The 112,620-nt window shown below is 57.7% G+C and carries 110 protein-coding genes and 3 pseudogenes (1 of these 113 cut by a window edge); 54 read left to right on the top strand and 59 right to left on the bottom strand.

Going from position 1 to position 112,620, the window contains the following annotated elements; all coding sequences use genetic code 11:
• A protein-coding gene (gene pqqU / locus KFZ77_RS09595) for a TonB-dependent receptor PqqU (RefSeq protein ID WP_264386122.1) crosses the window boundary here: on the bottom strand, nt 1-491 show its start. It extends 1,651 nt beyond the left edge of the window; 491 of the gene's 2,142 nt are visible here — the first part of the coding sequence; its start codon is at nt 489-491; the stop codon falls past the left edge of the window.
• Between the two features lie 272 nt (nt 492-763).
• On the opposite strand from pqqU, the gene yncE reads away from it, so the two are divergent.
• The gene (gene yncE, locus KFZ77_RS09590; RefSeq protein WP_264386121.1) at nt 764-1,825 is read left to right on the top strand and encodes a 7-bladed beta-propeller protein YncE; all 1,062 of its coding nucleotides are present in this window, start codon (nt 764-766) and stop codon (nt 1,823-1,825) included.
• Nucleotides 1,826-1,888: 63 nt separating this feature from the next.
• Here yncE and ansP read toward each other — a convergent pair whose 3' ends face one another.
• A complete protein-coding gene (gene ansP, locus KFZ77_RS09585) occupies nt 1,889-3,394 on the bottom strand; it encodes an L-asparagine permease (protein ID WP_264386120.1) in 1,506 nt (501 codons plus the stop codon).
• Nucleotides 3,395-3,673: 279 nt separating this feature from the next.
• Here ansP and ampC point away from each other — a divergent pair, with 279 nt between their 5' ends.
• The 5 genes from ampC (at nt 3,674) to KFZ77_RS09560 (ending at nt 7,187) form a co-directional block, all read left to right on the top strand.
• A complete protein-coding gene (gene ampC, locus KFZ77_RS09580; RefSeq protein WP_406678804.1) occupies nt 3,674-4,807 on the top strand; it encodes a class C beta-lactamase in 1,134 nt (377 codons plus the stop codon).
• Between the two features lie 12 nt (nt 4,808-4,819).
• Nucleotides 4,820-5,383: a P-loop NTPase family protein gene (locus tag KFZ77_RS09575; RefSeq protein WP_051640451.1), complete on the top strand. Its 564-nt coding sequence runs from the start codon at nt 4,820-4,822 to the stop codon at nt 5,381-5,383.
• A gap of 15 nt (nt 5,384-5,398) precedes the next feature.
• Nucleotides 5,399-6,016, top strand: coding sequence for a glutathione S-transferase family protein (locus tag KFZ77_RS09570; protein ID WP_031519422.1), 618 nt, complete (start codon nt 5,399-5,401; stop codon nt 6,014-6,016).
• A gap of 42 nt (nt 6,017-6,058) precedes the next feature.
• Nucleotides 6,059-6,289, top strand: coding sequence for a tautomerase PptA (gene pptA / locus KFZ77_RS09565; RefSeq protein WP_031519424.1), 231 nt, complete (start codon nt 6,059-6,061; stop codon nt 6,287-6,289).
• A 76-nt stretch (nt 6,290-6,365) separates the two neighbouring features.
• A complete protein-coding gene (locus KFZ77_RS09560; RefSeq protein ID WP_031519426.1) occupies nt 6,366-7,187 on the top strand; it encodes an arylamine N-acetyltransferase family protein in 822 nt (273 codons plus the stop codon).
• Nucleotides 7,188-7,189: 2 nt separating this feature from the next.
• Here the strand turns inward: KFZ77_RS09560 and KFZ77_RS09555 are convergent, their stop codons facing one another.
• Nucleotides 7,190-7,765, bottom strand: coding sequence for a flavin reductase family protein (locus KFZ77_RS09555; RefSeq protein ID WP_031519428.1), 576 nt, complete (start codon nt 7,763-7,765; stop codon nt 7,190-7,192).
• Between the two features lie 103 nt (nt 7,766-7,868).
• Complete coding sequence (locus KFZ77_RS09550) at nt 7,869-8,735, bottom strand: DUF4198 domain-containing protein (protein ID WP_264386119.1); 867 nt, start codon at nt 8,733-8,735, stop codon at nt 7,869-7,871.
• Between the two features lie 172 nt (nt 8,736-8,907).
• Between KFZ77_RS09550 and KFZ77_RS09545 the strand changes: the two genes are divergently transcribed.
• A complete protein-coding gene (locus KFZ77_RS09545; protein ID WP_031519431.1) occupies nt 8,908-9,384 on the top strand; it encodes a (R)-mandelonitrile lyase in 477 nt (158 codons plus the stop codon).
• Here the strand turns inward: KFZ77_RS09545 and KFZ77_RS09540 are convergent.
• The 3 genes from KFZ77_RS09540 to KFZ77_RS09530 form a co-directional block, all read right to left on the bottom strand.
• The gene (locus KFZ77_RS09540) at nt 9,381-10,277 is read right to left on the bottom strand and encodes a LysR family transcriptional regulator (RefSeq protein ID WP_031519433.1); all 897 of its coding nucleotides are present in this window, start codon (nt 10,275-10,277) and stop codon (nt 9,381-9,383) included. The two genes, KFZ77_RS09545 and KFZ77_RS09540, sit on opposite strands and share 4 nt — an antisense overlap.
• 123 nt (nt 10,278-10,400) lie before the next feature.
• A complete protein-coding gene (locus tag KFZ77_RS09535; protein ID WP_031519435.1) occupies nt 10,401-11,195 on the bottom strand; it encodes an SDR family NAD(P)-dependent oxidoreductase in 795 nt (264 codons plus the stop codon).
• An 18-nt stretch (nt 11,196-11,213) separates the two neighbouring features.
• Nucleotides 11,214-12,056 carry a type 1 glutamine amidotransferase domain-containing protein gene (locus KFZ77_RS09530; RefSeq protein WP_031519438.1) on the bottom strand — a complete coding sequence of 281 codons (843 nt, stop codon included), beginning with the start codon at nt 12,054-12,056 and terminating at the stop codon, nt 11,214-11,216.
• A gap of 122 nt (nt 12,057-12,178) precedes the next feature.
• Here KFZ77_RS09530 and KFZ77_RS09525 point away from each other — a divergent pair, with 122 nt between their 5' ends.
• The 3 genes from KFZ77_RS09525 (at nt 12,179) to KFZ77_RS09515 (ending at nt 15,173) form a co-directional block, all read left to right on the top strand.
• Complete coding sequence (locus tag KFZ77_RS09525) at nt 12,179-13,114, top strand: LysR family transcriptional regulator (protein WP_051640452.1); 936 nt, start codon at nt 12,179-12,181, stop codon at nt 13,112-13,114.
• Between the two features lie 449 nt (nt 13,115-13,563).
• Nucleotides 13,564-13,848, top strand: a complete 285-nt coding sequence (locus KFZ77_RS09520; RefSeq protein WP_264386118.1) for a VF530 family protein — start codon at nt 13,564-13,566, stop codon at nt 13,846-13,848.
• A 14-nt stretch (nt 13,849-13,862) separates the two neighbouring features.
• Nucleotides 13,863-15,173 carry a glycoside hydrolase family 10 protein gene (locus tag KFZ77_RS09515; RefSeq protein WP_031519443.1) on the top strand — a complete coding sequence of 437 codons (1,311 nt, stop codon included), beginning with the start codon at nt 13,863-13,865 and terminating at the stop codon, nt 15,171-15,173.
• 23 nt (nt 15,174-15,196) lie between these two features.
• Here the strand turns inward: KFZ77_RS09515 and KFZ77_RS09510 are convergent.
• From KFZ77_RS09510 to KFZ77_RS09495, 4 genes and pseudogenes are all read right to left on the bottom strand, one after another.
• A pseudogene (locus KFZ77_RS09510) lies at nt 15,197-15,469 on the bottom strand (aldo/keto reductase); the annotation flags it as partial.
• Between the two features lie 96 nt (nt 15,470-15,565).
• Complete coding sequence (locus tag KFZ77_RS09505) at nt 15,566-15,901, bottom strand: hypothetical protein (RefSeq protein ID WP_152548340.1); 336 nt, start codon at nt 15,899-15,901, stop codon at nt 15,566-15,568.
• Nucleotides 15,888-18,032, bottom strand: coding sequence for a glycoside hydrolase family 73 protein (locus KFZ77_RS09500; RefSeq protein WP_264386117.1), 2,145 nt, complete (start codon nt 18,030-18,032; stop codon nt 15,888-15,890). The genes KFZ77_RS09505 and KFZ77_RS09500 overlap by 14 nt, the downstream gene beginning before the upstream one ends.
• A 113-nt stretch (nt 18,033-18,145) precedes the next feature.
• Nucleotides 18,146-18,585 (bottom strand): annotated as a pseudogene (locus tag KFZ77_RS09495) (recombinase family protein); the annotation flags it as partial.
• Nucleotides 18,586-18,703: 118 nt separating this feature from the next.
• On the opposite strand from KFZ77_RS09495, the gene KFZ77_RS09490 reads away from it, so the two are divergent.
• From KFZ77_RS09490 to KFZ77_RS09480, 3 genes are all read left to right on the top strand, one after another.
• Nucleotides 18,704-19,606 (top strand): LysR substrate-binding domain-containing protein, encoded by a 903-nt coding sequence (locus KFZ77_RS09490; protein WP_264386116.1) that lies wholly within the window; start codon nt 18,704-18,706, stop codon nt 19,604-19,606.
• A 61-nt stretch (nt 19,607-19,667) separates the two neighbouring features.
• The gene (locus KFZ77_RS09485; protein WP_406678803.1) at nt 19,668-20,945 is read left to right on the top strand and encodes an amino acid permease; all 1,278 of its coding nucleotides are present in this window, start codon (nt 19,668-19,670) and stop codon (nt 20,943-20,945) included.
• 169 nt (nt 20,946-21,114) lie between these two features.
• Entirely contained in the window at nt 21,115-22,107 is a 993-nt protein-coding gene (locus KFZ77_RS09480; protein WP_264386115.1) for a lytic transglycosylase domain-containing protein, read from the top strand.
• Nucleotides 22,108-22,203: 96 nt separating this feature from the next.
• Here KFZ77_RS09480 and KFZ77_RS09475 read toward each other — a convergent pair whose 3' ends face one another.
• Together KFZ77_RS09475 and KFZ77_RS09470 are read right to left on the bottom strand one after the other, a co-directional pair.
• Nucleotides 22,204-23,286, bottom strand: a complete 1,083-nt coding sequence (locus KFZ77_RS09475; protein WP_264386114.1) for a hypothetical protein — start codon at nt 23,284-23,286, stop codon at nt 22,204-22,206.
• An 18-nt stretch (nt 23,287-23,304) separates the two neighbouring features.
• Nucleotides 23,305-24,099 carry a hypothetical protein gene (locus KFZ77_RS09470; RefSeq protein ID WP_264386113.1) on the bottom strand — a complete coding sequence of 265 codons (795 nt, stop codon included), beginning with the start codon at nt 24,097-24,099 and terminating at the stop codon, nt 23,305-23,307.
• Nucleotides 24,100-24,654: 555 nt separating this feature from the next.
• Here KFZ77_RS09470 and KFZ77_RS09465 point away from each other — a divergent pair.
• The 11 genes from KFZ77_RS09465 (at nt 24,655) to KFZ77_RS09415 (ending at nt 37,518) form a co-directional block, all read left to right on the top strand.
• On the top strand, nt 24,655-25,584 hold the full coding sequence (locus KFZ77_RS09465; RefSeq protein ID WP_169738114.1) for a sigma 54-interacting transcriptional regulator: 930 nt from the start codon (nt 24,655-24,657) through the stop codon (nt 25,582-25,584).
• 171 nt (nt 25,585-25,755) lie between these two features.
• Entirely contained in the window at nt 25,756-25,995 is a 240-nt protein-coding gene (locus KFZ77_RS09460) for a hypothetical protein (RefSeq protein WP_031519461.1), read from the top strand.
• A 61-nt stretch (nt 25,996-26,056) separates the two neighbouring features.
• Entirely contained in the window at nt 26,057-26,431 is a 375-nt protein-coding gene (locus KFZ77_RS09455) for an EscI/YscI/HrpB family type III secretion system inner rod protein (protein WP_031519463.1), read from the top strand.
• A 5-nt stretch (nt 26,432-26,436) separates the two neighbouring features.
• Nucleotides 26,437-27,201 (top strand): type III secretion system inner membrane ring lipoprotein SctJ, encoded by a 765-nt coding sequence (gene sctJ, locus KFZ77_RS09450; protein ID WP_031519464.1) that lies wholly within the window; start codon nt 26,437-26,439, stop codon nt 27,199-27,201.
• A gap of 3 nt (nt 27,202-27,204) precedes the next feature.
• Nucleotides 27,205-27,801: a serine kinase gene (locus KFZ77_RS09445; RefSeq protein WP_264386112.1), complete on the top strand. Its 597-nt coding sequence runs from the start codon at nt 27,205-27,207 to the stop codon at nt 27,799-27,801.
• Entirely contained in the window at nt 27,788-28,381 is a 594-nt protein-coding gene (gene sctL, locus KFZ77_RS09440; RefSeq protein ID WP_264386111.1) for a type III secretion system stator protein SctL, read from the top strand. Before KFZ77_RS09445 ends, sctL begins: the two co-directional genes overlap by 14 nt.
• Nucleotides 28,382-28,456: 75 nt before the next feature.
• Nucleotides 28,457-28,684 (top strand): hypothetical protein, encoded by a 228-nt coding sequence (locus tag KFZ77_RS09435; RefSeq protein ID WP_024550871.1) that lies wholly within the window; start codon nt 28,457-28,459, stop codon nt 28,682-28,684.
• Between the two features lie 84 nt (nt 28,685-28,768).
• A complete protein-coding gene (gene sctC / locus KFZ77_RS09430; protein ID WP_264386171.1) occupies nt 28,769-30,796 on the top strand; it encodes a type III secretion system outer membrane ring subunit SctC in 2,028 nt (675 codons plus the stop codon).
• Nucleotides 30,797-30,805: 9 nt separating this feature from the next.
• Nucleotides 30,806-30,991, top strand: coding sequence for an HrpT family type III secretion system protein (gene hrpT, locus KFZ77_RS09425; protein WP_031523816.1), 186 nt, complete (start codon nt 30,806-30,808; stop codon nt 30,989-30,991).
• Nucleotides 30,992-31,017: 26 nt separating this feature from the next.
• On the top strand, nt 31,018-37,056 hold the full coding sequence (locus KFZ77_RS09420) for an AvrE-family type 3 secretion system effector (protein WP_264386110.1): 6,039 nt from the start codon (nt 31,018-31,020) through the stop codon (nt 37,054-37,056).
• 36 nt (nt 37,057-37,092) lie between these two features.
• Nucleotides 37,093-37,518 carry a type III secretion system chaperone gene (locus KFZ77_RS09415; RefSeq protein ID WP_264386109.1) on the top strand — a complete coding sequence of 142 codons (426 nt, stop codon included), beginning with the start codon at nt 37,093-37,095 and terminating at the stop codon, nt 37,516-37,518.
• Nucleotides 37,519-37,536: 18 nt separating this feature from the next.
• On the opposite strand, the gene arsC is transcribed toward KFZ77_RS09415, so the two are convergent.
• Nucleotides 37,537-37,962 (bottom strand): arsenate reductase (glutaredoxin), encoded by a 426-nt coding sequence (arsC, locus tag KFZ77_RS09410; protein ID WP_264386108.1) that lies wholly within the window; start codon nt 37,960-37,962, stop codon nt 37,537-37,539.
• 167 nt (nt 37,963-38,129) lie between these two features.
• On the opposite strand from arsC, the gene KFZ77_RS09405 reads away from it, so the two are divergent.
• On the top strand, nt 38,130-38,444 hold the full coding sequence (locus KFZ77_RS09405) for a hypothetical protein (RefSeq protein WP_031523823.1): 315 nt from the start codon (nt 38,130-38,132) through the stop codon (nt 38,442-38,444).
• Between the two features lie 2 nt (nt 38,445-38,446).
• Here KFZ77_RS09405 and KFZ77_RS19815 read toward each other — a convergent pair.
• The 12 genes and pseudogenes from KFZ77_RS19815 to sctW form a co-directional block, all read right to left on the bottom strand.
• A pseudogene (locus tag KFZ77_RS19815) lies at nt 38,447-38,521 on the bottom strand (DUF4225 domain-containing protein); the annotation flags it as partial.
• A gap of 293 nt (nt 38,522-38,814) precedes the next feature.
• On the bottom strand, nt 38,815-39,900 hold the full coding sequence (gene sctU, locus KFZ77_RS09400; RefSeq protein ID WP_031523824.1) for a type III secretion system export apparatus subunit SctU: 1,086 nt from the start codon (nt 39,898-39,900) through the stop codon (nt 38,815-38,817).
• Nucleotides 39,897-40,709, bottom strand: coding sequence for a type III secretion system export apparatus subunit SctT (sctT, locus tag KFZ77_RS09395; RefSeq protein ID WP_031523826.1), 813 nt, complete (start codon nt 40,707-40,709; stop codon nt 39,897-39,899). Before sctT ends, sctU begins: the two co-directional genes overlap by 4 nt.
• Nucleotides 40,709-40,969, bottom strand: a complete 261-nt coding sequence (gene sctS / locus KFZ77_RS09390; protein ID WP_031523828.1) for a type III secretion system export apparatus subunit SctS — start codon at nt 40,967-40,969, stop codon at nt 40,709-40,711. Before sctS ends, sctT begins: the two co-directional genes overlap by 1 nt.
• Before the next feature lie 7 nt (nt 40,970-40,976).
• On the bottom strand, nt 40,977-41,630 hold the full coding sequence (sctR, locus tag KFZ77_RS09385) for a type III secretion system export apparatus subunit SctR (protein ID WP_031523830.1): 654 nt from the start codon (nt 41,628-41,630) through the stop codon (nt 40,977-40,979).
• 6 nt (nt 41,631-41,636) lie between these two features.
• A complete protein-coding gene (locus KFZ77_RS09380) occupies nt 41,637-42,671 on the bottom strand; it encodes a FliM/FliN family flagellar motor switch protein (protein ID WP_031523832.1) in 1,035 nt (344 codons plus the stop codon).
• Nucleotides 42,668-43,228, bottom strand: coding sequence for a type III secretion system HrpP C-terminal domain-containing protein (locus KFZ77_RS09375; protein WP_264386107.1), 561 nt, complete (start codon nt 43,226-43,228; stop codon nt 42,668-42,670). The genes KFZ77_RS09380 and KFZ77_RS09375 overlap by 4 nt, the downstream gene beginning before the upstream one ends.
• Nucleotides 43,225-43,689, bottom strand: a complete 465-nt coding sequence (locus tag KFZ77_RS09370) for a hypothetical protein (RefSeq protein ID WP_031523835.1) — start codon at nt 43,687-43,689, stop codon at nt 43,225-43,227. The genes KFZ77_RS09375 and KFZ77_RS09370 overlap by 4 nt, the downstream gene beginning before the upstream one ends.
• Nucleotides 43,673-45,025: a type III secretion system ATPase SctN gene (gene sctN / locus KFZ77_RS09365; RefSeq protein WP_031523837.1), complete on the bottom strand. Its 1,353-nt coding sequence runs from the start codon at nt 45,023-45,025 to the stop codon at nt 43,673-43,675. The genes KFZ77_RS09370 and sctN overlap by 17 nt, the downstream gene beginning before the upstream one ends.
• Nucleotides 45,025-45,885, bottom strand: coding sequence for an FHA domain-containing protein (locus KFZ77_RS09360; RefSeq protein WP_264386106.1), 861 nt, complete (start codon nt 45,883-45,885; stop codon nt 45,025-45,027). Before KFZ77_RS09360 ends, sctN begins: the two co-directional genes overlap by 1 nt.
• On the bottom strand, nt 45,885-48,008 hold the full coding sequence (sctV, locus tag KFZ77_RS09355) for a type III secretion system export apparatus subunit SctV (protein WP_264386105.1): 2,124 nt from the start codon (nt 48,006-48,008) through the stop codon (nt 45,885-45,887). The genes KFZ77_RS09360 and sctV overlap by 1 nt, the downstream gene beginning before the upstream one ends.
• A gap of 25 nt (nt 48,009-48,033) precedes the next feature.
• Nucleotides 48,034-49,170: a type III secretion system gatekeeper subunit SctW gene (sctW, locus tag KFZ77_RS09350; RefSeq protein WP_264386104.1), complete on the bottom strand. Its 1,137-nt coding sequence runs from the start codon at nt 49,168-49,170 to the stop codon at nt 48,034-48,036.
• Nucleotides 49,171-49,185: 15 nt separating this feature from the next.
• Between sctW and KFZ77_RS09345 the strand changes: the two genes are divergently transcribed.
• The 4 genes from KFZ77_RS09345 to KFZ77_RS09330 all read left to right on the top strand — a co-directional run bounded on the left by KFZ77_RS09345 (nt 49,186) and on the right by KFZ77_RS09330 (nt 52,354).
• Nucleotides 49,186-49,524, top strand: a complete 339-nt coding sequence (locus tag KFZ77_RS09345) for a hypothetical protein (RefSeq protein ID WP_152548408.1) — start codon at nt 49,186-49,188, stop codon at nt 49,522-49,524.
• On the top strand, nt 49,514-50,056 hold the full coding sequence (locus KFZ77_RS09340; protein WP_051640565.1) for an RNA polymerase sigma factor: 543 nt from the start codon (nt 49,514-49,516) through the stop codon (nt 50,054-50,056). The genes KFZ77_RS09345 and KFZ77_RS09340 overlap by 11 nt, the downstream gene beginning before the upstream one ends.
• Nucleotides 50,057-50,218: 162 nt before the next feature.
• Complete coding sequence (locus KFZ77_RS09335) at nt 50,219-51,709, top strand: PAS domain-containing sensor histidine kinase (RefSeq protein ID WP_051640566.1); 1,491 nt, start codon at nt 50,219-50,221, stop codon at nt 51,707-51,709.
• Nucleotides 51,710-51,712: 3 nt separating this feature from the next.
• Nucleotides 51,713-52,354, top strand: a complete 642-nt coding sequence (locus KFZ77_RS09330; RefSeq protein WP_031523846.1) for a response regulator — start codon at nt 51,713-51,715, stop codon at nt 52,352-52,354.
• Between the two features lie 208 nt (nt 52,355-52,562).
• On the opposite strand, the gene KFZ77_RS09325 is transcribed toward KFZ77_RS09330, so the two are convergent.
• Nucleotides 52,563-53,648: an acyltransferase family protein gene (locus tag KFZ77_RS09325; protein WP_264386103.1), complete on the bottom strand. Its 1,086-nt coding sequence runs from the start codon at nt 53,646-53,648 to the stop codon at nt 52,563-52,565.
• Between the two features lie 275 nt (nt 53,649-53,923).
• Between KFZ77_RS09325 and KFZ77_RS09320 the strand changes: the two genes are divergently transcribed.
• The 4 genes from KFZ77_RS09320 (at nt 53,924) to KFZ77_RS09305 (ending at nt 58,385) form a co-directional block, all read left to right on the top strand.
• A complete protein-coding gene (locus KFZ77_RS09320; RefSeq protein WP_264386102.1) occupies nt 53,924-55,159 on the top strand; it encodes a hypothetical protein in 1,236 nt (411 codons plus the stop codon).
• Nucleotides 55,160-55,171: 12 nt separating this feature from the next.
• On the top strand, nt 55,172-56,440 hold the full coding sequence (locus KFZ77_RS09315) for a hypothetical protein (RefSeq protein WP_264386101.1): 1,269 nt from the start codon (nt 55,172-55,174) through the stop codon (nt 56,438-56,440).
• Nucleotides 56,441-56,596: 156 nt separating this feature from the next.
• Nucleotides 56,597-57,373 (top strand): MBL fold metallo-hydrolase, encoded by a 777-nt coding sequence (locus KFZ77_RS09310; RefSeq protein WP_264386100.1) that lies wholly within the window; start codon nt 56,597-56,599, stop codon nt 57,371-57,373.
• Nucleotides 57,374-57,422: 49 nt separating this feature from the next.
• Nucleotides 57,423-58,385 carry a GlxA family transcriptional regulator gene (locus KFZ77_RS09305; RefSeq protein WP_264386099.1) on the top strand — a complete coding sequence of 321 codons (963 nt, stop codon included), beginning with the start codon at nt 57,423-57,425 and terminating at the stop codon, nt 58,383-58,385.
• A 4-nt stretch (nt 58,386-58,389) separates the two neighbouring features.
• Here KFZ77_RS09305 and KFZ77_RS09300 read toward each other — a convergent pair whose 3' ends face one another.
• The 15 genes from KFZ77_RS09300 to hcp1 form a co-directional block, all read right to left on the bottom strand.
• Nucleotides 58,390-59,679 (bottom strand): E3 ubiquitin ligase family protein, encoded by a 1,290-nt coding sequence (locus tag KFZ77_RS09300; protein ID WP_264386098.1) that lies wholly within the window; start codon nt 59,677-59,679, stop codon nt 58,390-58,392.
• Between the two features lie 61 nt (nt 59,680-59,740).
• Nucleotides 59,741-60,301 (bottom strand): LemA family protein, encoded by a 561-nt coding sequence (locus tag KFZ77_RS09295; protein WP_264386097.1) that lies wholly within the window; start codon nt 60,299-60,301, stop codon nt 59,741-59,743.
• Nucleotides 60,298-60,564: a type VI secretion system PAAR protein gene (locus tag KFZ77_RS09290; RefSeq protein ID WP_031523858.1), complete on the bottom strand. Its 267-nt coding sequence runs from the start codon at nt 60,562-60,564 to the stop codon at nt 60,298-60,300. The genes KFZ77_RS09295 and KFZ77_RS09290 overlap by 4 nt, the downstream gene beginning before the upstream one ends.
• A gap of 125 nt (nt 60,565-60,689) precedes the next feature.
• Nucleotides 60,690-61,637: an IdsF gene (locus KFZ77_RS09285; RefSeq protein WP_264386096.1), complete on the bottom strand. Its 948-nt coding sequence runs from the start codon at nt 61,635-61,637 to the stop codon at nt 60,690-60,692.
• The gene (locus KFZ77_RS09280) at nt 61,588-63,186 is read right to left on the bottom strand and encodes a hypothetical protein (RefSeq protein WP_264386095.1); all 1,599 of its coding nucleotides are present in this window, start codon (nt 63,184-63,186) and stop codon (nt 61,588-61,590) included. Before KFZ77_RS09280 ends, KFZ77_RS09285 begins: the two co-directional genes overlap by 50 nt.
• Before the next feature lie 93 nt (nt 63,187-63,279).
• On the bottom strand, nt 63,280-64,194 hold the full coding sequence (locus KFZ77_RS09275) for an IdsF (RefSeq protein ID WP_264386094.1): 915 nt from the start codon (nt 64,192-64,194) through the stop codon (nt 63,280-63,282).
• Nucleotides 64,195-64,211: 17 nt separating this feature from the next.
• The gene (locus KFZ77_RS09270; RefSeq protein WP_264386093.1) at nt 64,212-65,024 is read right to left on the bottom strand and encodes a DUF4123 domain-containing protein; all 813 of its coding nucleotides are present in this window, start codon (nt 65,022-65,024) and stop codon (nt 64,212-64,214) included.
• A gap of 62 nt (nt 65,025-65,086) precedes the next feature.
• Nucleotides 65,087-66,067, bottom strand: coding sequence for a hypothetical protein (locus KFZ77_RS09265; protein WP_264386092.1), 981 nt, complete (start codon nt 66,065-66,067; stop codon nt 65,087-65,089).
• A 156-nt stretch (nt 66,068-66,223) separates the two neighbouring features.
• Nucleotides 66,224-67,183, bottom strand: a complete 960-nt coding sequence (locus KFZ77_RS09260) for a hypothetical protein (protein WP_264386091.1) — start codon at nt 67,181-67,183, stop codon at nt 66,224-66,226.
• A 198-nt stretch (nt 67,184-67,381) separates the two neighbouring features.
• A complete protein-coding gene (locus KFZ77_RS09255; protein WP_264386090.1) occupies nt 67,382-68,392 on the bottom strand; it encodes a hypothetical protein in 1,011 nt (336 codons plus the stop codon).
• Between the two features lie 134 nt (nt 68,393-68,526).
• Nucleotides 68,527-69,534: a hypothetical protein gene (locus KFZ77_RS09250; protein WP_264386089.1), complete on the bottom strand. Its 1,008-nt coding sequence runs from the start codon at nt 69,532-69,534 to the stop codon at nt 68,527-68,529.
• An 82-nt stretch (nt 69,535-69,616) separates the two neighbouring features.
• Nucleotides 69,617-71,158, bottom strand: a complete 1,542-nt coding sequence (locus tag KFZ77_RS09245; RefSeq protein ID WP_264386088.1) for a hypothetical protein — start codon at nt 71,156-71,158, stop codon at nt 69,617-69,619.
• A gap of 11 nt (nt 71,159-71,169) precedes the next feature.
• Nucleotides 71,170-72,063 carry a DUF4123 domain-containing protein gene (locus tag KFZ77_RS09240; protein WP_264386087.1) on the bottom strand — a complete coding sequence of 298 codons (894 nt, stop codon included), beginning with the start codon at nt 72,061-72,063 and terminating at the stop codon, nt 71,170-71,172.
• Nucleotides 72,060-74,021, bottom strand: a complete 1,962-nt coding sequence (gene tssI, locus KFZ77_RS09235; protein WP_264386086.1) for a type VI secretion system Vgr family protein — start codon at nt 74,019-74,021, stop codon at nt 72,060-72,062. The genes KFZ77_RS09240 and tssI overlap by 4 nt, the downstream gene beginning before the upstream one ends.
• A gap of 144 nt (nt 74,022-74,165) precedes the next feature.
• Nucleotides 74,166-74,684, bottom strand: a complete 519-nt coding sequence (gene hcp1 / locus KFZ77_RS09230; RefSeq protein ID WP_024550886.1) for a type VI secretion system effector Hcp1 — start codon at nt 74,682-74,684, stop codon at nt 74,166-74,168.
• A 389-nt stretch (nt 74,685-75,073) separates the two neighbouring features.
• On the opposite strand from hcp1, the gene sra reads away from it, so the two are divergent.
• From sra to KFZ77_RS09215, 3 genes are all read left to right on the top strand, one after another.
• Complete coding sequence (sra, locus tag KFZ77_RS09225; protein WP_264386085.1) at nt 75,074-75,205, top strand: stationary-phase-induced ribosome-associated protein; 132 nt, start codon at nt 75,074-75,076, stop codon at nt 75,203-75,205.
• Between the two features lie 100 nt (nt 75,206-75,305).
• Nucleotides 75,306-76,094 carry an OBAP family protein gene (locus KFZ77_RS09220; protein WP_264386084.1) on the top strand — a complete coding sequence of 263 codons (789 nt, stop codon included), beginning with the start codon at nt 75,306-75,308 and terminating at the stop codon, nt 76,092-76,094.
• Nucleotides 76,095-76,190: 96 nt separating this feature from the next.
• Nucleotides 76,191-76,571 (top strand): DUF4440 domain-containing protein, encoded by a 381-nt coding sequence (locus tag KFZ77_RS09215; protein ID WP_264386083.1) that lies wholly within the window; start codon nt 76,191-76,193, stop codon nt 76,569-76,571.
• Nucleotides 76,572-76,588: 17 nt separating this feature from the next.
• Here KFZ77_RS09215 and KFZ77_RS09210 read toward each other — a convergent pair whose 3' ends face one another.
• Nucleotides 76,589-78,136, bottom strand: a complete 1,548-nt coding sequence (locus KFZ77_RS09210; RefSeq protein ID WP_264386082.1) for a sensor domain-containing diguanylate cyclase — start codon at nt 78,134-78,136, stop codon at nt 76,589-76,591.
• 218 nt (nt 78,137-78,354) lie between these two features.
• On the opposite strand from KFZ77_RS09210, the gene KFZ77_RS09205 reads away from it, so the two are divergent.
• From KFZ77_RS09205 to crtB, 7 genes are all read left to right on the top strand, one after another.
• Nucleotides 78,355-79,248 carry an SDR family oxidoreductase gene (locus tag KFZ77_RS09205; RefSeq protein WP_264386081.1) on the top strand — a complete coding sequence of 298 codons (894 nt, stop codon included), beginning with the start codon at nt 78,355-78,357 and terminating at the stop codon, nt 79,246-79,248.
• A 76-nt stretch (nt 79,249-79,324) separates the two neighbouring features.
• Entirely contained in the window at nt 79,325-81,154 is a 1,830-nt protein-coding gene (locus KFZ77_RS09200) for a glycoside hydrolase family 15 protein (RefSeq protein ID WP_264386080.1), read from the top strand.
• 296 nt (nt 81,155-81,450) lie between these two features.
• Complete coding sequence (locus KFZ77_RS09195) at nt 81,451-82,356, top strand: polyprenyl synthetase family protein (RefSeq protein ID WP_264386079.1); 906 nt, start codon at nt 81,451-81,453, stop codon at nt 82,354-82,356.
• Nucleotides 82,357-82,395: 39 nt separating this feature from the next.
• On the top strand, nt 82,396-83,445 hold the full coding sequence (gene fni / locus KFZ77_RS09190; RefSeq protein ID WP_264386078.1) for a type 2 isopentenyl-diphosphate Delta-isomerase: 1,050 nt from the start codon (nt 82,396-82,398) through the stop codon (nt 83,443-83,445).
• 31 nt (nt 83,446-83,476) lie between these two features.
• The gene (gene crtY, locus KFZ77_RS09185; protein WP_264386077.1) at nt 83,477-84,643 is read left to right on the top strand and encodes a lycopene beta-cyclase CrtY; all 1,167 of its coding nucleotides are present in this window, start codon (nt 83,477-83,479) and stop codon (nt 84,641-84,643) included.
• Nucleotides 84,640-86,118 carry a phytoene desaturase gene (locus tag KFZ77_RS09180; protein ID WP_264386076.1) on the top strand — a complete coding sequence of 493 codons (1,479 nt, stop codon included), beginning with the start codon at nt 84,640-84,642 and terminating at the stop codon, nt 86,116-86,118. Before crtY ends, KFZ77_RS09180 begins: the two co-directional genes overlap by 4 nt.
• Nucleotides 86,118-87,044, top strand: a complete 927-nt coding sequence (gene crtB / locus KFZ77_RS09175; protein ID WP_031522752.1) for a 15-cis-phytoene synthase CrtB — start codon at nt 86,118-86,120, stop codon at nt 87,042-87,044. Before KFZ77_RS09180 ends, crtB begins: the two co-directional genes overlap by 1 nt.
• On the opposite strand, the gene KFZ77_RS09170 is transcribed toward crtB, so the two are convergent.
• Nucleotides 86,959-87,516, bottom strand: a complete 558-nt coding sequence (locus tag KFZ77_RS09170) for a sterol desaturase family protein (protein WP_051640535.1) — start codon at nt 87,514-87,516, stop codon at nt 86,959-86,961. The genes crtB and KFZ77_RS09170 overlap by 86 nt on opposite strands.
• A gap of 316 nt (nt 87,517-87,832) precedes the next feature.
• Here KFZ77_RS09170 and KFZ77_RS09165 point away from each other — a divergent pair, with 316 nt between their 5' ends.
• Nucleotides 87,833-89,479, top strand: a complete 1,647-nt coding sequence (locus KFZ77_RS09165) for an alpha,alpha-trehalase (RefSeq protein WP_031522748.1) — start codon at nt 87,833-87,835, stop codon at nt 89,477-89,479.
• Nucleotides 89,480-89,701: 222 nt separating this feature from the next.
• Here the strand turns inward: KFZ77_RS09165 and KFZ77_RS09160 are convergent, their stop codons facing one another.
• The 9 genes from KFZ77_RS09160 to KFZ77_RS09120 form a co-directional block, all read right to left on the bottom strand.
• A complete protein-coding gene (locus KFZ77_RS09160; protein WP_264386075.1) occupies nt 89,702-91,153 on the bottom strand; it encodes a tagaturonate reductase in 1,452 nt (483 codons plus the stop codon).
• 116 nt (nt 91,154-91,269) lie between these two features.
• Nucleotides 91,270-91,791, bottom strand: coding sequence for a GNAT family N-acetyltransferase (locus KFZ77_RS09155; protein WP_031522742.1), 522 nt, complete (start codon nt 91,789-91,791; stop codon nt 91,270-91,272).
• Between the two features lie 89 nt (nt 91,792-91,880).
• A complete protein-coding gene (locus tag KFZ77_RS09150) occupies nt 91,881-92,843 on the bottom strand; it encodes a sensor domain-containing diguanylate cyclase (RefSeq protein ID WP_264386074.1) in 963 nt (320 codons plus the stop codon).
• 70 nt (nt 92,844-92,913) lie between these two features.
• On the bottom strand, nt 92,914-93,906 hold the full coding sequence (locus KFZ77_RS09145) for a sensor domain-containing diguanylate cyclase (protein ID WP_264386073.1): 993 nt from the start codon (nt 93,904-93,906) through the stop codon (nt 92,914-92,916).
• Between the two features lie 356 nt (nt 93,907-94,262).
• Nucleotides 94,263-95,702 (bottom strand): GGDEF domain-containing protein, encoded by a 1,440-nt coding sequence (locus KFZ77_RS09140; RefSeq protein WP_264386072.1) that lies wholly within the window; start codon nt 95,700-95,702, stop codon nt 94,263-94,265.
• Between the two features lie 155 nt (nt 95,703-95,857).
• Nucleotides 95,858-96,226, bottom strand: a complete 369-nt coding sequence (locus tag KFZ77_RS09135) for a DUF4186 domain-containing protein (RefSeq protein ID WP_264386071.1) — start codon at nt 96,224-96,226, stop codon at nt 95,858-95,860.
• The gene (glsB, locus tag KFZ77_RS09130; RefSeq protein ID WP_031522731.1) at nt 96,226-97,152 is read right to left on the bottom strand and encodes a glutaminase B; all 927 of its coding nucleotides are present in this window, start codon (nt 97,150-97,152) and stop codon (nt 96,226-96,228) included. Before glsB ends, KFZ77_RS09135 begins: the two co-directional genes overlap by 1 nt.
• A gap of 34 nt (nt 97,153-97,186) precedes the next feature.
• Complete coding sequence (locus KFZ77_RS09125) at nt 97,187-98,788, bottom strand: methyl-accepting chemotaxis protein (RefSeq protein WP_264386070.1); 1,602 nt, start codon at nt 98,786-98,788, stop codon at nt 97,187-97,189.
• Nucleotides 98,789-98,894: 106 nt separating this feature from the next.
• Entirely contained in the window at nt 98,895-100,280 is a 1,386-nt protein-coding gene (locus tag KFZ77_RS09120) for an aldehyde dehydrogenase family protein (RefSeq protein WP_264386069.1), read from the bottom strand.
• A gap of 99 nt (nt 100,281-100,379) precedes the next feature.
• Between KFZ77_RS09120 and ptrR the strand changes: the two genes are divergently transcribed.
• Together ptrR and KFZ77_RS09110 are read left to right on the top strand one after the other, a co-directional pair.
• Nucleotides 100,380-101,252 (top strand): putrescine utilization regulator PtrR, encoded by an 873-nt coding sequence (gene ptrR / locus KFZ77_RS09115; protein WP_264386068.1) that lies wholly within the window; start codon nt 100,380-100,382, stop codon nt 101,250-101,252.
• A 74-nt stretch (nt 101,253-101,326) separates the two neighbouring features.
• Nucleotides 101,327-102,271, top strand: coding sequence for an L-lactate dehydrogenase (locus KFZ77_RS09110; protein WP_264386067.1), 945 nt, complete (start codon nt 101,327-101,329; stop codon nt 102,269-102,271).
• 18 nt (nt 102,272-102,289) lie between these two features.
• On the opposite strand, the gene KFZ77_RS09105 is transcribed toward KFZ77_RS09110, so the two are convergent.
• A complete protein-coding gene (locus KFZ77_RS09105) occupies nt 102,290-102,754 on the bottom strand; it encodes an Lrp/AsnC family transcriptional regulator (protein ID WP_264386066.1) in 465 nt (154 codons plus the stop codon).
• 155 nt (nt 102,755-102,909) lie between these two features.
• On the opposite strand from KFZ77_RS09105, the gene KFZ77_RS09100 reads away from it, so the two are divergent.
• Entirely contained in the window at nt 102,910-103,332 is a 423-nt protein-coding gene (locus KFZ77_RS09100) for a DUF2000 domain-containing protein (RefSeq protein WP_031522719.1), read from the top strand.
• A gap of 31 nt (nt 103,333-103,363) precedes the next feature.
• On the opposite strand, the gene KFZ77_RS09095 is transcribed toward KFZ77_RS09100, so the two are convergent.
• Nucleotides 103,364-104,152: a PhzF family phenazine biosynthesis protein gene (locus KFZ77_RS09095; RefSeq protein ID WP_264386065.1), complete on the bottom strand. Its 789-nt coding sequence runs from the start codon at nt 104,150-104,152 to the stop codon at nt 103,364-103,366.
• A 223-nt stretch (nt 104,153-104,375) separates the two neighbouring features.
• On the opposite strand from KFZ77_RS09095, the gene KFZ77_RS09090 reads away from it, so the two are divergent.
• Nucleotides 104,376-105,575 carry a sugar transporter gene (locus KFZ77_RS09090; RefSeq protein ID WP_264386064.1) on the top strand — a complete coding sequence of 400 codons (1,200 nt, stop codon included), beginning with the start codon at nt 104,376-104,378 and terminating at the stop codon, nt 105,573-105,575.
• A 27-nt stretch (nt 105,576-105,602) separates the two neighbouring features.
• Here KFZ77_RS09090 and KFZ77_RS09085 read toward each other — a convergent pair whose 3' ends face one another.
• Complete coding sequence (locus KFZ77_RS09085) at nt 105,603-106,754, bottom strand: alpha/beta hydrolase (RefSeq protein WP_264386170.1); 1,152 nt, start codon at nt 106,752-106,754, stop codon at nt 105,603-105,605.
• Between the two features lie 11 nt (nt 106,755-106,765).
• Nucleotides 106,766-107,434 carry a MarC family NAAT transporter gene (locus tag KFZ77_RS09080; protein ID WP_264386063.1) on the bottom strand — a complete coding sequence of 223 codons (669 nt, stop codon included), beginning with the start codon at nt 107,432-107,434 and terminating at the stop codon, nt 106,766-106,768.
• A 271-nt stretch (nt 107,435-107,705) separates the two neighbouring features.
• On the opposite strand from KFZ77_RS09080, the gene marR reads away from it, so the two are divergent.
• The 3 genes from marR to KFZ77_RS09065 are packed head-to-tail and all read left to right on the top strand — an operon-like array spanning nt 107,706 to nt 108,808.
• Nucleotides 107,706-108,140 (top strand): multiple antibiotic resistance transcriptional regulator MarR, encoded by a 435-nt coding sequence (marR, locus tag KFZ77_RS09075; protein WP_031522710.1) that lies wholly within the window; start codon nt 107,706-107,708, stop codon nt 108,138-108,140.
• Between the two features lie 18 nt (nt 108,141-108,158).
• Nucleotides 108,159-108,533 carry an MDR efflux pump AcrAB transcriptional activator MarA gene (gene marA, locus KFZ77_RS09070; RefSeq protein ID WP_024548731.1) on the top strand — a complete coding sequence of 125 codons (375 nt, stop codon included), beginning with the start codon at nt 108,159-108,161 and terminating at the stop codon, nt 108,531-108,533.
• Nucleotides 108,534-108,592: 59 nt separating this feature from the next.
• The gene (locus KFZ77_RS09065) at nt 108,593-108,808 is read left to right on the top strand and encodes a multiple antibiotic resistance protein MarB (RefSeq protein WP_031522708.1); all 216 of its coding nucleotides are present in this window, start codon (nt 108,593-108,595) and stop codon (nt 108,806-108,808) included.
• 34 nt (nt 108,809-108,842) lie between these two features.
• Here the strand turns inward: KFZ77_RS09065 and eamA are convergent, their stop codons facing one another.
• Nucleotides 108,843-109,742, bottom strand: coding sequence for an O-acetylserine/cysteine exporter (gene eamA, locus KFZ77_RS09060; RefSeq protein WP_031522706.1), 900 nt, complete (start codon nt 109,740-109,742; stop codon nt 108,843-108,845).
• A 204-nt stretch (nt 109,743-109,946) separates the two neighbouring features.
• Between eamA and ydeE the strand changes: the two genes are divergently transcribed.
• From ydeE to KFZ77_RS09045, 3 genes are all read left to right on the top strand, one after another.
• Nucleotides 109,947-111,146 (top strand): efflux MFS transporter YdeE, encoded by a 1,200-nt coding sequence (ydeE, locus tag KFZ77_RS09055; protein ID WP_264386062.1) that lies wholly within the window; start codon nt 109,947-109,949, stop codon nt 111,144-111,146.
• Between the two features lie 84 nt (nt 111,147-111,230).
• The gene (locus KFZ77_RS09050) at nt 111,231-111,413 is read left to right on the top strand and encodes a type II toxin-antitoxin system HicA family toxin (protein ID WP_264386061.1); all 183 of its coding nucleotides are present in this window, start codon (nt 111,231-111,233) and stop codon (nt 111,411-111,413) included.
• Nucleotides 111,414-111,439: 26 nt separating this feature from the next.
• Nucleotides 111,440-111,877 carry a type II toxin-antitoxin system HicB family antitoxin gene (locus tag KFZ77_RS09045; RefSeq protein ID WP_264386060.1) on the top strand — a complete coding sequence of 146 codons (438 nt, stop codon included), beginning with the start codon at nt 111,440-111,442 and terminating at the stop codon, nt 111,875-111,877.
• A gap of 33 nt (nt 111,878-111,910) precedes the next feature.
• Here the strand turns inward: KFZ77_RS09045 and urtE are convergent, their stop codons facing one another.
• Complete coding sequence (gene urtE / locus KFZ77_RS09040; RefSeq protein WP_031522700.1) at nt 111,911-112,609, bottom strand: urea ABC transporter ATP-binding subunit UrtE; 699 nt, start codon at nt 112,607-112,609, stop codon at nt 111,911-111,913.
• Between the last annotated feature and the right edge of the window lie 11 nt (nt 112,610-112,620).

Here is a 112,620-nt window from a genome sequence, read left to right as displayed (position 1 = left end):
ACACCGCCGGAAGCGTTACCGTAGAGCGCGGAGAAGGGGCCGCGCAGTACGTCGATGCTCTCAACGCTGTTGATGTCGATGTTTGACGTCTGGCCCTGACCGTCCGGCATGGTGGCGGGAATGCCGTCCACGTATAAGCGCAGACCGCGCACGCCAAAGGTGGAGCGGGAGCCGAAGCCGCGGATCGACAGCTGCAGATCCTGCGCATAGTTCTGACGGTTCTGCACCTGCAGGCCAGGCACGGCACCGAGGCTTTCAGAAAGGTTGACGCGCGGCGCGGCATGACGCATCTCGTCGCCGTGAACCACGCTCACTGCCGCCGGGGTATCCAGCTCGGAGAGGCCGCCGGGCGTAGCGGTCACGACCATCGTTTGTTCAGAAGTAGATGCGGCGGTCTGAGCAGCCGCAACGGTGCTGGTGAAGCAAGGAGAAAAAATGGCAGGCAACAGCCATACAGAAAGAGGCACCTTTCTGACGAATGAGATATTCATGAAATCAACCAGGTTAAGGGGTTCGTACCGAACCAGAAAAAACGCGCCATGTTAAATGTTTTGTAAACTTATGAAAACATTAAGCGCACGTTAGGTTAACAGATGAAGTGTAGTGGAAAATTTTGTGAACGTGCGCGGAGTAAAATCCTCCCTTTTTCAGCGAATAATGATTACTATTCTCATCCATAAAATCAAGGGGCGGGCAACGACCTGCAAACCCACCGGTTTCAATGTGATGCAGAAGATCCAGTTTCGTTACAAAGGGAGTAGTTATGAATTTTCGTCATCTGTCCATCCCGCGCCTGCGCCATACCGCGCTGATGAGCGCGCTGCTGCTCGCCACGTCCTTCTCCAGCCAGGCGGCGGAGGAGATGCTGCGCAAGCCGGTCGGGGTTGGTGCCTATGAAATGGCTTACAGCCAGAGCGAAAACGCGCTGTTTGTCGCCACCTCGCAGAGCCGCGCGCTGGATAAAGGCGGTGTGGTCTACCGTCTCGATCCCACCACCCTGGATGTGACCCAACGCATTCATAACGACATCAAACCGTTTGGTGCCGCCATCAATACCAAAACCAACACCCTGTGGTTTGGCAACAGCGTAAACGGGTCGGTGACCGCGATTGATGCGAAGACCAGCGATGTGAAAGGGCGCGTGGTCCTGGATGCGCGTCAGCGCAGCGAAACCGTGAAGCCATTCCAGCCGCGTCAGCTGGCGGTGGATGAAGCGACGAACACGGTGTACATCACCGGCGTCGGCAAAGAGAGCGTGATCTGGGCAGTAGACGGCAACAACATGACGCTGAAAACCACCATCACCAATACCGGTGCGCGCAGCACCGCCCTGGCGCTGGATGCTGCCAACAAGCGTCTGTATACCTCAAACGCGGACGGCGAGCTGGTGATCATCGATACCGCTACCAACAGCATCATCAGCCGTAAGAAACTACTGGACGATGGTAAAGAGCACTTCTTTATCAACATCAGCCTGGACAGCGCGAACCAGCGTGCGTACATCACCGATTCGAAACAGCCGAAAGTGCTGGTTGTCGATCTGAAAAAGGGCGACGTCACCGCGCAGATCGATGCTCCGGCATCGCTGGCCGTGCTGTTTAACCCGGTGCGCAATGAAGTGTATGTGACGCACCGTCAGGCGGGCGAGGTCAGCATTATTGATGCGAAAACCAATAAGGTGACCAAAACCATCAAAACGCCGGTACACCCGAACAGCCTGGCGCTCTCCGCCGACGGGAAAACCCTGTACGTCAGCGTGAAGCAGGCCTCCAGCCGTGATAAACCTGCAACCAGCCCGGACGACATTATCCGTATCGCGCTCTGATTCACGGGCTTCAGAAACAACAATGCCGGGCACGCCCGGCATTTTTTTGGCTACAGCGCAGCATCAGCGCGCATGGTCATCCGCCAGCGGCGAGGAGGCGGGCGCCTGGTCGTCAGCGTGGTGCTCCGCCGGGGCGGCGCTGTGGATCTCGTATACGCGCTTACGCACGCCGAACCAGCCGAGGGTCAGCACAACGGCCAGCACCGGAATCGAGACGATGGTAAAGGTGCCGTTCGGATAGTCGAACGCCATCAGGACCAGCACGCTCAGCAGGAACAGCAGCGTCAGCCAGGAGGTGTAAGGCGCGCCCGGCAGTTTGAACGGCACGTCTTCGGCTTTGCCTTCCTTAATGGCTTTGCGCAGGCGCATCTGGCACACCACGATAAAGCCCCAGGAGGCGATGATGCCGACGGACGCGACGTTGAGCACGATCTCAAACACCTGAGACGGCACCAGATAGTTCAGGAACACGCCCAGCACGTAGACGCAGAGGGTGGCGGCGATACCCGCCCACGGCACCTGCTGTTTGCTCATCTTCGACATGAATTTCGGCGCGGAACCGCCCATCGACATGGAGCGCAGGATGCGGCCGGTGGAGTAAAGACCGGAGTTGAGGCTGGAGAGCGCGGCAGTCAGGACCACCATGTTCATGATGTCGCCGATGTACGGCACGCCCAGCTTCGAGAAGAAGGTGACGAACGGACTCTGACCCGCCTGGTAGGCGTTCCACGGCAGCAGCAGCACCAGCAGCACCACCGAACCGACGTAGAACAGGCCGATACGCCAGATCACGCTGTTGATGGCTTTCGGCACCATGGTCTGCGGATCTTTACACTCTCCTGCCGCGGTGCCCACCAGTTCGATGGAAGCGAAGGCGAAGACCACGCCCTGCACCAGCACCAGAGCAGCCAGCAGCCCGTGCGGGAAGAAACCGCCGTTGTCGGTGATCAGATGAAAACCGGTGGCGTTGCCGTCGAGCGGCTTGCCGGTACCGAGGAATATGGTACCCACCACGAGGAACAGCACGATGGCCAGCACCTTGATCAGCGCAAACCAGAACTCCATTTCGGCGAACCATTTCACGCCGATCATGTTCATGGTGCCGACAATCGCCAGCGCGCCGAGGGCGAACACCCACTGCGGCACATCGCCAAACGCGCCCCAGTAGTGCATGTACAGCGCCACCGCGGTGATATCAACAATGCCGGTCATCGCCCAGTTAACGAAGTACATCCAGCCGGCGACGTAGGCGGCTTTCTCGCCGAGGAACTCGCGGGCGTAGGAGACGAAGCTGCCGCTGGAAGGGCGGTGCAGTACCAGCTCACCCAGCGCACGCAGGATGAAGAAGGAGAAGATACCGCATACCGCATAGACCAGCGCCAGGGAAGGGCCGGCCATCTGCAGGCGCGCACCGGCGCCGAGAAACAGGCCGGTACCAATCGCGCCGCCAATGGCGATCATCTGTACCTGACGGTTGCCCATCGCCTTGTGGTATCCCTCCTCGTGGGAGTTCAGCCAGCGGCGTCTGGCAGCACGCTGCTCCGCCGCGTTGTTTTTTGTGGTTTTCATCTGTTTTCCTGTGATCCTGTCTTATTATCTGCGAGCCGCTGGCTCAACCGCCGTAACCAAACGTTTGCTACGCTGTCCGGAATCGGGCGGGGTGTGCACGTTTTTTGTGCGTTGCGCTTTACGATGAAGCACAACATGGCGCAGCATCCTACCTGCAAAAATATGCGTGCGCAAAGCATAAGCTTTCCGGGAGTGAGCTGGCTCGCGGTTATCTCAACAGAAGTCGCCAGTGCGCGGCCTGTATGGCAGTCTTTCGTGCTTACTAATAAGGAAATACTAATGAAAAAGAGCGTGTTAACCGCATTAAGCCTGATGTTTTATACGCTGGACGTCAGCGCGCAGACCCCGTGCGGCGCAGCAATCGATAAGGTAATCGAACCTTTAATGGCGCAGTGGCAGGTGCCTGGAATAGCGGTGGCGATCTCGGTCAACGGGAAGCCTCAATTCTGTAACTATGGGGTCGCGTCAAAGGAGAGCCGTCAGCCGGTAAGCGAGCAAACGCTGTTCGAGATCGGCTCCCTGAGTAAAACCTTTACTGCGACGCTGGCAAGCTATGCGCAGGGTGCAGGTAAACTCCATTTTGCCGATCCGGCACGCCGCTACCTGCCAGAGCTGAAAGGCAGTGCCTTTGACCAGGTGACGCTGCTCAACCTCGCAACCCACACCGCCGGTACGCCGCTGTTTGTCCCGGATGCGGTCACCGATACCCCGGCGCTGATGGCCTGGTATAAAGCCTGGCAGCCTCCCGCCACGCCGGGCAGCACCCGCGTCTACTCGAATCTCGGGATCGGTATGCTGGGAATGATTACCGGCCATGCGCTGGACACGTCGTTTACCGCGGCGATTGAACAACAGATGCTGCCGGCGCTGGGACTACGTCACAGCTATGTAAACGTACCGCCGCAGGCGATGCAGGATTACGCTCAGGGCTATAACAAAACTAACCAGCCGGTGCGCGTGACGCCGGGGCCGCTGGATGCCGAGTCTTACGGTCTGAAGTCCTCCAGCGCCGACCTCATCCGCTATCTGGAGATCAACATGGGCCAGCATCTCAAAGACGGTGCGTGGCGCAAGGCGGTGGATAACACCCATGTCGGCTATGTACAGGCCGGCGAATTTACCCAGGCATTAATGTGGGAGTACTACCCGCTGCCGGTAGACGAGAAAACCCTGCTGGCCGGGAACGACAGCGCGCGGCTGATGAAGGGCGTACCCGCCAGGGCTGTTGCTACTCCTCAGGCCCCGGCTGCGGCCTGGTATAACAAAACCGGCTCCACCAACGGCTTCTCCACCTATGCAGTGTTTATCCCATCCCAGCAAACCGCGCTGATCCTGCTGGCGAACAAGTGGTTCCCCAACGATGCGCGGGTGAAGGCGGCCTGGGAAATCCTGCACGCCAGTCCGGGCCAGTGAGTGGAGACAGGGATGAAAATTAACGTTGTCGGGACCAGCGGAAGCGGCAAGAGCACGTTCGCACGCCAGCTCGCTGCCCGCCTCAATGTGCCGTATATCGAACTGGATACCCTTTACTGGCAACCCCACTGGCAGGGCACGCCGGATGCCCGCTTTTTTGAAAAAATAGCCGCCGCGCTGGCGGCATGCCCCGACGGCTGGGTGCTGGATGGCAACTATAACCGCAGCCGTCCGGTGAAATGGCGTGAGGTGGACACGCTCGTCTGGCTCGATTACGGCTTTACCCGCACCCTTTATCAGGCGGTGAAGCGGGCGATTCAGCGCGCCGTCACACAGCAGGAGCTGTGGCCCGGCACCGGCAACCGGGAAAGTTTCCGCCAGTCGTTCTTTAGCCGCGAATCCATTATCTGGTGGACCCTGAAAACCTGGCGCAGTAACCGTGCGCGTTATCTGGCGGACATGGCGAATCCGGCGTACTCCCACATTGCGTTTGTGCATCTGCGAAGCCCGTCTCAGGCCCGCGCCTGGTTGCAATCTCTGACGCCTGGCGTCGGGTGCTCTACACTTAAGGAGTAACAAAGGAGACGACGGATGATCCAGATCTACGGTGTGCCGGGGTACGGCTCGACCATCAGCGAACTGATGCTGACCCTGGCCGGGGTGCGGTACAGCTTTATTAACGTTGATGGTTACGACAAACCCGGCCCGGCGCGCGAGCAGCTTGAGAAGCTGAATCCGCTGTGTCAGGTACCGACGCTGGTGCTGGAAAACGGTACGGTGATGACGGAGAGCGCCGCGGTGGCGCTGATGCTGCTTGATGATCATCCGGAGCTGGCTCCGGCCCCCGGTACGCCAGAACGTAACCGCTTTCTGCGTCTGCTGGTATGGATGGTGGCGAATGTCTATCCCACCTTCACCTATGCCGACTACCCGGAACGCTGGGCGCCTGGCGCTCCGGCCCAGCTGCGGGAGAGTACCGGACGCTATCGCGAAACGCTGTATCGCTGGCTCGAACAGCAGGTTGAGGCTACGCCCTGGATGTTTGGGCAGGACATCTCGCTGCTGGACTGTTATCTTCCGGTAATGCGCCGCTGGACACCTCACGCCGCCTGGTTTGCGCAGCACACCCCAAAACTTAACGCCATCGCCGATGCGGTATGCGCGTTACCCGAGCTGCAAACCGTGCTGCGCGCTAACCGGATCCTGTGACGGGGTGCCGGGCTAACTGGTTTATTCAACAAGGAGTTCGCTATGCCACATATTGATATTCAGTGTTTCCCGCGCCAGCTGAGCGATGAAGTAAAACAGGCGCTGGCAGACGATATTACCGCCGCTATTGTGCGCCACCTGGGCAGTAAAGAGAGTTCGGTATCGGTCGCACTGAATGAAGTGGACCCTGAGGCCTGGAAAACGCGTGTATGGGATACCGAAATCGCGCCGCAGATCGAAACGCTGATTAAAAAACCCGGCTACGACATGTAATTCCGCGCGCCAGGCGCTCACACCTGGCATCTTCACCGGCGTTTTGCGCCACTCATTAACCCGGAAAGGAGTGGGGATGGCTTTTTCGCTTGAAGAGTACTTTGCCCGTATTGGCTACGACGGTACGCCGCAGACCGACGTGGAAACCCTCGCGGCACTGCAGGCTCACCATATTGCGAGTATCGCATTCGAAAACCTTGATGTGCTGCTGGATCGCGAGATCCACCTCGATGACGGCGCACTGTTTGAGAAGCTGGTGACTGCCCGGCGCGGTGGCTACTGCTTCGAACAGAACGGCTTGCTGGAGCGGGTGTTACGGGAGCTGCGCTTTAACGTACGCAGTCTGGCCGCCAGGGTGCTGATTGCTCAGCCCAACCAGGTGCCGCCGCGTACCCATCGGCTGCTATGCGTGACGGTTCACGGCGAGGAGTGGCTGGTGGACGTAGGCTTCGGCAGCCAGACGCTGACCCAGCCGATGCGTTTTGTCGCTGGCGCAGAAGTGGTGACGCACGCCGGTATCTATCGCCTTGAGGCCGATCACGATGATTTTATCCTGACCCTGTTCCAGGGCGGGGAGTGGCAGCCGCTCTACCGGTTTGATACGGAGGATCAGTACGCCGCTGATTTCCTGATGGCGAACCACTTTATCGCCCACTGGCCGGATTCCCACTTCCGTCACCATATTCTGCTGTCGCGCCATCTTCCTGAAGGGGGGAAGGTAACGCTGAATAACTTCCACTTTACCCATTACGGAAGTGACGGTGTCACGATTCGTGAAGAGGATCTAACCCCGGAACGGCTGGCGGAAGTACTGGAGAAGGAATTTTTGCTGGGGCTGACCCATCCCCAGCACGGTATTTCGTCAGTAAACCTGCACAAGCTCAACCGCTTTGCCTGAGTTTATGACCGGGTATTGAGCGCGTCGCCGATGGCATAGTAGTGTCCGCCGGCCACGTGGTGAATGCTGCGTAACGCCGGGTCGGCGGATTCAAACTGCCAGTGGCCGTCGCGAAACGCCCGCGAATCGGCCCAGGCGCCGATCACCTCGCCAATAAACAGATCGTAGGTCTGCTGGTTATGCGGTTCCGGGATCAGCCGGCACACCAGCCACGCCGTACAGCCCGCGACCAGCGGCAGGGCGTGCCCGTCCATTTCAAACAGCTCCACGCCTGAGTGCGCCAGCTTGTCCGGGTCGCTCATCAGCGTCGTGGTGCCCAGCTGCGTGGTCAGCGCAGCCTGGTTCACGGTCGGGATCTGCAACGCAAAATAACCGCTCTGCTCAATCAGCGCGCGCGTGGCGGCGATTTTGTCGATCACCACCGTCACTTTTGGCGGTGAGAAGTCCAGCCCGCAGGCCCAGGCGGCGGCCATTACGTTATCCACGCCGTTGTGGCGCGCGGAAACCAGCACGGTCGGACCGTGATTGACCAGGCGATACGCCTTATCCAGGGGGACGGGTGCAATGTGCTCGTTCATCATGTTGCCTTTCAGAAAAATGTGTCCGGAAAGCGTAGCAAACGCGACAAGCGGCGGGAATATCGATTATGTGCGGTTAACCGGGGTCGCCCCCGGCCAGTAATCAGCGGGTAATGGTAAAGCCGAAGGTGGTTTCATCTACATGGAGGTCGCAGGCCGCTTTATCTTCATACGGCGTATCGTGGGCGGTCATCAGCACCCACTGGCCCTTATTCAGGATCGGCAGGGCCAGCACGCCGTTGGCATCGGTCACATCTTTCATCGACGCAGCCTCATAGGCATAGGTGTGTGCCAGTGACGGATGGGCGAACTTACTGGTATCGCCATGATCGTGATGATGAGCATGCCCGGCTGATTTTTTAACCGGGGCAGACGGGTCGTTATAGGCGATACCGACCTGATGGTTTTTCAACGGTTGCCCGTTCGCCAGCAGTTTCACATTCAGCGTATCGCCGGTTTTTAGCGTGGACGGATCGACCTCTGGCACAAACTCCAGACGCACGCTGGTGGGGCGCGTGATCGCCGCGTTTTTACCCGGCGCGCCAACAAAACTGACTGTTTTAGCGTACATGGTGTTTTCCATACAAAACGCCTCTGGCCACTGTTGTTTGCCTGCCTGCTGCCAGCGATTTTTTCCGTTTTCCTCTTTCACCGACCAGCGGGTCGGCTTATAGGTGGCGATTGCCAGCCAGCTTCCCGCCGGCACCTCTGATGCGGTGAACTGGTAGGCTTCACTGGCGATCGGGAAGCTGTACCGGCGCTCCGCATCGCCCAGCAGCTCAATTGGCGCAAAAATGTGCTGACGTTTCGCCGGGATCGGTTCGCCGTGCGGGAAGTTTTCGCCATAACCCAGTTCAATATTCAGCGTCGCACCGTCCGTGACTGGCGGAACGTTAAGCCAGAGGCCGTGAGCAAAGGCAGCCGGGGCGAGGGCGATACCAACCAGCCCGGCAAGGAGTGTCGTTTTCATCTGCGTCTCATCATTATCAGTAAATGTTTTTTGTGATGTTATAACATATTTTGCGGGCCGGGCCAGTGGATTTATGAAGCCCGCTCATAGCGGCATGCGGATTAACGGGGCTACTCAGGCCGCAGGGAGAGGGCTAGCCTTGAAGCTGGTTCATTATTCCGGAGGAGTACACATGAAACTGATCGCCACAATGACCGCCATGCTGTCGGTATTAACTCCCGCTGCTGCGCTCAGCGCAGAAGAAGAAAAGGTAAAAATTAGTGCTGCTGGCTCACAAAACTCGGTGAAAGGGCCGGAACAGTGGTTTACCGGTCAGGTACGCATCGATGCGTCGTTCCAGGCAGAGACGCCCGCCCGCACCGGCGGGGCGACGGTGACCTTTGAGCCGGGGGCGCGTACCGCCTGGCATACGCATCCGCTTGGCCAGACGCTGATTGTGACCCAGGGCAAAGGGCTGGTGCAGGAGTGGGGTAAACCTCTGCGCGAAATCAAGCCGGGCGATATCGTCTGGATCCCGGACGGGGTTAAACACTGGCACGGCGCGGCACCTGGTACTGCCATGACGCACATCGCTATCGCCGAATCGGTCAATGGCAGCCCGGTCGAGTGGATGGAAAAGGTGACCGACGCGCAGTATTCGGGTAATTAGTTCCCGCGATAGCGCAGCGCATCGACAAACAATGAGAAGGCGGTGGTGTGCTGGCGGCGGCTGGGGTAGTAGAGGTAATAGCCAGGAAACGGCTCGCACCAGTCGTCCAGCACCTGGATCAGTGTTCCGGCAGCAATGTCTGCGGCCACCGTATCTTCCGGGACGAAAATCAGTCCGATGCCCGCCTTTGCCGCACTGATACGGTGACGCAGCGGATTGATCGTCAGTTGCCCTTCCCCCCGCACGCGGATCGCTTTTCCTTTTTGTGAAAATTCCCAGGCATACAGACCGCCGAGGGTAGGGAGGCGCATATTGATGCACTTGTGCTGCTGGAGATCCGCTGGCGCTTGCGGCACCGGATGACGTGAAAAATAGTCTGGCGACCCGACCACAATCATCCGCATCGGCGGGCTGACCGGCACCGCAATCATATCTTTTGCCACCTGTTCACCCAGCCGGATGCCGGCGTCGAAGCGCCCGGTCACGATATCCGTCAGCGCATTATCCACCGTCACCTCAACGTGAATATCCGGCCACGCCTGTAGAAAGGGTTGCAGCGCGGGCCACAGCAGATAATCAACGGCGTGATCCCCGGCGGTGATACGAATATTCCCCGCCGGCACGTCGCGCATTTCACGCATCAGGTTCAGCTCGGTTTCAATTTCGCTGAAGTGCGGCCCGAGACGCTCAACCAGCCGTTCCCCGGCAGCGGTCGGCGACACGCTGCGGGTGGTGCGGGTCAGCAACCGGATCCCCATCCGCTCTTCCAGGCTGCGCATGGCGTGGCTGAGCGCCGACTGCGAAACGCCGAGGCGCGCTGCGGCTCGGGTGAAGCTGCGTTCCTGAGCCACAACCAGAAAGGCAATCAAATCGTTGACGTTTTCTTTGAGCATGAGGAGCCTCTGCCAGGGAGCGAGAAGCTGGCAGTATAGCCTGACTATTTATGAATTGAATTCATAAGCGTTAACGAAACGGCGTGAAACGCCCCCGGCAGTTATATGGCGGGGACGTAAGGACTACAGAATGGAGCGGAAGGTACCGCCTTCAACCCGCACGGCGGCTCCGTTCGACGCGGCCCCGAGCGGGCTGGCGAGTAGAGCCACCATAGCGGCAATCTCATCGGCATCGATCATGCGCGCCAGTAGCGAGCTGGGGCGATAGCTTTGGAAAAAATGCGCCTCGATGTCGCTGTCGTCCATGCCCGGTCGTGGCGCGGTCTGGCGCAGATAGTCCATAATCCCCTCGGAGCGCGTTGCCGAGGGCAGAACGCTGTTTACCGTTACGCCAGTGCCTTTGGTCAGCTCGGCCATACCGCGCGACACCGCCAGCTGCGCCGATTTACTGACGCCGTAATGCACCATATCCGGCGGGGTAAACGCGCCCACTTCGCTGGAGATAAAGATCACGCGTCCCCAGTTGCGCGTCAGCATCGCCGGGAAGTAGTGGCGCGACAGGCGTACACCCGACATCACATTGACGTCCAGCATCGTCAACCACGCCTCGTCGCTGATCTCCACAAAGGGCTTCGCTTCATAGAATCCGAGATTGTTCACCAGAATATCGGTATGCGGCCGCTGAGCGATCAGCTGCGCCACGCCCTCGACGCGGCTCACATCGGCCAGCACGCCATGCACTCTGGCATCGGGTGCCTGCTCGCGGATAGCGTTGATTGCCTCATCCAGTTTCACCGCGTCCCGCCCGGTGATCGTGACCTCGACGCCTTCTTTTGCCAGCGTGCGCGCTATCGCCAGGCCAATCCCGGCAGTGGCTGCCGTCACAATTGCCGTTTTGTTGTTAAGTTGCAGATCCATATTGTGCCTCGTTATGTGTTAGTGCAGACGTTTCAGAAGTTCATCGGCAACGCCCATCGCGGACGCCGGATTCTGGCCGGTAATCAGCTCACGATCGGTGACCACGTGCGGGGTGAAGGTGACGCGATTGCTGCTGTATTTCCCACCGGCTTGTTGCAGCGCGGTCTGGGGCCAGAACTTCATGACGCCGCCGTTGAGTAACGTTTTCGCCTGGTTTTCTTCAGCATTGCTGATCACCGTCATGCGGTAACCCTCGTAGATCCAGCCTGGCTGGGGTGCAGCGCGACCGCTCGTGGCCAGCTGCTGGGTAAAGCCTTCCGCATCCGGTAGCGTGGAGAGCAGGGCGATTGGCCCGTGGCACACCAGTGCGGTAGGTTTATTGCTGGAGTGGAAGGCCTTCAGTGCCTGGCCCACCTCGCGACTGGTAAGCAGATCCTGCATCGGCGCATGGCCGCCGGGAATATACAGGGCATCGAAGTGCTGGTAGCCGATCTGCGCGGCGCGCTTCAGGCTGATCACCGGGGAGTGCGTGCGTGACGTCAGCTGTAGCTTGTCCAGCAGCGCTTTATGAGCAAGGTGAGCGGCCTCATCATTGTTAAAATAGACGTTGTCGTCCGACGACATATCCAGCGTCGGTGCCAGGCCGTTCGGTGTAGCAAAGGTCACATCATGGCCGGCATCCAGCAGTCGTTTGACCGGCTGCATTAGCTCGTTAAGGTAAAAACCGGTGTGAAAAACCTTACCGTCTTTCAGGTCGAGCCGGTCAGCATCGGACAAAACCACCAGTACACTGGCGGCCTGAGCCTGGGCAGCAACCAAACCTAACGTGGCGGCGAGCGCCAGAGATCGAATAATGTTCACAGTGTGCTCCTGAGTGTGAGTCAACGCACAGGCCAATGCCTGCGGGATAAGCGCACTGTATCGTTGTCAATAAAGTCGATAAACTATCGCCAGAGACAATCATTTGTTCTTCAGGAGACAGAATGAGCCGCCGTTTTTCCCATATCAGCGATGTCGAAATCTTCGTCACGGTTATTGAGAGAGGCTCGATCACCGCGGCGGCAGTGACGCTGGGGACGACCGCATCGGTATTGAGCCGGGCATTGACGCGACTGGAGACCCGCCTTGGGGTGCAGCTTGTGCGCCGTACCACCCGTCAACTGAGCCTGACGGACGCCGGACGGCACTATCTGAATGAGGCCAGTCTCGCTTTTGCGCTGTTTGACCGCGCCGAGCGGGCGATACAGGTAAGGGGAATTGAGGTCGTCGGTAACGTCAGGCTGAGCGCCCCTACTACGTACGGTCACTACCGCTTACCGGAGGTACTCCAGCGCTTCGCCGTGACGTACCCGGGCGTGAATGTGGAGCTGAATATCACCAACCGCAACGTTGATCTGGTCGCCGAAGGCTATGACCTGGCGATTCGTCTTGGTCATCTGCCGGACAGCCGCCTCGTTGCGCGTAAACTCGAAGACGCGCCGCTGTGCCTGCTGGCATCGCCTGGCTACCTTGCCCGGGCCGGGGAACCCCAGACCGTGGAGGCGCTGGCGCAGCATGCGTGTCTGCCGTTTATTATGCCAAGTACCGGGCGCGTTGCGACCTGGAGTCTGAAGGAGAACGGGGTGGATACTGTATGGACGCCAACGGGAACGCTGCGCGTTTCCGATGACATTCTGGGGGTGATTTCGCTCGCCGCCAGCGGCGCGGGGATCTGCCAGACCTATGACTTTATCGCCCGATCGTTTATCCGCCAGGGGTTACTGGTGGAGGTGCTACGTCACACCCGAGGCCGCACACGGCCTTTTTCCGTGATTTACGCGCCGCACAAAGGACTGTCGGCGGCGTGCCAGGCGTTGATTCATACGCTGACGGCATCAGACACCCAGGAAGCATTACCTCAGATCGCCTCAGGCTCATAGCGCAGCGTCTCAATAATTAGCAACAGTGCGGGCAGCAGTTGGGGGTAACCCGGTCAGGCAATCTCCGTGGACGGTGAATTAACCATGCGTTAATTCACCATCATGACGCCGCGTAAAGTGTGCACATGATGATACGAAGCCCTGTCTATCGAGGCTTTATGCTTTACAAAAGAGCAGGGGATGAATCAGGAAGCCAGTGAGTGGCGAATGAGTGTATCCGGTTCGTCGCTCTGATATCTTATTTAACATAATATACATTATGCGCACCGACGTTATCCATTTCCATTTATAGCCATCCCACGGCACGTCAGTTATACATTCATATTCATCGCACGCCATATTCTTGTTCCCGTGCGGAATCAAAATCCTGTCCCGTCAATTTGCCGGTTTCACCGCTTTCGAGTAACCTTCATGCACGCTACAAAGCACAACCATATAAACGGAACAACATGGCGGCCCATTCTACCGATCCACTCCACGGCGTTACGCTTGAAATGCAGGTCAATGCGCTGGTTGCCCGCTACGGCTGGGAGCAACTGAGTAAGCTCATCAACATCAACTGTTTCAAAAACGACCCCAGCGTTAAATCAAGCCTGAAGTTTTTACGCCGGACGCCCTGGGCGCGCGCTGAAGTTGAAGCGCTGTATCTGGATTCCCTGGATGCTGCTGTTCCGGCTACGCGTGACACCCTCGTTGCCGATCCCTGGGCTGCCAGCCGGCATAAAAAGAGCTGACGTTAATGACACGGATGATGCAACACCTTAACCGCCTGGGCGCGCTGATTGCCTGCGCGATGTTACTTGCCAGTTGCTCATCCAGCCCGCCGCGCTCTCTGGTCACCCCGCTTCCGCCGGTCACGAAACAACCGCTGCCGGGAAAACTTCAGCATTCTGAAACCATGCGCGGTGTCTGGCTGGCGACGGTGTCGCGTCTCGACTGGCCACCGATCTCCTCGGTTAACGCCGGTCGCGCTGCGCGTATCAGCCAGCAGCAAAAAGCGCTCATTGATAAGTTGGATAAATTAAAAAGCCTCGGCATCAACACGGTGTTTTTCCAGGTGAAGCCCGACGGTACTGCGCTGTGGCCTTCAAAAATACTGCCGTGGTCAGATATGCTGACCGGTCATATTGGCGAAGATCCTGGTTACGACCCGCTGCAGTTTATGCTCGATGAAGCGCATAAACGTGGCATACGGGTTCATGCCTGGTTTAACCCGTATCGCGTATCGGTTAACACCAGGCCGGATACGGTTGCCGCGCTCAACCGCACCGTGACGCAGCATCCCGCCAGCGTCTTTGTGCTGCACCGCGACTGGGTCCGTACCGCCAGCGACCGCTACGTTCTCGACCCCGGTATCCCTGAGGTGCGCGACTGGATCACCAGCATTGTCGCTGAAGTGGTAGCGCGCTATCCCGTGGACGGCGTGCAGTTTGATGACTATTTCTATACCGAAACGCCCGGATCAATGCTCAATGACAGCCACACCTTCAGCACTTTTGGACATGGCTTCGCCTCAAAAGCCGACTGGCGGCGGCATAATACGCAGCTGCTGATTGAACAGGTTTCGCGCACGGTTAAACAGCTTAATCCTGACGTGGAATTTGGCGTCAGCCCGGCGGGCGTATGGCGCAATCGCTCCCACGATCCGGCGGGCTCCGATACCTCTGGTGCCGCGGCCTATGACGAAGCCTTTGCCGACACCCGGCGCTGGGTGCAGCAAGGCCTGCTGGATTACATCGCACCGCAGATCTACTGGCCCTTCTCCCGCACCGCCGCCCGCTATGATGTGCTGGCGAAATGGTGGGCTGACGTGGTGAAACCCAACAATACCCGCCTCTATATTGGCGTGGCGCTGTACAAAGTGGGCGAAGCCTCGAAAAAAGAGCCTGACTGGACGGTTCAGGGCGGCGTACCGGAGCTGAAAAAGCAGCTCGATTTGAACGAATCCCTGCCCGGCATCAACGGCACTATCCTGTTCCGGGAAGATCATCTCAACCGACCGCAGACGCAGGACGCAGTGAATTATCTCAGAAGCCGCTGGGGTTCGATATCACGCTAGGGCCGCACTCCGCGGCCCTGCTCTCACGCCCCGATATTATTCAGCACGTCGATGACATCTTCTGTTAATACCAGCTCACTCGCCGCCAGGTTTTCTTTCAGATGCGCCGGGGATGAGGTGCCCGGTATTAACAAAATATTGGGTGAACGTTGCAGCAGCCATGCCAGCGCCACCTGCATTGGCGTCGCGTTCAGCGTGCGTGCCACGTCATTTAAGCGGTCGGACTGCAGCGGTGTAAATCCGCCTAACGGGAAAAACGGCACGTAAGCAATACCCTGCGCCGTCAGGGTGTCGATACTGCGAAGCACTCCGCTCAAGATCAGCAGACATCACGAGGTTCCAAAAACGACGATCCATGAATGATCTCAAGAGGATCATTTCTTGAAATGCATCTATTTTAATCTTTGATAAGCACCTGGATTCAACTCATCTTCAACATAAATAAATCCCGTTTTCTTCTCGTATTTCATATAAAATAATTTCACAGATACATTTTCATCACCACCACAAGCTTTATTTGCATGGTTATCTCTTGCAGAGAAAAATACTGAGTCAGCATCCTCATTATCATATTCAAAAGATAAACACTCTTGCTGTAATGTTGTTAATTTATCCTCTCTAAGCTTTTCATATAATTTTCCGGCAATAGAACTTAAATCCATCAAAGCTAACAACGATGACGAAAAGGAAAATAAAAACAAAAATAAAATACTTTTAATCATATTCATAGAAATCATAGCTCCGCATAATTTTTATTAATTTTGACTCATATGTTGGATCCGTAGCATAACCAGCAGTAGCCACTTGATGCACAAATTTTTCTGGCTGTGTTACATACTCAAATGCTGGCCTATATCGTCTATTTTCAGCCAAAAAACGACCGTAATCGTCAGCAGATTCAGAATAACCGTTATATGCCCTAAAGGTTTGCACTTTTGAAACATAGCGACCATTTTCATATTCTGTAGTTCCAAACGATGCGCTATTTCCAGATGATGGCTTCCCTTTAATACCAAAATAAGCGTTATTTTTTACTTTCTGACCCCAGCCAGATTCAAGCGCTGATTGAGCTAGTAAAACAGAAACAGGAACCCTCCATTTATCTGATGTAGCTTTTGCTGAAGGTAAAGCCATATCAATAAAATCTTGAACACTTTTAGGTCGATTAGATTTGGACTTACATACGTGAATAGCATCGAGAAAAACGAGCGGGTGCATATGCCATTGATTTTCCACCATGCCCGGCACACGGTGCATCCAGCGCAGGTCAATCAGGAACTTCTCGCTGTAGGCGTACCATTCCGGCTCCTCCTTCTTCTTCTGCGACGTAAAGAACGCTTTCCACACCGGTGATTCCGAAGAGTAGTACCACTCACAAGGATGCTTCACACACAGCCGGTGCAAATGATCGCGCATTGCAGGGTTCTGCACCGCCCGCCGGTACTGTTCAGGGTTATAACGGGGGGATTTCGCGTCGTCAATCTGGTTCAACAATTGCCGGTAGTTGAACGCCACCCCCTTACTGTAGGGCTGCCCGTCATTGTCCGCCACGCTGAAGAAACGCTCAAAAATCGTCTTCACCAGCCCTTTCGGCTGCGTCTTCCCGTCGAGATGGTCAAAGCTTGCCGGGCTGTCTTCTATTGCCTCAAACCCGCGACCACCCAAGTCAAACCGGGACAGCAGTTGCACATCCGACTCCGCCAGCAGCCCGCTCGAAGAACCGCCTGGCCAGTAGCGTTTCCCCTCGCTGTCCGTCATCGCCTGCCCGGACAGCGCCATCACTGTTTCGCTCGTCGTGGTTATCAGCCCCTTCTGTATTTCACCGCCGGTGACTTTCAGGTATACCGGTATACCCTTCGGACAGCGGGCAAAGGCGGGCGTGTCGCGGCCCGTACCTTCCGGGTTATTCAGGAAACGCGGCAAGTCGTCTGTGGTCAGACATTCGATATGCACCTGATAGCGCTTTTCATGTCCGTCTTCAGTGGGAACCTGAAACCATCCCAGATGGCCCACCGGGTCCCCGGCCTTAATCGGATAGGGCGTAGGACATACCACCGTATCAAACAGCACTGTCTCACGTGACGGCGGCAGGAACGGCGACCACCACGCCGGACGGGTGGTGCTGTCTCGGGCCGGAACCAGATTCCCTTTGTCGCATACAGTCCAAACCCGGTCCCCGGCTTTCAGGCTCATGCTGCTCGCAACAGGCTCGGCCAGCGTGACGTGCGCATACTGCCGCCCGTTATTCCCGGTCATGAAATCGGCGCTGACCGCCTTATTCCATGTTACCCGTGTGCCGGATGGCAGCTCCGCCGCCACCCACTGCCGGGACGCGTCCACATACGCATTCAGGTGCTGGCCGTCTGCCACTTTGAACGCCGTGCTGTCCTGTTCCGAGTAGGCCAGCCAAGGCGCAAGGTGCATATAAAGGGTGTAAAAGGTCAGCCCGCTCTCTGCCGTTTTCCCCGGCTGAACACGGTGCCGTACCAGCACAAAGGACCCGGAGTAGCGTAAATCCCCCCAGTACCACGGCACGCTGAGGTAATCCCGGTTAATCCGGTACGCCACCACCTCACCGTCCGCCATGCAGCGCACGGCCTGCTCCCCCTTAAACGGTACCGGGAAATCAACCGCCTCATTCATCGCCTGGCCGCTGAGCGCGCACCATGGGGTGGTGGTATCACTGATGTGAATGCCGCCGTGCCACATACCATTGCGGCCGATAAGCCAGTGCCCGGCTGCCTCGCCCTCCAGATGCGCGAGCATTTCTTCGAGATTACTGAACTCCCCACCCCGGTTGTTTTTCGGTACCGGCCAACGGATGACCGGGAGCTGCGGGCCGTTTTCCGGCTTCGACATATCAAATCCTTTTAGTTTATCGGGTTATATACGGGGCTATCATACAACGGCGGACATTTTATCGCCGTTTCCGGGAGGGAACACAAAAGTAAAATTTTGTAAGATGCAGCGCTCTAACTCTCTGAACCGGCTGCTTTTACGCTAAGAATAGTCTGTCGAGTAGTGCTGAATTCACGAGCCACAGCACCCACAGTCATCCCCCTGATGAGGCGTTCCAGGACTAATTGCTTCTGTTCATCATTCAGTGCGGAGGGGCGTCCAAAGCGTTTCCCTGATGCTCAGGCCCGTGTAATACCAGAGTGTGTGCGCTCAATGAGCAGATCGCGCTCAAACTCTGCCACCGCCGAGATCACCTGCATGGTCCTTTTCCCGGTAAGGCTGGTGAGGTCCACACCGCCTGGCGCCAGACAGTGAACCCAAATTTCAGAACCTGCCAGCAGTTGAACTGTCTTTCTGATGTCCATTGCATTACGTCCGAGACGATCATGTTGGTGACAATCAACACATCATTATTTTCCATGCGGTCAAGCAGTCTGGTAAAACCAAGGCGATACGTCTGAGCAATCTTTGTCATGGTTTACCCTCCTGCCTGTATGTCCTTTGATTGTAATCCCCGGTACACTGTGTAACTATTCCGATAAATAGCAACAGACTGTACGGACAGGCAGACAATGAATCTGGATTTCGCCCTGCTGCACGCGGTGGTATCGGTCGCGAAAGCGGGCGGTTTTCGCGAAGCGGCGCGCATTACCGGGAGCAATCCATCGCGTCTGAGCGATGCGGTACGTCGCGCGGAGCAGCAGCTCGGCGTGCGCCTGTTCAACCGCACTACCCGCACCGTGACCCTGACCGAAGCAGGACGCGCGCTGATTGAGCGCCTGACGCCCGCCATGAGTGAGATCGACGCGGCCCTCGACGCGGTCAATCAGTTCCGCAGCACCCCCGGAGGTACGCTGCGCCTGAACGTACCGGTAAGTGTCTCCCGCCTGGTCCTGACTGCCATCGTGCCGGCATTTTTGCAGCGCTATCCCGATATCACCCTGGAGATCGTCGCCGAGAGCAACGTGCAGGATGTCTTTCGCGAGGGCTGCGATGCCGGGATCCGCTACGACGAATGTCTGGAACCCGACATGGTGGCGATCCCCATCGGACCGCGCGTTCAGCGCTTTGCCGCCGCCGCGTCACCGGCTTATCTGCAACAACACGGTCACCCTTCCCATCCTCGGGACCTGATGCAGCACCGCTGCATTCGTGGGCGCTACGCTAACGGCGTGATCCCGGCGTGGGAGTTTGAACGCGACGGCGAGACGCTGCGCGTGCGGGTTGAGGGTTCCCTGGTGGTCAGCATCGGCGGCGCTATGGATCTGGCGGTGGAAAGCGCCGTGCAGGGCAGCGGCATTGTCTATCTGTTTGAAGGGTGGCTGCATCCGGCCTTCGAACAGGGGCTGCTCGAACCGGTACTCGAACCCTGGTGGCTCAGCTTCAGTGGCCCCTGGCTCTATTATCACGACAGACGTCTTATCCCCGGTCCGCTGCGGGCGTTTATCGACTTTATTAAACAGCAGCCGACGTAACTTTTTCCTTTTACTCCAGCAGCACCCCGCTACTGATTTACTCGATAATAAAAGTATGACTATGACAACGCAAAAAATTCCCGCCGCCGTTATGCCCGCCGCCCCCGGTTGGTCGCTCAAAGATATGATCTGGATTATGGGGGTCTACGCAGCCACGGTGGGTGCCGGCACGCTGTTCCTGCCGGTAGAGATTGGCACTCGCGGCCCGATGGTGTTTTTAATGCTGCTGCTGCTGGGCTTCCCGCTGTCGATGGTACCGCATGTGCTGGTCGGGCGGCTGTTTATGCGCGACGGACACACCGGCGATCAAAATTTGCCGATGTTCGGTGCTTTTTTTGGCGCCAAAGGCCGCCAGGCGATTAAGGCCTATTTCTGCATTGCGCACTTCCCGGTTACGCTGGTGTTCGCTATTTCGCTGGTCAACTCCCTCGATAATCTGCTCACGGAGCGTCTGCATCTGGCGCAGATTAACCGCGGGCTGCTGGCATTTGTTGTCACCGGCCTGCTGTTTCTGGTGCTGAGCAAAGGCCGCGACAGCGTAGTGAAAACCCTGAGCGTACTGGCGCTGCCCTTCGCGCTGACCATTATCGCCATCGCGCTGGTGCAGATCCCGGACTGGCATCTGGCGAACGTCACCGAGGCGCTGCGTGAAACCAACACCGCCTCGCCAGGCGAGACCATCAAGCACCTCTGGCTGACGCTGCCGCTGGTCACCTTTGCATTCTGCTCCACGCCGATGATCTCGCCGCTGGCGGCCTGGTATCGTGAAGGCGATAACGGCGGAGAAAAGAAAGCGGTGCTGGTGATCCGCCTCGCCTACCTGCTGATCTTCTTCAGCATCGTCTTCTTTGTGCTGAGCTGTATTCTGGCGATCCCGCGTGAAACCTTCGTTATGGCGAAGGCGCAAAACCTCAACGTGCTTTCCGTGATGAAAGGCAGCGGCAGCACCGACCTGGTGTTCTGGATCGCACCGCTGATCGCCATTCTCGGCATGACCAAATCCTTCTTAGGGGTCTGCCTGTCGGTAGCGGAGACCTTTACCGGGCTGACGGCCGGGACGTTAAAAGCCAGCGATGAACGCGGGCAAAAACGCGCGAAGCGCCTTGCTTACCTGATTATGTTTGCCCTGACGTTTGCCGTGGTGTACCTCAATCCGAACGTGGTCACGTTAATCGAAACCGTCTGCGGGCCGTTAATCGCAATCTTCCTGTTCCTTATCCCGGCGTATCTGATCTACACGCGCCCGCAGCTGCGCACGCTGCGCGGTGCCACGGCGAGCACGGTGATTGCCGGTGGGGTGCTTACCGTCTCGGCGCTGCTGTACGGCATCCTGTTCTGACCCCCTGTGGTTCCCCGGTGCGCCGGGGAATTGCCTTAATTCCTCCCTGCCGCCTGCGGTATGGAACCCTCCCCGCGATTCTCCCCACTCAAAGACGTCCCCGAAGATAAACCCGGTGATGCGTCATGCCGCAGGCACGACGCCACGTTCGTAACTCAGGAGGATTGTCATGCAGATTTTATCCGGCCCGCTCTCCGGGCCAGTGCAGCCGCAGCTGCCGTTCGATATCAGCGCGCTGAGCGGTAAGCCATCAGGTCAGAACAACTTTTCCCCACTTTCAGGCGGCGGTCCGCAGGCCGTAAGCTGGGGCAATAACCAGCCGGGCGGAACCGATCTCGCCTCGCTGATGGGCAACGGCACGGCGGGCATGGGGCAGAATCAGAACAACATCATGGCGCAGTTTATGTCCGAGCTGATCGCCCAGATCATGCAGGCGTTACTGCCGATGCTGCAGCAGATGATGAACGGCCAGCAGAACAGCGGCAGCGGCGCGGGCGGTTCGCCATCTCCATCCTCTTCGCCAGCGGCATCCGCCAGTGCGCCGCAGACGCCGCCGTCAGCGCCAGCACCGACGCCGCAAACGGCGCAAACGCCACAAGCCCCGCAGAGTGGCGGTGCGCCAGTGAACTATGGCTCGACGACGCCGACCGGCACGGGTGAAGCGCTGTCGGCAGGCAAGTCGGGCCTGCATCTGCCGCCTGCCCTGCAAAACCATGAGGAAGCCATTATGGAAGCTGCAAACCACACCGGGATAGAGCCGGAGGTACTGGCCGCACAGATCTGGCAGGAGTCGCGCGGTAAAGCTGACGCCGTGACGGTGAACGGCGGCAACGGGCTGCAGGACTCTGGCGTGATGCAGGTAAACCAGAACACCTTCGCCGAGCTGCAACGTAACAATTCAGATGTGCTGGGACCGAACGCCAGCCCGTCTAACGCCCGGGACAGCATCATGGCCGGGGCGCTGTATATGAAGGAGCAGAAAACTGCCTTCGGCGGTGATATGGGTGCCGCGCTGCGCGCCTATAACTCCGGGCCGGGCAACGTGAACATCAACGATCTGACCGACATTTCGAAGACCGGGACCGGCGATGCCACCTATGTTGATAAGGTGCAGAAGTTCGCTGAGATCATTAAATCCGGCAACGGCACCCTGCCGGCATAACGTCTGATAAAGCCCTGCGGGGCTTTTTTTATACATCGCACCCATAAAAAAAGTCCCTGACCGCGTTCAGGGACTTCTTCAGAGAGCACAGCCGCATCAGGAGAACGCAGGGGGATCTTTCTTATCCTTGCCGCCATTCTCCACGGCAATCTGCACCGTATCGGTTACTGCTGTAATACCCCAGCCGACCGGACCACGGGCGGCGCTCATCGCCCCCTCAGCCAGACCGGACAGTCCACCGGTAAAGACCTCGCCCAGATCCCGCGCCTCGCCAATGTTATTGAACAGAGGCGCGGCCACGGATTTCAGGATGGGAATGTTCGAGAGAATTTTACCGAACTCGCCCATACCCCACTGGAAGTTGTCTTTATTGGTGCCGTCAACGCGCACGTGGGTATCGTTGGTCTGCGGCAGCTTGCCGTTATCTGGCAGCATCTTCAGACCCTGCTCGGCAATATCTTTCAGCACCCCGGCTTCGCTGCCGTGGCGGGCATCGCCGTCTTTGGTAATGCCTTCGATCTTGCCGTTGTTTGCCACTTCACCGCGATCGCTGCCATCGCGGCCGCTCAGCCCTTTAATGTGGTTGAGCACGGATGCCATATTGTAAGCGGCATCGGCGCGGCTTTTTGGATCGGGGTTAGCATCGGTCCAGTCACCAAAACGCTGCTTCAGCTCTTCGCGTTTGATGTCCTTCTGATTGCCGAGATTTTTCAGCACCGGATTGGCGTCGATAATCTCGTCCGCGCTGCGGTTATCTCCCGGCGGGCGGCCCTTCAGACTGTCATCGGTGATGGGCACGCTGAGATCTTTTTCGCTCTCAGGTACCGGCATCGCGCTGCTGCCCGCGTCCGCTGCCAGCGTCGGGTCGATGGTAAGCAGCTGCGCCAGGTCGCCCTGGGCACCGCCCGCCTGCCCCATTTGCGCCAGCTCGTTCAGTCCGAGCAGCATCAGCATGCCCGTCAGCCCGCTCTGGGCGTCCGGCGTGGACGTCGCACCAGGCATCGCCGGCGCACCGGGCATCGGTGTACCGCTGCTGCCGCCGTAGCTGATCAGGCTGGCGATCCCGCTTCCCGGCCCGAGCGCACCCAGCGACTGTGGCAGTACGCTGGTCGCGGGCGGTTTGAAGCTGGTCAGTGAATCGGGGGAGAATCCTCCCCCGCCAGATACATTGATGGCCATAGCATTAACCTCGCTGTATTAGAGCTGGTTTGAATTCTGCGATGTGCCCTGACCCTGGCTCTGACCCTGTCCCAGACCGCCGAGCAGCTGCTGCAGGCCAACCATCATCAGCAGGTTTTGCAGCATCCCGGCCAGTCCACCGGACTGCTGGCCTGCACCCTGAGCACCGCCCTGGCCGCCAGCGCTGTTACCGCCCTGACCTGACGCAGGATTGCTGCCAGCACCCTCTTTACCGGACATGCCGAACATCTTCCGGATCATCTCCTGAAGCATCTTCATCAGCTGGTCCAGCGGGTTAGAACTGTTGCTGCTGCCGGAAGACTGCGGGGCCTGGCTCTGCTGGCTCGGCTGCTGCACCTGCTGCTGATTGCCGCCGCCAAACAGCTGCTGCAGACCCATCATCATCATCAGCTGTTTGGCGATACCCGCCAGACCACCACCGCCCATGGCACCGGTGAGCATGGACCCAATACCGCCGCCGCCGTTACCACCGCCGATGCCCTGCGAGCCGCCGGTGCTATTACCGCCGCCGCTGTTGCCACCGATACCGGCGAACGGTAGCAGTGACGTAACACCACCTGCCACGTTCAGCACGTTACCGGCCATGCCCAGCGGGCTGCTGCCGTTTTTGCCATTGCCGAGCGATGGCGCGTCAGGTTTGCCGTTCGGCCCGTCAATTTTGCCGCCGTTCGGGCCATCGATCTTGCCCATATTGTTACCGCCCGGACCGTCGATCTTACCCATATTGTTCGCGGGCGGCGGATCGATTTTGTTCAGGTTATTTGCACCACCACCAAAGCCTGGAATTCTCATGGACTGCTCCTCAGAGTTAACGTAACCGTATAGGGGTGTAAGCGGCATCCTGTCAGCGCGGCACTTCCGGGCGATCTTTCAGCTACGCTTAATGACGTCCGATCCCTGCTTTTCAGGCGCCAGCTCGTTTGGTAAGTGGGTGTGGTACGGCATCAGTTCCAGGATATTTGTCATAAGTGTGCTAATAGTCATGCAATAAATCTTTCATATCTCCCGCACGGTTTTTTCCCTTCCTCGCAACCCGCTGTTTTTCAAGGATGTAAATTCCACCCGTAGGGAAATGCCTACAGGATGACAGCCTTGCCCTACACAACAATCATCCTGGACTGATAGCCGGGTGAGGACCGCTTGAGTGAGAGTACGCCCGTACCGATTTGTAATGAATTGCGTCAGCGTTTACATAAAAAAACACACGATTGCTTCTTACGGGATTTTCCTGAACGCCGCGTTTTGCGAGTTTTGCGTTTACGTTAAGCCACTGGAGAAATTATGGTTGGGTTTGTCGAGACTCGAATTCGTAGCAGCGTCGCTGCGGATGAGAAACAGGATAACGCTATGCAAACGGCCATGGCTGGCCGCCCGGAAAAGGACGTCGTACAGGGACACTATGCCGATATCCATGCCCCGCTGCATCGGATACTCACTACCATCGCCCCGTTGCAGGTTGACGTGCTGATCCAGGGCGAAACCGGCACCGGAAAAGACACCCTCGCCCGTCGTCTTTATCAGCTGTCGGGCTGTACCGGGCCAATGGTGCCGGTGAACTGCGCCGCCATCCCGGAAACCCTCGCCGAGAGCGAACTGTTCGGTGTGATGAGCGGCGCTTTCACCGGTGCCAGCACCTCGCGCGCCGGCTATATCGAAACCGCCAACAACGGCCTGCTGTTCCTCGACGAAATCGACAGTATGCCGCTTATTGTGCAGGCGAAGCTGCTGCGCGTGCTTGAGAGTCGCGCGGTGGAGCGTCTCGGCAGCACCAAAAGCATTCCGCTTAACCTGCGGGTGATTGCCGCGTCCCAGGCACCGCTTGAGGATCTGGTGGCCCAGGGGCGGTTCCGGCGCGATCTGTTCTTCCGTCTCGATACCATCAAGCTCTCTACCCCGGCGCTGCGCCATCACCCGGAACTGATTATTCCCATGTTCAGCCGTTTTACTCAGGATGCGGCGCTGCGGCTCAATCAGGCACTGCCGCCCCGCTCATGGGCGCTGGAGGAGGCGCTGCTGCTACACAGCTGGCCGGGAAACATTCGCGAGCTTAAAGCCGCCGCTGAACGCTTCGTGCTCGGCTTGCCGCCGCTGTGCGGCGAGATGAAAAAGGAGGAAGGCCGCGGACTGCTGAAAGATCGCCTGCGCCGCATCGAACGCAGCCTGATCACCGACTGCCTGCACCGGCACGGTAACCGGATCGATGACGTCATTCACGAGTTAGGCATCCCGCGCCGCACGCTCTATCACCGCCTGAAGTTGCTTAAGCTTAGCGCCTGATCTGTTGTTTCCCTGTTTCTGCCCATCGTCCCCCGACAGATGGGCCTGAAACCTCTTCATCCTGTCTTTTTTCAAAAAATTTTTCCCCTGCCTGGAACCGCTTCCCCCGTCACGCCACTTAATAAGCGCAATACCCATAAAACACTCCATCTCAAGAGTAAGGAAAATGCTATGTCCATGATTACTCAGCTGTCTAACTTCATCACCAACTCAGGTTCTGCCTATACCAAGCTCTCTGGTGCAGCGAGCGGCGCTCACTTTATGGCCGGTGCGCAAGAAATCCAGGCCACCATGCAGCAGAACCAGCTCGACAAAATGGCGCTTGATGCGGAAAACCAGCGCATCAACGGCATCGCAGACAGCGCCGCGCAGGCCGGTTCGGCTGCCGCGCAGGTGAAGATCCAGTACTGATTCCACTGGTCGGGAGGAGTCCGCGTCGCTCCTCCCTCCTTCATTTTTGCAGGAGTCTCCCATGAAAGTATCCCAGTCCTCCGCCCCGCAGCTCACGTCCGAACCGGAAACTTCAGTAGAAATCTACCCGGAGTCCGGCAATCAGGACGATATTCACTGGTTCGCTGCACAGCTTAATCCGGCTAACGCCGCTCAGCCCCCTGCCGATGCCATGTCACCTGGCGTACTGGGCGGCCTTGCCGAATCCATCAGCGGTAGTCAGCGGGCGCAGAAGGATGCCTTCCGCGATCTGCGCGTAGCGTCACGCTCGTCTAACGTCGAGGATTTCTCGAAAGCCAATGCGCAGCTCTCCAACTACTACATCGAAAGCCTGCTGAACGCCAAGATCATTGCCAAAGGCGTCCAGTCCCTCGATAAACTTAATAACCTGCAGTGAAATCTATGACTGGCTCACTGAAATTCATCTGCGCGATGCTTCTCGCCCTGTTCCTCACCGCCTGCGGGGATAACACTCTGCTGCACAGCGGCCTGTCGGAAAACGACGCTAACGATATTGTGGCGGAGCTGAATCGCTATCGCATCTCCGCCGAAAAAGTGGCGGAAAAAGAGGGCTTCAGCGTCAGCGTGGCCAGTAAAGACATTGAGCGCTCGGTCAATATCCTCAATGCCGCCGGACTGCCGCGCCAGGCGCGCACCAATCTTGGCGAGGTCTTCCAGAAAAGCGGCGTGATCTCCAGCCCGCTGGAGGAGCGCGCGCGTTACATCTACGCCCTCTCGCAGGAGGTGGAGTCAACCCTGGCGCAGATCGATGGCGTAGTGGTGGCGCGCGTCCACGTGGTGCTGCCAGAGCGCATCGCGCCGGGGGAACCGGTGCAGCCCGCCTCGGCCTCGGTGTTTATCAAATACCATGAAAATCTTGATCCGGACGGCATCGAACCGCGCATCCGCCGCCTGGTGGCGACCAGTATTCCGGGGCTCGGCGGTCGCGATGACCGCGATCTGGCCATTGTTTTTGTCCCGGCTAAAACTTTCCAGGACCGTATCGAGATCGTGCAGCTGGGCCCGTTTAAGGTCAGCCCGGACCAGTATTCGCTGGTGAAAACCATCGCCGCGATCCTCGGTGTGATCCTGCTGCTCGGCGTGCTGTTTAAGTTTCTGCGCTCGCTGGCTGCCCGTAACCGTCAGGCTGTGCAACAGGGTAAATAACGCATGGAACAGATTGATGCTGAGAACCCGCTGCGGCTCGAATGGCTCACCTGGTGGCAGTACGGCTACTGGCTTCAGGCCGATGAGAGCTGGCATCCGCTGCTGCCTCTGGCCCTGCCCCCCGACGCCCAGCGTTATCTGCTGACCCAGCGCCCGTCGCTGATCCACAGCGCGCTGGCTATTCCCCCCACGCCGCTGGGCGAGCCGCAACCGCTGGCCCTGACCCTCAGCGCCCTGCCCGTCGCGCAGCGTATGTCGCTGCTGCTGCTGGTCGCGGAGATCGGCGGTGCGCAAACCGCGCTGCCCGCCGCGCTGAAGATCTGGGCGCGGCGGGTGGCGAAGGGGTTACAGCCGGAGCGCTGGTTGCCGGACGGGCTGTTTCACTCAGGCGCCTGCTGCGGCAGCCTGCAACTGCTGCAGGCGCTGTGGCCCGATCTCTGGCCGCGGTTGCGGGTGCTGTTTCCCCATGAACTGAGCGCGTCGCTCAGCGCTGACGCCCCGATCATCCCGGTGCGTCATCTGCGCCCGCTGTGGGAAGCCGCATTGTGGCAGGTGCAGCGCCAGCCGGCACCTCAGGAGGTTGCGGATGTGGAAACTTAAGTCCATTACCCTGCTGGACGGCAGCATGCCGGAGGGTCCGGTGCTGTCGCGCGATGTCCTCGCGCAGCATCAGAACGCGCAGGAGATCCTTGCCCGGGCGCATGAACGGGCAGAGGCAATTATCAGCGCAGCACGTGAACAGGCCGAAGCCGAACTGGCGCAACAGCGCCTGCACGCCGAAGCGCAGTTCTGGCAGCAGGCGGATGAACTGCTCTCAGACTGGCATCAGCAGCGCCAGCAGGATGAAAGTCAGCTTATCCAGCTCGCCGACCGCCTGCTCAACGAGGCGCTGCAACAGCTGCTGGATGACACCGGGGAGGAGAAACGCTTCCACGCCCTGCTGCGCCAGCTGCTGCGTCACCACCCGCGCCAGCAGAGCGCCACGCTCTACTGCGCCCTGGACCGGGAACAGGCCATCAGCGCCTGGCTGGCACAGCAGCCGCAGCTGCGCTGGACGCTGTGCGGCGACGATCTTCTGGAGCCGGATACCCTGCGCCTGGTCACCGATCGCGGTGAGCTGGTGGTGAGCTGGTCTGCCCTCTGCGCCCAGCTCACCCGTGAGTCTGAAGGAGCGCTGTAAAAAAATCACGCCTGACGGGAACCAGACCGCGTTGCGCTCCACATAAGGAGGTGTTTAACGCGAGGAGGTTTTGTCATGAGTTCCAACGATCTGTTTCAGCGTCAGCTATCAACACACTATTCCCGCACCCATCACGAGGCGTATCAGTTCGCCAAAGAGATGTCCGGCGAGTCTTACAGCGTGGCGGATATGTATGCCTTCCAGAACCAGCTGCTGGATATGTCCAACGCCGGCTGGGCCAGTTCGCAGTACACCCAGTTTAAGTTCGGGATCCGCAAGGCCATCATCGATGCCATTAACTGAGTCTCAGCCATCTCTGGCAGCAAGGAGTGAGGCGTGTTGAAGTTTCCTGTGATATGCCGCCTGTGGGCGGCAGTTATTGTGCTGATGCTCAGCATCGGCAGTGCAACGGCCCGCGTGCCGGACGAGTGGAAAAATGGGGCCTATGCCTATTCGGCGGACAACACCCCGATTAGCATCATCCTCGAAGATTTTGCCAGCAGTTTTGGGGTCGAGATTAATCTCGGCACCCTCGGCGACAGCAACGTCACCGGTAAACTGCGCGCCGACAGCCCGGAGGCGTTTCTCAACCGCCTGGCGCTGGAGTACCGCTTCCAGTGGTTCGTTTACAACAATACCCTTTACGTCAGCCCGCAGTCAGAACAGACCTCGCAGCGGCTGGAGATCTCCCCTGACGCCGCGCCGGACATCAAAGAAGCGCTGCGCGGCGTCGGCCTGCTGGAACCCCGTTTCGGCTGGGGTGAACTGCCGGATGAGGGCGTGGTGCTGGTCACCGGCCCGCCGGAGTACGTGCGCCTGATCGCCGACTTCACCCGCAAATCCGAAGAGAAACCGAAGTCGGATGATAAAGAGATGATGGCCTTCCCGCTCAAATACGCGGCGGTGGCGGATCGCACCATTAAATACCGCGATCAGACCCTGCTGGTGCCGGGCGTGGCGACCATGCTCAACGAGCTGCTGGGCCAGGCGAACAGCAATACCGCCAGCGGCATGTCGGCATCCCAGGGCGAGAGCGAGAACACCTACTCCTCGATGCGCGAACAGTCTCAGAACATCCTTAATCAGATGATCAGCCGCGGCACCTCAAAGTCGCAGCATCAGCCCTCCGGCGTGGGCAGTGCACTGGCCGGTAAGGTGTCGGCGGACGTGCGTAACAACATGCTGCTGGTGCGCGATAACCCGAAATTCCGCGCCGCCTACCAGTCGCTGATCAGCGCCATCGACGTACCGCAGAAGCTGATTGAAATTGATGCCGTGATCGTGGACATCGACCGCAGTGAGATGCAGCGCCTCTCCAGCGCCCTCGGCGGCCAGTTCGGCAACGTCACCGGCGCCACGAACATGCTCGCCGGGGCCAGCACGCTGTTCGTCACCGACTTCCAGCGTTTCTTCGCCAATATTGAAGCGATGGAAGGCGAAGGCACCGCATCGATCATCGCTAACCCGTCGATTCTGACGCTGGAGAACCAGCCAGCGGTGATCGACTTCAGCGATACGGCCTTCATTCGCGCCATCGGCGAGCGCGTGGCGGATATCCAGTCGGTCACAGCGGGAACCAGCCTGCGCGTCACCCCGCGCGCCATCAACGATACCCCGCAGTCCGCCATCCAGCTGATTGTCGATGTTGAAGACGGGAAGCTGAGCAAGAACGATGACGGCGAAGCGGATGGCACCACCAACGGGGTGATCAGCACCCAGGCGATGGTTCAGGCGCGCCGTTCGCTGGTGATGGGCGGCTTCCACACCAAAGAGAGTGGCGATCGCGAGCGCCGCGTGCCGATCCTCGGCAGCATTCCGCTGATCGGCAAACTCTTTACCTCCACCCGGCATGAAACCTCCCAGCGCGAGCGGCTGTTTATCATCACTCCGCACCTGATAGGCGACCAGGTCGATCCGTCGCGCTATATCGCCGCCGAGTCGCGCGAGCAGCTCGACAGCGCCATGAACGAAGTGAGCCAGCGGCATAAGTTCACCGATATGAAACAGGTGGTGGAAGACGCGATGCGCGACCTGGCACGCAACCGAATTCCCACCGGCATGACCGCCGGCGGCAGCGGCCAGACGCTGAGCTCGCTGTGTCTGATCCCCTCTACTTTTACCAGCGACTACCGCCGCCATCAGTGGTACGGCAACGCCTCGGTACAGCTGACCGTTGGGGTGATCACCAATAACAGCACCAAAGCGCAGCGCTTCGATGAAGCCGCCTGCCGCAGCGATCGCACACTGGCCGTCGCCGTCTGGCCGCGCCCGACCCTCAATCCGGGTGAATCGGCAGAAGTCTTTGTCGCCTTTGAGCCAAACGGCCCGGCGCGTCCGTCCCGCGTCTCGCTGCTGTCGGCGTCCGGCGGTGCCGTGACTCCGTCTTCCTCTTCAGGCCACTTACTGAGTCGTTAAGGAGAATGTATGTTTCGCCGCGTTCTGGTGTTACCTCTCGCGGCGCTGTTGCTCAGCGCCTGCGCCCCCAAAACCACCGGCTGCCTTGAGATGAGCTGCCGTCCGACCTCTGATCTGCATCGGCTGACCATCTGGTGGCAGCCGGAGTTACGCAACGGCCCCTGGGACTACACCCAGGTTCCCGTGGATCATTAACCCCGCTATGGCAGTGAGGAACAGTTATGGTAATCAAGATACCGTTGTTAGCCAGTCTCAGCGCCAGCCGTAAAATTCAGACCGGAGCCCAGGCTGGGCAGTCTATTCCGCTGCGCCAGCTTCCGGCTCGCGCCCGTCACGCGGCGGGCGGGTCGCTACCGTCTCAGGGCGCTGCCAGCGCCGCTGCAACACCGCTCCAGCAGGGAGCGGCCAGCACCACCGCCCGCAGCGGGAAAAGCCTGCGTCAGAGCCTGACGCGCCTGCGCGATAAGCTGCACCGGGAACGCACCCCCTCCCCGCGCCCGCAGACGCCGCCCCAGGCAGAGAGCAGCCGCTTTACCCGCAGCAGCGCTCAGGGCCGCACGCCGGGTGAGCCGAGCCGGGCACCCTCGACCAACCTGCCGCCGCGCGACGCCGCCCCGGATACCTCAGGTTTTACCCGCGCCAGCGCCAGGGACCGCGATCCGGCTACCCTCAGCAGGCGACCGTCCACCCCGCCGACGCCGCCGAATACGCGCACCGCCTCACCGGAGCGCCGATCGCACGCCGATCTCGCCGCCAACGCCATCGATCTCGCTTTCCAGACATACCAGAACACCGTACGCACCATCCCGCCCGACAGGCCCACCGCCTCCTCTCCTGCAGAACAGCCTGAATCCCCACCGGCCGCCCCGCCAATGAGCGAGAAAGCGCGCGGCAAGCAGCCGATGCGCGAGAGTGAACCCGAACGCGACCCCCCAGGCCCGCAAGGCAGCGCCGCCGCGCGTAAAAAGCTGGCGCAGCCGCCGAATCTGGCCACCATCAAGGAAGAGCAGTACGCCGAACTGAAGCGCAGCGAGCTGAATGCTACCCAGCAGGTGGCATTTGATGCGGCCAGACGCGACACCGCTGAGCACCATACCCGGCTGCGTCCGCAGATCGCCAGCCTGGCGCTGGATGCGCGCGGCAAGCTGAACGTCACCGATGCGGTATCGGAGAACCTGCGCAATATCCTTAACGAAACCGTGGCGCGCCCGCAGCATACCTGGCAGGCACACCAGGCGAACAGCAGCAACAGCCAGCATCTGCTGATGGATACCCACGGACGGCTGTTCAGCCTGCAGGGGTCGAAAACCGCGTTTGTCGGTCTGACCCAGAGCGTGCCGATGGAGAGCTGGAAGCAGGCGGAGCCGTCGCGCCTCGATCGCGCCCAGGACAAGCTCGGCCTGAAAACCCTGACCTCGCGCTCGGATGTGAAGATCCAGTTACACAACGCCGGCACCGCGACGGTACGCGCCCCGGCGCGGCTGACGGGAGGGCCGGCGGTCCAGCGCACCGTACTGCTGCCCGACGCAGCGGTCCATGCTGCCCTGACCGGGATCTTCGCCCACGATCGCGAACAGGGTGAGAAAGGTGCCATCACCGAAACGGTGAGCGAACACATCCGCGAGCACGGCGGCAGGCTCTATCGCCTCGACGAACGCGCCATGCACTGGGATGAGGTGGATGAGAACGAAGAGAAGAGCTACAGCAAGCTGACAAAGCAGGCGGACGAAACCCTGTACGCCATTCACGATAAAAAGACCCTGCATAACCTCTCCACCGGCGAAAAATCAAAGAAGTTCGACGATAAAATTGCAGGCTACTGCACCAACCAGCGCGGTGAAACGCTGGTGACGCTGACCAATGAAAAGACCAATAAGCAGTCGGTGATGTTCCTGACGCGTCTCGGGGATGACAAGTCTCGCCATTTCCCGCTGGCGCTGAAAACCACCGATGCCAGCGGGGCCAGCGTTGATTTTCACTCCCGCGGTATGACCATTCACGATGGCCAGGTGTTTGCCATCGACAGCAACGGCAAGCTGTTTACCGGCCCGCTGCCGCAGGCCGGTGACAAGCAGATGTCACTGACCGCCGCCAGCGAACGCACCGCTGAACTGACGGGCTATCTCGGCGAGAGCTTCACCCTCGACAGCTTCCTCAATCACGGCAGCGGCAGACTGCTCGCGGTGGTGAAAGACGCCAGCGACCAGCGCCACGTCTGCGCCCTCGACCAGCAGGGGCAGTTCCGCCCGCAGTGGAACCTCAGCGAAAGTCTGGTAATGGATCACCATGAAGGGCTGTTACAGCCGCGCCCGCTGCCGCAGGATGTGGTGGACCTCGGGCGTCTCGGGCAGATGATGCTGCACGAGGGCAAGATTTACGTGATGAACAAGAACTCCGGGCGCTGGGAAGCCTCGTCGGAGAGCGCCACCAGCCTGAAACGTGGTCAGGATGGTCAGGCGTACATCATCAACGACGACGGGCTACCGGCGCGGGTGAAAGTCAGCCTGAAGAGCGACAAGATTGGCGGGGTTAACAACCAGTTTGTGATGCGCCAGATGAAAAGCAGCGTCACCGCCGACCTGCCCCTGCCCGGCTTCAGCCAGGACAACAAACCCCGCGCCATCGCCCCGGTGGATGCCCAGAAGCTGGCGGCCATCAGCGACAAGAATGAGATCCAGTACCACCAGAATCAGGCCGACAGCCGCCAGCCAGCGAAGATGATGCAGACCCTGACCAAAGCGGGTATCGGCAATCATCTTCCGCACGTTGATGCCAGCACGGCCAATACCCTGGCGGCAACCGGGGAAGGTAACGAACTGGTGGATATCACCTGCGACCAGAAACAGAACCTCTACGTGCTGGATAAACAGGGCAAGCTCTACACCATGCCGAAGGAGGACTGGCAGGCCGCGCCGGGCACCCGCCCCAACGCCAGCTGGCAGCCGGTGGATCTGCCCCCGGAGCTGGGCGAGATTGAGCACCTGCATAATATGGCGGGCGGCGGTCTGATGGTCTCTGACAAGGCCGGACGCAGCGCCAGTCTGCAGCTGGCCGGGATGCGGCTCGGGGCCACCGTGGTGGACAACAACGCCACCGGCAGCGATGCGGCTGAGGCGAGCGGCAGCGCGGCGGTCACCAACCAGAATGCGCAGCAGATTGCCAGCCACAACCGTTGGCTGGTGCAGCCTGAGTACGATCCCGACACCAAGCTGGAAGCCAAATCCCACCGTCGCCGGGTAGAGAAAGCGCTGGAGCGACTCGATGAAGCCTCGAAAAGCGTCAACGTTCACGGTATGACCCTGAAGGGCGAAGTGAACCTGATGGGTATGACCGGGCGCGACGGTAACCACGTTAACAGCGGACTGCGCGATCGCCTGCGCGCGCACGTGCTGGATGTGGATTTCTCCCGCGCCCCGCGCCCGACCAAAACCGTCTGGCGCAGCGCGGTACACAGCTGGAAAGGCCGCGCCGAGCTGGAGGATCAGTATCAGTACCAGAACACGCTGCATCAGCAGATGAAAACCGCCCTTGCCGCTCCGCCCGCAGCGCCGCTCACCCCGCTGGCGGATCGGCTGAAAGCGCTCGAAAATGGCCCGTTTGACCGTGGCTTTATGGAGCACGTGAACGCCTTCTGTGAGAACGTTGCCGACAGCGCCCGTCATCAGGCAACGCTGCTTGGCCAGCATTCAGGCGCGCTGGAGGGAGACGGTAGCGTGAAGACGCAGTTTGAGCCTTCCCGGCGTAAAGCGCTGACGCAGTCGATGAACCCGTACAGCGACAAAGAGAACCTGGTGCAGGATCTGGCGCGCTTCCATGCCCACTACCCGCTCTCTGCGGGCCAGGGCAGTCCGCAGCTGATGCACGCGCTGGAGCAAAAAGGCGTGGTGGTGCATCACCAGAAAGCCCAGGCACCGATGGGTCGCCAGCGCGATCCCCATGATGATATGGGCCTGACGAAATCGCGTCTGATCCTTGACGGCCTGACCATGAAAGCGCTGCACGAGCTGGTAGATGAGATGGAGAGTGCCGCCGCTGAAAGCCCGGTCAACCTGTCGCGTATCAATACGGCGAAAGAGGCGTTTCGCGTGCTGCGAGATGAGGACTACGGCGACGATCCGATTCAGAAGGCCACCAGCATGGGCTTCGTCAACAATAAGCAGCTGGAAGCCTGCTATGACGCCATCCGTACCATGACCAACGCGTTCAGCAAACCGCATCACGGGGTGAATGTCACCACCCGTACCGTGATGAAAGCCAGCACCCAGGAGCAGATGACCGAGCGTATGTTTCGCACCATCTCCTCGCTGGAGTCCGGCGAGAACATGGGCTTTGGCCGCAACTATGGCGGAATGCTCACCCTGTCGGTGATCCCCGGCGGGGAGATCATCGGTGTTCCGGGGGTGCGCGGTAACCTCGATCGCGCCTATAATGCCAGCTTCGCCCGCAGCGACAGCGGTATCACCGTCACCTTCAGCCGCAACGGCGGCGGCACCGGCACGGCATTTGGCGCGGTGGGCTGGAATCCGCTCAGCCAGGCACCCAACCCGGGCCAGATCAAAGCCGATCTGGGTAACAACCGCAGCATTACCCCCTCGGCGCGGTTAAACGGCATTATCGCCCTGGCGCTTCAGCGACAGATGCAGAACAGCGTCAGCTTTACGGTGAGCGAAGCTAACCTGCAGGAGTTTCTTGAGAAGCTCACCAGCGGCCAACTGGACCCCGCCAGCCTGCTGGAGAGCGGCGTCAGCCACCGGGTGAAGAACGGCACCATCCTCACCTTCAACGTCGATGCCACCGCGATGGCGATGGCGGGCGGCGGGCTTAACCTGCCGACCAGCCAGAGCGATCCCACCAAAAACCGGGCGCTGGTGCGCGCCAATGTCAGCGTCCAGGCGGCAGCGAATCTTGCCTCGGCCCAGCGCGAGCGCAACGTCACCCGCAGCAGCATCGGTTCCACCAGCGCACAGAGCGATAACCGCCTGCGCATGCTGAACAGCGTCAGCGTCGGGGCCGGGATCATGGGCGGCGTGGGGGTCACGACCGGCGGGCCGCAGACCACGCGAATTCCGGTATTCGGCATCAACAGCACCAACATTCAGGCCAGCATCGATAACCGCACTAAGCAGAGCATGAGCCTCGATATTGGCCGCGCCGAGCCGGTGGCGAAGAAGCAGCTCGACAAGCTGATCGAACAGGTGGAATCCGGGTTTGATGAGCCGAAGATAAACGCCCTGCTCCAGGAGCTGAAAGACGCCGACAAGCCGCCGAAAGAGGATCTGCCTTCTCTGACGCCCGAACTGAAAGCGCTGAAGGAGCAGAGCCTGCGCGATCGCGCCACCAGTCACACGCTGCGTCCGCTCAGCGCGACGGAACGTAAAGCGTACGAGAAATTGCTGAAGGAGGATAACGCGGCCGCGGAACAGGCGGAAGAGATTGCAGAGATCGCCGCGCGCGGCGGGCCGAAAGCGATCATGGACACCCCGGCCAATAAAACCCCTGAAGCACCAAAGAAAAACAGCGAGAAGTTTTCCACCTTCCTCAAACCCGAGAAAGAGGCGGTGAACATGAAGCTGGATAAGCTGCTGCCGACCCTGCTGGCGATGACCCCGACCAACAATGCGCAATACGCGGTGCTTAACGCGGCGCGCCAGCTGGAGGTGCAGCAGAAAGCGGCCGCGCTGCGCAGCCATGCCCTGAACAGTGCCGAATATCAGTCTACCTACAACAACCTGCATAAGATCGACCACGACAACCTGATGCACGTGATCCACAGCCTGTTCGCCTCTGAACTGCCGGAGAGCAACGCCGCAGCCATCTCCCGCTTTATGGCGGAAAAACCGATGCTGAAGGAGGTGGTGCGCGAGCTGCAGAAGAACCGTAACACGCAGGCCTCGGTGACACTGGAGTTTGTGGACGATACCCGCTACCGCATGCAGCAGCAGTGGCTCGATCACCAGACGCGTCCGGAAGATATTCAGGCGCTGCTGAAGGATCGTAGCCAGATGCGCGTCAAGTCGATCAGCTTTACCGAGACCGATACCAAACAGGAAGGCTTTAACCTGCCGCTGCTGGTTGCCGGCGCGTCCAGCCAGGCGAGCGTCAGCATTGCGCGTAACCTCGGTAAGATTAACTTCAGCTATGGCGCAGACCAGCGCACGCCGAATGCCTTTACCCTTGAGGGCGAGATTGCCGACGCCAGCCAGGCAGTGGTGAATGCCCTGACCAGCGCAGAAGTACAGGATAAACGCGGCGTGCTGTAAGGTGCGCCACCCTGAATTTTGAAGGAGAAAAATGAGATGACGCCCGATCAGACCCGCATCCAACAGCTGCTGTCCGGCTTCGCCCCGCGCACCGGGGCCACGCTGACGCTCGATAAAGGCGTTTGCGCCCTGTACGACGAACAGGGTCAGGAAGCGCTGGTGCTGGAGATGCCGCCCCAGGGCGACGCCCTGCTGCTGCACTGCCAGCTGCTGGAGCTGCTGGATATGCGCCGCTACGAGTCAGAGCCTGCCGCGTGGCGGCTGATGATGACCCTTAACTTTGAAATGAACGCCATGCGCGGCTGCTGGCTGGCGCTGGACGAAGATAACCAGATCCGCCTGTGTCACCAGCAGCCGGTCAGCGCCCTGAACGAGGTGACGTTCGCCCCGCTGCTTGAGGCGTTTATCCAGCAGGCCCGTGAGGCACGCGACCTGCTGCTCGATACCCTGTCAGGCCGCTGATCGACGCGCAACCGGGTATCAGCTAACCCGGTTGCCGTCCCTGTCGATCACCTTCTCCCCGTCCTCTTTGGTGAACTCCCCACGCTGCGCATCCGGCAGAATATCCAGCACCCGCTCCGAAGGCCGGCACAGCGCGGTTCCGTTTGGTGTGACTACAATCGGCCGGTTGATAAGAATGGGATACGCCAGCATGGCATCCAGCAGTTCGTCATCGCTGATGGCCGGATTATCCAGCCCGAGATGCTCATAGGGTTCGGTGTTAGTGCGCAGCAGCTCCCGCGCGGTAATCCCCATGCGGGTGATCAGCCCGGAGAGCTCGACGCGCGACGGGGGATTTTCCAGATACAGCACCACCCGCGGCTCCACGCCGCTGTTGCGAATTAACGCCAGGGTATTGCGTGAAGTGCCGCATTCCGGATTGTGATAGATAGTAATCTCGCTCATAGCTCGTCGCCTGTTGCCGGTAAACTTTCATTATCGGCAAATTTCCGGCTACTCGTCACGAATTTCTATCACCTCATCGAGATCGTGGCCCTCCGGCTTTGCCCGGAATTTTTATGTATACTTGCTGCGGAGAGTATCTACATTTTAAGGATAAAAGGTGGAATGCTATGAAAGTGAACGACGCTAATCTGTTGGCATCAGGTTTCAGCAGCATCGATATTCAGAAAATTAAAAATAATACCGAAAATTACGGTGGTTCTGTTGATGATACCATCCAGGACCTGGCTAATCGCTTTGTCATAGCAATTTTTGTCGTAGCTGGTTGCCTTGTGGTTTTCGTTTTGCTGGTTCTGTTTGGTTCAGCCGAAAGCCTTTTCGCTGGCTCTGTCGGGCTACTTTGCGGTATTGCGGTTGCAATATTTATACAACCACCGGTGCTAGCCTATAAATCCTGGCGTTATAGAAGAATAAATCGGAGTTAGGTTCAGTTATTCTCTGTGGCCAAAAGGTCGAAGATGACCTTTGCTTTTACGCCATACCCAACAATTTTCATCGTTAGTTAATAAGCTTTCTGGCCTCAAGATTAACCATTGTTTCCGCCCAATTCTTATTCCTGTCTGAGCGCATTATATCAAGTAGCACAGCATCCATTTTTGTTCTCCCTGTATATTACATCGCCGATAATACCCCTTTATTTTTAGCTGTAAACCGTCGTTGCAGTCGGAAAAAGACACATTATGTGACTCCATCTGTATTTTCTTAACGTGTTTATTTCATCATTGATTCTTTCCCTGATTTCGCTCATAGCCTGTCACCTGCGCCGGTAAACACCTGTTATCCCCAGCTTTCCGGCTACTCGTCACGAATTTCGATCACCTCATCGAGATAGTGGTCCTCCAGCTCGCGCAGCAGGCGATAGACCTGCGCCACGGCGGTGAGGGTTTCACGCGGGATGTACGCCCCCTCTCGGGTGGTGCGATACAGGGTGCGGGTCAGCCAGATGTAGCGGATCACCGGCATACGCTTGCGCTGCGCCTCTTCGATCAGGGTGCGCGCTTCTTCATCGCTGGCCTTAAACATCAGACGCGGCAGCGGCGTCTCTCCCGGGCGGTAATACAGCCCGACCGCGAAGTGCGTCGGGTTAACCAGCAGCACGTCGGCCTCCTCCAGCGCGATCTGGCGCTGAGGCTGCGGCTCTTCATTCAGGATCTCGTGCGCCACCTGGCGACGGTGGCCCTTCATGTGCGGGTCGCCTTCGCTCTGCTTGAACTCGTTCTTGATGTCGTCGTGACTCATTCGCTGTTGCTTGAGGAAGAAGTACTTCTGGATGCCAAAATCGAGCAGGCTCAGGGCCAGCATCACCATCAGCACCCGTCGCGTCACCTTGACGAACAGGGCCATCACCCCCTGCCAGAAGCCGTCGAGGGTGCCGAGCGCCAGCTGGGCCAGACCGGGGATCTCCGGCTCTATCGCCAGCCAGACGATAATGCCGATGATGATGGCCTTGAACACGCTGGTGAGCAGCTGGGTAAACTGGCGAGCGGAGAACATGTTCTTAAACTGATTCACCGGGTTCAGGGCATCTAAATTGGGAACCAGCGCCTCCACCGCGAACAGCGGCCCGAACTGCACCCAGCCGCCGATGATGCGCAGCACCAGGCCAATGGCACACACAAGCCCGACCAGCACCAGAAACACCACAAAGGAGTCGGCGATCACCTCTTCCATCGCGTGGTCGAAGGGGTCGCGCAGCCGGGTCAGCGGCAGCAGCATCATCGCCTGCATCCGCTGCATCCCGGTATCCACCAGCGCGAAGATCGCCTCCAGTACGCCGATGCAGATCAACAGCTTGGGAATATCCTGGCTCTGGCTGACCTGCCCCTTCTTTCGCGACTCCTGAAGTTTCTGGGGCGTGGCGTCTTCGGTTTTTTCGCTCACGGCGTCACCCCCTTTGCTTCCACCAGATGCGGCAGGATGTGGATCAGATCCTTCAGCTCATACAGCCGTTCGCCGGCAAGGTGGTTAAGCAACGGCAGATAGAGGATAAAGAACAGCATTCCGAGCAGGCACTTCACCGGTATGGTCAGGGCGGTGGCCTGCAGCTGCGGGCTGTAGATACTCATGATGCCGATAGCGAAATCCATCAGCAGCATAATCGCCACCAGCGGCCCGGCGTAGAGCACCATGTCGGTAAAGGTTTTGCCCAGCAGCCTGAGATACACCTGGAAACCGGCTTCCGAGGGGAACGGCATCCACTCGGTGGCGCGCCAGAGGTGGTAGCTGTCCCAGATGATCTGGGTGATGGTGGATAAGCCGAGGCCGATGATCAGCAACAGGATGATCGACTGCTGCATCAGTTTGCCGAGCGGCGTGACGTCCGGGCCAAGTTGAGGGTTAATCTGCCCGCCCATCAGCGCCCCGCGCTGGTTATCGAACAGCCCGCCCACCGATTCAAACAGCCAGAACGGCATCGCCAGCAGCAGGCCTATCAGGCAGCCGATCACCAGCTCCTTCATCACCAGCCCGGCGAGCAGCAGCATGTCCGGTTCGAGGGCATCGATCTCCACTTTGATGGTCGGGGCGATAAACAGCGACAGCGCGACCACGATAGCGGCGCGCATCACCCCTTTAACCACGCTGAAGTTAAATACCGGGGTCAGCAGCAGGCAGGGAAAGATGCGCGCCATCCCCAGCGCCAGCGCCAGGATGCTGTGAAACAGGTCGGTAAGCGGCGCGCCGAGCAGCATCAGGCGTTAACCGTGGACATCATGGCAAAGGCGGTCTGGGCGAGCTGCATCAGCTCAACCCCCACCCAGCGCCCGCTGAGCGCCAGCGTTACCCCGACGGCCACCAGCTTGATGCAGAACGGCAGCGTCTGGTCCTGAAGCTGCATCGCGGCCTGCAACAGAGAAATCACGATCCCTACCAGCACCGCGACGATCAGCGGCGGCGCGGAGAGGATCACCACCAGCAGCATCCCCTGGCGAAACAGCGTCAGAATATCCATCTTGTCCTCACAGGTAACTGTAAAACAGGCCGTCGAGCAGCCGCGTCCAGCCGCTGACCAGCACGAACAGCAGAATTTTCAGCGGCAGCGAGACGGTCATCGGCGATACCATCTGCATCCCCAGCGCCAGCAGCACGTTGGAGACAATCAGATCCACCACGATGAACGGAATGAAGATAAGAAAGCCGATTTTGAAACCGCTCTGCAGCTCGGACAGCACGAACGCCGGGATCGCCAGCAGCATGTTGTCCGGCTGCACCGTGCGCGCCATCTCCTCCGGCCACATGCGGTGGGTGTTCTCCTGAAGATGCACCAGAATGTCCGGGTCGGTATTGCGGGTCATGAATTTTTTCAGCGGTTCAATGCCGTTACCCAGGGTGTACTCCAGCCGCTCCATCGAGCTGAAATCAATGGGCAGCGTCTTTACCCGGTCGGTGATGTCGCTGAACACTGGGGCCATGATGAACAGCGTGGCGGCCAGGGCGATGCCGTTGAGCGCCATCGTCGGCGGCACCTGCTGCACCCCCATGGCGTTACGGGTCAGCTGCAACACCATGGAGAGCTTAAGAAAGCTGGTACAGATGATCAGCAGCATCGGCAGCAGCGTCAGGGCGCCAAGAAACAGCGCCAGCATAATCGGGTTCAGCGGTCCCATTTCCATAGCGGCTTACCTGTCGCGTCCCAGTGGGCTGGCAGCATCCGGCAGCATATGGGTGATTTGCAGTCCGAGCCGCCCCTCAACGTCCACCAGTTCGCCTTTCGCCAGCGGATACTCGCCGTGACATAGCAGCGCCTCACCCGGCACTACGTGATCGACCATCAGGGTCGATCCCACACTCAGGCGGCTGATTTCACCCAGCGTCAGCCTGAGGTGGCCGCAACGCAGCGTCAGGGCCAGCGGCAGCGGATCAAAGGCCGATGTATTGGTTTCTGTCGTGTGAGCCTCTTCCGGGTTCGGCACGCCGTCCATTGCATAATCTTCGGGGGTTTCATTCACGTCGGTTATCTCCAAATCGGTAATATAAAAGTGGCCGCTATGTCCGGCGTCTCCCTGCAGCGCACCCTGAATGCGCACGCCGCCCAGCTGCACTTCCCCTTCGCCACTGGGTAAAAACCCGCAGCGGGTGGGAAGCACCACATCGTCAGGACGCAGCGCGCGCAGCTGCGCCAGCGGTAAAGTGAGCGACCCGAGGTTCAGCGGGAGGCGCAGCGCCATCTCCTCCACGCCCTCCGCCCGCAGCGCCACCCAGCCAGGTTGGGCCAGCAGCCGCTCCAGCGTGGCGGCCTCCACGCCCACCCGGCTTGCGGCGCGCGCCTCGCCCAGTTCAATCTCAAGGCTGAGCCACACCAGCCCGGCGTCCGGTTGCGCCTGCACATCCGGCTCCAGCGTGCCAAACAGCGTCCGCGCCCCGGCGATCAGGTAGTGGTTCCACAGTGGCCAGTACCATGCCTGCTCTGTGCCGGGGGTGATGACGGTCGGGCAGCGCGACAGGACACCGCACACCGTCTCCGCCTCGCTCAGCCACAGCGTACCGGCTCCGGTGCGCAGGGCTGTCGCCGGCGCGGCGTCGGGCTCCCCGAGGCGCAGCGTCAGCCCACCCAGGGTTTCATCATCGGCGAGCGGGTAAAACCAGCCCGCGCCCACCTTCTGTCGCAGCCGCACTTCGCTGCGCGACAGCCTGCGCAGCGCCAGGGTATTCATGCCTGGCCTCCGCGTTGTTCAAAGCGCAGCCGCACCTGGCAGGCCAGACGACGGCGCAGCGATTCCCGGCAGCGCTCCTGATGCGGAGCCATCATTAACAGCGCCTGCGGAGCAAAACGCAGGTTGATATCCCAGCCGTTGCCGTTTCCCGTCGCGCTCAGCCGGGCATCCACTTCCCCCAGCTTCGGCAGCAGCAGCGTCATCGCCACCGCGCCAGGAGGTTGCTTCTCCACCATGCCGCACAGCGGCGGCTCAATCTGCTGCCAGATCCGCGCCGGCGAGGCCACCTGCCCGGTGTCCTGAGTGGCCGGTGGTTGCAGCCACGGATACGCACTGGCAGTCAGCGGTACGCCGGTCGGCATCAGGCCGGTCTCGGGCTGGCCGAGCAGCGCGTCAAACAGGGAAGCATCCTGACGTACCGGTGCGCCCTTCGCTTTACGATCCGGCGCGGCGGCATCGCTGCTGTTAGTCTGGCGTTCGCGCACGGGTGCCTGCGCCCGCTGTGGCTGAGAGGTTGTCTGTTTGCCCGTATCGCGGGCCTGGGGTAATGCGCTCATCGCAGCACCTCGCTTTCCTGAATCATGTACTCCAGCTTCTCCAGATCGCGCTGCCGGGCCTGGGTTTCGCGCTGCGCCTGCTCAAGGTATTCCGCACGCTGGCGCTGCTGATGCTGGCACTGGGTCAGCGCGTTTTTGTGTCCGGCTACCGCTTCACAGGCGCTGCGCTCCTGGTTCAGCCCCTGCATCAGGCGCTCCTGTTTCTGCGTCCCCTCCATATGGCGGTCGACAAAGGCCTCGCGCAGCGCCAGATAGTGCGTCTGCTGCTCCCCCAGCGCGCGTTCAATGCGTTCGCCCTGCGTGACGGTGTCACGCAATGCCTGCTCCGCCTGGCGCTGCTGGCGCTCGCTGCGTCGCAGGCGCTGGCGGCGGATTGGGAGTAACAGCGCAAAGGCTTTCTGCAGCTCGATACCGGTCTCTTCCACCACCAGATCGTCGTCCGGATTACGATGTCGGCGCATAGCGGCTTACCTCCGAAAGATGTTGCAGCGTGTCGTCATAGGGTGTGGGTTCATGCATCGCCTGTTGCAGATAGCCGTTAATCGCATCCTGGGCGTCGACCGCCGCGTCGGTCATGGCATCATGACCCGCCTGGTACTCGCCGAGGCGGATCAGCATCTCCACCTGCTGCCAGGCCGCCATCATGCGACGCACCTGCACCGCATTACCGATGTGTTCCCGGGTGGCGACGTTACTCATGGTGCGGCTGAGGCTCGCCAGCACGTCAATGGCCGGATAGTGGCCGCGCTCCGCCAGTTTGCGGGTCAGCACGATATGACCGTCGATCAGCGAGCGCACTTCATCGGCTACCGGGTCATTCATCGAGTCGGCCTCAATCAGCACCGAATAGAGTGCGGTAATGGCCCCGCGTGAGGTCTGCCCGGCCCGCTCCAGCAGCGTCGGCAGCAGCGTATATACCGAGGGTGGCAGCCCGCCGCGTCCCGGCGGCTCGCCGAGCGCGAGGCCGATTTCACGCTGGGCGCGGGCAAAACGGGTCAGAGAATCGAGGATCAGCAGCACGCTTTTCCCCTGGTCGCGCCAGGCTTCGGCGATGGCGGTGGCGGTAAAAGCGGCGCGAGCGCGCTCCATGCTGCTGCGGTCCGAGGTGGCGCAGATCAGCACCGTGCGGCGGCGCAGCTCCTCATCCAGCTCATGATCGAGAAACTCGCGCAGTTCGCGTCCGCGCTCGCCGATAAGGCCAAACACAATCACGTCGCACGGCGTGTTGCGCGCCATCTCGGCCAGCAGCGTGGTCTTTCCGCAGCCTGCCCCGGCAAAGACGCCGACGCGCTGCCCGGTGCCAATGGTTAACAGGCCGTCAATGGCGCGAATCCCGGTCGGCAGCGGCGTGTCGATGCGCGGGCGATCGGTAGGTGCCGGGGCGTCGCCCAGCACGCTCACGGCATCGCTGACGGTCCCCGGCATGGCGAACGCGCCCACGCCTTCGTCGCTCAGCGGTCGCCCGAAGCCGTCGAGCACGCTACCCAGCAGCGCCTCGGACACCACAATGCTGTGCGGCAGGCGCAGCGGGATCACGCGTGCGCCCTGGGCGATACCGTCCAGCTGCCCCAGCGCCGACAGCAGCGTGTGCTGCGGGTTAAACCCCACCACTTCGGCCAGCACGCTGCTGCCGTCGTCGCGCACCACCTGGCACAGATCGCCGATGCGCGCCTGGGGCAGACTGCTCTCCAGCAAAATGCCGCTGATACCGGTGATGCGCCCCCAGGCTTTCACCGGCGATACCGCCGCCAGCCGCTGACGCTGCTGTTCGAACCAGCCGTTGAGCGCGTCAGTCATCACCAGCTCACCTTGATATTTTCCCGGCCGCTGAACTCAATCTGATTGCCGGTAATGGATACCAGGCGCAGCTCGTCTACCTCATCACCAATAAACAGCCGCTGACCATCATCGGTAACGATGTTGGCGCGCGATCCGGTGGTGATCTGCACGATGCGGAACGGCAGCTCCACTTTCAGCGGCTCCACTTTATTCACCACCGGCACCGCTGTTTTAAATTCGTCATTGAAGCGGCCCATCATGCGATTGAAGATTTCCATCTGGGCGTCGCTCAGCTTGCCTTTCAGCTCAACGGATTTTTCGTGAACGATCACCGCCACGGCGCTGCCGAGATCGCGCTCGCGCAGCATCTTCAACAGCGGGGCTTTGACGTCGCTGACGTTGAGCATTCTGCCGGGGCCGGACACCACCTGGGTTTGCGCCACGGTCGGCTGCAAAATCCAGCTCACCACGGTAAAGGTCAGCAGCAGCATCATGCTCACCATCGCCACCCGCATGGTGCGGGTAAACAGGCTCTTGCGCGGCGCCGGGGCTGGCGCGGGTGCCGCAACGCTGGCGGCGGCGGTCTGCTGCACCGGCGCCACAAACGGTGTCCAGGGCGTGTCGGCATCGGCGACCGCCAGCCAGACCGGGCCCACGGCAAACGGCGTGCCGCTGACAAGCGTGTGTTGCTCGCCGCCCGGCTGCTCAAGCGCCCATCCGGATTCGTGACGGTGTAACCGCCACACCGCAGAACCTATGCCGTCGTCACTCAACAGCAGGTCCGCATCCCCGGACTGGCCCAGTACCCAACTGTCGCCAAAGAGTGGCAACGCCGCGCCTAAATGAAGGCCGGACAGCACGCGCAGCTCGAACATCATTAACTCTCCCAGGTGGTAAGTGAGTAAACGGCCGGATCAAGGTCGAGGCGACCCAGCACGTTAACCGCGAGATTAGGTTGCAGCTCCGCAAAGGAGAGCACCGGAACATAGTGGAACTCCTCCTGGATCAGCGCGCGCAGCGGGCTGCGCAGATCCTGGGCTACCAGCAGCACCGCGCGCTGATCGTTGTCCACCGGGAAGGCCTGACCCACTTCCTGCAGAATGGCGGAGACCTGCTCCTGCGCCAGGGCAAAGAAGATGTCGCTCTGGGTCTGGCGCAGGGCGTCGCGCAGCTGCTCTTCCAGCTCCGGGGTGATGAGCCAGACGTGCAGGCCGTCAACCCGGGCATACTGATAGCAGAGATGGTTTTTCATTGAGATACGCACCAGGTCGGTGAGCAGATGAATGTCGCGTTCGTGCTGACCGTGCTCGATCAGCGCTTCGGCGATGGCGCGCACCGAGCGCAGCGGAATACGTTCCGCCACCAGCTTCTGCAGCACCGCCGAGAAGCGCGACACCGGCATCACGCGCTGCAACTCCTGAGACAGCTCCGGCTGTTCGGCTTCCAGCCAGGAGACCAGCGCCCGCGTCTCCTGCAGGCCGATAAAGTGCGGGCTGCTGGCGTGGATGGCGTTTTCCATGCGCTTCACCAGCAGTTCACGGGCGCTCCAGCGTTCAACCTCGTCGTTCTCCAGCAGCGGATGCTCCGCCGGCAGCCAGATAAGGTCCGCCTCGCGGCGCAGTTCCTCGCCCTCCACCATCCCCTCGCGCTGGGCCTCGGGAATGCTTTCCAGCCAGCTGCGCTTCACGGCCAGCATCGGCACGTTAAAGGTGCCCACCACTTTTGGGATCTCATACACCGAGAAGCGAAACTCGTTTTCCGGCTGGTGATCGACAAATTCAATATCAAAGGCCGGGAGCGTAAACCCGAAGTGATAGACGATGCGGTTGCGCAGCCGGCGGATCTCCTGCACCAGCTCCAGGGTTTCCGGCTTGCCGCGACAGGATGAGGGGAAGTTAATCAGGTAAGGCCGCGTCGGATTGAACTGGCGCAGATCCTCTTTGCCGTTCAGCTCCGGCGGCACCACTTCATTCTCCATCTGCGGCTGCGCCAGCTGTAGCTCCTGACGGGCACGCCAGATCTGGAAACCGCCGCTGATCATGGTCAGCGCGGCCAGCACCAGGAACACGCCGGTCGGCATCCCTGGCAGCAACGCAAAGCCCACCATTCCGAAGGAGGAGAGCAGCCAGGCTTTGGGCTGGCTGGTGAGCTGCTCGGCGATCTCACGGCCAATGTTGTTATCCACCGACTGCTCGTTATCCGAGGAGACGCGGGTGATGATCATCCCGGCAGTCAGGGAGATCAGCAGCGCCGGGATCTGGGCAATCAGTCCGTCACCGATGGTGAGAATGGAGTAGACGTGCATCGCTTCCCCGGCGGGCATGCCGAGCTGCAACACGCCGATGCTGAAGCCGCCGATGAGGTTGATAAACAGGATCACCAGCCCGGCGATGGCATCGCCCTTCACAAACTTCATCGCCCCGTCCATCGCCCCGAACAGCTGGCTCTCTTTCGCCAGCTCGCTGCGGCGGGTCTTCGCCTGCCAGACGTCAATCATCCCGGCCCGCAGGTCGCTGTCGATGGACATCTGTTTACCCGGCATGGCATCCAGCGTGAAGCGCGCCGCCACTTCGGCCACCCTCTCCGAGCCTTTGGTGATCACAAGGAAGTTCACCACCGTGAGGATTAAGAACATCACCATCCCCACCGCCAGGTTGCCGCCCACTACGAAGTTGCCGAATGCAGCCACCACGTGCCCGGCATCCTGCTGGATGAGGATCTGGCGCGTGGTGGAGATAGAGAGCGCGAGGCGGAACATGGTGGTCAGCAGCAGCACTGCCGGGAAGGTGGAGAACGCCAGCGGTTTCGGCAGGTACATCGCCAGCACTACCAGCAGCGATGACAGGCAGATGTTAACCGCAATCAGCACGTCAATCAGCGCCAGCGGCAGCGGGATGATCAGCATAAACACCAGCGCCATAGCAAACGCAGCCCCGACCACTTCGGAGCGTTGCATTGCGCTGATGGCTATACGGTTCAGGATCTGAAAAAGGGCATTCATCGCCAGGGCCTCGTCGGGTGCGGAATTAAACGTCTTTACGCATGTTGGCCTGCGTCTCGGCTTTTGATACATCGCTGATAATGCTGCGCAGCAGCGTCAGCGCGTTTTTACGGCTGTCCGGCTCCTGCCACAGCGACGGCGGTAATCCATGCATCAGTGGAAACAGCCCGGCGTAAAACAGCGGCAGATGCCGGGTGTGTTCCCCGACGATGTCCTCCGCCAGGTGCTGATAGTCACTCTGGTATGCCCCGCTGTAGCTGATCTGCAAGGCGCGGCGCGTCAGATCCAGACCGGTCATCGCTACTTCCGGCAGTTTGCTTTTCATACGCTTGATAAAGGCGCTACTGTCAGCAAGGGACTGGCTGATCTGTGCCGCATCGCGCAGCCCGCGCTGAATGCGTACCAGCGCACCTATGCTGATGGAGGGGGCCAGCGCAGCGATGTCGTCTGCCAGCGCCCGTTGCAGCGTGCGCAGCTTTGGCAGCAGATGACGCGACTCCACCTGCTCAAGCAGCATGTCGAGCATCATCACGGCGGATTGCTGATCAACGATGGTGTCGTAATAGAGATTACGCAGCGACTGCTTGTGCTGCGGATCGCGGGTGTGTTCAGCAATGGCGGCAGCGGTGTTGGTGCCGGCGCGGATGATGTTACCGTGAGTGAGCTGCAGCTGGTGCAGGTGCCCGCTGAGCGCCTGCACCAGGGAATCATCCCCCGCCGCATGCGCCTGCTGCTCCAGAATACGCAGCAGCACGTTGCAGCGTGCCGGGTCGCCGCCCGCTTTCTCAAGCAGCGCCTCGCTGTCCGGCGGCGGTGACTGGCTCAGCAGGTCGCGCAGCTGGCCGAGCTGCTCTTCGGTGCGGCGCTGATCGTTGTTGTCCAGCAGTTCAAACAGGTGCGTCAGCTCGTCGATTTTGCCGATGGCGTTCTTGTTGCGCAGCAGGTTGCTCTGCAGGCTACGGCGGTTGAGCGCTTTATTCTTGCGCTCCATCTTCTCGCTGAACATCACACCAATCTCTTCCAGCGAATCGTTCAGGGTTTCGGCGCGGGTACGGACGTTATCCGGGGAGTGAGCGGCATTTTTAGCAGCAGACTGTTCGCTACTTTTGTGCAGCGCTTTTAACGCCAGCGGCACCAGTAGCGCGTGTTGCATTTTTATCATCGCCGGAACTCCTCGTTGGTCATCACCCCCATTCAGTGTCGGCGGCGGCCTCGCGGTTCCAGAAAAAGTAAAAAAATCCCGATGAAATATTTCAGGAACGGCAGCGCCATTTTGCGCACCCAGCAAGAAGGAGGTGCAGGGAAAATATATCGCAGCGGCAAAATGCAATTAATTGCATTCGCGATCCTGCGGCGAAAACAAAAATTGTCTCAGATAAGTCCTGGAGGGGAATTAAAAAGTACGCAAAACAGCGAATTATCTGCTGCTCCGCTGCTGGCACAGCCCTTGCTATGTCATGGAGGTCACGATGACATCCACCGGAGAGAAAATAATGTTCAGCACCATGACCCCTGATATCGCAGAAACTCAATTTGCAAATGATGTTGCGTTAAATGTGAACTGGGACGAGGTTTTTCTCACGCATAATAAAAAGCTGCTCAATTTCATTCGAAAGCGAATTGCCAATCCTGAGGACGGGGAAGATATTCTGCAAATGACCTGCCTCGAAGTGTTGCGTAATCGCCATAAATTTATGGGCGCATCACGTCCGGAAACCTGGGTGTTTGGTATTGCGGTTAATCTGATTCGCAATTACTACAAGAGCCAGCACAGCGTCGGGCTGCTGGAGTGTCTGGACGATGAGATCACCGCCGACCTGCTGCTGGAGAACGACCCGTGCGACCTGACGGAGCACCGTCAATTGCTGCAAAATACCCTCGATTCGATTGATTCGCTGGCACCGGATATTAAATCGATGCTCTCGATCCTGGTGGAGGAAGAAGGCAGTTATCAGGATGTGGCCCAGCATCTGAATATTCCCCTCGGCACCGTGCGTTCACGTCTGTCGCGCGCCAGAGAAGCGTTAAAAACGCGTATTTATGCCTGAGGCGAATATTGACAATAGTCTGACATGATTAAGCTGCTACTATGTTGTTAACGTCAATTAACCCGACACCTGAAATAGTTCAGAGGAGAAAGTTAATGCCACCAATATTATGGGTTGCCGATGTTCACCGGTGACGACGTCAGCAAAAACATAGAGGGAATTATGCTACTGCAGGCTATTGCAAACCGTCCTGAATATAGCGATCGCGAGACGGCAAATTTATCTGACATTGCACTTAATCGAGTGCATGACGCGATATATCTGATTGATTGTGATCTGCGTATCAAATATGTCAATGATAAAGCCTGTGAGCTGCTGGGATATTCGCGCGAAGCGTTTTCCCGGCTCTCTTTCTCCAGTATCGATCCGGAACTGCGCGATGATGATGTCTTCGCCCTGTGGTGGAAGCTCAGCGTGCGCCCGGAAGGTATTACCTTCACCTCGCACCATGCCGGTCACAACGGCGAGCTGATTCCGGTTGAAATCAGCTGCGTCGGCTACGACCAGCGCGGCGAGGAGCACATTCTCTGCATCGTGCACGACGTGCGCGAACTGCGTCGGCAGAAAGAGCAGCAGCGGCTGCGCGAGAAGCAGATGAATATGGTGGTGGAGAACTCCCCCGATCTGATCCTGCGTTTTGACCTCAATACCCGCTGCCTCTATGCCAACCCGGCGGTGCAGAACTGGTTTGGCGTCAGCGAGCAGGAAATCCACCATAAACCGCTCACCGAAAGCGTGCCGAAAGGCGACGTCGGGCTGAGCTTTTTTAAGCTGGTATCGAAAACGCTGGTGGATGAGAAAGGCGCGGAGGATGAGCTGACGCTGCAGCGCTATGGCAGGAAACGTACCCTGCACGTGCGCTGCGTGCCGGAATATGACCTGGCGGGCAAGATGGTGAGCGTACTGGCCGTCGGGCGTGACATCACCCCGATCCGTCAGACCGAAGAGGAGCTGCGGGCCGCCCACCAGCAGCTGCGCATGCTGGCGCAGAATTTCGAGCAGGATCGCGAAGCGGAGCGCAAGCAGCTGGCGCGGGATATTCACGACGAGCTGGGCCAGCATCTTACGTCGCTGCGCACCGGTTTGTCGCTGCTGGCGATGCGTGCCGGCCAGCCTCTCGCCGGACAGCGCGAGCAGCTCGATAATCTGATGGGGCTGGTGGACAGCACGATTCAGGTGGTGCGGGATGTCTCGACGCGCCTGCGGCCGAACGTGCTGAATCTGGGCCTGATCCCGGCGCTGGAGTGGCTGCGCGATCGGTTCAACAAGGATGGCGGCTGCCGCTGTATCCTGGTGGCGCCGGACGAAAGCGCCGTCAATCTGGATGAAGCGACGCTCACCGCCGCGTTCCGCGTGGTGCAGGAGTCGTTAACCAACGTGGCGCGCCACGCCAGCGCCAGTACGGTCTATATCATCGTTAAACCGCAGCCTGACACCATCACTATTGAGGTTGTCGATAACGGCAAGGGTTTCAACGCCGCGCGGGTGCGTAAAAACGCCTTTGGCCTGCCAGGCATTCAGGAGCGGGCGCGGATGCTCAATGGCGAAGCGACGATCGTCAGCGCGCGCGGCAAAGGCACCCGGGTGCGGCTGAGCTTTCCCCTGCCCGGCTCGCGTTCCCAGACCTGCGGCGATAAACATAAAGGAGAATAAACAATGGAAGAGCGGATACGGCTGATGATTGCCGAAGATCACGCCATCATGCGCGAAGGCCTGAAGCAGATATTCGCCCTTGATGACGCAATTGACGTGGTGTGCGAAGCGCCGGACGGCGGCCAGGTGCTGGAGCGCCTGCGCCATCATCAGGTAAACCTGCTGCTGCTGGATCTCTCGATGCCGGGCATCAGCGGTGAAGACCTGATCCACCGCATCAGGCCGCAGTATCCTGCGCTGCGCATTCTGGTGCTGAGCATGTACAACGAGCCGCAGATCGCCCGCCGGGTGTTAGGCAGCGGCGCGCTGGGCTACATCACCAAAGACAAACCGCCGGAGGCGCTGTTGAAGGCGATTCGTACCGTGGCGCGCGGCTCCCGCTACATCGACCACGACCTCGCCCAGGAGATTGTGTTTTCCGACTATCAGGGCAACAACCGCGCAGCGCATGAGAGCCTGACCATGCGTGAACGGCAGATCATGATCATGCTGGCGCATGGCGAGACCATCAACGCTATCGCCGATACGTTATCCATCAGCAATAAAACCGTCAGCACCTACAAGTCACGCATGATGAAGCGCATGAACTTCACCAATAATGCCGACATCGTGAAATACTCCCTGAGCCACAATCTGGTGCGCTGACCCCCGCGCGGCGGGTCGCATCCCGCCGCGACAATCTTAAAATTAAAGCGAACATTTAAGATATTATGGACTTTTAGAAGCAGCGTGAGCCTTATTATATAAGGCTCACCATTTACTCAGAGTTTATTGGTTCCTGGCTGAATGTAGCGTTATGAGCGTTACATCCAGATGGGAATTTAACGTTGTGCAACATCAAATCATATAATGATCAAAGGCGTGAAATTATTTTTTTCCCGAGATTAATTGCTGGGGTTTCAATATGTTCGTAACACATTTTCGAGGCAACCATAAGCAATAAAATAAAAATAATATATATGGGCATGGCATCTGATTTCATGTCAAGGCCTAAATTAGGCAACTGCTTAGTGAAAAAAGAGAACATCACACCATGCAGAAGATACATTGAATATGATATCTCACCTAAAAATTTAAATGCGTTATGCAGGAAAGGAAAGTTTTTCAAGTCTTTTAATATAAACACCAATGCTACAAGGCTAATAACAATTATTGATAGTGCAACCCTATCAAATCCAGTAACAATTGTTATTTGGTTGCCGCTACCCGGGAATAAACAAAAAATGGTTGCTAACAGCACGATCAAGCATAGGCTATAGTGCTTGTTGGCGTTAAAATTGTAGAGTGCATAACTAAGGAAAACGCCAGAAATAAAGTAAATAATGTTATTGAAAGGATTAATGTAGTGCTTCCATTGCGCAGAAAGCGAGAATGAATCGCTTAAATAGAAAAAACTAAAAAAACAAAACAAAATCAAACAAATAGCGATTAATGTACATTGTCCTGCGCGACTTTTCACTAACATAAGAATAGCAGGAAAAAGAGAGTAATAAAAAATCTCATTACCAATAGACCAGCCTCCTACAACAATGTAGTCAGCTGGTTTATATATACCAAAAAGAAGAGTGGCATTTAAAATCAATGTGCTCACATCACGAGAAATGCCATTGCCATAAGTAAACCAATACAATATCACCAAAACCATAGCCAGCCAATACACAGGGAGCAACCTGAAGTATCTTTTGATAATAAAAATTTTATAGTGCCGCCAACTTAATTTATCATTGTGATGCGCAAGATAAAGAGCGCACCCACTTATGATAAAAAATATTGAGACAGCATAAATACCTAATTTGCCAAGTAAAGTGGAAGCATCTTGAGGATACCCGACCCAACCAGCAAAATGATATGAGACCACGCAAAGCGCCATAACACCACGGAGATAATCGATAGAATAAACGCGCATATTTTGAATATTATAGATAAGTTTATCTGTCATGATACATGATTGATAAACCCCTGACAACCACTCACCACTAAAACCTGTTATATCTGAAGTAAAAACATAGTTTTCATCTAACAATAATTAATAACAACCGACATCAGTGATTAATTTTTACCCCACTCCATTGCTTACCCACTACATAATTATTCTTCTTTACACGAAATAAAATTTCAAAAATTGATCTTTTGAAAATTCTATTCTGCTGCCCCGGAACCCGCCCCGCGATTTTGCCACTCACCGGTAACCCCTTTACCGTGAGGACCCAGGTCATGCCCTCTGGCATTAATGCTGCAACCACAGCTGCACACGCCCGTACGCTGCTTCATCATCCGTCGCATCATGCGCCAGTAGCCAGTCAGACGCAGACACCGCGCCCGACGCATCCGGGAAGCGGCATCACTCGGATTGGTCAGCAGAGCGTCACGCTTTCCCCGCTAAACCAGTCCGGCTTTGTCTCCTCCTTCGGGAATGCCAACAGCGCCCGCATCAGCCACACCAGCCGAATGGGCATCAACCCGGCGTTTGCCCGCCAGGTGCTGAACGATCCGGCGCTTCGCCAGTCGGCGGCACGGGACGTCGCCCGCATCCGCAATATGGGGCTGGAGCGTTTTCCGGCGCTCAATCATATTGCTCAGGAGATGGCGCATCAGGCGCTGCAGCGCACGGACCCACGCCAGCACAGCGATATCTCCTCTGCCCTCGATGACTACCGCAGCACCGATGGCGGGCATGTTCTGATGAGCATCAGCGCGATGGGATTTCCTGACCTGCGCAGCTACCTGCACAGCATTGACCCCCATCGCGACCCCGAGGAGCACCTGCAGGACTTTGTCGCGTCGTTTGCCAGCCGCTACAACTGCCTCAGCGGTTATGAGAGTGATGAAGAGGAGGCGATGGACGATGTGCGCAACCGCCTGGAAGCGCTGCTGCCGGAGCAGGCCAGAATCCTGACGGACTACCTCCATCAGGCGCCGCGCCTGTCTGAAATGCCGTTGCTGCGTGGCTCGACCGGGGGTGACGATCCGCTGCGCTCGCTGGATAACACGCTGCGCGCCATGCTGCGCGGCGAAGGCCTGCACTTCAACAGCTTCCTCAGTACCACCTCCAGCTACGATGCGGCGATGGACTTTACCGGCAAGCTCAGCAGCTCCGGCTTTGGCACCCCGCTCTACACCATCGACTTCACCGACCGGGCTAACGAGGCGCACAACGAAGTGCTGCGGCGGGACGCGCTGCAGGCGCTGGACAGCGGCAACAGTGACGACGCGCGTAAATCGCTGCTCTGTCTGATGCGGCCGGACAATGCCGCCGGGGTAAGCGTAAATGCCACCGAACAGGCGCTCAACCCGCACGCCGGTGAAGGGCATATTACCGGCCAGGAGAACGAGATGCTGCTCGCTCCCGGCCACGTTTTTATTCCGCAACAGCTGATCCGTCACGATGACGGGTTTATCGCTATCGGCGCGTTGCGCTACGCCCGCGATGCCAATACCGCGCTGAACTAAGGAGAACAACCCGTGCCAGTACAGAACCATTACGCCCATCGCATGAACCCAACGTCTGCGGCTTCCGCCTTGCAGCAGCCGGCCGCCCCCGCATCGTCCACCCACGGTGCGCAATCTGCCAGCGCGGCGACCGCACCGGGGCACCACGCAGTACGGGTGCATGGCCGGCCCATCATCACGCGTCCGCTCAACAACAGCGGCTTTCTGTCAGCGTTCAGCGATGAGCGGTCACGGCGGATCCAGCAGCGCGCCCGGCATCCGATCCACCCCGGCCAGGCGCAACAGCTGCGGGCGAATGCCGACGCCCTTGCCCGCCATGCCAGCGCCGATCTCGATCGCATTTGCGAGATGGATAAATATACCGTCGAGGCGACTCATGAGCTACTGGATCGGCGCACCGCAGAGATGGCCGCCCGTCTGCCGCCCGAGCAGAAACAAAACGTTGCCGCAGCGCTCAATCACTATCGCGCCGCCCATGCCGGTGATTTTGTGATGATGAATATCGCGGCGATGGGGTATCAGGATCTGACGCACTACCTGGTCAGCACTAACGATAAATTCCGCGATCCGGAGGAGGTGCAGGAATTTCTGCATCAGTTTGCATCAGATTTCTTTCTCTACCCCAGCTCTGAAGATGCGGCAAATGAAGAGGAACACGAACGTAACGCCAACGCCGTTATTGAACAGTTGCGCACCCGTATTCCGGACACCCTCGCCGGGCCGGTGGCTTCGCTGGCGAGTTTTATTGATACCGCGCCCCGGCTGTCCGGCGTACCGCTGATGCGCGGTCAGTCCGGGATTGGTCATGACGGTGAGTTCGAGGGCGACCGGATCGTCAGCGCGCTGCTTAACGGTGAAAACCTGCGTTTCAACGGCTTTTGCAGCACCAGCGGCGACTATGACATCGCGGAAAACTTTGCCACCCAGCAGCAGGAGAAACTGATGGGGGAACCGCTCTACACCATCGATTTGACGACAAACAGCGTTAAAGATGAGTGCCTGCGCCGCGATGCGCTGCGCGCGCTGGAGAACGAGCCGGAGGGGGCGACATCGATACAGTTTATGCTCAAAACGGAACAGGCAGCGGGCGTCAGCGTTCCCGCGCTGGGTCAGGCATTAAGTGACGAGCCACAGGAGCATATGACGGATGTTGAATCCGAAATCCTGCTCGGGCCGGGCCACTATCTGCAAGCAGAGCAGCTGATTCGAATGGAGCATGGCTACGTGATCGCCGGCACGCTGCGCAATGGCAACGCGCCGGCGGCAAACGACCCGCAGTAAAGCTTCTGGCCTGGGCATCTGCCCAGGCTCTGATCCCGATTATGTCACGTTTTATTCTGGCCCGATTCCATCGTTAGTTGACCATCAGGCTACTCATCAGACGTTTTGAGACGCTCTAAACTGGCTTCACTGACCACATGAACCCTGGAGTAGATGATGAAACTGACCCAAATTCGCAACGCCACCCTGCTGCTGGAGTACGCCGGCACCCGTTTTCTGATTGACCCGATGCTGGCCGAAAAAGAGGCCTGGGAAGGTTTCCCCGGCACGGCACGCTCGCACCTGCGCAACCCCCGCGTCGCGCTGCCGCTGCCGCTGGAAACCCTGCTTGATGTCGATGCCATTCTTGTCACCCACACCCATCGCGATCACTGGGATGAAGCCGCGGTCGCCACTATTCCCAAAGCAATGCCGATCTACACCCAGAACGACAGCGACGCGACGCTGATCCGCAGCCAGGGCTTCAGCAACGTTCAGCCGCTGGCTGACAGCAACACGCTTGCGGGGATTGGCATTCATAAAACCGATGGCCAGCACGGCAGCGATGCCGCGTATGCCATTCCGGAGGTGGCCGCTTTCCTGGGGGATGCCTGTGGACTGGTGTTTACCCATGCCGACGAAAAAACGCTGTATATCGCCGGGGATACCATCTGGGTGAAACCCTATGAGGAGAGCCTGGCGCGCTGGAATCCGGACGTGGTGGTGCTGAACGCCGGTTTCGCGCAGGTGGATGATATTGGTGCCATTATTATGGGCAAAGAGGATGTGCTGCGCACGCACCGGGCGCTGCCGGACGCCATCGTCGTGGCCTCGCACATGGAGGCGGTCAACCACTGTCTGCTGACCCGGGGTGAACTGCGCACTTACGTGACGCAGCACGGGATCCAGGATAGCGTGGTGATCCCTGCCGACGGCGAGTCCTGTCTGTTCTGAGTGTATGACGCGCCGGGTGCGGCGCGTCCTGATTAACCGGAGTACCTGTATGCCTGCTCTTTCCGTGGCCGTGGTCGCCACGCCGGGTTTTAGCCCGTTTCACTTCTCGGTGCCCTGTACGCTGTTTGGTTTGATGATGCCGGAGCCGGACCGCTACCGGCTCAGCCTGTGTGCCGAGACGCCCGGCGTGGTGGATTCCGGCAACGGTATGCTGGTGCAGGTGGAGCATGGCCTGGAGCAAATCGCCCAGGCGGATGTGGTGATCGTTCCCTTCTGGCATCACCCGGAACAGAAGCCGTCCCAGGCGCTGCTGGACGCCATCGCCGCCGCCTGGGAGCGCGGCGCGGAAGTGGTCGGGCTGTGTCTCGGGACTTACGTACTGGCCTGGGCCGGGCTGCTCAATCACCATCGCGCGGCGACCCACTGGGAGTATGAGCGCGACTTTTCCCTGCGTTTTCCCGAGGTTCAGCTTGATACCAACGCGCTGTATATCGACGACGATCGGCTGATCACCTCCGCCGGTACCGCGGCAGGCATTGACTGCTGCCTGTATCTGGTGCGCAAACACTACGGCAGCGCGCTCGCCAACCGCGTGGCGCGAAGAATGGTGATGCCGCCCTACCGCGAAGGCGGTCAGGCGCAGTTTATCGAGCGCCCGGTACCGGAGAGCACCCGCGATGCACACATCAACCAGCTGCTGGACTACCTGCGGCGCAACCTGCATCTGACACACGATCTCGATACGCTGGCGCGCACCGTCAGCATGAGCCGCCGCACCTTTACTCGCCATTTTCAAAAAGCGACGGGGATGAGCGTTGGCGACTGGCTCACCGCCGAGCGTTTACAGCGCAGCCAGGAGCTGCTGGAAACCACCGATCGCAGCGTCGAGGCCGTCGCTGAACTGGCAGGTTTTCAGTCGCCGGTATCGTTCCGCCAGAGCTTCAAAACGCAGTTCGGCGTCAGCCCGAGCGAGTGGCGCAAAACTTTTCGCGGCGCGGCTCCCGGCATCTGATGACTCACCTTTTACGCCGCCTGACCGGCGGCTTTTTGCGTACCGGCGGCTCGTCCCGGTTGTAGTCATTCATTACCGCGGCCAGCTGGCAATAGTTCAGCACCACAAACACCGCGTAGCCGATGTGCAGAATAGCCCAGCACAGAAACAGATAGATGCTGTCAAACCCTGCGAGCTGCATGACGATCATGCCAACAAAGGACGCCGGGAAGCTGACGGCCACGGTGCCGGCGCACATTTTTGACAGCCGGGCCAGGAGCGGAATGCGCATGGTGGTGGCAAACAGCACCAGCGCAGGTATCGCGCCGAAGATGCCCAGTACCAGCATATAGCCCGGCGTGGTCACCAGCGTGGCGATGCTGGCCGGAAGCTCGACGCTCCCCTGCCCTGCGTCTGCGGCATTAAACAAATAGCGGTACGGCGGCCAGTCGGCGTAGTGGATCAGCAGCTTACCGTGCACCACTTCCAGCGGCAGCACGAGGATAAGCGCAGCAACAATTGCGATCGCCGCGGTGTAGCCATACCACACGGCAAGCTGGGCGTTGAGTTTCACCCGGCGTTTCAGATGCCCGACCGGGGCAATGCCAAACACGCGCCGGATGTTGTCGCGCACGATGCCCACGCCGCTGCCGCGACGTACCGCTTTTCCTACCAGCAGGTATTCCGCGCCGTGCTCCAGCACGTATTCCCGCGCAACCCGGTCACCGCTCTGCTGCTCCTTAAACACCGGCAGCACATACAGCCCCAGCCCCTTCGCATCGACCTGCACGTCCCCGGTGTCGTCCTCCAGCACAAAAGGCAAGCAGCGCTCCTCTTTGTGGATCAGCCGGGAACGGGTGTCGCCGTCATCATCGCGCTCCTCTTCGTGGATGGTGTGACGGTACCCGATGCAGCGTCGGCCACTGAGCGGCGCGGTCAGAGTCTTAACAGCGCGGGCGCGCCCCTGCAGCTCGACAATCCCCATTGCCAGCGAGCGGATCTTGCTGGTGGGTAAATTCTGCTGGTATTTAAAGAAGCGGCGTTCATCGCCAGGGATCAGCGAGATCAGCAGGATGATCAGGGCGAGCAGCGCGAAGCCCGGCCCGCCGAGGGCTGGCAAGGCCATAAACGCCGACAGCAGCAGCACCACCAGCAGCCCGCGCCAGAAGGTGCTGAACCCGCCCCCGCGGCTCGCGTTTTTCTGCCGTTTAGACGGCAGCATTTTCCACGCCTGCCACCCAAGAAACAGCACCATCAGGATGAGGAAGGTGAACGGCCCGAAGACCAGATTGAAAAGAACGTTGAGGAAATCCATTACGCGTTACGTCTTGTGTGAGGGGGTAACGCCGGAGCCATCCGACTCCGGCACATCGGTATCAGAGGGAGATGCCGGTATAGCGCGTCTCTTCGGGAGCAAACTGCAGCAGCGGCTTTGGCTGATAGCGCAACAGCCTGGCGAGGATCAGGTTGGGAAATTCATTGATCCCGACGTTGTACAGCGTCACGCTCTCGTTAAAGAACTCGCGGCGGTCGGCAATATTGTCTTCCAGCTGAGAGATACGGCGCTGCAGCTGCTGGTACGCCCTGCTTGCTTTCAGATCGGGATAATTTTCCGCCACCGCAAACAGCGATTTCAGCGCGCCGTCCATCCGGTTCACCAGGGTAATTTTCTCCTCCTGGGTGCCGGCATTCATAAACGCGGTGCGCAGTTCGGTGAGCTGCTGTAACGTCTGCTGCTCGTACCCGGCGCTGGCTTTAACCACCTTCACCAGCTCCGGCAGCTCGTCCACCCGCTGCTTGAGCAACACTTCGATATTGGCAAAGGCTTTATCGACGTGATGGCGCAGCATCACGATGCGGTTGTAGATGGAAATCAGCATCCCGACGCCGCCCAGCAGCACAAAAATCAGCAGGAGCAGCGCAAATAACGTGTTCATCCGATATTCACCGTGCCGCCGCCAATCACAACCCCGCCGCAGCCTACCGCATCCCCGGTGCGCGCGGCGGGCTTACCGTCGACAAACACCGTGCCAGACCCGGCGGCGATGGCGCGCGGATGCCCATGATCCGCCAGCGGATCGCCAACCCGCGCCAGCGGCACGCCGTCTACTTTTACCGTTGGCGAGCCGGCGGTGACCGGTGTCGCCGGATGACTGCCATGTGCGGTGCCGGTATCACCGACTTTTACTGCGTTTCCCATGATGAAATGTCCTTATAGTGGGCCAGAGTTCGCAATCAACCCCGACCGATGCGCCTGTACTGAGTGGAAGTTACTAAAGAAAGGCGTTGTACCGCGGCCAGAGACAGCCGCGGTGACAGCCAGCATTAACGAACCAGAACGACCTTGCCGTTAATGAGCGAGAAGTACGGGTTGTACACGAACACCACGTCGCCCTGCGCATTCTGGAATTGCAGCGGCGAGTTCTGGAAAAAGCCTGCCGCTAAACGGAACAGCCGTCCGCCACGATAGGTTTTCAGTTCGTAATTATCCCAGGCAATCGGCACCGGCGCGTACTGTTTATCGACCACATGCTCCGGGAAATCGGTGGAGAGTAATACCACACCTGGCGTGGTGCCCTCGGCCCAGGCCATTTCTTCGCTGGAGATGCGGGTAACTTTTTTCACCGCGTCAATATCCCGCGCTTTCATCATATTCCAGATATCGGCATAGGCTTTTTTAATCAGCGGCAGATCTTTTTCACTTACCGGCGTCGCATCCGACCAGGCCCAGCGCGGCAACCCTTTCGCCGTCACGGTGCTTTCAAGCTTATAGAGACCGAAGTCTTTCGGGTTTTTGGTGGTGCCTTCGAGGACTTTTGAGTGATACGCGCCGCCCTGATAATCGGCAGACTCCTGCGCAGTGATATTTCCCTGCGCATCGACCGTTAATCTAAATTCGGCAAGCGTAACGCTGTCGTCTTTCGTGTCTTTACTGGTAGTGACCTGACACGAGGAGTCGGGGAATAAGGTATGCGGATCGGCGTGATCCTGCGGCCCCATTAATAGCTCGATATGGTTAGGGCCATTCTCAAGGAACGCCGTTAAATTAAAACCCGCCGACATCGTACCAAAATCAGCGGTGGTGCTGTCGGCAGCGGGAAAATCATTAACCCGCAGGATGCAGGTGCTTTTATTGGTCTTGAAGGAGAAAAGGTATTTTTCGATAATCATGTCATCGGCCCTGGCAGAAAAAGTTGGCAGTAATAAAGCGCTCATCAGCACGCTAAGCGAGATTAAAACGCGCGGTTGAATCTTTCTTTTCCAGCTTGTCATGAATAATCCACTCCTTTTCAATGTTGTCACTCTTCCCTGATTTCCCGGTCGATGTATTTCTGCCTGGAAGGCCCTGGGACTGCGAAACACGTTCAGATTTAGACGCCAGCCCAACGGTGTAATTCACGTAGACTTTGGCGACGATGCCGTTGTGGTAAAATACCAAATCAAGCTTATCTTTTATAGAGTTATCTAAGCCCAGGCAGCCTTCGGCCACCGCTTTTCCGCCTACCGTTAACGCCCCGTTTGCAATATAAATGCGAATGCCCGCGCGCACGTTGGCCTCAATAGTCAGCTTAAGCTTTGCCTCAGCGCTATCGACTTTCTGCCACTCCCATTTATTCTTCGCATCAGATTTAAAGGCCAGCGTAAAAGCCACTTCGCCTTCGGCGACCAGTTCAAACTTCATGCCGGCAAAGGCCGCATTGCCGCCTTCCTGATAGCTTTGCTCACCCGAGGCCAGCTTTTCACGAACGGCAGCAAGCACCACATCGGCGCGATACCAGGCGGCGAACGCCTGCAGCAGATCGAGGGTGATTTTCATACCGACCAGCGGCGCAAGCCCGATCGACCCCTGCCTTTCGATATAAAGCGTCTTTGTGTCGGCATCCTCTTTCAGTTCGCCGCTGCCTTTAATCTCAAGCTTAGGGAAAATAATTTCGGTGGTAAGCACTTTAATTTTGCCGACGTCATCGGTAGAGAGCGCTTTCGTGACGGTATCAATGGCCTGCATTGATTTATTAATAAGCGATATCCGCTGGGCTTTACGTTCAAAATCTTTTTTCAGCGAGCCAGAATAATCCTGACTTATCCCAGCCATTTTCGCGGTGAGTTTGCCTTCTATTTCCAGCGAGCTGGTAATACCGTAGCGAGGTCGGCGGGTCCAGCCGCGATGCCCACGCTGCGGCATGCCTGCGCTGGTGTTCTGGGCGCGCTGCTGCTGCTTCAACTGCCTGTCGCTGTACTCATCCACGGTTTGCCCGACACCAATCGACACGCTGGTTTCCCATTTAAAATCGGGATAGACGTTGATATTGGCCCATACCGTTCCGCTCGGCGCGAGATTAATAATTTGAGACACCCCATCCGCGAACGTCAGTGGTTTTTGCACAAAGGCTTCGCCCTTACACTGCCCGACATGCAGCATATACGCCGTTTTCGGCATGACGGTTTTCACGTCTTTCGCTAATACGTAATCGACCAGAAAATCAATCGAGTCGTATCGGTCGAAGAACCGCACTTTGCTGCTGTCAAAACGCGCGGGGTAATTAGTCACGCCGTTATTAAAGGTCTTGAGCGTTTTACTCTGATCGATGCTGTAGATCTCACCCTGCGGGCATTTTGGGTTATGCGATACGCAGGCTTTCCCGGTTAAGGTGAGAGACAGCGGCACGCCTTTGCCGCCCTCGTCGATAGCATCCACAGAGTCGATAAACCCGTTTTGCTTATACGCGAAGGTTCTGTCTTTCACTTTTAAGGTGAAAGCATGAATACAGGTATCGGGGTTTTTACAGTTACACGATGGCGAACCGGCCGTCAGACTTGTCATTTATCATCCTTAAATTTGCAGAGGCGTATTAACGGTCTGTAAGTAGAGGTTGAAGCGTCAAATATGGAATCAGAAATACCACTGTCTTTAGCGTTATCTCACTAACACAACTTCACCATTAATCATCGAAAAATAGGGGGCCCAGGCATAAACAGCCTTGCCTTTAGCATTCATCATTTTCAACGGTGAGTTTTCGAAAAATCCTACAGTCATGTGAAAAAGGCGCCCGCCTCTGTATGTTTTGAGCCGGTATTTTTTCCAGTCTATGGGCATGGGGTGGAGAGTGTTATCTTCCACATATCTGGCGAGGTCGTTCGACCTGAATATAAATTCTTTCGAAACACCCTCAGCCAGGGATAGTTCTTCAGTCGAAAGCCTGGAAATATTTCGCAGCCCGGCAATGTCACGCTCCGACATCATGCGCCAGAGGCTTTCATAGGCGGCTTTGATTGCAGGCAGATCATTATCGGTAACTGGAGTAGCTCCAACCCATGCCCACTCAGGCAAGCCGGATAATGTCAGCTTCCTCTTTATTTTGAACAGACCATAGTCGCCTTTCTCAGAACTGTAGCCTTCAAAATTTGCTTCATTGCCCACGTCAGCACGATCGCTGTCATATTGAGTTTGGGAGATTATTTTATTTTTTTCGACTTCTAACCTGAACGTTGCAAGGACATGCCTATGGTTTTTCTCCTCATTGGTGAACGTAACCTCGCAACGACTCTCTTTATATAGTGTGTCAGGATTATTATGATCCATCGGCCCCATTAACAGTTCCACATCATTAACACCATTTTCCAGAAAAGCTGTAGTGTTAAATCCCATAGAGACAGTTCTTAGATCCGCAAGAGTACTGTCGCCACCAGGGAAATCATTCACCCGTAGCAGACACGTGCTTGTATTAGATGAAAATGAAATGATGTATATATTATCTGTGGTCGCATGGGCATTGGTATATGCACCTAACGCGATTATGCTGGATAAGACATTTGCCAATAATCTGCTCATTTTTCCCTTTCCTGGTTCTATAAAGGAACTTCACCTGTCTCCTGAATCAATAGCGATTCCGCTTTATATACACCCTCTTCGGCATCATCGCAGAGCACGGCTTTATAGTTTGCAGGTATCGACGCGACAGCGATGCAGTTCTTGTGACAGAACAAGCGGAACAGACCGCGAATGCTCCGATCATCCGTAATGCCTTGCGCTTTAAGCCAGCGGAAAGTGTTAGCGACGTCATCCGGGTCGATGGTGATGTTTTCCACCTGCCACTCCGCCATTTTCTCAACCAGCTGATCAACATAACGTTGTTCAAAAATTTCACTCAGCTGTTCCATCTGGGAGCTGGTGATCTGCATCATTTTGCGCCGTGAACCGCTGCCGCGCGGATATTGCTCACGTAATGCAGCAAAATTTTCAGTACGTTCATTTCCTCCATAGCGCGTAGAAATAGTTTCTACAGGCCCCAAAAATGAGTGTTGATCCCAGGGAGGTAATATGTCGAGCATCGCCCAGATATTTCGCGGATCGTAGAAGCGAAACAGGACGGGTTTCTCCTCATCCGGAATCTGGACGTGAAGGTATTTTCGCAGGTGCTGGCGTAGCGCCGGCATTTCTACAGAACTGGTAACAATGATGCCCCAGGGTGTCTCCCGCTTGAGTAACCAGCTGTGAACGTCAGGCGTAACCTGTACCAGCCACGGCGCAAGACACCCGATCTCATCCGGTACCGGATCGGCATAAAGACATGCATGCGGCGGGTCGAGTTCATCAAGCATAGTGAATAGCGCTGGCTCAGCGGCAGCATCAATGATTGCCCAGTTTACAGGAGTACGCATTTTTAACTTTCTACCTCAATGCCAGGGGGATTTGAAGGATGTGTGATACCGAATTGCCAGGCTTAAATGACAGGTATGAATTTACCATCAATGAGCGAAAATATAGGGGAGTACGTGCCTATAAGTTCATCATTTTCATCATCCTCAACCAAATACGAGACAGGTGAAAATGTTGGCGCTGATTTATTGACGAAACGCACCAGGCGTCCTTTGTTCATGACTTCAACTTTGTAATCGAACCAATCTATTGGGAGCATTTTGAATGTAGAGTTTTCGAGATCAGTTACAAAATCCAGATCATTGTAGATGTTCGCTTTGTCAGTATTGGTGGATATACTCCATGCATTTAAACTTTCATCAATTTGAGATTTTATGGCGTTGTTATTTTTCGAAGCAAAGGCTCGCCATAGTTCAGAATATGCATTCTGCAGCGCCAATATTTGCTCCCTGGAACCGGTAAAAGGTGTAGCATCAGTCCATTTCCACTTCGGTAATCCACTGATGCTTAATGTTTTCGTAAATCTATATACATCCATATCTTTTGGAAAGTCGTATTTATTAAAGTAATCTTCCATAAAATGGCCCTCTTCTATCTGTACAGCTTTTATTTTTTCTACTTTGCTGATATTTATAGAACCACTTTTGTTGCTAGTTCCTTTTTCATAAGGCTCGTTTTCTTCGTTGATTGCAACATATATTGTATTCAAGGTAATTGTTTTCCCATTGCCTGAAGCTATCAACGAAAGTTGACATGAAGCATTCGGGTCGAATTTCCCCTTAGGGGAGTCACTCTTTGCCGTAAACCAATCCAGAGAAGCTATTTCAAGAGAAATATTGTTTATCCCATTCTCCAGGAATAACATCGAATTAGTGCTTGATGTTCCGTACCCGCGGCCAGCCAGAGCAGAGTTTCGATTATCCATCCCTAAGACGCCGTTAGTTTTGATGGCGCAGAAGGACTGGTTGATATCAAACAGAGAGCGTAAGCTCGACTTATCACTGGAAGCATAAGTGAAAATTGATACTAATAACCCTGTTAACATAAGTGAGTTCACAACGACGTTTTTAATAGTCATCTGATTTATTTTTTACGCAGCCAAAGAAAATGATTTATCTCTGAGGAATGAGATTCGGACATAATAAGTATTAGCGTATCACAAAGGAACTACCCATCGACTAAACAATGGGTAGGCTATTATTTATATAACAGGTGTAACTCTTTCATCAACTATCGACAGGTATGGTGAAAATGAACGCAGCTCTGTTTCGCCATCTTCTGCAGTGACGTCATATGAAAGTGGGGATATGGTTGGGTCTGATTTATTGACAAATCTTACAAGCCTGCCTTTATTTGTTATTTCGACGGTATAATCTTTCCAGTTGATAGGTATCATTTTGAATGTTTTATTTTTAAAGCCATCAACAAAATCATAACTATTATAGAGTCGGTCAATGTTAGCATCGGTGGCTATTGACCATGCATTTAATGAAATGTGCATTTTATTCTTTATGGCGTTATTGTCTTTCGCTACAAAAAATCTCCACAACTCATTATAAGCATTCTGCAAGGCAAGGATCTCTTCAGGTTTACTTGTAAATGGCGTGGCTTTAGTCCATCGCCATTCTGGTAGTCCTTTCAAATTCACTTTTTGAGTAAATCTATGAAGTGTCATACCATGAGGATAAAGATTCTCAATAAAATAATCTTTATCGATGTGGCCAGGCTCCACTTGCCAGGCCGCGATTTTTCTACTGCTTAGTTGCTTCTGACCTGATTGTTCTATGTTTGCTTGAGGATGCCCATTATGATCAATTGTGACATTCATTCGCGTAATAATTTTTTGCTCGTTAGCTGAGAATGCAGTTAATTCAACCTTACAATATGCATCGGTGCTGTATTGGTTAGTTTCCTTATCTTTTGAATTTTTATTACTAAACCAACCTAAAGCCCCTACCTCAAGAGTAATTTCATTTAAACCATTTTCTAATACCAGCCAAGAGTTACTGCTTGAACTAAATATATTATACCCATTGATTGCAGAATATCTATTATCCACACTCGAAACACTGTTAACACGCAGAGCGCAAAATAATTCATTGACATTGAAGATAGAGCGAATTTTTGGCTGAGTATTATTAGCGAGAACTCCTTGAGACATTATCAGTGCTGGAATAAAAAATGAATGCAAAATATGTTGCCTATTGAGCATATACTCTCCAAAAAAATTCTCTTTTTTATACTCATTGATAAAGAGTATGTAACGATAAATTTAATAAAGGATGCACTCAGCATAGATAGCGATAGATTCAAAGTCGCTACCTATAATAATTTTACACCTGAATTTAACTCTGAACTTCTATATCACCGGTATAAACTTTCCATCAACCAGTGAAAATATGGGTGTAAACCATCGCATCTCATTTCCACCTTTATCATTTTTTGTGTAATATGAGAGCGGATAAACAGTAGGATCTGATTTGTTAACGAACCGAACAAGTCTGCCTTTGTTCATCACCTCTACCTGGTAATCATTCCAGTTGATTGGGATCATTCTGAAGTCTTTATTTTTGAATTTTTCTACGAATTGATGGTTATTATACAGTTCTTCAGTAGTGGAACCAGTGGCTATAGACCAAGCCTCCAAAAGAACCTTCATATTGTTTTTTATGGCATTATTGTCTTTTGCCGAAAACAAACGCCATAATTCAGCGTAAGCGTTCTTAAGCGCCTGAACTTGCTCTGGCTTGCCGGTGAATGGAGTCGCATTAATCCAGCGCCATTCAGGAAGATTTTTTAGAGAAACTTTTTGTGTAAATTGGTAAAGGATCATTCCATCAGGGTAGTAATTTTTAATAAAATATTTATCAGAGATATGACCTTTCTCAATTTGCCAGGCTAATAATTTTCTGGATTCTATATTAGCCCCGCTTGAATTTTCTTCAGATACGTATGGTAACCCTTTATTATTTATGGTTACTTTCATCTCGCTAAGTGTTTTCCTGTCTTCACCAGAAAAAGCTGTCAAGGCCACTTTACAATATGAGTCGAAGCTAAATTCCTCACGGTCCTTCTGGCCTTTTTTCTCATCAGAAAACCACCCTAATGAACCAAATTCCAGAGTGATATCATTCATACCATTTTCCAGCAAAAGCATTGCATTTGTACTGGATGTGCCTATTCCAGCCCCTTCCAGCGCAGAGTAACGGTTATCCATTCCCAACACACCATTTGTTCTTATAGCACAAAATGATTTATTGATATCGAATACAGATCGAATTCTCATTTTGTCATTAGCCGCAAAAGTAACAGTGGAGACGAACAGAACTGACAGCAATAAAGACTTAACTCCGGCAATTTTGATACTCATAAGTTCTTTTTAATTTTAAACGTGCCTTGTGAAGTGATGCCTTGTAGGATTTTTTATATGCTAATAAAAATTAGTTTCATGAGATTAATGCGCCCGTGATCGTTCACAGACGCTGATTAAAATCAAAAATAGTTTTAAATGACAACTATAAATTTCCCATTTATCAATGAGAATATGGGAGCGTAACTCCTGATTCGCTGTTCTCCATTTTTATTTTTTACGAAGTAAGTTAATGGAGAGTACGTTGGCACGGTTTTATTAACGAAGCGAACCATTCTGCCTTGATTCATTACTTCGATTTTATAATCATTCCAGTTAAGAGGTTGCATTTTGAAAGCATGGTTTTTGAAACTTTCAACGAAATTATAATCTTCGTATATCTCATCAGGCGTGCTAAACGTACTAATTCCCCATGCATCAAGACTGACATGAAGCCGTTGTTTTATAGCATTATTATTTTTGTGTGCAAATTCGCGCCAGAGATCGATGTACGCCTCTCTAAGCGCAGCTGTTTGAACCTGGCTGCCTGTAAATTTCGTTGCGTTAACCCACTTCCATTCCGGTAATCCTTTCAGGAAGACTGTTTTTTTGAATTCATACAACTCCATGTTTTTTGGAAAATAAAGGGGTTCAAAAAAGTCATCTGGAAAATGCCCTTCTTCAATTTGCTTACCGATGATTTTAATGCCCTTAGATTGCGTTTTATTGATACTTTCCCCGTCCATATCCATAAAGGGTATGCCTTTATTATCAACGCTGACCGTTATGGATTTTAAAACTTGCGTATTATTTTGTTTTTTTAATACCAGAGATAATGAACAAGAAGAATCGGCCTTAAATGCGCCTTTTGTTTGATCATCATTATCAGAAAACCAATCGAGTGATCCAAACTCAACTGAAATCTCATTTATACCGTTCTCGAGGGCCAACATTGAATTTGTACTTGAAGTTCCGTACCCACGCCCCTCCAAAGCCGACGCTCTATTTGTAACTCCTTCTACTCCGTTTGTTTTGATAGAGCAAAAAGCCGAATTTATATCAAACAAACTTCTTATTTGTATGGTTTCATTTGCGTAAGAATCAGCAATCATCATCACTCCACATGTTACTATCCATAATTTAGCTAATAACCTGACCTGCATTTTCAATCCTTTTATAAACGTGTACACCCAACCCTTCTGTTAATTATAACTTATTATTTGCGGTTGTACCATTCTACCGTTGTTAAAGCATTTTACGCGGGCTTCCAAAAATATTAATGCGAGCTTTTGATTCATCAATTTTTAAGGGCGCTCCCAACACGATCGTTTCCTTGTATTCAAGATCATTATCCTTATTACTATCGTCTTCATCTTTCTTGGCATCTTCGTTTTCTTTCTTTTTTTTCTTAGCTTTTGCTTTACCCATATCCTCTTCAGCAGAAAAATCGGCTAATATTTCAACTTCTGCAGTTATACCATCGTGATAGCATACTAAGTCGAGACCATATTCATGCTCATCAAGAGCTAATCCGAAGGATGTTTTTGCTGTACCTGTAGCTGTTAAAGAAACTTTTATAAACAACATTTTTGCTTTTACGAAGAATGATATAACTCCGAGAGCGGAACCACTTAGTTTATTATTATCACCAAACTTAAATGCCCATTCGTTTTTTGAATAAGCAGCACCAATATCCATACTTGCGCTGGCTGTAAACTGCAAATAAGATTCTACGTTAAGATTTTCCTTAACAATCTCCCGGCACTTACCTACTATTTTCTCAGATCTGGCATACGCGGCTATAAGTTGTATAATATCAGCTTTTATTGAGATACTGATAAATGGCTCAGAATTAAACCCTATATAATGAGTACCGGTTGCGTTATTTTCAAGGCGTTCGTAAGTATATGCTAAGCCTATTGATATCGGATTAAATATAATCTGGAGGGGCTTAAAGGATCGATCATTTTTACTTGAGAATGGATCTGGCAAAAGATGATTTTGCATGTTTGAAACAAATTGCTCGATCTTACTTATTTGCTCTAATGTCTTTACTGTTTTCAAAACTTTTGTTTTGTGTGAAAACTTATCAGAGTAATCCACGCCGCAAATATTCAGTGCATAATCCAGCGTGAGCTGGCTTTTATTGGTTATCGCAAACTGATCGGTATGTACCGTCCATCCGCCCCGTAACTGATTACCGTCCTTAGGGCGTACTTTATGCATCAGGATACTGTGTTTCTTTTGTTCATCTCGACGTTCTTTCCATGTCCGTTCTCGACCGGCCAGCTCATACACAAATGCTGTAGCAACATGTAGCTGTACACTTGGATAAACATCCAGAGCAACGGGTGTTATTTGTTCTATGCAACCTTGCACTGATAACAGATAGCTATGCGGCTCAGAGAATACATCTTTTGGTGTAATGATATTATTAAGATAGCTCCATAGCGACCCGACGTTAATATTGTCATAACTTAAGCTATTCGGCTCTTTAAAGTACAAAGTTTCAGCGTTACAAATGCCAGCACTTAGTTTTTTAGCAGTATTGTCATAATTCAAGGTTGCCTGTGGGCAGTCAGGTTTACCGCATTTGCTCTCTACTGAAAACCATCCTTTAACTCCCTGACCTTGATCCACCAGACTTAATTTTATCGATGATTCAACTGGCCAAATATGAGTCCTCCCATCAAACTCACCAACTTCTATGCTTTGCAAGCACGGATCGGGATTATTACACGTCGCGCATACCGTCCCTGCTTTCAATGAAAGATTATCACTCGACATAAGTTATTCCTTTAACGTGGGATATGACCTAGTTCTTGCTTTAATAGTCGTTCGGCGCGGTAATATCCGGGAAGTTGTTCATCATTTAATAATGAGAGCCACCGCGCTGGCATCGCTTCTATGCTGAAAACCTGCTTATCCATCATCAGACTCAATAGCCCGCGAATTGAACGATCGTCCTCGATCCCTTTCGATTTACAAAAATAGAAGCATTCAGATACCGCGCTCTCAATCAGCGGTTCACGTTCTTTGCGAAGCATTTCCCGCCGCCGCTTCTCTTCATCCAGCAAGCCGTAGGCGTCACTTGATGCAAGAATGGAAAGGCACGGTAAATAATTCACCTTCATGACGCCGGTCAGCGCAGCAATGTAACGCGCTTCAGCTTGTTTATTCAGCAAATCAAGTTGAGCTTGCTCAAGCACAAACAGTTTTCTCCGGCTCTGCGCGCTGAAGGGAAACTGTTTGCGAATGTTCTCAAACCCGTCTTCACGCACCACACCGTCATAGACAGACTGGATCTTCTCAATCGGCCCCATGAAGCTGTGAATTTCCCAGTCGCTCAGTACCGCGCAGAAATCCCATATTGTTCGTGGATCGTAGAAGCGAAAAAATACCGGTTTCTCTTCCCCGGGGATCTGGATTTGCAGAAATTTTCTCAGGTGCTGGCGCAGCTCTTTCATCGCGACAGAAGAATGAAGGTAGATACCCCACGGGCTTGTTTTGGTCGCAAGCCAGGCAGCGACTTCCTCTGTCACCTCCAGCAGATAAGGCGCGAGTGCAATCAGCTCTGGCTGCAGCGGCTCGGCATACAAACAGCTGTGCGGCGGATTGTGTTCCGCCAGGAAGGGCAGCAGCCCTTCCTCGTTCGCGCCATCAATCACTGCCCAGGTCATCCGTTGACTCATGCCTTATCTTCCTTCGGGCAGTGTGCAACAAACATCGTTCCCTGCGCGGCGGCGGCTTTCAGGATCGCCGGGTCTGCCGGGATCAGCAGGTCGCCAGGGCTGCCACCTGAATTGAGGTTGATGGCCGGACCTTTGACATCCACGCCACCCGCATGCACCACTACAAAGCTGCCGCCTACCCGCAGCGTTAGTTTGCTGCCGCTCTGGATGGTGAGATCGCCGGCGCTGTCGATGCTGAACACCCCGGCAATCTTCTGGGCCAGGTCGCCTTTCACCTGAACGCCGACGTCGCCTTCGGTCAGCGCGATCACGTTACCGGTGGTTTTGTGATCCTGGTTGCCCTCAACCGTGATCTTGCGGTCGTTGGCGACGACCAGCTCCTCATCATGGCCAATACTGGTGGTGCGGTTGTACTCCACGCGCTCGTCTTTTGAGTTGAGCACCCGCACGGCCATGTTTTTCTGCGCGCGCAGGAACACTTCCTCTTTCCCGGCTTCATCTTCAAACGACAGTTCGTTGTAGCCGTCGCCTTTATGAGTATCCGAGCGCAGCACCATGCGGGTTTTATGCTGTGGCAGCGGATAGGGAGAGAGATTCGTCGCATGATACGTGCGCCCGGTGACGATCGGCTGGTCCGGGTCACCTTCCAGGAAGCTCACCACCACTTCATGCCCGATGCGCGGGATGGCCACCATGCCGTACTGCCCCCCGGCCCAGCCCTGACTCACCCGCACCCAGCACGAGCTCTGGTCGTTGCGCGTGCCGTACCGGTCCCACGGAAACTGCACCTTGATGCGGCCGTATTTGTCGCAGTAAATCTCCTCGCCATCCGGGCCGGTGACGGTGGCTATCTGCGGGCCGTCCACCATCGGCTTGTGCGGCATCACCGCGCGCCAGGTGGTCGACGCCTTCATCACCGTAAAGCTGTTGCTGAAGGTGGTCGGCTCCCCGCCGCCCTCCTCTTCCAGCGCCTGGGGCTGGCGGCCGGTGTGGGTCACCCCCACGGTCTGCCAGGCGATGTTCAGCTGCGGGTTCGGGTGCTCGCTCAGCACAAAACTCTGCCCCGGACGCAGCCCGGCGCAGTTCGACTCCCCGCTTCCGGTCACCGCCCCGGCGCGCAGGGCATCCAGCCGGAACCCGGCGAAGGCTTTCCCGTTCGGGTCCGCCTTGTAGCGGCCGGGGTAGTCGTAGTGCTCGTACTGTTCGCCCTGGTGGTCCAGCTCGCCGCTCATCTTTTTGTGCGACAGGCCGTAAGCCGGGGTTTTGAAGCTGTAGTCCTTCAGCTCCACCCCGGCGGTGCTCACCGCCTCGGCGTAGTGGAAGCGCCGCACGTAGGCGCCCTGGGACAGCCCCTGGTTTGCCAGGTTGAAGAACAGCGGCTCGCCCTTCGCCACCGCGCCTGCGTCGTCGGCGAACACCACCCGGTGGGTGCCGGCCTCAAACTCGTGGAAGAAGAACATGCCCTCTTCGGCGGCAATGCGGGTGATAAAGGCCAGGTCGCTCTCGCGGTACTGGACGCAGTACTCCCGCTCCGGGTGGTCGTGGCGCAGGGCGAAGGCGAAGTCGGTGATGCCCGCCTCGGTGAGCAGCGTGGTGATGATGGCGTCCGGCTTTTTCGCCTGGAAGATGCGGGCGTTGGTGCGCAGCCCGGTGCGCCACAGCGCCGGACGCACCTGCGCCTGGTAGCGGGTGCGGCGAAACCCGGTCTCGCCCTGGGCGAAGCGGCTGACAATCCCGCTGACGCTGCGCTGCAGCTGCCCCTCGTACCACACCTTCAGCTCGCACGGCTGGTCGAGCACCGCGCCGAAATCAATCCCCGGCAGGTGGCTGGCCAGGTTCAGGCTCAGCGCGAACGGACGGTTAAGCGCCTCGTCCAGCTCAAAATCCACCACCGCAAACGTGCTCTCCGGCAGCGACCCGATGCTGACCGTGAACTGGAGTCCCGTACTGTTTGCCATCTTCCCTTCTCCTGTGAACGCCCATAGCTACCGCACGCCCGGTTTTCACCGTGCGGGGGGCCATAAAATGAAGTTGTGCTCAGGTCTGGCTCCGCCACACCTCAGCACAAACGCAAAAACCCGGCCGCAGCCGGGTTACGGAGCTTACGCCTCGACAGGCGCGCGCCAGTCGTCCGAGCCGGAGGTGCCGGCGACGGTGTGCTCCCAGTCGATTTTGCGGTAGGCCAGCGAGACTTCAATCAGCTGGGTGAAGTCCGACTTCGCCGGGTCCTGGCAGTGCGGCATCTGGCAGTCGATGTCCACGATGGTGGCGTCGGTCAGGGTGGTGGAGAAGAAGTGCTCCTGCTTGCCTTCCACCGAGGTGCGGTACCACTTCAGGGTCACGGTCGGCAGCATCTCGCCGGAGGCCAGGGCGTTGTACATCAGCGGCACGGCCTTGTTCAGGGCGACGGTGAATTTGAACGGCTTGTGCACGCGCTGGCCGGACGGCTGGCCGGACTGCGGGTCAGTCGGGACGGTAACCACGTGGTTGAATTCCTGAACCAGCATCTCGTCCTCGTGGCCCTGCACGTAGATGTTGCCGACGGAGTCAGAGGTGAACGCGCCCGCGGTGATGTTGCCCTGGGTCTTGCCTTCGATGCTGATATAACATGGGGTTGGCATGGTAATGCTCCTTGCTTGTGTATGAGTGAAAGAACTTCACAAAATACATAGCAATTTGCGTGCCACTTTTTAACTTATTGATTATATTGAACTCTTTAAAAACAGCGCCGCTGCGCCAGCCGGATTTGAGCAAGATCTTGCCGAAACTGCGCACATCGTTTGCAGACATTGCGCAAAAAGTTTTTTATTCGGGAATCAAAGCAAGAAGTTGCGCAGAATGCGCAGAAATATCGTTTAGGGCTTTTAAGCCTGCCCCGTAGCGCGACGGCGCTCGCAAAACCGCGCCAGAAAACCAGGAATAGGCGCAAAAATGCGCCCACGGGTTGTAGCGGAACATTATCTGGGCCAGACTGAAATTTCTGTTTCAGTTACCCGTAAGGAGATGATGCATGCGAACCAATCGACAAGCCCGTCAGATACTGAACCTCGATCACTGGCATTCAAACCAACGTAAAGTTACCGTCAGTGAAGGCAGCGCTAAACCGACACTGAAAAGCACCGGCAGAAAAAAGAAAGCCTGATCCCATAAGCCCACTTCGGTGGGCTTTTTGTTACCCCCCGCCGCAATGCCCACAAAATGCACTATGTTTATTCTTTAAGTGAATATGACATGGAGCCGCCATGAAGCTTAACCCTTACGTTGTGCTGTTAACCCTTGCCCTTGCCGGATGTACCACTGAACGCTCTCCTTCAAACGTAACCGCGCCCGGTGCGCCCGCCTCGACGAAAACCAAAGTGCTGGAAACCGGCGCCTCGATGATCCAGTCCCGCCCGCCGGTGGAGGCCATCAGCGCCTGGCTTGACGGGTTCCACTTCTATAATGGCGATCAAAACGGCCAGATGGAGGCGCATCACTACGTCACTATCCTGAACGAGGACGTGATGCAGGCGGTGATCTACGACGGCAACACCAACGACGCCAAGCTGATGGGCGTGGAGTACATCATCAGCGAGCGCCTGTTCAACACCCTGCCGCCGGAAGAGAAAAAGCTCTGGCACAGTCATCAGCATGAAGTGAAGTCCGGTACGCTGGTTGCGCCGGGTCTGCCGCAGGCCGCCGAGCACGAGCTGATGGAAAAAGTGGTGAATACCTACGGTAAAACCTGGCACACCTGGCATACCGATCGCGATAAAACCCTGCCGCTGGGCATTCCGGCCCTGATGATGGGCTTTACCGCTGACGGGCAGCTCGATCCGAAACTGCTCGCCGAGCGCGACCGCGAGTTAGGGACAGATACCAAAGCGATACGCGCTTCGCGCAGCGATATCGTTGCCCGCCCGGTCGCCAGCGGGGCGAATGCCTGGCAACAGGGAGAGGTGATCCAGCTGCAGCGCGTTAAGGGCGGCGGCGAACACGCTCACGGTAAAACCGGGTTTACTGATGCTGAACAAACGTCGCATCAGCACTAAGCGCAAACACCGCTGGCGCACAGGTCGGGTTAGTATGTAAGGCCTTGAATTTTTTGTGGCGGAAACATCCGCCCGATGACTGCTGCTGGAGAGCCGATGAATCCTTATTTTACCGAAGTGCTGGATGCCCACGTTGCCATTGAAGCCTGGCTGGGGCGTGGTGTGGGGGATCTGGAGGCGCTGATGGCGCGTTTCAGCGCCGCGTTTACGCTGGTTTCCCCGGCCGGAACCGTGCTGGACCGCGACGGGCTGCGTACGCTTTTCACTACCCATCAGGCCGGACGACCGGGCCTGAAGATTGACATCGACAGCATGACGCTGGTGCAGGCGTGGGATACTGGCGCGGCGGTACGCTACCGGGAACACCAGCAGCTCGCGGATAACGCCACGACCACGCGCTGGTCAACCGCGGTGTTCAGCCGCAGTGAGCAGGGTCTGGTCTGGTGCCACCTGCATGAAACTCTGGTGGCCGGATAACCGGCCTCCCCTGACCATTACGCCGACAGCGCCCGATCCTTGCCGGCGGTCTTGGCTTCATACAGTGCCTTATCCGCATTCTCCTTGATCGTCAGCGCGTCCAGATCGCTGCCCGCCTGGCGCAGGGTGTAACTCCCGGCGCTGATGGTCACGATTTGCGCCGCCACCTGAGTGGCGCTGTGGGGAATGCGCAGCGCGCGCACGTTCTCTACCGCGTGTTGCGCCAGCTTCAGGGCGGCTTCACGTTCGGTGTCCGGCAGGATCATGGCAAACTCTTCGCCGCCATAGCGCGCAATCAGGGCGTTCGGCCCTGCCGGAACCGTGCTCAGCGCATCGCCGACCCGGCGCAGGCACTCATCTCCCGCCACATGGCCGTAGGTATCGTTGTAGTTTTTAAAGTAATCCACATCGATCATCACCAGCGACAGCGGCGTACCGCGGCGTTCGGCGTGTTTAAGCTGCGCGGCCAGCGTCAGTTCAAACTGGCGGCGGTTGGCCAGCCCGGTCAGGCCATCTGCCAGCGCCATGGTCTGTAACGTATGGTTGATGCTGGTCAGCTCATCCCGCAGGGTTGCCAGCTCCACCTGATTCTTCACATTCAGGCGCACCTGGCGGAATACCACGCTGCCGATAAGCAGCACACCCAGGGAAAAGACGACGCTGAGAATAATCTCCGGCAGGCTGTCGCGCAGCCAGCGCGACCACAGCGCCGGTTTGTCATACCCGGCGGCGACCACCAGCGGGTAACGCTCCAGCCGGGCGAAGCCGAAAATGCGCTCAATGTTGTCAACAGCCGAGGTCCAGGTGGCGCTGCCGCGATCTTTCTGGGTCAGTTCGCGGGTAAACAGCGGGCTGGAGGAGAGGTTGCGGTTGATCACCGAATCCGGGAACGGACGCACGTAGATTGCGGTGCCGTCAACGTTCATCATCGCCAGCAGATCGCGCCCCTCCAGTTCGAAATAGTTATAGAAATGGCGGAAGTAATCGATGGTGACGGTGGCGAGGATCACCCCGGCGAAGCCGCCCGCCGGATCGTTGATGCGTACAGAAACCGGGATGATGAGATCGTTGGTGGTGCGGCTCCTGATCACTTGCCCGATATGAATGCCGCCGCGGGGGTTTTCCCGGTGATAGATAAAGTATTCCCGATCGCCATTATTGGCAGTGGCCGGGGCGTGATTATAAGAGGTGGCTTTCCAGTTGCCCTGCGCATCATAGATAAACATGCCGTGCAGCTGCGGCAGTTTTCGCGTTAGCTCTTCCAGCAATACGTGGTACTTCCCGGCATCAATGGTGGAGATATTTTCCATTGCCAGGCTACGACGAACGTCGGTCAGCGCCAGCTCAATTTGCAAAAAAGTATCTTCCGCCTGGCGCGCCTGGGAGATAGAGAGGTTAACCGCATTGCGCTCGGTGTCTTCGACGGTACGCTGCCATGAGCGATCCAGCGTCCAGGCGCTGGTCAGGATGCCCGCCAGCAGCAGCAGGGTCATAAACAGCGCGATGGTGCGCCCCAGCGACGAGTCCAGCGCCAGCGCGCCCGATATCTGTTTTCCAAGTGGCAAAGCGATCTCTCCCGTGATTCTGCTTCTGCTAAGCATAACAGAGCGCTGAAATGGCGCAGGATTCTGCGCGCGCCCGCGAAAAAAATTTCCTGCGCTCAGCCCCGGTATGCTGCGGCTTCGCCCGGCAATGCCGCGCCGTTATGGCGCATCAAATGTGACAAATATCACATCTGTGCCAGGCTTAAAGTCACCTGAAAACGACGTTCAAGGAGCTACGTATGACTACGCAAACGAACAAATCCATCGTTGCCGCCGACTATCCGACCCCGCCTTTTGCTGAGCAGCCCCAGCCCGTTCCGGGCCTGGCCAGCAAAATGATCCCGGTGCCGGACCACGGTGAAAAAAGCTATCGCGGCAGCGGGCGTCTGACCGGTCGTAAAGCGCTGATCACCGGTGGTGACTCGGGTATTGGACGTGCGGTGGCAATTGCCTATGCCCGCGAAGGCGCTGACGTCGCCATCAACTATCTGCCGGAAGAAGAGTCGGATGCCGCAGAAGTGATCAAGCTCATTGAAGCCGAAGGCCGCAAAGCCATTGCCATTCCGGGCGATATCCGCAGCGAAGCATTTTGTCAGTCGCTGGTCAAAGAGGCGGTTGAGAAACTGGGCGGGCTGGACATTCTGGTGAACAACGCCGGTCGCCAGCAGTTCAACGAGTCGATCCGCACCCTGTCGACGGAAGATTTCGACGCGACCTTTAAAACCAACGTCTACGCGATGTTCTGGATCACCAAAGCGGCGGTAGACCACCTGCCACGCGGGGCGTCGATCATTAACACCTCTTCGGTGCAGGCCTACAACCCGAGCGATATCCTGCTGGATTACGCGCAAACCAAAGCCTCTATCGTCGCCTTCACCAAATCGCTGGCGAAGCAGCTCGGCAAAGAAGGTATTCGCGTCAACGCCATTGCACCGGGGCCGTACTGGACGCCGCTGCAGTCCAGCGGTGGCCAGCCGCAGGAAAAAGTGATGCAGTTCGGGGCCAGCGCCCCGCTGGGCCGTCCGGGTCAGCCGGCGGAGATCGCCCCGCTCTACGTGCTGATGGCGTCCCAGGAAAGCAGCTTCAGCTCCGGCCAGGTATGGTGCTCTGACGGCGGTACCGGCACGCTGTAACGCTTCACAAAAAATAATCCACGTGGCTACGCATTGTAGCCACGTTTTTTTGGTGCCTGAGAAAGACAATCATCACGTGAAAAATAAAAACTATCACTCACCTGTGAGACAGGACGGATTTGCCGGGCTGGGCGACTATGCCGCCATTGGCGAAGGACGCTCGGTGGCCCTGATTGCGCCGGATGGCTCCATCGACTGGTGGTGCGCCCCTAACCTCGATTCCCCTCCGCTGTTCGATCGCATTCTCGACCCCGGTATCGGCGGCTATTTTCAGCTTGAGCCGACACAGCCCTACCGCGTCAGCCGTCAGTACCGCGCCGACAGCAACGTGCTGGAAACCCGCTTCGATACCGACACCGGTGCGGTGCTGTTCACCGAATCCCTTAACAGCACCCTTGCCGGACGGCTGCCGTGGAGCGAGCTGGCGCGGCGCGTGGAAGGGCTGGAGGGCAGCGTCACCCTGCGCCTTAGTCTGCGCTTCGGCACCCGCGCCGAAACCCGTTCCCCGTGGATGGCTAACACCTTCCAGGGGGACGTGTTTCATATTGCCGATCTGATGGCGATGCTGCGCACCAGCGACGATGTGATTATCGACCACTGCGACGATGAGAAGGTGACCGCGACGCTGCAGACCTCCCCCGGTTCGCGCTCGCTGGTCGCCCTGCTGGTGACCGAGAAAGAGCCGCTGGCGGTGCCGGATCTGGCGGCGATCGACCAGCGTATCGAAACCAGCCATACCGCCTGGTGCGACTGGTCAAAAAACCTGACTTACCGTGGGCGGCATGAAAATCATGTGAAGCGCTCGGCGCTGGCGCTGAAGTTTCTCTGGTACTCTCCGACCGGGGCGCTGGCCGCAGCGGCCACTACCTCACTGCCGGAAGGGATCGGCGGTGAGAAGAACTACGACTACCGCTACGCCTGGGTGCGCGATGCCTGCCTGATCATCAAAGCCTTCGTGTTTTTAGGCTCGCTGGAGGACTGCAAAGCCGCGTTCTCCTGGCTGTCAAAAACCATTATTCGCCACGGGCCGGAAATGCGCGCCTGCTACACCCTTGAGGGCGATATCGTGCCGGAAGAGCGTTTTCCGCCGCTGCGTGGTTACAGAGATTCGCTCCCGGTGCGCGTCGGCAATAACGCCCGGGATCAGCTTCAGCTCAGCATGTACGGCGATATGCTCGCCACCGCCCAGCTGTTTATCGAAGCCGGGCACGTTCTCGACCTCACTACTTCGCGGCTGCTGGGCGAGTTGGCGAACTGCTGCGCCGATCACTGGCGTCAGAAGGATTCGGGCATCTGGGAGCTGCACGACTTTCAGCACTATACCCACTCGAAGATGGCCTGCTGGCTGGCGCTCGACTGTGCGGTGGCGATGGCGGAAGAGAAGCACATCGAACCGACGTGGATTGACCGCTGGCGACGCGAGCGCGACCGCATTCGCGACTGGGTAGAAACCCACTGCTGGTCTGAAAGCAAGCAGGCTTACGTATTCTACGTCGGGGACGATTCGCGGCTGGATGCTGCCCTGGCGCTGGTGCATCAGTACGGTAAGACGGTTAATCCGCAGCGCATGCTCTCCACCTATCGTGCTATCCGTGAAGAGCTGGGCCAGGGTACGCCGATGCTCTACCGCTACAGCGACGTAGAAAACGAGGAGAGTACCTTTGTCGCCTGCTCGTTCTGGCTGGTTGAGGCGCTGGCGTCGATGGGCAAAAACGATGAGGCCGAAGCGGCAATGAGCGAGATCCTCGACGCGCTGTGCGATCGCGGCAACGTGGAGACCTTCAACGAAATGTTCGACGTGCGCACCGGGGAGTGGCGCGGCAACCTGCCCCAGGGGCTGAGCCATCTGGCGCTGATCTGCGCCGCCCAGGCGCTGAACGAGGATGCGCCGCCGACGCAACAGTGAAAACACGCCGGGTTGGTGGCGGGATCGCGAACCCGGTATCCCTTTCAATGCAGGGAATCGTGCTGCGCGCCGCTTCCTTTCCCGCCCGACGTCCCCTGACAAAAAATAACGGAAAATTTTCAATTTTCAGCCAGACTTTAAGCACATAGCATCGCCACAGCGCCGTTTTTCATCTAAACCTATACAAGGAAATTGTATTTGTACTAATTTAGGGTGCGCGTCGCACAGCCCAGGCTGATTTTCCCGTTGTGGGTCAGCACTATTATCACCATTGATTGCGAGACTTCGGGTAAGCCATGACAACTTTGTATCACCCTTCTTCCGGACATGACGGCGACCTGCGCGAGCTGCACGCTGCGCTTCAGCAACGCCTTGATGTGCTGTTGCCCGCCGGCGATGCTAATGACCGGGTCAGCGCAGCCATGCGTGAAGGCGTGCTGGCGCCGGGCAAACGCATCCGCCCCCTGCTGCTGATCCTGGCAGCGCGCGATCTCGGCTGCGATCGTAACCACCCCGGCCTGCTGGATATGGCCTGCGCGGTGGAGATGATCCACGCCTCCTCACTGATTCTCGACGATATTCCCTGCATGGATAACGCGGCGATGCGCCGTGGGCGCCCCACTATCCATCGTCAGTTTGGCGAAGACGTGGCGATCCTGGCGGCGGTCGCCCTGCTCAGCCATGCGTTTGGCGTGGTGGCAGCGGCGGAAGGCCTGGCACCGGAGGCTCGCGCGCAGGCGGTGGCTGAACTCTCGACGGCGGTCGGCACGCAAGGGCTGGTGCTCGGCCAGTATAAAGATCTGCGCGAAGGCAGCAGCGCGCGCAGCCCGGAAGCCATCGCCACCACCAACGAACTGAAAACCAGCGTGCTGTTCAGCGCCACGCTGCAGCTGGCCGCGCTGGCTGCGGGTGCCGCCACGCCGGTGCGCGACAAGATGCGCTGCATCGCCCGGGATCTGGGCCAGGCGTTTCAGCTGCTGGACGATCTGGCAGACGGCCATGCCGGCACCGGAAAAGACATCAACAAGGACGCCGGCAAATCCACGCTGGTCGCCATGCTGGGTGCCGACGCGGTGCGCCAGCGCCTCGATACCCACCTGTGCAGCGCCGAAGCGCATTTTTCACGCGCCTGCGGCAAAAACCAGGCTACGCGTCGCTTTATGCGCGCCTGGTTTACCCAGCAGCTGGCGGCGTTCAGCTAAGCACTACCCTGACAGTCACGGAAAATGAGCGGAGACCGCATGAAGGACGCGCACCTGGTTCAGCGTAAAAATGACCACCTTGATATCGTGCTTAACCCTGGCCGGGCGGTGAACACCATCCGTACCGGCTTTGACGACTGGCGCTTCGAACACTGCGCCCTGCCTGAACTGGATCTCGATGCAGTCAATCTCACCACGCCCTTCTTTACACGCACCCTTAATGCACCGGTGCTGATCAGCTCCATGACCGGCGGTGCGGCCCGCGCCACCGACATTAACCGCCACCTCGCCGAAGCGGCCCAGACGCTGGGGCTGGCGATGGGCGTTGGCTCACAGCGCGTGGCGCTGGAGCACGGTGCGCGACACGGCCTGGAAGCGGAACTGCGGCGTATCGCGCCCGACGTGCCGCTGCTGGCGAACCTCGGGGCGGCGCAGATCCGCGGCGCTCAGGGGCTGGACTATGCCCGGCGGGCGGTGGAGATGATTGAAGCCGATGCGCTGATCGTACATCTCAATCCGCTTCAGGAGGCGCTGCAGCGCGGCGGGGACCGCGACTGGCGCGGCATTCTTGATGCCATCGCGTCGGTGGTACGCGCCCTGCCGGTGCCGGTAGTGGTGAAAGAAGTGGGTGCCGGTATCGCCCCCGCCGTCGCCTGTCAGCTGGCAGAGGTTGGCGTGGGGATGATCGACGTTGCCGGCGCAGGCGGCACCAGCTGGGCGGCGGTGGAAGCCGAACGCGCGCCGACGCTGCGCGAGCGTAACGTTGCTATGGCCTTCGCTGACTGGGGCATCCCTACCGCCGATGCGCTGCGCCGGGTACGCCAGGCGCTGCCCGCTATGCCGCTCATCGCCTCCGGCGGCGTCAGCAACGGCATCGATGCCGCAAAAGCGATTGCATTGGGGGCGGATCTGGTCGGCCAGGCCGCTGCCGTGCTGGCCCACGCTAACGCCTCGGGCGAGGCGGTGATCGCGCATTTCCAGACCCTGATTGAGCAGCTGCGCGTGGCCTGCTTCTGCACCGGCTGCGACAGCCTGCAGGCGCTGAAACGCGCGCCGCTGCTCCCGGTAACCCGCGGCACAGCGTTGTGACGCAACACTTCACCAGGGACGGGATTTTGCGATGAAAACATGGGATCTGATTCTGGTGGGCGGCGGGCTGGCGAACGGGCTGATTGCCTGGCGGCTGAAGCAGCGCCATCCGACGCTGACCATTCTGATGCTTGAGAGCGGCGACGCGCCGGGCGGAAATCATACCTGGTCCTTTCATCAGGGCGATCTTACCCCGGCACAGCATAGCTGGCTGGCACCGCTGGTGGGCCACCGCTGGCAGGGCTACGATGTGCATTTCCCCGACCTGACGCGCACCCTGCCGCATGATTATTTCACCGTGACCTCGGAACGCTTTGCTCAGGCTATTTCCGCCCTGCTGCAGGAACATCTTTTGACCAATGTGACGGTGTCACGCATAACCGATCGCGAAGTGGAACTGAGCGACGGACGCCGCTTTACCGCCGGAGCAGTGATCGACGGGCGCGGCTCCCGGCCGTCACCGCATCTCACTATTGGCTATCAGTCGTTTGTCGGCCAGGAGTGGCGGCTGGCGCGGCCGCATGGCCTGCAGCGCCCGATCCTGATGGATGCCCGGGTGGCTCAGGGTGCCGGGTATCGCTTCGTTTACACCCTGCCCCTGAGCGCTGATCGGGTGCTGATCGAAGACACCCACTATATTGACGGCGCGCAGCTTGATGCCAGCGTCGCCCGGCAGCACATCGCCGACTATGCCCGCGACCAGGGCTGGCAGCTAAGCGAACTTGTGCGTGAAGAACAGGGTTCACTGCCGATCACTCTCGCCGGCGACAACGCGGCCTTCTGGCAGGCGCTGCGCCGCCAGCCGGTAAGCGGGCTGCGCGCCGGACTGTTCCACGCCACTACCGGCTACTCCCTGCCGCTGGCCGTCAGGCTGGCGGACCGTATCGCTAACGCGCCCTCGCTGCATCAGGCGGCGCTGTTCGATCTGATTGCGCGCTTCGCCGGTCACCACTGGCAGACGCAGGGGTATTTCCGTCTGCTCAACCGCATGCTGTTTCTCGCCGGCGCACCGGACCAGCGCTGGCGCGTGATGCAACGTTTTTATCAACTTGATGAGCAGCTGATTGCCCGCTTTTATGCCGGCCAGCTTCAGGCCACCGACAAACTGCGGATCCTGATGGGAAAACCGCCGGTGCCGGTGGTCGGGGCGCTGAAAGCCCTGCTGCACACTCATCACCCTTTGCGAGCCAAAAAATGAAACCAACAATTGTCATCGGTGCCGGATTTGGCGGCCTGGCGCTGGCTATTCGCTTGCAGGCGGCCGGCGTCCAGACAACGCTGCTTGAGAGCCGCGATAAGCCGGGCGGCCGCGCCTACGTGTATCAGGACCAGGGATTTACCTTTGACGCCGGGCCGACGGTGATCACCGATCCGTCGGCAATTGAGGAGCTGTTCACCCTTGCCGGAAAACGACTGGACGATTACGTGGAGCTGATGCCGGTAACGCCGTTTTACCGTCTGTGCTGGGAGGATGGCGAGGTGTTCGATTACGCCAACGATCAGGCGGCGCTGGAGCAGCAGATCGCGCGCCTCAATCCTGACGACGTGGCGGGCTATCACCGTTTTCTTGACTACTCCCGCGCGGTGTTCGCCGAGGGCTATCTTAAGCTTGGCGCGGTGCCGTTTCTCTCGTTTAAGGATATGCTGCGCGCTGGGCCACAGCTGGCGCGACTACAGGCGTGGCGCAGCGTTTACGACAAGGTGTCGGCGTTTGTGCAGGACGAGCATCTGCGGCAGGCCTTCTCCTTCCACTCCCTGCTGGTGGGCGGTAACCCGTTTTCGACCTCCTCGATCTACACCCTGATCCACGCCCTTGAGCGCGAATGGGGGGTGTGGTTCCCGCGCGGCGGCACCGGGGCGCTGGTGCAGGGGATGGTCAGACTGTTTGAGGATCTCGGCGGTACGCTGGAGCTGAATGCCCGGGTGGAACGACTGGAGACGGCGGATAATCGCGTCACCGCCGTGCATCTGGCGGACGGACGGCGGCTCGACGCCGGGGCGGTGGCCTCTAATGGCGATGTGGTGAACACCTACGCGAAGCTGCTCGGGCATCATCCGCGCGGCAAAGCGAAGGCCGCAGCGCTGAAACGCAAACGTATGAGCAACTCGCTGTTTGTGCTCTACTTTGGGCTGAACCATCATCACCAGCAGCTGGCGCACCACACCGTCTGCTTCGGCCCACGTTATAAAGAGCTGATCGATGAAATTTTCACGGCTGACCACCTCTCTGAGGACTTTTCGCTCTATTTGCACGCGCCCTGCGTTACCGATCCATCCCTTGCGCCGCCGGGCTGCGCCAGCTATTACGTGCTGGCCCCGGTGCCGCACCTCGGTAACGCCCCGCTCGACTGGCGTGTGGAAGGCCCGCGTCTGCGCGAGCGTATCTTCGATTATCTGGAGCAGCGCTACATGCCCGGCCTGCGCTCCCAGCTGGTGACGCACCGCATGTTCACGCCGGACGATTTCCGCGATACCCTCGATGCCTGGCAGGGCTCGGCCTTTTCACTGGAGCCGATCCTGACCCAAAGCGCCTGGTTCCGCCCGCATAACCGCGACAGCCGTATCGCGAATCTCTATCTGGTGGGTGCAGGCACGCATCCCGGCGCGGGCGTACCCGGAGTTATCGGTTCTGCGAAAGCGACCGCCCGCTTAATGTTAAAGGATCTGACGTAATGTCCCAGCCGTTACTCGACCATGCCAGCGCCACCATGAGCGCCGGTTCAAAAAGCTTTGCTACCGCCTCGAAGCTGTTCGACAAAACCACGCGGCGCAGCGCGCTGATGCTCTACACCTGGTGCCGCTACTGTGACGACGTGATTGACGGCCAGGTCGCCGGGTTCAACGTGCAGCAGCAGGTTGCCGACAGCCCGGAAGCCCGATTACAGCGGCTGCGCGACATGACGCGCCGCGCTTATGAGGGCGAGCCGATGAGTGAACCGCCGTTTGCCGCGTTCCAGGAAGTGGCGCTCGCTCATGACATCCCGCCATGCCAGGCGTTCGATCATCTGGAAGGCTACGCAATGGATGTGCGCAACGAACGCTATTTCACCCTCGATGATACCCTGCGCTACTGCTATCACGTGGCGGGCGTGGTTGGCCTGATGATGGCCAGAGTGATGGGGGTACGCGACGAGGAGACGCTGGATCGCGCCTGCGATCTCGGGCTGGCGTTTCAGCTCACCAATATCGCGCGCGATATCGTGGAAGATGCGCAGGTCGGACGCTGTTACCTGCCGCAGCAGTGGCTGGCGGAGGTGGGGCTGAACGAGCAGACCGCTACCGTGAAAGCCAATCGTCCGGCGCTGGCGCGCATCGCGGCGCGTCTGGTCTCTGAGGCGGAGCCCTATTATCAGTCGGCGCAGGCCGGGCTGGGCGAGCTACCGCTGCGCTCTGCCTGGGCCATTGCCACCGCGCATGGGGTTTATCGGGAGATTGGCGTGAAGGTGTTGATGGCGGGTGAAAAAGCCTGGGATCAACGCCAGGGCACCACCCGCGCGGAAAAAATCAGTCTGGTTATCGCCGGCGTGAAGCAGGCGACCGCTTCCCGGAAGGCGGAGTGGCCGCCGCGCGATCCGCATCTCTGGCAGCGCCCGCGCTAGCGGGGCGTCCGTGGCGGGCGCGCAGCACCGCCTGCAGTTTCTCTACCGGAGGGGCGTAAATAAAGCCAAAGGAGACGCACCCTTCCCGTCCGCGCACCGCGTGATGCAGCCGGTGCGCCATATACAGACGCTTCAGATAGCCGCGACGCGGAATATAGCGGAACGGCCAGCGCTGGTGGACCAGGCCGTCGTGGACGATAAAGTAGATGATGCCGTATCCGGTCATTCCCGCGCCGATCCACTGCAGCGGCCAGTAGCCTTCGGTGCCGGCATAAATCAGGACGATAGCAAGCAGCGCAAACACCACGGCATACATATCGTTAAGCTCAAACTTCCCTTTCCGCGGCGAGTGGTGCGACAGATGCCATCCCCATCCCCAGCCGTGCATGATGTACTTGTGGGCAAACGTCGCCACGCCTTCCATGATAATAATAGTGAGAATAACGATCCCGGTGTTCCACAACGCAAGCATAGGTTTTTCCTGTCAATGTCAGCAGATAAAGCGTAGCCTGGATTAGGCTCAACTACGGGTAAAATCCAGCCTCAACGGCAGTTTTTAAACTTTTATATTATGGGCGGGCAAAAAGCCTGTCCTTTTTTATTCTTGTCATATACTCGATATAGCCTGAATCATCTCATTATCAGCTGCGCTCCCCTGATGACCGCTGCGTATCCCCGCGCAACGCCAGGTATTTATTACAATTCAGCATGAATTCTTAGAAAAAGCCCGAAACAGGGATGCTAAAATTAGTTTTACACTGATACACAACCTGGAGGTCTTAATCAGCATGTTTAATAAGGCGACACACTTACCGCTATCCAGGGAGTCAGAGAAAGAAGTTCGTTATGAGCTGGACCCCTGTGAGCTGAAACTGGATGAGATGACCGACGCTGAGCCGCAACCGGAAATGATTGAGGGCATGCCCGCTTCCGATGCGCTTACCCCTGCGGATCGCTATCTCGAACTGTTCGAGCATGTGCAGTCGTCTCGCATTTTCCCCGACAGCAAAACCTTCCCCGACTGCGCGCCCAAATCCGACCCGCTCGATATTCTTATCAAGTATCGCCGGGTTAAACGCAATCGTGATTTCGACCTGCGAAAGTTCGTCGAGGATAATTTTTATCTGCCGGAAAATAATACGCGTCATTATGTTTCAAATCCTGAGAATACATTGCAGGAACATATTGATAGCCTGTGGCCGGTATTAACCCGCGAGCCGCAGGACCACATTGAATTCTCCTCGCTGCTGCCGTTGCCCCAGGCCTATATCGTGCCGGGTGGCCGTTTTGGTGAGACCTATTACTGGGACTCCTATTTCACCATGCTGGGCCTGGCCGAAAGCGGCCGCGACGATCTGCTGCGCTGCATGGCGGACAACTTCGCCTGGATGATTGAAACCTACGGTCATATTCCGAACGGGAACCGTACCTATTACCTGAGCCGCTCGCAGCCGCCGGTATTCGCCCTGATGGTGGAGCTATTTGAAGAAGATGGCGTGCGCGGTGCGCGGCGCTATCTCGACCATCTGCTGATGGAGTACGCCTTCTGGATGGACGGGGCTGAATCGCTGGCACCCAACCAGGCGTATCGCCACGTGGTGCGCCTGCCGGACGGCTCGCTGCTAAACCGTTACTGGGACGACCGCGATACCCCGCGCGATGAGTCCTGGCTGGAAGACGTCCAGACCGCGAAGCTTTCAGGTCGCCCGGCGGCGGAAGTTTATCGCGATCTGCGTGCCGGCGCGGCGTCCGGCTGGGACTACTCTACCCGCTGGCTGCGCGATCCGCATCGCCTCGCCAGTATCCGCACCACGCAGTTTATCCCGGTGGATCTGAACGCGTTCCTCTACAAACTGGAAACCGCAATTTCAAATATCGCTGGTCTGAAGAAAGATGAGCTGACGTCGGCCAGCTTCCGCCGTAAAGCCGCCGATCGTCTGGAAGCCGTTAACCGCTATCTGTGGGATACCGGCACCAGCTGCTATCGCGACTACGACTGGCGTCGCAATGAGCTGGCGTCCTTCTCTGCTGCCTGCGTGGTACCGCTGTATGTCGGCATGGCGTCTGCGGAACAGGCCGAAGCCCTGACCCACCACATCCGCGAGCGTCTGCTGACGCCGGGCGGGATTCTGGCGACCGAAGTGGAAAGCGATGAGCAGTGGGATAAACCCAACGGCTGGGCACCGTTGCAGTGGATGGCTATCCAGGGGCTGAAAAATTATCACCATGACGACCTGTCGGATGAGATTGCCCGCAACTGGTTGCAGACCGTGACGCGCTTCTATACCCAGCACCACAAGCTTATCGAGAAGTATCACATCGCTAACTCCCTGCCGCGCCCCGGCGGCGGCGGTGAATATCCGCTTCAGGATGGCTTCGGCTGGACCAACGGCGTCACCCGCCGTTTGCTGGGTCTGTATCCCAACAAATTCTGATTTCATCTCTTCATAACGACGCGGTCTGTGACATCACAGGCCGTTTTTTTTGCTGCTTAACGAAGTAAACGTCGATGCTGATATGTGGAATATCAGAAAACAACAAGTATGTTGTAACTAATGAGTGGCTAAAATTAACCCGCGCTGCATTTTCTTATGCGGGTGCGCTTCACTTACCCGCGCTGGGCGCTGAGATTTAACCCGGCCTGAGCCGGGTCGTGGTTAGCACAGCGGTGCAACGGCGTTACGCATCCCATTAATGAGAATAGCGTCCAGATCCTGCGCTACTTGTTCAGCCAGGCCGGGGAGCTGAGTCAGATCCTGCCCCCAGTGATCGGCATCATTCAGTACCGCATTAACCAGTTCACGCGTGCTGAGCTGTTTGTCACCATGCTGCTGCCAGAGCATAGCGTAACGCTCCAGCCAGTGAGCATCATCCTGCAATGCATAAGTGACACCGTCACGCTCACCGCGATAAAACGCGATCAGCGCCGCCAGGGCAAATGTCAGGCGCGGCGGGACTTTGCCCGCAGCCTTCTGCCCTGCCAGCAGCTGCGGCAGAATACGGGTGCGGAACTTGGTCATGCCGTTCAGCGCGATGGAGAGCAGCTGGTGTTTGATATACGGATTGCGGAACCGGCTCACCACCGCCTCTGCGAAGGAACGCAGCTCATCGGCCGGGAGATCCAGCACCGGAATGATCTCGTCGTGAATCGCTTTTTCCACGAACGCGCAGATCTGCGCATCGTCCATCGCCTCGCCCACCGTGTCCAGCCCGGCCTGGAATGCGACCGGCACCAGCGCAGTGTGTGCCCCGTTGAGGATGGCGACTTTGCGCTCTTTATAGGGCTTGATGTTATCGACGATCAGCACGTTGAGCGGCAGCTTATCGAGCCGCAGTTCCTGAGCCAGCCACGCCGGTCCCTGGATGACAAACAGGTAGAAGTGCTCGGCGGTATCAAGGAAAGCGTCGTGATAACCCAGTTCCGCTTCCAGCGCGGCGACTTCATCACGCGGATAACCGGTAACGATGCGGTCAACCAGGGTTGAGCAGAAGGTGTTTGCACTCTCAATCCAGGCCGTAAACGCCGCCGGCAGCGCCCACTCGTGAGCGTAACGCAGCACCAGTTCGCGCAGCGCGTCGCCATTATAGTCGATAAGCTCACAGGGAATGATGACCCAGCCTTTATCCTGCGCGCCGTTGAAGTGGGTGAAGCGTTCGAACAGCAGACGGGTCAGCTTCGCCGGATAGCTGCTGGCGGGCGCGTCGTTGAATTTGTCGCCGGCGTGATAGCTGATGCCCGCCTCGGTGGTATTGGAGAAAACAAAGCGCATCTCCGGGTTGTGCGCGAGCTTCAGAAACTCCTCATACTCCCCGTAAACGCTAATCTCGCGATTGACGGAGCGGATCAGACGCGCATCGCTGACCGCTTGCCCTTTTTCATTCAGTCCGCGAATGATAGTGGTGTACAGCCCGTCCTGGGTGCTCAGTGAAGGTGGAAAGCTGCTCTCAATCGGGCGCACCACCACCACACCGGCGTTCAGGTCGGTGTGTTCATTTAACAGATCGATTTGCCAGTCGACAAAAGCACGCAGGAAGTTCCCCTCACCGAACTGAATGATACGTTCCGGATAGTGAGCACCGGGAAAATCGCGACGATTCAAAGTTTTCACAGTCGTTTCCTTGGTGAATTATTATCAGACAACCTGAAGGATTGCCGAATCACCGTAGCAGAAACAATTAAAGTGAAACCCCGTTTTGATCAATTTGCACGGACATATAAAAAATTTTATAAGGTCTTATAAAATATTGTTGTGCCGCATGGTTTACCGTCCGGCATCAGGGCGTAACCGGGGATGTCGCCGCAATGCTGCCAGCCTGCCTGGCGGTAAAACGTCTCCGCCCCACTGCCGGTTGCGGTATCCAGTACCAGTAGCGTTTTACCGGCGGTGCGTGCGGCCTCTTCCAGCTGCTCCATCAGCGCCTGAGCGATGCCCTGGCGACGGGCGCGACGGTGGACCAGCAACTTCGAAACGTCGGCGCGGTGCGGCTGATTATCCGGCTGCCCGGTTACCAGCTGTACGGTCCCGACGATGCGGCCCTGCGCATCCTCGCACACCAGCAGCGTGCGTGAGGAGGCAGCTACATCCAGCGCGACCTGCTGCCAGAATCCGGCGGCCTGTTCACGGCTCAGCGGCAGCATAAAACTCACCGATGCGCCGCCCTCGACGCAGTCGATCAGCACATCAGTCAGTTCATCGAGACGGGTAAGAATAGCGTGGGAAGGAAGTGGTGAGTAAGTGAAAGACATAGCCTGACGCCCTGTTGAGAGAATGATTTACTATGCTTTTTACATTCTGTTAACTCAAGCCCGGGCGTCAGAGGAAAAACTAATGACCGCTAGCTTTTCCCTTTGCTTTTCATCGCGTACATGCGCATGTCCGCCGCCTGGAACAGCGCCGCCAGCGAACCGTGCTCGATTTCATCATACTCGGTTACGCCCCAGGAGAAGTTGAGCCGCCACGGACGCTCGGTGCAGGCGTTAAACGCATTCACCTTTTCCGTCAGATATTGCATCGCAATCCAGGCACCCTTTTCATCGGTGTCGGCAAACAGGATAGCGAACTCATCCCCGCCCTGACGCGCCAGCAGATCAGCACCGCGGAACGAGCCTTTCATCAGTTCCGCCATCGCCAGTAGCGCATCGTCGCCCTCCTGATGACCCCAGGTGTCGTTGATGTGTTTGAACTTATCGAGATCGAGACACGCCAGCGTCAGCGGCTCGGCGCGGCGGCGCGAGCTGGAAAAGGCGTAGGTTGCCATATCCTTGAAACCGCGGCGGTTCAGCAGCCCGGTCAGCTCGTCGGTGGTAGCCGCGTTCATCACCGCAAACTCATCCTCAACGATGGCCGCCAGATCTTTCAGCATCGCGACGTCTTCTGCACCGAACTCTCGCGGCTCGTGATCGATGATGCAGAACGAGCCGGCGGTGGCACCGTCCGGCAGATGCACCGGGCAGCCGGCATAGAAGCGGATTTTCGCCTCGCCGGTCACCAGCGGGTTATCAAAGAAGCGTTCATCCTGCAGCGCGTCGGTAATGATCAGCGGCTCGTTTTTAAGTATCGCGTGGGCGCAAAACGAAATGTCGCGCGGCACCTGGCGCACGCTGTAGCCGTCGCAGGATTTCAGCCACAGCCGCTCCTGATCCACCAGGCTCACCAGTGCCACCGGCGTGTTAAACAGGCGGCGCGCCAGGCGCGTCAGACGGTCGAAACGCTCTGAGGGACCGGTGTCGAGCAGGCCGGACTCCTGCAGCGAACGCAGGCGCTCGTCTTCGTTGTAAGGGGTTGCGGGTATTTTCATATCATTACCTGTAAGGCACGGTTTAATCTAAGAATAGCGCATCGGGCATGGCTGTCCTGCCCGTGGACAATTAATGCGCAAAAATTCGATTTTTTCCCTGGCGTTTCGCCTGATAAAGCGCGTCATCCGCGGCTTTCAGCCAGTCGGCGACATCCGTCATGGAACTGACCGCACTGGCAATCCCGATGCTGAGTGTGAAATCCAGCGCCCGGTCCGGCGACAATCGCAGCAACGTTACGGCATCCATTATGCGACGCCCCACGTCATAGGCCTGATCGAGTGTGGTATCAGGCAGCAGCACTACAATTTCATCTCCGCCCAGTCTGGCCGGGGTATCGGTCTGACGCGTCACGATGCGCAGAATATCCGACATGGCAATAAGCAGCGTATCGCCGACTTTATGCCCAAAGCGGTCGTTCACCGTTTTGAAGTTATCGATGTCGATATACATCAGCGTCGAGGCATGACACTGACCGTTGAGCTTATGCAGCTCGGCGTTGATCTTCATCTCCAGTAGGCGACGATTGGCAATATCCAGAAACGGGTCCATCATCGCGATATGTTCCAGCTCGCGGCTTTTAATACGCAACCGCGTCGCAATGCCATCGGTCAGGGCGCTGAGCGCCAGCAGATAGAGCGCAATCAGCGGCAGCGTCGCCAGCAGCGTGCGCTGGGTGACGTACCATTCCACGTTCATCCCCTGAATAACCCAGGTGACAAACAGCGTCAGCAGCAGCGCGCAGGCACCTTTAGCCATCAGCCGGTAGCTGCCTGCGGAGAGGCGGTCAGCCAACAGAATGGTGGCTATCACCACCGACGGCAGCGGGTTAAGCTGCATGGTGGCGATCCAGAACCCGCCTGCGGCAGCATCAGCCACCAGATTTTGATGTTCCGATCTCAGCGGTACAGGCCCGCGTCGGCTGCGCCAGAATGCCAGCCACGGCCAGATAAACGCGTTCGCCGCGAGCAGAAGCGAAAATGCTGGCGGACGCTGCTGTTCATTGAGCACGGAAAGAATGGGGAAAAAACACAGGAAGGTGCCCAGCACCCTCATCAAAAACATTCGCCTGACGAACCGAAGCCCCGGGACTTTTTCATTTTTACGGCGTCGTTCAGGACGGCTCATCATGTAACGTTTCCACGTTTAAACGGCGCCATCTTATAAACGATATATTCAGCTGGCAAGCAATTTGCGGCCCCTGGCTTATTAAGCGCTGTAAGATTATCCTTATATTAGCGCATTAATAATAAGGGCTTTAAATCATCCCATAAAAGGAAAAATAAAAAGCCTTTTTATTGTTGCGATTTCACTCTCTGATGTACGTATTCTACCGGCGCAGTATTTTTATCAGCTGATTGTAGTTGAGGGAATAATATCCCCACTAAATTTAGGTTAAATAAAGATAACTGCGCCCGGTATCAGACTGCACGCTGGGTAAGCGACTCAGAGGGCATGTTTTCCGCGCTGGTGCGGTTACGCCCCTGATTTTTGGAGATATAAAGGTAGCGGTCAGCGTGGGGCATCAACTCGCCGAACGCTTCGGTGAACGAGTCCCAGCTGCGGGTTTTACTGCCAAGCCCGATACTCACGGTGAGCCACAGGCGGTTTTTCTTCCACTCGAAGGCGTGCTGCGCCACGGCATTGCGGATCTGCTCGGCGATGATATACCCCTCCTCTGCATCCGCGCCCGGACAGAAGACAGCAAACTCTTCGCCGCCCATGCGCGCCACCAGACCGCGCTCGCCAACTACCTGGCCGACTTTCGCAGCGAAGGCCGCCAGCACCAGATCGCCGCACTCGTGGCCGTAGTTATCATTGATGCCTTTGAAGTAATCGATATCCAGCAGCATCATGCTCATCTGGCGCGGCACGTTGCCGTTTTCGTCCATGATTTTCAGCGCTTCATGCAGGCCGGAACGGGAGTGAACGCCGGTAAGGTAATCGTAGTCGGCGCGGCGTGAGACCTGCGCCATCAGCTTGTTTATCGCTGCCACGCTGATGGAAACAATCAGCGGGCAAATGGCGATGGTGGCGATCCCGAGCCGCGCCGAGAACATCTGGCTGGTGATAAGCGTGGCATGGCTGTTGATTTCGATGATTGAGTTGGCCACCAGCACAATCTCAATCACCCCGGTCAGGAAGGTAACCAGGCACGAGGCGGGGAGCGTAAAGCGCACCGCACACCAGATCAGCGCCGGCAGCGGAAAGGCCAGGCTCCCCGCCCCGCCGACCATCACCGAGGCACCAAGCGATACCGCGACGCCAATCAGCGGGTAGATTTTGTCGGCCGAGATGCGCTCGCGAAACACTGGCGTTTTCATGGTCAGCATACAGGGCAGGATGAGCACCCCGGTGGCGAACTGCTCGCTGAACCAGTCGGCAAACAGCGGCAGGAAGTTGCGGTCATCGATGTCGATGGAGGCCACCGCGCCGAACAGCGCGCTGAACAACGCGCCGATAAGACAGTAATTAAACAGATTAAGCGCATTGATGGCGCGCGGCGTGCCTTTGGAGCGCACCTGATCGCGGATTAACAGCCGCGCCACCAGCACGATAAAAATCATATTCGAGAAGTTAACCGCCAGCGATGCCAGTCCCCAGGTGGTGGTCACCGAGTCATAGACGATCATTGCCAGGTAACAGACAAAATAATAGAGCGGTTTGTTGAGAAACGCGTAGCGGGCAAAAATCCCGGCCATCACCCCGTTCAGGGGCCAGAACAGCGACAGCTCATCTACCAGACGCAGCATCGCACCAAAAAAATAAAATAGCGTGGTCAGGATAAAAACACCGACCACGTTTATTAAAACTTTTTCTTCTTGAAAGAAATAATGCTTACCAGAATAAGCCGTCGTCATTCGATTGGAATCCAAGTAATTGCCCCATGCAATTATCGCGGTCGCTCGTAAAATATCGTTTAGCTTAGCATGTTTGCTAAACTTTAGTCGCTGCAAAGAGCTGAATTAACCCCTCTTATTTAAGGATTAACTTAGCGTCTGTCGGGGCGCTAAAATTAGCGCGCCGGGCCGTTCATCTCCTGCACCAGCCAGCAATGAATGACGCTGACAATACGCGCCTGTTCGGCCTCGCTGAGCGCCACGCCGGCGGGAATGCCGTGCCATTTCGCGAGGCAACCGCGACAGCAGGTTGCGGTGGCATGCTGGGCGATAAACACCGGATGACCGCGCATCGGCGTCTGCTTGCCGTCGTTGGTCGTGTATGCGGCCGCCAGCCGCTTAGCGATAAAGTCTGCCGCGTGGCGATCGATGGTGTCCGCGCCTTTGTCGAGGCAGTACTGCCGCTCTTTCGCGCCCAGGTGGAAGCGCTTGCGAAACGCAGAACGCTGCAGGCGGGCAAACAGCGGGGCAAAGTCATCGTTCATCAGAATACCGACCTGCCGATACGGGCGGCGAGGATCTCCAGTGCGGCAATGCCCGCCAGCGAATTGCCGGCTGCATCCAGCTCAGGGCTCCAGACGGCAATCGACATCTCGTGCGGCACCACGGCGACAATTCCGCCGCCGACGCCGGATTTCCCCGGCATCCCGACGCGCCAGGCAAATTCACCTGAATTTTCATACATACCGCTGGTGGCCATCAGAGCATTGATCTGGCGCGTCTGCAGCGGGGAGATCACCGGAGCATCAAGATGCGGGGCACGTCCCTGACAGGCGAGAAACAGAAAGGTTTTTGCCAGCTCGTCGCAGCTCATTTTCAGGGCGCAGTAGTGGAAATAGCTCTGCAGCACCGTCATCACGTCGTTGTGGAAGTTACCAAAGGACTTCATCAGCCAGGCAATGGCGGCATTACGAGCGGCGTGGTCAAACTCCGACCGGGCGACCCGGGTGTCGTACACCAGATCCTCAACGCCCGAAAGCCGGCGCACCACTTCCAGCATGCGCTGCTTCGGGGCACTGAGACGCGACTGCAGCATATCGCACACCACCAGCGCACCGGCATTGATGAAGGGATTGCGCGGTTTACCCTGCTCCAGCTCCAGCTGAAGCAGCGAGTTGAACGGCTGACCGGAAGGATCTTTCCCCACCCGCTGCCAGATCTCGTCGTCCTCATACAAACCCATCGCCAGCACCAGGCTCAGCACTTTAGAGACCGACTGAATGGAGAAACGCTCGGCGGCGTCGCCGGCGCTGAAGCACTTCCCGTCTACGGTACAGATGGCAATGCCCAGCTTATCCGCCGGCACTTCTGCCAGCGCCGGAATATAATCCGCCACCTTGCCCTGCCCGATAAGCGGGCGAACCTGCGCCAGGATCTCATCCAGCAACGCGTTACTCAGTGTTGTCGCCACCTGTACCTCCCCTGTTAAAACGGCGGGGAGTATATCAGACCATTGCTGACTCAGGCAGACGAAAACGGGCGATGGTTTCATCGAGGCGTTGCGACTCGTCGCGCAGGCGACGGGACGCGTCCGCGCTCTGCTCCACCAGCGTACCGGTATGGGTAGCCACCTGGTTCAGCGCGCCGATGCGGTGCATCACTTCGTGAATACTTTCGCCCTGATTCACCGTTGCCACCGAGATCTCGCTCAGCAGCCCGGTCAGTTTGCCCACCAGCCCGGTCACCTGCTCAAGGTTGCTCTCCAGACGCGCCACCGCCTGGGAACCGGCCTCGATGCCCTGCAGTGAATGGTGGATCAGCTGCTGGATGGTACTGGTGGACTGGCTGCTCTGCCGCGCCAGCAGCCCGACCTCCCGCGCCACCACCGCGAAGCCGCGCCCGTGGTTGCCCGCATGGGCCGCTTCAATGGCGGCATTCAGCGCCAGGATGTTGGTCTGAAACGCCACGTTGTCGATCAGCGCCACGATGCCGCGCATCTCTGCCGAGCGGGCGACGATGTCCTGCATCGAGTGATTCACCGTCTGCATCATGGTGTCGCCGCCGCTGGCGATGGCTCGCGCTTCATCAGCGCGCTGGTTGGCGACCCGGGCGTATTCGCTGTTCTCCTCAACGTGCGACTCCAGCGAGGCGATATGCGTCGTCACGTTGGCAAGCTCCTGCGCCTGACGCGCCGACTGACGCGAAAGCTGCTGATTATCATCGGCGAGCTGGTTGATATTGGCGATCATCCCGGCGGTGGCATCGCGCACGTCCTGCACCAGACGCTGCAGCCCCTGCTGCATGTCATCGATGCTGCTGCGCAACTCCCCCACTTCGCGGTTGCGACGCGGCACCGCAGGCAGCGGCGTGGCGAGATCCCCGGCGGCGAGCTGGTGGATGTGCGCGATAAGCTGCTTCAGCGGACGGATCACCCAGCTGGCAACGCCGCGCCATACCAGCACGGCGATAACGCCCAGCCCCACCAGCACGGCGATAAACAGATTCTTAGCCGATGACAGGCTGTCCATCAGGGCGTGGCTGGCCGCATCGGTTTGTTGCGCGGTGCTGCGCTGATACGCCGCGTACTTGTCGTTGAAATCGCTCTGGAATGCCTGGGCGGGAACAATAAAGAAGGCATCGATACTCTTATCCTTCTGCATGCTGTCTGCCATCTCCTTCAGCGCACCATAAAACTGCTGGTAGCTGGTAAGAAGCGGATCGTCTTTATTCGCATACCCGGCGCTGAAGGCGGTGTAGGCCTCGTGGGAGTGCGCCAGCGCGCGCTGGGCCTCTTCGTTCAGGCTGACCCAGCTCCCATCGGAACCGGTCTCTTTATCCTGCATAAACCAGACGCCGCCGCGGTTGAGCAGATCGCTGGCGGTGAGCAACGCCACCCGCGCTTCATCCATCTTCACCTGCTGCTGGCGCTGCTGCTCGCGCAGTTCAACGCTCTGCCGGGTGTCATGCAGCAACGAGGAGACCAGGAATGTGGAAAGTAACTGCAGTGCGGAGAAAAGGGCAATGACGCACAAAATCCCGGCCAGTAAACCAAACTCCCGGGGCTGGAAACGGCGGCGCATAACGCCAGAAATTTGACTTAGGTTCATGATATTCTTCAGTAAAAGCCAGAGAGGGCGAGTCTACTGAGGATAAATGTCACTTTTATTGCACGCAGATGACATCGCAGCGCCGCCCGCAGGCGGCGCATGAGGACTAGCGGCGGTTTTTCCACACCGTCTGGACGTTACAGAACTCGTGCAGCCCGAAGTGTGACAGTTCACGACCGTAGCCGCTCTTCTTCACCCCGCCGAAGGCGACGCGCGGATCGCTGGCCGACCAGCCGTTGATGAATACCCCACCGCACTCCAGCCGCGCGGCCATATCAAGCGCGCGATCTTCATCGGCGCTAAAAATCGTCGCGCTCAGCCCGAAGTCGCTGTCATTCGCCAGCTGCAGGGCGTGTTCGGCATTCTGCGCTACGGTGATGGCCGCCACCGGGCCGAACAGTTCCTGACGAAACGCGATCATCTCCGGCGTGACGTTGCCAAGCACCGTCGGGGCATAGAAGTTTGCCTCGCCAGCGAGCTTCTCGCCGCCGAGCAGCAGCGTAGCGCCTTCACTCAGGGTGGCCTGCACCTGCTGGTGCAGCTCGTCGCGCAGATCGGCGCGCGCCATCGGGCCGATATAGGTTGCGTCCTGAGTCGGATCGCCCAGCGTCAGGGCGCGGGTGGCTTCCACAACGCGGGCCGTAAAGTCGGGCGCGATGGCGGCGTCGACAATAAAGCGCTTCGCCGCCGCGCACACCTGCCCGGTATTCTGGAAACGCCCGGCGACCGCCGCTTTGACCGCCATATCGAGATCGGCATCGTTCAGCACGATAAAGGGATCGCTGCCGCCCAGCTCCAGCACGCATTTTTTCAGCGCCGCGCCGGCCTGAGCGGCAATCGCCCCGCCCGCCCGCACGCTACCGGTCACGGTAACCGCCGCAATGCGCGCATCGTTAATCACCCGGCTGACCGCATCGTTATCCGCCACCAGATATTCAAACGCGCCGTCCGGGAAACCCGCTTCGCGCATCGCCTCATCGATCAGCTGGGCGCTGGCGGTGACGTTCGGCGCATGCTTGAGCAAATAGCTGTTCCCGGCCAGCAGGATCGGTACCGCGCCGCGCAGCACCTGCCACAGCGGGAAATTCCACGGCATCACGGCGAGGATCGGACCAAGCGGACGGTACTCAATCACCGCCTGGTTGTTCTCCACCTGCGTCGGTTCGCTGGCCAGCATTGCCGGCCCTTGCGCGGCGTACCACTCGCACAGCCCGGCGGATTTTTCCACTTCGGCGCGCGCCTGGGTAATGGGTTTGCCCATTTCGGCGGTGATGGTACGGGCCATCTCCTCGCTGCGGGCGCGAATGGCGGCCGCCAGACGGGTGAGCAATGCTGCGCGCTGGGCCACGCTCAGGGTGCGCATGGCGCGAAAGCCTTTATCCACGCTGGCCAGCGCGGCATCGACTTCTGCGGCTGACGCGAAGGGATAGGCGCCAATAACCTCGCCGGTGAACGGGTTGCGGGACAGCGCATGGGTATCAGGTAAATGCATGGTGAACTCCTTATAAATAGTCTGCGTTCAGCATGCCCGCTTCCCCCGTTCGTTAAAAGTGAATATTATTAAGCATAATATTCACAAATCGAGAACACCATGGATCTGACTCAGCTGGAGATGTTCAACGCCGTGGCCGAAAGCGGCAGCATTACCGCGGCAGCGAAGCAGGTGCACCGCGTGCCGTCGAACCTCACGACGCGCATTCAGAAACTGGAAGAGGAGCTGGGGGTGACGCTGTTCATCCGCGAAAATCAGCGCCTGCGGCTCTCCCCGGCCGGGCACAGTTTTCTCAGCTACAGCCAGCGCATCACCGGCCTGGTCGAGGAAGCGCGGCGCGTGGTCGCCGGTGACGAGCCGGAAGGCCTGTTTGCCCTGGGATCGCTGGAGAGCACCGCCGCCGTGCGCTTGCCGCCTCTGCTGGCGCAGTTCAAGCAGCGCTATGCCCGCATTCAGTTCAATCTGGTCACCGGTCCATCCGGCACCATGATCGATGCGGTGCTTGACGGTGCGCTGAGCGCAGCCTTTGTCGACGGGCCGCTGCTGCACCCGCAACTGGATGGCGTACCGGTGTTTGATGAGCAGATGATGATTGTCGCCCCCGCCGATCATGCGCCCATCACCCGCGCCCGGGAAGTGGATGGCGAGCAGGTGTATGCCTTTCGCGCGAACTGCTCCTACCGGCGTCACTTCGAGAGCTGGTTTCACGACGACGGCGCACGTCCGGGGCGCATCCACGAGATGGAGTCCTACCACGGCATGCTGGCCTGCGTCATCGCCGGCGCCGGGCTGGCGCTGATGCCGCGTGCCATGCTGGAGAGTATGCCGGCCAGCGATCGGGTGAGCGCCTGGCCGATGCCGGACCGCTGGGAACGGCTGACCACCTGGCTTATCTGGCGACGCGGAGCGCTGACACCGACGCTCGATGCCTTCACCGCCCTGCTTACAGAGATGAAAAGCCAGCGCTTATAAGTAAAGGCGATGATGCCAAAGCAGCGCTACAGTGTAAGGTAATGCCAGCGTTTATCACTGACCAGGGAAGCAGAATGAACACAAAACCCCGTAAAGTAATGATTATCGGCAGCGGAAATGTGGGTACCTCCGCAGCCTACGCGCTTTTAAACCAGAACATCTGCGAGGAGCTGATTCTGGTGGATCTCGACGCTGACCGCGTGGAGGGCCACTGTCAGGATCTGCGCGATGCTGCGGCCTATATGCCGGGAATGATCTCGGTCACGGTGCGCGAAGCCAGCGACTGCGCGGACGTGGATATCGCGGTGTTAACGGTCTCCGGCGGGGCGCTGAAGCCCGGGCAGACGCGGTTAGACGAGCTGACCAGCACGGCGCGCATCGTGAAAACCATCGTGCCGCAGATGATGGCGGGCGGGTTCAACGGCATTTTCCTCGTCGCGACTAACCCCTGTGACATCATTACCTGGCAGGTGTATCAGCTGTCGGGTCTGTCGCGTAGCCAGGTGATCGGCACCGGGGTCTGGCTCGATACCACCCGCCTGCGCCGCACTCTGGCGGAGAAGCTGGATATCGGTGCGCAGAGCATCGATGCGTTTATTCTCGGCGAGCACGGCGATGCACAGTTCCCGGTGTGGTCGCACTCCTCCGTCTACGGTTCACCGGTGAGTGACGTCTGCCTGAAGCACACCGGGATGGCGCTCGATCGCGACGCGCTGGCGGAGACGGTGCGCAAGCTGGGGTTTGAAATCTACGCCCGTAAAGGCTGCACCGAATACGGCATCGCCGGCACCATCGCCGAGATCTGCCGCAATATCTTCACCGGCAGCCACCGTGCGCTGGCTATCTCATGCATTCTCGACGGCGAATATGGTGAACGCGGGCTGGCGATCGGCGTCCCGGCGGTGCTGGCGCACGGTGGGGTGCAGCAGATCATCGAGCTGCAGCTGGCCGAGGACGAGCAGGCAAAATTCAGTCACGCGGCGGCGGTGATCAAAAGCAACATTGCCCGGCTGCCGTAACCCGGCGGCGGCGCGGCGCTATTTCTCCACCGGCCACGCCGCCAGGGCTTTGATCTCTTTGAGCACGAACATGCTCTGCATCTCCTTAATGCCTGGCAGACGGCGGATCACCGTCATGGCGAAGTCGGCGTAGGCATCCAGATCCGCAGCGACCACCTGCAACAGAAAGTCGGCATCGCCGCCGATGCTGTAGCACGCCACCACATTCGACAGATCCGAGACCTCCTGTTCGAACTTACGCGCGTCCGCCTCGCTGTGGCTGTCGATGGTGACGCGCACGAACACCATCACCCCCAGCCCGATTTTTTTACGGTCCAGCACCGCCCGGTAACCCTGGATCACCCCATCCTCCTCCAGCTTGCGCACTTTGCGCCAGCACGGCGAGGGAGAGATGCCGATCTCATCCGCCAGCGTCTGGTTGGTCATACGTGCATCACGCTGGAGCAGGTCGAGAATACGTTTGTCTGTCGCGGCAAGAGACATAACAGAAAATTCCTTTCGTTTGTGAACCTCTTAAAGCCTAATCCTGCCCTTTTTAACGATTTCCGCAAGTGATTCAGACAACATTTTCCCGGGCGGTTAACGGATAATAGTCCGGTGCTGCGGATGTCCCGCAGCGCCTGCTAAGGAGACAACGCGTGAGATTTGATGTCACTACCCACCGCTGCATCATCGTCATTGACCAGCACCTGAGCGCCGGGCTGGCGATGAATGCCGCCAGCGTAATCGGGATCGGTTTTGGTCGTCTTACCGATAACCTGGTTGGCCCGGACATGCAGAGTCAGGACGGGGTGAACTATCCGGGCGTGATCGCTGCTCCGCTGCCGGTGCTGCTGGCTGCGGGCGACTATCTGCGGGAGCTGCATGGCGTAAGCGAGGCCGATGAAGAGTTGGTTGCCATGCCGTTCAGCGCCCTGGCGCAGTCGTGCAAAACTTATGAAGAATACGGGGAGCGTATCGCCGCAACCCCCAGCGGGCAAATCGAACTGGTGGCGCTGGGCCTGATTGGGCCGAAGAAGAAAATTACCCGCCTGAGCGGCAACCTGAAGCTGTACCGCTGAGAAATAAGGCGGCAGCGTGCCGCCGGAAAGATTAGCGCAGAAACACTTTGCCAATGAGATAGGTGGTCGCCTGGCCGCCAATCAGCACCCGATCGCCCTGCCACTGACAGCGCAGATCGCCGCCCCGGGCCGAGACCTGACGAGCCAGCATCGTGGTTTTCCCCAGGCGTTCGCCCCAGTACGGGATCAGCATGGCATGTGCCGAGCCGGTGACCGGATCTTCCGCCACCGCTTCGCCAGGGCAGAAGAAACGGCTGACGAAATCATACTGTTCCCCCGGCGCGGTCACGCACACCATTTTGCCGAGCGGTTTCAGCCCGTGGATATCCGGGGCCAGCGCCCGCACCTGTTGCTCGCTCTCCAGCACCACCAGATAGTCGCGCCCGACGCTGATTTGCTGATAGCTGTCGATGCCAAGACACTGAAGCAGCAGCGGTAGCACGTCGCACGGCTGCGTCTGCCATGCCGGGAAGTCGAGGGTCAGCCAGTCGCCGTTGCGCGTCACCGCCAGGTCACCGACGAAGCGCGTGGTGAAGTGGATGGTGGTATCCGGGAAATCGAGATACTCAAAAATCACGTGAGCCGCGGCGACGGTGGCGTGTCCGCACAGGTCAATTTCGGCCTGGGTAGTGAACCAGCGCAGCTCGAACCCGCTATCGCTGCGCACGAAGAAGGCCGTTTCTGACTGGTTATGCTGCTGCGCCATGCGCAACAGGGTTTCATCCGGCAGCCACTCGGTAAGCGGGCAGACCGCTGCGGCGTTGCCGCCGAAGGTGTCGCTGCTGAAGGCGTCCACCATGTAAAAATCTACTGTGTTCATCAGGTTACTCTCCGGTTATCTGGCTACCACCCTGGCAGAGCCGCTGCTTTTCGCCAACGATTTTTATCATGCCCCTCCCTCATCCAGACCATCACGTTTGCTCACGAAGGCTGACGCCAGCTAAAAATGAGATTCAGATCACAAAATGGTTGAATTTCCGTCAGCGGAGGTTTTAAGATCCCTCGCTTACCTTTTTCTTCTCACCAACGCGATATGAATGACTATGACGATTAACACAGTCCCACGCAGTGTGGCGTGGCTGCGAGTGGTGACGCTTGCCGTCGCGGCTTTTATTTTCAATACCACTGAGTTTGTGCCGGTTGGGTTACTCTCGGATATCGCGCAAAGTTTTGGCATGGAGACGGCGCAGGTGGGGATCATGATCACCATCTACGCCTGGGTCGTGGCGCTGCTGTCGCTGCCGTTTATGCTGCTTACCAGCCAGATTGAGCGCCGCAAGCTGCTCATCGCCCTGTTCGTGCTGTTTAGCGGCTGTCACGTGCTCTCGTTCCTCGCCTGGAACTTTACGGTGCTGATTATCAGCCGCATCGGCATTGCCTTCGCCCACGCCATTTTCTGGTCGATTACCGCATCGCTGGCGATCCGCCTGGCGCCCGCCGGTAAAAAAGCCCAGGCGCTGAGCCTGCTGGCCACCGGTACCGCGCTGGCGATGGTGCTCGGTATCCCGATTGGCCGCATCGTCGGGCAATACTTTGGCTGGCGTACCACCTTCTTTGTGATTGGCGTCGGAGCGCTGGTAACGCTGATCAGCCTGATTAAGCTGCTGCCGAAACTGCCGAGCGAACACTCCGGCTCGCTGAAAAGCCTGCCGATCCTGTTCCGCCGTCCGGCGCTGATTAACATCTACGCCCTGATTGCCGTGGTGGTCACCGCCCACTACACCGCCTATAGCTACATTGAGCCGTTCGTGCAGACCGTTGCCGGGCTGAGCGGCAACTTCGCCACCGGCCTGCTGCTGCTGCTCGGCAGCACCGGTATTCTCGGCAGCGTGCTGTTCGGCAAGCTTGGCAACAATCACGCCTCCACCCTGGTGAGCGGTGCTATCGGCCTGCTGGCGCTCTGCCTGGCGCTGCTGATGCCGTCCGCCAGTAATCCTACCACCCTGCTGACGCTGAGCGCGTTCTGGGGCATTGCCATGATGGTGATTGGGCTTGGCATGCAGGTGAAGGTGCTGGCGCTGGCCCCGGATGCGACCGACGTGGCGATGTCGCTGTTCTCCGGCATCTTTAACATCGGCATCGGTGCCGGCGCGCTGGCGGGCAGTCTGGTCAGTCAGCACCTGTCGATGGCCTCCATCGGCTATGTCGGGGCGCTGCCAGCGCTGGCGGCCCTGATCTGGTCGGTGATCATTTTCCGTCGCTGGCCGGTACAGCTGGAAGAGAGCCAGCCGGTAATACATTAATTTCAGGGTGGCGATGGCCACCCTTTTTTATGGCGTCGGCGGGAGCGGCGTACCGTTTACCACTGCGCCAATGACCGCTTCCTGCCAGCTGAACCACGGATTCCACGTCAGACGAGCGTGAACTTTATCTTCCGCCTGAAATCCCCAGTCGGAGTACCACACCTCTTCCCCCTTCAGACAGCGCTGAGCAAACGCCTCGCTCTGCCCGTTGGCACACAGCCGTTCCCGGCCCGCACGTCCGTACAGCGGGTTATCCGGGGAGAACAGCACCGACATATGGGAGAACTGGCTGATGCGCTCGTCAGGCAGATAGTCGGTGCGCACCAGCACCCGCTGGGCCGCCTGCTGCGCCGTGTGCGGATTACCGTACCAGATCAGGCGACTGGCGGGATGCGGAAAATCCTCGTCGAAGCGGTCAAGCATCCAGCGGGTATCCAGCACCGAATCATGCTCCGCCAGCACCATCACCACCGGCTTAGTAAACGGCTGTGCCGCCAGCAGGCGCCGGGCGGTGGCGCTGGTGTACCAGAACTGCGCAAAGCCGTTGGTCGGCACCCGCAGATAGCGCGTGGCGATCTGCTGCGGGAACACCTTGCTGCGCGGGCGCAGCCAGTCGCGGAACAGCGCCAGCGCAGGGGCCAGGAAGTCATAACGGGTATCGGATTTGAACGCCGGAGAGAACAACAGCAGCCCTTCGACGTCATGCCCGACGGCATATTCCAGCGCGAGATTGGCCCCGGTAGAGAACCCGCCGAGCCACAGCGTATCCTCCTCAGAAGCCAGCATAGCCGCCTGCTCGCGCACTACCTGACGCCAGTCGTCGACCGTCACCGCCAGCATATCTTCCGGGCGCGTGCCGTGCCCCGGGAGCAGCGCGGTGCGCACCAGAAAACCCTGCTGCGCCAGCGCCGGGCCGATATCGCTGAACGAGCCGGGGGAATCTCCCAGCCCGTGCACCAGCAGAATACCCTTGCGCGCCCGCCCCGCCGGACGCCACTCCTGCGGGCTGTTCCAGGCCAGCTCGCCGGCTTTATCCAGCGTCTGAAACGCGCGGTGCGCCAGCAGCCAGTCGCGGGTCTGCTGCTGATAGGCGGCAAAGCTGTGCTGGCCGAGCGGCGGCGCAGCGACCTGCTGACGCTGACACCCCGCCAGTACCAGCAGAAGCAGTGCCACCCACAGCTCGCGCGCCACTATGGGTGATAGCTGGACACGATCTCCAGCACGCCGTTAATGATGAACTGCACGCCCATGCAGACCAGCAGGAAGCCCATCAGCCGCGAAATGGCCTCGATGCCGCCCTTGCCCACCAGGCGCATGATCGCCCCGGAGCTGCGCAGTGACAGCCAGAGGATCAGACCAATCAGGGCAAACACCAGCGGCGGGGCCAGCATCACCACCCAGCCCGAAAACTCCGCGCCGTGGCGCACGGTGGAGGCCGAGCTGATGATCATTGCGATGGTTCCGGGTCCGGCGGTGCTGGGCATCGCCAGCGGCACAAAGGCGATATTGACATCCGACTCCTGGCTCAGCTCTTCGGATTTGCTTTTCGCCTCCGGGCTTTCATGGGCGTGCTGCTGGGGGAACAGCATGCGGAAACCGATAAACGCCACGATCAGCCCGCCGGCGATACGCAGGCCCGGTATCGAAATACCGAAGGTGTTCATCACCAGCTGCCCGGCATACCAGGCGACAATCATAATGATAAAGACGTAGACCGAGGCCATCAGCGCCTGTTGATTGCGCTGGGCGCTGTTCATGTTGCCGGCGAGGCCCAGGAACAGCGCCACGGTGGTCAGGGGATTCGCGAGGGGTAACAGCACTACCAGCCCGAGGCCGATGGCCTGTAACAGTTCCAGCATGGTTCTCTCCGTGTGCGATAAATAGCGGCTCCGCAGTATAGAAACAAATGCTTGTACAGCGCCACCGGGTTGTCTCTTTATGTGACGTTGTCACGAGTTATACTGGCGAATTTGGCTTAAGGTTGCTTAAAAAAATGATAATAAATCAATCTCTTCCGCTGTTCCCTGAATCGGTTTAGCTAATCGTGGCATAGGATGACCCATTCATTTGACAAATGGTTGCCGCGGCAATAATATCTCGCGTGACTAACTACTTGCCGGGGCAACCTTCGTGAAAAACACAAGCGACCTGTTTAATGAAATCATTCCACTTGGACGATTAATCCATCTGGTGAATCAGAAAAAGGATCGCCTGCTTAACGATTATCTTTCGCCCCTGGATATCACCGCTGCGCAGTTCAAAGTGCTGTGTTCTATTCGCTGCGAAGTGTGCATTACGCCGGTGGAGCTTAAAAAAATCTTATCGGTCGATCTGGGTGCGCTGACGCGCATGGTGGATCGCCTGGTATGTAAAGGCTGGATTGAACGCCTGCCGAACCCTAATGATAAACGCGGTGTGCTGGTCAGGCTGACAGCAGATGGCGCCGCGCTGTGTGAGCAGTGCCACCGTTTAGTGGGACAAACTCTGCATCAAGAACTGACTAAAAACCTGACAGAAGAGGAAGTGGCATCGCTTGAATACCTGCTCAAGAAGGTGCTTCCCTGAACAAGAAGAGGTATGACAATGTCCAGACGTAATAATGATGCTGTCACAATCCTTAGCATTTTGGACTGGATCGAAGATAACCTGGAATCCCCGCTCTCGTTAGAGAAAGTGTCGGAACGTTCGGGTTACTCCAAATGGCATCTGCAACGTATGTTTAAGAAAGAGACCGGGCACTCCCTGGGTCAGTATATTCGCAACCGCAAGCTGACTGAAATTGCCCGCAAGCTCAAGCACAGTAACGAGCCAATTCTCTATCTGGCTGAACGGTACGGGTTTGAATCGCAACAGACCCTGACGCGCACCTTCAAGAACTATTTTTCGGTGCCGCCGCATAAGTTCCGCATTACCGATATGCCGGGCGAGGCAAAATATTTACACCCGCTAAACCATTAATAGCGACCCAGAGGGGCATCATGCCCCTGCTATCGTCGAGAGACGTAACCGAGGAAATCATGAAACGTTATACCTGTGTGGCCGCGGTGCTGATGCTGCTGGCCTCGGGTTCCGTGCTGGCTGAACAACCTGCCAGCACCACGACACTTCCGTCGCGCGAGACCCTGATCGCCGCCCCGGCCAGTAACCAGTCCCAGTGGGATTTCAACCATATGGGCGCCGGGAGCGACAAGTCTGATGAGCTGGGCGTGCCCTATTACAACGCCCGCCGCTAAGCGTAACGGCCCTGCCATCCGGCGGGGCTTTTTTTTATCCCTGCGCCGGGATCTTACGACGAAGACGCAGCCCGAAAACGTTGATATACAGCCCCGCCATGATCATCACGGCGCCGATCATCTGCAGCAGGGAGAGATGCTCATCCAGCAGCAGTGCGGCGCTGGCCAGCCCCACCACCGGCACCAGCAGCGACAGGGGGGCCACCCGCCAGGTCTCATAGCGCCCAAGCAGCGTGCCCCAGATGCCATAGCCGATAATGGTGGCGACAAATGCCAGATAAACCAGTGAGGCGACCGTTACGGTGTCGATTTCGACCAGACTGCGCAGCATCACCGCCGGGCCATCCAGCAACAGGCTGGCGACAAAGAACGGTACGATGGGGATCAGCGCACTCCACACCACCAGCGACATAATGGCCGGACGCTGCTCCAGCATCATGATTTTCTTGTTAAAAATATTGCCGCAGGCCCAGCTGAACGCGGCGGCCAGGGTGAGCATAAACCCGAGCAGCGCCACATGCTGCCCGGTGAGGCTTGCCTCCACCAGCACCAGAATGCCGAACACTGCGAGGGTGATCCCCACCAGCTGGCGTCGCTGCAGCCGCTCGCCGAACATCACCGCACCGAGAATGATGGTGAAAAACGCCTGCGCCTGCAGCACCAGCGACGCCAGCCCGGCGGGCATGCCGAAGTTAATTGCGCTGAACAGGAAGGCAAACTGGCCGAAGCTTATCGTCAAACCATAGCCAAGCATCAGGCGCAGCGGAATTTTAGGGCGCGCCACGAACAGCAGCGCCGGAAACGCCACCAGCAGGAAGCGCAGCCCTGCCAGCAACAGCGGCGGCATGTTGTGCAGGCCCACTTTGATCACCACAAAATTCAGCCCCCAGGCCACCACCACCAGCATTGCCAATAACCCGTCTTTACGCGTCATACCTGCCCCAGTCTTTTTAATAATTTGTTAAAACTTATCGGGAATTGAGGCCGCTGTATAGTCATCCCCCACTAATTCTGGCAGGGGTAAAATGGCACTTCAGAACACCTGGTGCCGTATACAGCCCTGATTTGGCATGGTATTGCTAAATAACAGCGCATTTCAGATAAGTGCTTTCAATGCCACAGGGAAAAAGATAAGAAAATGTTATCAAAAACGACGATATCTACCGGCGGGTTACTCGCCTCTTCGCTGCTTCTCACCATTGGCCGAGGGGCCACGCTCCCCTTTATGGCAATCTACCTGACGCGCAAATATGGCATGGCGGTGGATGCTGTTGGCATCGCCATGAGCATCGCCCTGACCGTTGGCGTGGTATTCAGTCTCGGTTTTGGCATTCTGGCCGACCGCTTCGATAAAAAACGCTATATGCTGCTGTCGATTCTGGTATTCATTACGGGTTTTATCGCCATCCCGCTGGTGCATGACCCGCTGCTGGTGGTGATCTTTTTCTCGCTGATTAACTGCGCTTACTCGGTATTCTCCACGGTGCTCAAGGGCTACTTTGCCGATACCCTTGAACCTGGCGCGAAAGCGAAGATTTTCTCGCTCAACTACACCTTTCTTAACATCGGCTGGACCATTGGCCCGCCGCTCGGCACCCTGCTGGTGGTCTACAGCATCGATATGCCGTTCTGGATGGCGGTATTTACCTCGGCCATTCCGCTGGTGCTGATCCAGCGTTATGTCCAGTCGGTGCAGATTGCCCGCGCCGGCCCGGATCAGGCTGCGGTGAAATGGTCACCGTCGGTGATGCTGCACGATCGCGCCCTGATGTGGTTTACCCTCTCGGCCTTTCTTGGCTCGCTGGTGGGTGGCTCGTTTGCCTCCTGCATTTCACAATATCTGCTGGCGGTGGCCGACAGCGACTTCGCCCAGAAAGCCGTAGGCCTGGTGCTGCCGGTTAACGCCGCCGTGGTGGTGTTACTGCAGTACGCCGTGGGCCGCCGGCTGACGGCGCAGAACCTGAAACCACTGATGGGGCTGGGTACACTCTGTTTTATTCTTGGTCTGGGCGGCTTTATGATCGCCGACACCAATCTGCTGCTGTGGGGCGTGTCGGTGGCTGTCTTTACTATCGGCGAGCTTATCTATGCGCCGGGAGAGTACATGCTGATCGATCACATCGCCCCGGCGGGCATGAAATCCAGCTACTTCTCCGCGCAGTCCCTCGGCTGGCTCGGCGGCGCGCTTAACCCGCTGGTGACCGGCATTATTCTCACCACGCTCCCGGCATGGTCGCTGTTTGCCATTCTGACTGGCGCTATCGTGCTGGCATGGCTCTGCATGTTGAAAGGGATGCATGGCCGCTCCTGGGATACGCCGCGGCTGACGGCGGTGTAAGGCGCTTTTAAGATTTAAGCGTAGTAAATACGCCTTCACAATGTGTATATGTGTGTATAATTAGCAGGTGAGTCAGGAGGAGATATGAAATCGACTGACCTGCTAAAGGAACTGGCAGCAGCCGGATGCGAAATGAGAAGGCATAACGGCGGAAGTCATCAGATATGGTGGTCTCCCGTTACCGGAAAAACCTTCCCGGTTCCGCATCCTGTTAAGGACTTACCGCCTGGCACTGTCAAATCCATTAAAAAACTGGCGGGGATTTAATCCCCGCCTTTTCCCGGAGAAAAAGTATGTTTTTTTCTGTTGGCGTAGAGACTCCTGAGGACGGCAACACGGCATGGGGGCTGATTGTTCCCGCATTGTGCAATGACGAATATGGATGTGTTTCTGCTGCTGATGACCCGCGTGGTATCGCGCCTGCGGTGCGTGAAGCGATTCTGATGACCATCGAAGAGATGGTGCAAAGTGGTAAATATTGCCGTGAAACTCTGACTGACGAAGGCTATCTGGCCTATGCAGCCCAGGATGAGTATCGCGACTACGACAGCTGGTTTATGATCGATGTTGATCTCAATGAGTTTGAGGGTCGACAACAACGCATCAACGTCGCCCTGCCGGATACCCTGATCAAACGAATCGATAACCGCGTCAAAGAAAGCCCGGACCGCTACCGTGACCGCAGCCATTTCCTGGCGCTGGCGGCGCGGCATGAACTGGTAAATAGTTAACGCTGACGCCTGCTTCTGCAGGCGTCAGACTCGTTAAATCATCACCAGCCCCCGCACCCCTTCGCGTTCCATATCCGCCCCGCTACCGCGCTGGATCACTGCGCCGCGCGACATCACCAGATAATGGTCAGCCAGTTCAGCGGCGAAATCATAGAACTGCTCCACCAGCAGGATCGCCATATCGCCCCGGTTCGCCAGCTGGCGTATCACCGCCCCGATCTCCTTGATCACCGAAGGCTGAATACCTTCGGTGGGTTCATCCAGAATCAGCAGCTGCGGTTGCGTCGCCAGCGCGCGGCCAATCGCGAGCTGCTGCTGCTGTCCGCCGGAGAGATCGCCGCCGCGCCGGTGTTTCATGGCATGCAGCACCGGGAACAGCTGATAAATCTCGTCCGGAACCTGATGAGCCTGCCGCGCCGGGAAACGCGCCAGGCCCATCAGCAGGTTTTCTTCCACCGTCAGACGGGGGAAAATTTCCCGCCCCTGCGGCACGTAAGCGATACCGGCCTGCACCCGCTGGTGCGGCTTGCGCGCGGTGATAGTTTTATCCTGCCAGCTGACGCTCCCGGAACGGGCGGGCACCAGGCCCATCAGGCACTTCAGCAGCGTGGTTTTACCCACCCCATTGCGTCCGAGCAGGCAGGTGACCTCGCCAATGCGCGCCTCAAAGGAGACGCTGCGCAGAATGTGGCTGCCGCCGTAATACTGGTTAAGCTCGTTGACCTGTAGCATCTGTTACTCCT

The organism is Siccibacter colletis (assembly GCF_025914095.1).
In the GTDB taxonomy this organism is placed as follows: domain Bacteria; phylum Pseudomonadota; class Gammaproteobacteria; order Enterobacterales; family Enterobacteriaceae; genus Siccibacter; species Siccibacter colletis.
Note: the sequence above shows the minus strand (reverse complement) of the source record. Positions and strands in the feature narration are given on the sequence as shown.

What these genes read in the sequence shown, in the direction of transcription:
- yncE (WP_264386121.1), top strand. Translation starts at nt 764, where the DNA reads ATGAATTTTCGTCATCTGTCCATCCCGCGCCTGCGCCATACCGCGCTG.
- ansP (WP_264386120.1), bottom strand. Translation starts at nt 3,394, where the DNA reads ATGAAAACCACAAAAAACAACGCGGCGGAGCAGCGTGCTGCCAGACGC.
- ampC (WP_406678804.1), top strand. Translation starts at nt 3,674, where the DNA reads ATGAAAAAGAGCGTGTTAACCGCATTAAGCCTGATGTTTTATACGCTG.
- KFZ77_RS09575 (WP_051640451.1), top strand. Translation starts at nt 4,820, where the DNA reads ATGAAAATTAACGTTGTCGGGACCAGCGGAAGCGGCAAGAGCACGTTC.
- KFZ77_RS09570 (WP_031519422.1), top strand. Translation starts at nt 5,399, where the DNA reads ATGATCCAGATCTACGGTGTGCCGGGGTACGGCTCGACCATCAGCGAA.
- pptA (WP_031519424.1), top strand. Translation starts at nt 6,059, where the DNA reads ATGCCACATATTGATATTCAGTGTTTCCCGCGCCAGCTGAGCGATGAA.
- KFZ77_RS09560 (WP_031519426.1), top strand. Translation starts at nt 6,366, where the DNA reads ATGGCTTTTTCGCTTGAAGAGTACTTTGCCCGTATTGGCTACGACGGT.
- KFZ77_RS09555 (WP_031519428.1), bottom strand. Translation starts at nt 7,765, where the DNA reads ATGAACGAGCACATTGCACCCGTCCCCCTGGATAAGGCGTATCGCCTG.
- KFZ77_RS09550 (WP_264386119.1), bottom strand. Translation starts at nt 8,735, where the DNA reads ATGAAAACGACACTCCTTGCCGGGCTGGTTGGTATCGCCCTCGCCCCG.
- KFZ77_RS09545 (WP_031519431.1), top strand. Translation starts at nt 8,908, where the DNA reads ATGAAACTGATCGCCACAATGACCGCCATGCTGTCGGTATTAACTCCC.
- KFZ77_RS09540 (WP_031519433.1), bottom strand. Translation starts at nt 10,277, where the DNA reads ATGCTCAAAGAAAACGTCAACGATTTGATTGCCTTTCTGGTTGTGGCT.
- KFZ77_RS09535 (WP_031519435.1), bottom strand. Translation starts at nt 11,195, where the DNA reads ATGGATCTGCAACTTAACAACAAAACGGCAATTGTGACGGCAGCCACT.
- KFZ77_RS09525 (WP_051640452.1), top strand. Translation starts at nt 12,179, where the DNA reads ATGAGCCGCCGTTTTTCCCATATCAGCGATGTCGAAATCTTCGTCACG.
- KFZ77_RS09520 (WP_264386118.1), top strand. Translation starts at nt 13,564, where the DNA reads ATGGCGGCCCATTCTACCGATCCACTCCACGGCGTTACGCTTGAAATG.
- KFZ77_RS09515 (WP_031519443.1), top strand. Translation starts at nt 13,863, where the DNA reads ATGATGCAACACCTTAACCGCCTGGGCGCGCTGATTGCCTGCGCGATG.
- KFZ77_RS09505 (WP_152548340.1), bottom strand. Translation starts at nt 15,901, where the DNA reads ATGAATATGATTAAAAGTATTTTATTTTTGTTTTTATTTTCCTTTTCG.
- KFZ77_RS09500 (WP_264386117.1), bottom strand. Translation starts at nt 18,032, where the DNA reads ATGTCGAAGCCGGAAAACGGCCCGCAGCTCCCGGTCATCCGTTGGCCG.
- KFZ77_RS09490 (WP_264386116.1), top strand. Translation starts at nt 18,704, where the DNA reads ATGAATCTGGATTTCGCCCTGCTGCACGCGGTGGTATCGGTCGCGAAA.
- KFZ77_RS09485 (WP_406678803.1), top strand. Translation starts at nt 19,668, where the DNA reads ATGACAACGCAAAAAATTCCCGCCGCCGTTATGCCCGCCGCCCCCGGT.
- KFZ77_RS09480 (WP_264386115.1), top strand. Translation starts at nt 21,115, where the DNA reads ATGCAGATTTTATCCGGCCCGCTCTCCGGGCCAGTGCAGCCGCAGCTG.
- KFZ77_RS09475 (WP_264386114.1), bottom strand. Translation starts at nt 23,286, where the DNA reads ATGGCCATCAATGTATCTGGCGGGGGAGGATTCTCCCCCGATTCACTG.
- KFZ77_RS09470 (WP_264386113.1), bottom strand. Translation starts at nt 24,099, where the DNA reads ATGAGAATTCCAGGCTTTGGTGGTGGTGCAAATAACCTGAACAAAATC.
- KFZ77_RS09465 (WP_169738114.1), top strand. Translation starts at nt 24,655, where the DNA reads ATGCAAACGGCCATGGCTGGCCGCCCGGAAAAGGACGTCGTACAGGGA.
- KFZ77_RS09460 (WP_031519461.1), top strand. Translation starts at nt 25,756, where the DNA reads ATGTCCATGATTACTCAGCTGTCTAACTTCATCACCAACTCAGGTTCT.
- KFZ77_RS09455 (WP_031519463.1), top strand. Translation starts at nt 26,057, where the DNA reads ATGAAAGTATCCCAGTCCTCCGCCCCGCAGCTCACGTCCGAACCGGAA.
- sctJ (WP_031519464.1), top strand. Translation starts at nt 26,437, where the DNA reads ATGACTGGCTCACTGAAATTCATCTGCGCGATGCTTCTCGCCCTGTTC.
- KFZ77_RS09445 (WP_264386112.1), top strand. Translation starts at nt 27,205, where the DNA reads ATGGAACAGATTGATGCTGAGAACCCGCTGCGGCTCGAATGGCTCACC.
- sctL (WP_264386111.1), top strand. Translation starts at nt 27,788, where the DNA reads ATGTGGAAACTTAAGTCCATTACCCTGCTGGACGGCAGCATGCCGGAG.
- KFZ77_RS09435 (WP_024550871.1), top strand. Translation starts at nt 28,457, where the DNA reads ATGAGTTCCAACGATCTGTTTCAGCGTCAGCTATCAACACACTATTCC.
- sctC (WP_264386171.1), top strand. Translation starts at nt 28,769, where the DNA reads ATGCTCAGCATCGGCAGTGCAACGGCCCGCGTGCCGGACGAGTGGAAA.
- hrpT (WP_031523816.1), top strand. Translation starts at nt 30,806, where the DNA reads ATGTTTCGCCGCGTTCTGGTGTTACCTCTCGCGGCGCTGTTGCTCAGC.
- KFZ77_RS09420 (WP_264386110.1), top strand. Translation starts at nt 31,018, where the DNA reads ATGGTAATCAAGATACCGTTGTTAGCCAGTCTCAGCGCCAGCCGTAAA.
- KFZ77_RS09415 (WP_264386109.1), top strand. Translation starts at nt 37,093, where the DNA reads ATGACGCCCGATCAGACCCGCATCCAACAGCTGCTGTCCGGCTTCGCC.
- arsC (WP_264386108.1), bottom strand. Translation starts at nt 37,962, where the DNA reads ATGAGCGAGATTACTATCTATCACAATCCGGAATGCGGCACTTCACGC.
- KFZ77_RS09405 (WP_031523823.1), top strand. Translation starts at nt 38,130, where the DNA reads ATGAAAGTGAACGACGCTAATCTGTTGGCATCAGGTTTCAGCAGCATC.
- sctT (WP_031523826.1), bottom strand. Translation starts at nt 40,709, where the DNA reads ATGCTGCTCGGCGCGCCGCTTACCGACCTGTTTCACAGCATCCTGGCG.
- sctS (WP_031523828.1), bottom strand. Translation starts at nt 40,969, where the DNA reads ATGGATATTCTGACGCTGTTTCGCCAGGGGATGCTGCTGGTGGTGATC.
- sctR (WP_031523830.1), bottom strand. Translation starts at nt 41,630, where the DNA reads ATGGAAATGGGACCGCTGAACCCGATTATGCTGGCGCTGTTTCTTGGC.
- KFZ77_RS09380 (WP_031523832.1), bottom strand. Translation starts at nt 42,671, where the DNA reads ATGAATACCCTGGCGCTGCGCAGGCTGTCGCGCAGCGAAGTGCGGCTG.
- KFZ77_RS09375 (WP_264386107.1), bottom strand. Translation starts at nt 43,228, where the DNA reads ATGAGCGCATTACCCCAGGCCCGCGATACGGGCAAACAGACAACCTCT.
- KFZ77_RS09370 (WP_031523835.1), bottom strand. Translation starts at nt 43,689, where the DNA reads ATGCGCCGACATCGTAATCCGGACGACGATCTGGTGGTGGAAGAGACC.
- sctN (WP_031523837.1), bottom strand. Translation starts at nt 45,025, where the DNA reads ATGACTGACGCGCTCAACGGCTGGTTCGAACAGCAGCGTCAGCGGCTG.
- KFZ77_RS09360 (WP_264386106.1), bottom strand. Translation starts at nt 45,885, where the DNA reads ATGATGTTCGAGCTGCGCGTGCTGTCCGGCCTTCATTTAGGCGCGGCG.
- sctV (WP_264386105.1), bottom strand. Translation starts at nt 48,008, where the DNA reads ATGAATGCCCTTTTTCAGATCCTGAACCGTATAGCCATCAGCGCAATG.
- sctW (WP_264386104.1), bottom strand. Translation starts at nt 49,170, where the DNA reads ATGATAAAAATGCAACACGCGCTACTGGTGCCGCTGGCGTTAAAAGCG.
- KFZ77_RS09340 (WP_051640565.1), top strand. Translation starts at nt 49,514, where the DNA reads ATGACCCCTGATATCGCAGAAACTCAATTTGCAAATGATGTTGCGTTA.
- KFZ77_RS09335 (WP_051640566.1), top strand. Translation starts at nt 50,219, where the DNA reads ATGCTACTGCAGGCTATTGCAAACCGTCCTGAATATAGCGATCGCGAG.
- KFZ77_RS09330 (WP_031523846.1), top strand. Translation starts at nt 51,713, where the DNA reads ATGGAAGAGCGGATACGGCTGATGATTGCCGAAGATCACGCCATCATG.
- KFZ77_RS09325 (WP_264386103.1), bottom strand. Translation starts at nt 53,648, where the DNA reads ATGACAGATAAACTTATCTATAATATTCAAAATATGCGCGTTTATTCT.
- KFZ77_RS09320 (WP_264386102.1), top strand. Translation starts at nt 53,924, where the DNA reads ATGCCCTCTGGCATTAATGCTGCAACCACAGCTGCACACGCCCGTACG.
- KFZ77_RS09310 (WP_264386100.1), top strand. Translation starts at nt 56,597, where the DNA reads ATGAAACTGACCCAAATTCGCAACGCCACCCTGCTGCTGGAGTACGCC.
- KFZ77_RS09305 (WP_264386099.1), top strand. Translation starts at nt 57,423, where the DNA reads ATGCCTGCTCTTTCCGTGGCCGTGGTCGCCACGCCGGGTTTTAGCCCG.
- KFZ77_RS09300 (WP_264386098.1), bottom strand. Translation starts at nt 59,679, where the DNA reads ATGGATTTCCTCAACGTTCTTTTCAATCTGGTCTTCGGGCCGTTCACC.
- KFZ77_RS09295 (WP_264386097.1), bottom strand. Translation starts at nt 60,301, where the DNA reads ATGAACACGTTATTTGCGCTGCTCCTGCTGATTTTTGTGCTGCTGGGC.
- KFZ77_RS09290 (WP_031523858.1), bottom strand. Translation starts at nt 60,564, where the DNA reads ATGGGAAACGCAGTAAAAGTCGGTGATACCGGCACCGCACATGGCAGT.
- KFZ77_RS09285 (WP_264386096.1), bottom strand. Translation starts at nt 61,637, where the DNA reads ATGACAAGCTGGAAAAGAAAGATTCAACCGCGCGTTTTAATCTCGCTT.
- KFZ77_RS09280 (WP_264386095.1), bottom strand. Translation starts at nt 63,186, where the DNA reads ATGACAAGTCTGACGGCCGGTTCGCCATCGTGTAACTGTAAAAACCCC.
- KFZ77_RS09275 (WP_264386094.1), bottom strand. Translation starts at nt 64,194, where the DNA reads ATGAGCAGATTATTGGCAAATGTCTTATCCAGCATAATCGCGTTAGGT.
- KFZ77_RS09270 (WP_264386093.1), bottom strand. Translation starts at nt 65,024, where the DNA reads ATGCGTACTCCTGTAAACTGGGCAATCATTGATGCTGCCGCTGAGCCA.
- KFZ77_RS09265 (WP_264386092.1), bottom strand. Translation starts at nt 66,067, where the DNA reads ATGTTAACAGGGTTATTAGTATCAATTTTCACTTATGCTTCCAGTGAT.
- KFZ77_RS09260 (WP_264386091.1), bottom strand. Translation starts at nt 67,183, where the DNA reads ATGTCTCAAGGAGTTCTCGCTAATAATACTCAGCCAAAAATTCGCTCT.
- KFZ77_RS09255 (WP_264386090.1), bottom strand. Translation starts at nt 68,392, where the DNA reads ATGAGTATCAAAATTGCCGGAGTTAAGTCTTTATTGCTGTCAGTTCTG.
- KFZ77_RS09250 (WP_264386089.1), bottom strand. Translation starts at nt 69,534, where the DNA reads ATGCAGGTCAGGTTATTAGCTAAATTATGGATAGTAACATGTGGAGTG.
- KFZ77_RS09245 (WP_264386088.1), bottom strand. Translation starts at nt 71,158, where the DNA reads ATGTCGAGTGATAATCTTTCATTGAAAGCAGGGACGGTATGCGCGACG.
- KFZ77_RS09240 (WP_264386087.1), bottom strand. Translation starts at nt 72,063, where the DNA reads ATGAGTCAACGGATGACCTGGGCAGTGATTGATGGCGCGAACGAGGAA.
- tssI (WP_264386086.1), bottom strand. Translation starts at nt 74,021, where the DNA reads ATGGCAAACAGTACGGGACTCCAGTTCACGGTCAGCATCGGGTCGCTG.
- hcp1 (WP_024550886.1), bottom strand. Translation starts at nt 74,684, where the DNA reads ATGCCAACCCCATGTTATATCAGCATCGAAGGCAAGACCCAGGGCAAC.
- sra (WP_264386085.1), top strand. Translation starts at nt 75,074, where the DNA reads ATGCGAACCAATCGACAAGCCCGTCAGATACTGAACCTCGATCACTGG.
- KFZ77_RS09220 (WP_264386084.1), top strand. Translation starts at nt 75,306, where the DNA reads ATGAAGCTTAACCCTTACGTTGTGCTGTTAACCCTTGCCCTTGCCGGA.
- KFZ77_RS09215 (WP_264386083.1), top strand. Translation starts at nt 76,191, where the DNA reads ATGAATCCTTATTTTACCGAAGTGCTGGATGCCCACGTTGCCATTGAA.
- KFZ77_RS09205 (WP_264386081.1), top strand. Translation starts at nt 78,355, where the DNA reads ATGACTACGCAAACGAACAAATCCATCGTTGCCGCCGACTATCCGACC.
- KFZ77_RS09195 (WP_264386079.1), top strand. Translation starts at nt 81,451, where the DNA reads ATGACAACTTTGTATCACCCTTCTTCCGGACATGACGGCGACCTGCGC.
- fni (WP_264386078.1), top strand. Translation starts at nt 82,396, where the DNA reads ATGAAGGACGCGCACCTGGTTCAGCGTAAAAATGACCACCTTGATATC.
- crtY (WP_264386077.1), top strand. Translation starts at nt 83,477, where the DNA reads ATGAAAACATGGGATCTGATTCTGGTGGGCGGCGGGCTGGCGAACGGG.
- KFZ77_RS09180 (WP_264386076.1), top strand. Translation starts at nt 84,640, where the DNA reads ATGAAACCAACAATTGTCATCGGTGCCGGATTTGGCGGCCTGGCGCTG.
- crtB (WP_031522752.1), top strand. Translation starts at nt 86,118, where the DNA reads ATGTCCCAGCCGTTACTCGACCATGCCAGCGCCACCATGAGCGCCGGT.
- KFZ77_RS09170 (WP_051640535.1), bottom strand. Translation starts at nt 87,516, where the DNA reads ATGCTTGCGTTGTGGAACACCGGGATCGTTATTCTCACTATTATTATC.
- KFZ77_RS09165 (WP_031522748.1), top strand. Translation starts at nt 87,833, where the DNA reads ATGTTTAATAAGGCGACACACTTACCGCTATCCAGGGAGTCAGAGAAA.
- KFZ77_RS09155 (WP_031522742.1), bottom strand. Translation starts at nt 91,791, where the DNA reads ATGTCTTTCACTTACTCACCACTTCCTTCCCACGCTATTCTTACCCGT.
- KFZ77_RS09150 (WP_264386074.1), bottom strand. Translation starts at nt 92,843, where the DNA reads ATGAAAATACCCGCAACCCCTTACAACGAAGACGAGCGCCTGCGTTCG.
- KFZ77_RS09145 (WP_264386073.1), bottom strand. Translation starts at nt 93,906, where the DNA reads ATGTTTTTGATGAGGGTGCTGGGCACCTTCCTGTGTTTTTTCCCCATT.
- KFZ77_RS09140 (WP_264386072.1), bottom strand. Translation starts at nt 95,702, where the DNA reads ATGACGACGGCTTATTCTGGTAAGCATTATTTCTTTCAAGAAGAAAAA.
- KFZ77_RS09135 (WP_264386071.1), bottom strand. Translation starts at nt 96,226, where the DNA reads ATGAACGATGACTTTGCCCCGCTGTTTGCCCGCCTGCAGCGTTCTGCG.
- KFZ77_RS09125 (WP_264386070.1), bottom strand. Translation starts at nt 98,788, where the DNA reads ATGAACCTAAGTCAAATTTCTGGCGTTATGCGCCGCCGTTTCCAGCCC.
- KFZ77_RS09120 (WP_264386069.1), bottom strand. Translation starts at nt 100,280, where the DNA reads ATGCATTTACCTGATACCCATGCGCTGTCCCGCAACCCGTTCACCGGC.
- ptrR (WP_264386068.1), top strand. Translation starts at nt 100,380, where the DNA reads ATGGATCTGACTCAGCTGGAGATGTTCAACGCCGTGGCCGAAAGCGGC.
- KFZ77_RS09110 (WP_264386067.1), top strand. Translation starts at nt 101,327, where the DNA reads ATGAACACAAAACCCCGTAAAGTAATGATTATCGGCAGCGGAAATGTG.
- KFZ77_RS09105 (WP_264386066.1), bottom strand. Translation starts at nt 102,754, where the DNA reads ATGTCTCTTGCCGCGACAGACAAACGTATTCTCGACCTGCTCCAGCGT.
- KFZ77_RS09095 (WP_264386065.1), bottom strand. Translation starts at nt 104,152, where the DNA reads ATGAACACAGTAGATTTTTACATGGTGGACGCCTTCAGCAGCGACACC.
- KFZ77_RS09090 (WP_264386064.1), top strand. Translation starts at nt 104,376, where the DNA reads ATGACGATTAACACAGTCCCACGCAGTGTGGCGTGGCTGCGAGTGGTG.
- KFZ77_RS09080 (WP_264386063.1), bottom strand. Translation starts at nt 107,434, where the DNA reads ATGCTGGAACTGTTACAGGCCATCGGCCTCGGGCTGGTAGTGCTGTTA.
- marA (WP_024548731.1), top strand. Translation starts at nt 108,159, where the DNA reads ATGTCCAGACGTAATAATGATGCTGTCACAATCCTTAGCATTTTGGAC.
- KFZ77_RS09065 (WP_031522708.1), top strand. Translation starts at nt 108,593, where the DNA reads ATGAAACGTTATACCTGTGTGGCCGCGGTGCTGATGCTGCTGGCCTCG.
- eamA (WP_031522706.1), bottom strand. Translation starts at nt 109,742, where the DNA reads ATGACGCGTAAAGACGGGTTATTGGCAATGCTGGTGGTGGTGGCCTGG.
- ydeE (WP_264386062.1), top strand. Translation starts at nt 109,947, where the DNA reads ATGTTATCAAAAACGACGATATCTACCGGCGGGTTACTCGCCTCTTCG.
- KFZ77_RS09050 (WP_264386061.1), top strand. Translation starts at nt 111,231, where the DNA reads ATGAAATCGACTGACCTGCTAAAGGAACTGGCAGCAGCCGGATGCGAA.
- KFZ77_RS09045 (WP_264386060.1), top strand. Translation starts at nt 111,440, where the DNA reads ATGTTTTTTTCTGTTGGCGTAGAGACTCCTGAGGACGGCAACACGGCA.
- urtE (WP_031522700.1), bottom strand. Translation starts at nt 112,609, where the DNA reads ATGCTACAGGTCAACGAGCTTAACCAGTATTACGGCGGCAGCCACATT.